Source organism: Pseudomonas sp., from assembly GCF_049300855.1.
Lineage (GTDB): Bacteria > Pseudomonadota > Gammaproteobacteria > Pseudomonadales > Pseudomonadaceae > Aquipseudomonas.
The window spans coordinates 344,232-458,408 of record NZ_JBAQKH010000026.1; the positions used below are offsets into that span (position 1 = coordinate 344,232).

Here is a 114,177-nt window from a genome sequence, read left to right on the forward strand (position 1 = left end):
TTCTTCGCGTTGGTGCTGGTGTGGCGGATCCGGCCGAAAGCCGTGACCAATCTGCACCAGGTCGACGATGCACCGCTGCATCACGTGGCCATGCCGGACAGTATGTCCAGTTCGCCGCTGGTGGCAGCATTGGACCCGCGCGTGGATGAGCAGGTGGTGCAGGAGCAGATGCAGAATCCCGTGGCGCCTGAGCCAGAACCGCAACCTGATCCAGAGCCTGACATTCAGCCTGATCCGGCGGTGGTGCCTGACCCGGATGACGGCAGCGATAAACCGACGCCGGACATCAGCGGTGCGCGGCCCTGACGCCATAGGGATTTAGTGAACCTGGCATTTTCAGCAGGCATGAAAAAAGGGCAGTCCCATTCGGGGCTGCCCTTTTTTGTGTTGGCGTGCGAATCAGAGATCGTCTTTATCGAAACGCCGTGCTTCGCGCTGCAACTGATAAACAAAGCGTTCAACGTTGCGGGCTGCCTGGCCACTGATGTTGTGGAAGCGCAGGCCGGCAAAGGTGATGTTGAGTTTTTCTTCGAAATGCAGATAACGCAGTTCGACGGAGGTCGGCTGGTTGCCAAACAGCGGTGGGGCGATCAAGCGGTCGTAGACCTGACCCAGTTGCAGGCGATCAGTGATGTCGCCTTCGAAGCGCAGCTTGCAACCGGTCGCGGAAATATCCAGCAGCTTGCCGTTGATCGGTGCCTTGAGCTTTTCCCCGCCCAGTTCGACGCTGACCAGATCAGTCAGCTTCAAAGCTGCGCGAAACGCATTGCGACGCTGGTGATAAACCACTTCGGTCGGCAAGTCACCGGTGTAGAACCGATCACCTTCGGACTCTTCGATGTTCAGTGTGCCGGTGCATTCCCAGGCAATGCGCACACCTTCGTGAAAACCTTCGACCCTGAACGGTTCGCCGGCCAGCAGGAAGCGTTCGCCATCGCGCGGGATCATTTCGTCCAGAGCGATCGAAGCGCTGTCGCGGTCGACTTTGATCAGGTAGCTCTGGAAGCGCTGGCTGCGCTCATGAAAGGTGATGATCAGCGGATCGTGGCTTTCTTGCAGCTGGCGCAGGTTGCTGGAGATTTCCAGTGGCGTGGTAAGCACCTTAGGGGGCTGCGGAGCATCATCCGCGCTGAGGGCGTTGGACACGGTTTATCAATCTCCAGACAAAATATGACGACTTGCCAGCATTTTGCCAGCATGTTCCGCGGGTTGATAGTGCTGACGCATCAACGGCTCATGCCTGGCTGAGCGGACGCGGTACGGCCGGTTTGGCGAAAGTACCACTGGCGTTATACAGCGCCGGTGCTTCACCGCCGGTGAGGATCTTCAACTGATTGGCCGTGGAGGCCTGCTGGATCTGGATCGACTGGCCATTCTTGAGATTGGCCGTCTGGCATTGAGCGATCAGATCAGTCAATGCATCGCCTTGCGTCAGCAACTGGTCGCCAATGCTCGATTGGCTGGCCAGTTGCGCAAGGCCGCTGCGATCGGTCGGCAAGTTGAGGCTGGCGAGGATTTCGCTGCGTTTGCGGCCATGCTGTTCAAGCAGAATGATCAATGCCTGTTTGTGCGCCAGAATTTCTTCCAGCAGCGGCATGTCGCGACCGTGCAAGGCGAGGGACTCGGTTTGCAATAACTCCAGCAATTGTTGCGCTGGAGCAAAGTCGTCGTTGATCAGTTGCAATAAATTAGTGTCGTGCATGGCTGGCCTTGGGGTTTAAGCGTCCAAAAGCCTCGCGCAGGCAAAGGCCTAGCGCTGGGCTTCGAAGTTGAGCAGTTTGCTGGCTACACGGTTGCTGTCGACTTTATAGCTGCCATCGGCAATCGCCGCTTTCAACTCGGCCACACGGGCTTTGTCGACAGCAGGTTGATCGCGCAGCTTGTCAGTGACCTTCTGCAACTGTTGAGCCTCATTGCTGAGGTGTACCGATTCCCCGCTTTTTGCGGTACTGGCCGGTTCGGCCTGGGTATTCAGCGGCGCGGAGGTGCCGGTTTCGGCGGTTTCCTTGGCGTTGCTGGTACGTGTACTGCCCGTAAGTGACGAGGAGCTGTTCAAACGGCTGAAATCGATGACCATGATAAAAACCTCTGGGAATTTGGACGCTTGCCATGTTTTCGGCCATCCCCTGGAAAACTTTAGGCACATTTACAATGAGCCTTGCATGCGCCGGCGCGTGTCCTGCTGCGGCACAGTTTAGGGAACAGCCGGGGCCAGCGCCAGTTTTCTACATCGCCACTTCCACTTGGCCCGGCGCGGTGACTTGCGCCTTGATGACCCGTTGCGAGTTGAGGTTTTTTACCCGGATCTGTTCTTTCAAACCGCCATTGGACAGGGCTTCACCGGGCATGCGCACGGCGAGTGTACCGCTGCGTGCGGTGATCACCACTTGATCGCCCTTGCGAATGACTTCTGCCTGTTCCAGATGGACCAGGGTAATCACCTGATCAGCTACCGTTGGTCGGGTTAATTTTTGCCCGATCGCATCGTCTACCGACGTCAGAAATCCCTGATTGATCTGACTGATGTCGCGTTCACGCAAGGTCACGTCCTGCGGCGCGATAATCCCGGCGCGTTTGAGCGGTCGGGTGGTGGTCACAATTTCGCGAAACAGGCGGACTTGAGCGGGCACGAACACGGTCCAGGGCGAGGCGCCTTCACAGCGAACCTTGACCGTTACCCGGCCCAGCGGACGTGCCGGACTCTCCAAACTGGCTGTCAATTCCTTGTCGCACATAGGCATGCGCATACGGGGGTCGAGCTGGTTGACTTCGATTTCGTAGCGGCCTTCCGTTTGACTGGTGGCCAGATAGTCTTCTACGGTGAACTCAAGAAAGCCCTGAGTGACGCCGATAAGCATGTCAGGCAAGGTAACCGCATCAGCAATGGCAGGGCTGCCAGCGAAAGAGCAGCAAATGGCGCACGCAACGCAAAGCCCTCTGCGGAGGGGCGATGTCAGGCGTCGGAAAAATGTCGTTTGAGCGTTCATACGAGTTAAAAAGCAAGCGCCGTGCCGTTTAGCAATGAATGTGCGTCGCAACAACACTTGGCGTTGGTGTAGGAGTCTGGGCATGGCTGGTGTAATGGATTCGGTGAACCAGCGCACGCAACTGGTAGGGCAGAATCGCCTGGAGCTGTTGTTGTTCCGTCTTGACGGTCAGCAGCTCTACGGAATCAACGTGTTCAAGGTACGGGAAGTGTTGCAGTGCCCGTCACTGACGTTGATGCCCAAGTCCAGTCCTGTCGTGTGCGGGGTGGCAAATATCCGGGGGGCGACCATTCCGATCCTTGATCTGGCAATGGCGACCGGTTCCGGAGCGTTGAAAGACAAGAAAAACCCGTTCGTGATCATCACGGAGTACAACACCAAGACCCAGGGTTTCCTGGTCCGCTCGGTGGAGCGCATCGTCAACATGAACTGGGAAGAGATTCATCCACCGCCCAAGGGCACGGGTCGCGATCATTATCTGACCGCTGTGACTCGGGTGGACAATCAGTTAGTCGAAATCATCGACGTCGAGAAAGTGCTGGCGGAAGTTGCGCCGACACCGGAAGCGATTTCGGTCGGCGTGGTCGATGTCGAGACCCAGACCAAAGCGTTGTCGCTGCGAGTGCTGACGGTCGATGACTCGTCGGTGGCGCGCAAGCAGGTCACGCGTTGCCTGCAGACGGTCGGTGTCGAAGTGGTGGCGCTGAACGACGGCAAGCAGGCGCTGGATTACCTGCGCAAGCTGGTCGATGAGGGCAAGAAGCCGGAAGAAGAGTTTCTGATGATGATCTCCGACATCGAGATGCCGGAGATGGACGGATACACTTTGACGGCCGAGATTCGCGCTGACCCGCGCATGCAAAAGCTTCATATCATCCTGCATACTTCGTTGTCCGGGGTATTCAATCAGGCGATGGTCAAGAAAGTCGGTGCCGATGACTTTTTGGCCAAATTCCGTCCTGATGACCTGGCATCCCGGGTAGTCGACCGGATCAAAGCAGCAGATATCAGCTAGGAGCGCTTTGCTCCTGGCGGTCAACACGATTTAAGAGGCGGCATCATTGTCTACGGGTAATTTGGATTTCGAACAGTTCCGGGTCTTCCTGGAAAAAGCCTGTGGCATTTTGCTCGGTGAAAACAAGCAGTACCTGGTCTCGAGCCGTCTCAACAAACTGATGGAGCAGCAAGGCATCAAATCCCTGGGTGAGTTGGTTCAGCGCATCCAGACCCAGCCGCGCAGCGGTTTGCGCGAGCAAGTGGTCGATGCCATGACGACCAACGAAACCCTGTGGTTTCGTGACACCTATCCGTTTGAAGTCTTGAAGAACAAGGTCCTGCCTGAAGCGATCAAGGCCAGCCCCAACCAGCGTCTGCGGATCTGGTCGGCGGCGTGCTCGTCGGGGCAGGAGCCGTATTCGCTGTCGATGTCGATCGACGAGTTCGAGCGCACCAACCTAGGTCAGTTGAAAATGGGTGTGCAGATCGTTGCCACGGATCTGTCCGGCCTGATGCTGACCAACTGCAAGACCGGCGAGTACGACAGTCTGGCGATCGGTCGCGGTTTGTCGCCGGAACGTCTGCAGCGTTACTTCGACCCGAAAGGGCCGGGGCGCTGGGTGATCAAGGCGCCGATCAAGAACCGGGTGGAATTTCGCTCGTTCAACCTGCTCGACAGCTATGCCGCGCTGGGCAAGTTCGACATCGTGTTCTGCCGCAACGTGTTGATCTACTTCTCTGCCGAAGTGAAGAAAGACATCCTGTTGCGCATTCACAGCACCTTGAAGCCGGGCGGTTATCTGTTCCTTGGCGCGTCCGAAGCGCTGAACGGTTTGCCGGACCATTACCAGATGGTCCAGTGCAGCCCGGGGATCATTTACCAGGCGAAGTGATTGCAGCGGCAATACAAAAAACGGCGGGCCCGCAAAGGCCTGCCGTTTTTTTATGCCCGAAGAAATTCTCCTTAACACCAAAAATCCCTGTGGGAGCGAGCTTGCTCGCGAAGAGGCCTGCATTTGCATCGGCTGACACACCGCCTTCGCGAGCAAGCTCGCTCCCACAGTTGTCCGGCGGTGATATTGATGGCACGGCAAGCGGCAGAAAAGCGGCATGCGGCGGAAACCGGTTGCCGCTTTTCTGGCATTGCCGCTTTGCCAATTCCCGGCAAAGCCCCGGTTTACGGGCGTTTTTCGGTTTGGCACGGCGCTTGCTAAAGCTCAGTTACGAAAAACCGGTCACCTGAAGGTTCCCGACATGAGCATCAGCTTCGATAAAGCGCTCGGCATTCACGAAAAGGCATTGGGCTTCCGCGCCCAGCGTGCCGAAGTGCTGGCCAACAACATCGCCAACGCCGACACCCCGAACTACAAGGCTCGGGATCTGGATTTCTCCAAAGTGCTTGAAGCACAGACCCAGAAAAATGCGAACGGCACCATCGCCCTGAACATGACCAACAGCCGTCACATCGAAGCTGAAGGCCTGGGCAATGGCGACGAATCGCTGATGTATCGCACGCCGATGCAACCGTCGATCGACCAGAACACCGTGGACGCCCAACTGGAACAGTCGAACTACGCGGAAAACGCGGTCGGCTTCCAGGCCAGCTTCACCCTGCTCAACAGCAAATTCAAAGGGCTGGTGTCAGCCCTGCGCGGAGAGTAATCCATGTCCCTGTCCAGCGTTTTCAACATTGCCGGCAGCGGCATGAGCGCACAGACCACACGCCTGAACACCGTGGCGTCGAACATCGCCAACGCCGAAACCGTCTCGTCGAGCATCGACCAGACCTATCGCGCCCGTCACCCGGTGTTCGCCACCATGTTCCAGGGCGGCCAGAACAGCGGCAGCAACTCGCTGTTCCAGAGCCAGGATGCCGCCGGTCAAGGCGTGCAGGTACTCGGCGTGGTCGAAGACCAGAGCAATCTCGAAGCGCGCTACGAGCCGAACCATCCGGCGGCCGACGCCAAAGGCTACGTCTACTACCCGAACGTCAACGTGGTGGAAGAAATGGCTGACATGATTTCCGCGAGCCGGTCCTTCCAGACCAACGCCGAAATGATGAACACCGCCAAAACCATGATGCAGAAGGTACTGACCCTCGGTCAGTAATAAGGGGCGACTGCCATGAGTGTTTCCGATACCACCAGCTCCCTGAGCATGAACGACATCCTGGCCAACTCGTCGAAGAAGGCCAGCAGTTCGACGACCGGCGGCATCGCCTCGGCGACCAACAGTGCCACCGGCGGCCAGGCCTTGGGCAAGGACGCGTTTCTGCAATTGCTGGTCACCCAGCTGAAAAACCAGAACCCGCTCGATCCGCAGGACAACAGCGCCTTCGTTGCCCAGTTGGCGCAGTTCAGTAGCCTGGAAGGCATCACTACGCTGAACTCCACCGTGAGTGGCCTTGCTGGCAACTACAACTCTTCGCAAGCGCTGCAAGCTTCGTCGCTGGTCGGTCGGAACGTGATCGTGCAGACCAACTCGGTTCAGCTCGACGATCCGAGCAAAGGCATGACCGGTTCGGTCACCGTGCCGTCGTCGATTGCAGGCGGCACCGTCAGCATCACCGACAGCAGCGGCACGGTGGTTCGCACCATCGATCTGGGCAGTCGCGCCGCAGGCAGCGCGAGCTTCACCTGGGACGGCAAGGACAAGGACGGCAACGTGGTCAAGACCGGTACTTATACCGTCAAGGCCAACGCATCGATCAATGGCACCTCGACCGACATGGCGACCTACCTGCCGGCTACCGTCACCAGCGTGACGATCAGCCAGACCGGCGGCGAGCTGATGCTCAACCTGTCCGGCAAGGGCACCGTTGCCCTGTCCAAAGTACAAACCATTGGTATATAGAGCCGACTAACCGGCACAAAGGAGTGGAATATGTCTTTCAATATCGGCCTTAGCGGTCTCTATGCAGCCAACAAACAACTGGACGTGACTGGCAACAACATCGCCAACGTCGCGACCGCCGGTTTCAAATCGTCCCGTGCAGAATTCGAAGACGTCTACTCGGCCACTCGCCTGGGTAGCGGCAGCAAAGTGATCGGCAACGGCGTGCGCCTGGCCAACGTTTCCCAGCAGTTCACCCAGGGTGACATCAACAACACCGGTAACGTGCTGGACATGGGCATCAACGGTTCGGGCTTCTTCACCATGAGCAACAACGGCTCGGTGTCCTACACCCGTGCCGGTACGTTCAAGGTCGACAACGCCGGTTACATCACCAACACCGACTACACCTCGCGCCTGCAGGGTTACGGTGTGGACGCCAACGGCAAGATCATCAACGGTGTGTTGACTGACCTGAAGATTGATACCTCGAACCTGGCGCCGAAATCGAGTTCCCTGGTGACGTCGAGCATCAACTTGAACTCGACCGCGCCGGTGATCGACGACACAGTGGCGGCCGGCAAGTTTGATCCGAGCAAGCTTGAGACCTACACCAAGAACTTCAGCACTCCGATCTATGACACGCAGGGCAACTCGCATGTTATGGATCAGTACGTGGTGAAAACTGGCGAGAATACCTGGAAGGTTTACACCCTGGTCGATGGCCGTAACCCGGATGCAGCCGGTAGCGATCCAACCAAGGTCGATCCGGTTGCTTCGACGCTTACGTTTGACAGTTCCGGCAATCTGCTGCAAGTCAGCACGCCTAGCACGTTACCAGCTCCGGCGCCGAACCCGATCATCAGTAGCGACTTGAAACTGACCGGTTGGGTACCGGGCAAAGTGGTCAACGGCACCTTTACACCTAATGGTGCTGCGGCAAACCCGGCCGGCATTACCATTTCGATGGCCAAGACCACTCAGTACAACGCTGACACCGCGCGTTCGATTCCGACTCAGGACGGTTACGCCACTGGCCAGATCACCAACCTGACCATCGACGGCACCGGTACTTTGTTTGCCAACTTCAGCAACAACCAGAGCAAGGCCATCGGCCAGGTTGCGCTCGCCAGCTTCACCAACGAACAAGGCCTGCAGGCTATCGGTGGCACCAGCTGGAAAGAGACGTTTGCTTCGGGTATCCCGGGCTACGATGCACCGGAAACCGGTACCTTGGGTTCGATCGCTTCCAACTCGCTGGAAGAGTCGAACGTTAACCTGACCAACGAGCTGGTGGACCTGATCAAAGGCCAGAGCAACTATCAGGCGAACGCCAAGACCATTTCCACTCAGAGCACGATTATGCAGACCATTATTCAGATGACTTGATTCTGGGTTTGGCTGTGCAAAGGGGCCCCTCGTTTTGAGGGGCTTTTTTGTGGGTGGGTTTTGGGTTTTGGGGGCATATCCGTTGCTGCGGGTGTTGCTGATCAGGGTTCCGCCCTTACGGCGGGTCACCTTTTCCAAACGCCGAAAAGGTGACCCAAAAGGCTTTACCCTGACGTTCGGCCCTCGCTTAGGCTCGGGTTCCTTCGCTGCGGGATTGATCCGGGCGCATCGCCTCCGGTTTGCTTCGCTGCACCTCCTCTCGATGCATTTGGCTGCGCCAAACGGTCGCTGCGCTCCCACCCCCGGATCATTCCCTCCACTCAGCCTGCCGACGGGCCTTCTAGATCAAGAGCGGTACTCGAGCTAACGCTCATTGTGCTGAGTGGTGAGGGTCAAGAGCGGTACTTGAGCTAACGCTCATTGTATTGAGTGGTAAGAAGCGTGCGGTCGGCTTTGGTTTTGTGTTGGGTTTGCCCCTCACCCCAGCCCTCTCCCCGAGGAGAGGGAGCCGATTTGTGAGCTTTTCAGAATTTGAGTTCGACTCGGTATTTCATGTCGGCGTAGCTCTCTCAAACACCTCGGTCAGTCCCCTCTCCCTCCGGGAGAGGGTTAGGGTGAGGGGCTCTTGATTTGGCTTTTGATCTGGCTTTTGATCTTCAGCCCCACCGTAGCGAAGGAACACTGAGCCTCTGCGAAGTGCCGTACGCCGGGGCCAAGCCTTATGGGTTGCCTTTTCGGCGTTTGGAAAAGGTGACTCGCTGTAAAAGCGAAACCGCCAGAAATATCACCCGCAGCAACGGATATGCCCCCCCCAATCCCACCCCCCCCCCAAAAAAAAACATCGAGAGCTGCTAACGAGCTATCGCTCACCCCGTTGAGTGGTGGAAGAGCGTGCGGTCGGCTTTTGTTTTTTTCCACGCAAAAGAAAACCCCCGGCAAACCTGAGGTCTGTCGGGGGTTTTTGATTCAAGCGTCTTGTGGCGCCTGACTCAGCTCAGCTTATTGGCAAGCTTCGCAATCCGGCTCGTCAATTGCGCAAGCCTTTGGCACTGGCGCTGGACCGGCAGGAGCAGCCAGAACCGAATCGTCGCCGTGGTTGCCGCCGCTGGAAACAGCGTTCAGCTTGCCGGTGTTGATGGTCGACTTCTCGGTGCTGGTCGCGGCCAGGGCACGGAGGTAGTAAGTGGTTTTCAGACCACGGTACCAGGCCATGCGGTAGGTCACGTCGAGTTTCTTGCCCGATGCGCCGGCGATGTACAGGTTCAGCGACTGGGCCTGGTCGATCCACTTCTGACGACGGCTGGCGGCGTCAACGATCCACTTGGTGTCCACTTCGAACGCGGTTGCGTAAAGCTCTTTGAGTTCTTGCGGGATGCGCTCGATCTGCTGAACCGAACCGTCGTAGTACTTCAGGTCGTTGATCATGACCGAGTCCCACAGACCGCGAGCCTTGAGGTCGCGAACCAGGTACGGGTTGATCACGGTGAATTCGCCCGACAGGTTCGATTTCACATACAGGTTCTGGTAGGTCGGTTCGATCGACTGCGAGACGCCAGTGATGTTGGCGATGGTCGCGGTCGGTGCGATGGCCATGATGTTGGAGTTACGAATGCCTTTCTGTACACGGGCGCGAACCGGTGCCCAGTCCAGGGTTTCGTTCAGGTCGACATCGATGTACTTCTGGCCACGTTGCTCGATCAGGATCTGTTGCGAATCCAGCGGCAGGATGCCTTTGGACCACAGCGAACCCTGGAACGTCTCGTACGCACCGCGCTCGTCTGCCAGGTCGCAGGACGCCTGGATCGCGTAGTAGCTGACCGCTTCCATCGACTTGTCGGCGAACTCGACGGCAGCGTCGGAACCGTAAGGGATGTGCTGCAGGTACAAAGCGTCCTGGAAGCCCATGATGCCCAGACCGACCGGACGGTGCTTGAAGTTGGAGTTCTTCGCTTGTGGCACCGAGTAGTAGTTGATGTCGATCACGTTATCGAGCATGCGTACTGCGGTGTTCACGGTACGTTCCAGCTTGGCGGTGTCCAGCTTGCCGTTGACGATGTGGTTCGGCAGGTTGATCGAGCCCAGGTTGCAAACGGCGATTTCGTCCTTGTTGGTGTTCAAGGTGATCTCGGTGCACAGGTTCGAGCTGTGAACCACGCCGACGTGCTGCTGCGGGCTACGCAGGTTGCACGGGTCTTTGAAGGTCAGCCATGGGTGGCCGGTTTCAAACAGCATGGACAGCATTTTGCGCCACAGGTCTTTGGCCTGGATGGTCTTGAACAGTTTGACCTTGCCTGGGTATTCGGTCAGGGCTTCGTAGTACTCGTAGCGCTCTTCGAAGGCTTTACCGGTCAGGTCGTGCAGGTCCGGCACTTCGGATGGCGAGAACAGGGTCCACTTGCCGTCATCGAAGACACGCTTCATGAACAGGTCAGGGATCCAGTTGGCGGTGTTCATGTCGTGGGTACGACGACGATCATCACCGGTGTTCTTGCGCAGTTCGATGAACTCTTCGATGTCCATGTGCCAGGTTTCCAGGTAGGCACACACAGCGCCTTTGCGCTTGCCACCCTGGTTAACGGCAACGGCGGTGTCGTTCACCACTTTCAGGAACGGAACCACGCCTTGCGACTTGCCGTTGGTGCCCTTGATGTACGAACCCAGTGCACGCACCGGCGTCCAGTCGTTGCCCAGGCCGCCAGCGAATTTCGACAACATGGCGTTGTCGTGGATCGCGTGGTAGATGCCCGACAGGTCATCCGGCACGGTGGTCAGGTAGCAGCTCGACAGTTGTGGACGCAGAGTACCGGCGTTGAACAGCGTCGGAGTCGACGACATGTAGTCGAAGGACGACAGCAGGTTGTAGAACTCGATCGCACGGTCTTCTTTCTGCTTCTCTTCGATCGCCAGGCCCATGGCCACACGCATGAAGAAGATCTGCGGCAGTTCGAAGCGGATACCGTCCTTGTGGATGAAGTAACGGTCGTACAGGGTTTGCAGGCCCAGGTAGGTGAATTGCTGATCGCGCTCGTGGTTGATCGCCTTGCCCAGTTTTTCCAGGTCGAAGGAGGCCAGCACAGGGTTCAGCAGTTCGAACTCGATACCTTTGGCGATGTAAGCCGGCAGTGCTTTGGCGTACAGGTCGACCATTTCGTGGTGAGTAGCGCTTTCGGCCACACCGAGGAAGCCCAGGCCTTCGGCACGCAGGGTGTCCATCAGCAGGCGGGCGGTCACGAACGAGTAGTTCGGCTCGCGCTCAACCAGGGTACGGGCGGTCATCACCAGTGCGGTGTTGACGTCGGTCAGGGCCACGCCGTCGTACAGGTTTTTCAGGGTTTCGCGCTGGATCAGGTCGCCGTCGACTTCTTCCAGACCTTCGCACGCTTCGGTGACGATGGTGTTCAGGCGGCCCATGTCCAGAGGCGCCAGGCTGCCGTCAGCGCGGGTGATGCGGATCGACGGGTGAGCGTTGACCGCTTCTTCGGTCGGGGCGTGGGCAGCGCGTTCTTTCGAACGACCGTCACGGTAGATCACGTAGTCGCGCGCCACTTTTTGCTCGCCGGCACGCATCAGGGCCAGTTCAACCTGGTCCTGGATTTCTTCGATGTGGATGGTGCCGCCCGAAGGCATGCGACGCTTGAAGGTCGCGGTGACTTGTTCGGTCAGGCGGGCAACAGTGTCGTGGATTCGCGACGAGGCGGCAGCGGTGCCGCCCTCAACTGCGAGGAACGCTTTGGTGATAGCGACGGTGATCTTGTCATCGGTGTAAGGAACGACAGTGCCATTACGCTTGATCACGCGCAGTTGACCAGGCGCGGTGGCTGCCAGATCCGAATTCGAATCAGCGGCCTGCGGCAAGGTGCCCTGCGGGTTCTCGCGAGTTGTGTCGGTTTGCATGGGTGTCTCCACGTTCTCTATGTTTGTTTGGGCACCATCACGGTGCCCACCGTTCCGTCCTGAAGCACTACAACCGGCACGCGCCGGGCATAACGACTTCGGGACAGTTCAGGAAGAGGGCCTTGTGAGCGCCGCTTCCATGCCGAAGTCTTCGGTCCACGCGATACGCGTGAATCCGCATTCCATTCCGGGAGCAGTTTCGTCACTGCAACACCCGTACCGTAAACGCCGTGATCGGCTGAAAATCGGTAGCCATCCGCAGGCGCGGTTTGGGCTTCTGAAAATACGTTTGGTTCAACCCGACAATGGCAATAAAAAGCCTTGAAATTACTGCCGGGTTTGTGTTTGGTTTTTTAGCGTAAAACCCTACATGTAGGGTTTTTTTTCGCTCGGGCTACAAGATAATGCGTTTCAGGGGGGGATTGCAACGTACTACCTGTGGATAAGCCTGTGCGTAAATTGTGTAAGAAATCCCGAATCCACGTGTAGGCCGCGAACCTGCTGAGCTAGACCGTCTGTCACTGTTTTTGCATCGGGAAAAACGCTTCAGCGGATTTTTAAGGGCGCGAACCCTATCACAAAAAACCGCCTTGTCCGAACGCATTTACCGACTTGTGTTCTGCCGGTACGCCGTTTATACAATCGGGCCATGCACAGGCATCTTTATCCTCCCGGAACATGACAAAAAGACGGGAGGATTCAAAGCGACAGGGGTTTGAGTGCCTGGACAATTGCCTTTCTTCTATTAATAAAAACAGCAAGCAGAGGTCACCGGTGGAGCAACAAGCCTTTGAGGTATTGATCGTCGAGGATGACCAGCGATTGGCCGAACTCACGCGCGACTACCTGCTCGCCAATGGACTGCGCGTCGACATCGAAGGCAACGGCGCGCTGGCGGCGGCGCGGATCATCAGCGAGCAGCCGGATCTGGTGATCCTCGACCTGATGTTGCCGGGCGAAGATGGTCTGAGCATTTGTCGCAAGGTCCGCGATCGTTATGACGGGCCGATTCTGATGCTCACCGCGCGTACCGACGACGCCGACCAGATTCAGGGGCTGGACCTGGGCGCCGACGATTACGTCTGCAAACCGGTGCGTCCGCGCCTGTTGTTGGCGCGGATCCAGGCGCTGCTGCGACGCAGTGACACACCAGAGCCGGCCGTGGAAAAATCCCGTCGCCTGCAATTCGGCCCGCTGCTGGTCGACAACGCCTTGCGCGAAGCCTGGCTGAGCGGCAACGGTATCGAACTGACCAGCGCCGAGTTCGACCTGCTCTGGTTATTGGTGTCCAACGCCGGGCGCATTTTGTCCCGCGAAGAAATCTTCACCGCCCTGCGCGGCATCGGCTATGACGGCCAGGACCGCTCGATCGATGTGCGTATCTCGCGCATCCGCCCGAAAATCGGTGACGATCCCGACCATCCGCGCCTGATCAAGACCATTCGCAGCAAGGGCTACCTGTTCGTCCCGGAAGCCTGCGTAGACCTGCCGCTGTGAACTCGATCTTCCTGCGCATCTATGGCGGCATGTGCGCAGCGCTGATTCTGGTGGCGGTGCTCGGCGTGCTGGCATTGAACCTGCTCAATCAGGTGCGCAGCGAGCAGTACCGCGAACGCCTCGCCCACGGCACTTTTTCGCTGATGGCCGGCAACCTGCAACCGATGAACGAAACCGAACGCCACCGGGCGCTGCTGGTGTGGGAGCGTCTGCTGGGTATTCCGCTGGCGCTGAAGACATTTGCCGAAACTGATCTCGACCTCGCGCAACGCACCCGCGTGCAGCGCGGCCAAGCCCTGGTCGAACAGACCGGGCCGCATGCGGCCAAGGTGTATCGACTGGTCAGCGACAAGGAACAGCTTGTGCTGGTGGGGGAGGTGCAGCAGATCAGCGAGCAACTGGCCCGCGCGACTATTTACCTGTTGGCCGATGAGTTGGTGCGGGTGCCGGTCGGCGAGCAGCCCAAGCGCCTCGCGCAGATAAAGCAAGAGAAGGGCTTCGGATTCGATTTGCGGCTGGTCACGGCCGACGACGCCGACATGGACGAAGACCAGAGCCGGCGCGTGTCCGAAGGCGACACGGTGATGGCGTTGGGCAAGGGCGGTGATTCGATCCGTGTGTTCGCCGGCATGGTTGGTACGCCGTGGGTGCTGGAAATCGGCCCGCTGTATCAGATGAACCCGTATCCGCCGGAGTGGCTGGTGTTGATCGCCGCCCTCGGGCTGAGCTTGATCGGCCTGATCGTATATTTGCTGGTGCGTCAGCTCGAGCGGCGCTTGCGTGGTCTTGAAGCGGCCGCCACACGCATCGCCAAGGGCAGCCTGGAAACCCGTGTGCCGGCACGCGGTGCCGACTCGGTCGGGCGTCTGGCGGCGGCGTTCAACGGCATGGCCGAGCACTTGCAGCAGTTGCTGGCGATTCAGCGCGAGCTGGTGCGGGCGGTGTCCCATGAGTTGCGCACGCCGGTGGCGCGGTTGCGTTTCGGTCTGGAAATGATCGGCTCGGCGACCACCCCGCAGGCGCTGGAGAAGTATCGCGAAGGCATGGACCACGACATTGAGGACCTCGATAAACTGGTCGATGAAATGCTCACTTACGCACGGCTGGAACAGGGCTCGCCGGCGTTGACGTTCCAGCGCATCGATCTGGACGCGCTGGTCAATCAAGTCATCGAGGAACTCGCGCCGCTGCGCGCCGGGGTTACCGTGCAGCGCGGCTTGTGTTTGTCGGCGGCCGATAATGACGCCGCGTGGGTCGAGGCCGAGCCGCGCTATTTGCATCGGGCGATGCAGAACCTCGTGAGCAACGCCATGCGCCATGCGCGTTCGAAGGTGACAGTGAGTTATCAGGTCGGGCAGTTGCGTTGCCGCGTCGATGTCGAGGATGACGGGCCGGGCGTGCCGGAAGTGGCGTGGGAGCGGATTTTCACGCCGTTTCTGCGTCTGGACGACAGCCGCACGCGAGCGTCGGGCGGGCATGGTCTGGGCTTGTCGATTGTGCGGCGGATCATCCATTGGCATGACGGCCGGGCGATCATTGGCAAGAGCAAGAGTCTGGGTGGGGCTTGTTTCAGCCTGAGTTGGCCGAGGAATCAGGAGCGTCGGTAATTCTTGTGGTGGCCGCGATGCCGCCTTCGCGAGCAAGCTCGCTCCCACATTTGAAATGCGATTTCCTGTGGGAGCGAGCTTGCTCGCGAAGAGACCCTTGCAGGCGCTGAAAATCCTCAGGCCTTGATGCTCACCAGACTCAACAACTGCCCATCCTGCACCCCGAACTGCGCATCAAGTTCAGTGCCGTTGCGCCATTCGGCCGACAAGTCCGTCAACAAGCGCAAGCGCACCTGACCCGCCTCGGTCCACTCCAGCACTTCAGCGTGCTCGAAATAAAAGCGCTGCTGCACGATCGGATACAGCGCCTTGAACAGGCTTTCCTTCACCGAAAACGTCAGCGTCACCCACAACGCCAGATGATCCCGCGACGCGGCCGTCATGCGCTGCATTTCTGCCGGCGTGAGAATTTCCCCGGCCAGGCGTTCGGCGCGTTCGGGGTTGAGCAGGTTTTCCAGGTCCATGCCCAAACCGCGCCAGTGTTGCTTGTTGGCGACTATCGCCGCTGCTCGGCCCGTACTGTGGGTGATCGAGCCGCAAATGTGCGCCGGCCACACCGGTGCGCGGTCCTCGCCAATCGCCGGCACCATGCCGCTGCCTTCCAGTTGCTGCAACGCCGCCCGGGCGCAAATCCGCCCGGCGAGAAATTCTGCCTGACGCTTGGCCACCGAACGTTGAATGCTCGGCGGTGCCGTGACGGCGCTGCGCTGGAAATCATCGCCGAGCAGTTGGGCCGGGTCGAAATGGGTGCTGAGCAGCACGGTGTCGGGCAGCACCGTCGGCAACGGCCAGTGAGCATCGAGCGGGGTGCAGCAGGCGGGAAGGGCGGGGGTGAGATTCATGGCGGGCATTTTGCCGGTTAGTCGTGGCAAGGTCGAGATGATCGATCCCACGCGGAGCGTGGGAACGATCAGGTGCTGGCGGTCAGCTAAAGATTTTCTGCAAGAACGCTTTCATGTCCGCCCAGGATTTTTCATCCGCTGCCTTGTTGTACCCGATGTCCGGGCCACCGTGCTCGCCATGGCTCAGGCGATCGGCATCCGGATTGGTGAAACCATGCTTGGCGCCATCAAGGCTGACAAATTTATAGTCAGCCCCGGCCTTGTCCATTTCAGACTTGAACGCGGTGACGTTGTCCGGGGTGACCATGCTGTCCAGCGCGCCATGCTCGACCAGAATCTTCGCCTTCACGCTGCCGGGCGTCGCCGGGGTTTTGGTTGCCAGCGCACCGTGGAAACTCACCACGCCTGCCAGCGGTTCACCCTGCCGCGCCGCGTTGAGCACCACACCGCCACCAAAGCAGTAGCCGATGGCGGCCAGTTTGTTCGTGTCAGTTTGTGGTTGCTGCTTGAGCACATTCAGGCCGGCCTCGAACCGTTTGCTCGACGCAGCGGCGTCCTGGGTCGCGGCCTGCATGAAGGCCATCGCATCTTTCGGGTGCTCGGTGTTCTTGCCTTCGCCATACATATCAATCGCCAGCGCGCTGTAGCCGAGCCCGGCGAGATCGCGCGCGCGGCGCTTGGCGTACTCGTTCAGGCCCCACCACTCATGCACCACGACGATGCCCGGGCGTTTGCCTTTAATCGCGTCGTCATAGGCGTAGTAACCGATCAACTGGGTGCCATCGGCGCTTTTATAGGGGATTTCCTCTGTCTTGATCGCAGCCTGAGTGAGGCTGCTGACAGCCAGCAAAGTAAGGGCGAGGAACAGGCGCATGGTCGGGTCTCCTTATCGAAAGTGGTCAAAACAGCCTAGTCGATTTGATTCAGGTCAGGTTCAGAGACGGTTCAGGGCCGGTACAGGGGAGGGTCAGTAACCTTGCGCCATACCCAAACAGCAACTGTGAAAGAGGAAATACCCATGACTCGTTTTAACAAACTGCTGCTGGCATTTACCCTGTTAGGCTCCAGCGTCGCGGCCAACGCCGACGACACCAGCAACTTTGCCGGCCTGACATTCGGCCAGACCAGCGACAAGATCGACAAGTCCCACGCACTGAACAACAACCTCGACCACCCGAACGCCACCGGCGCCATCGACGGCAACAACACCTATGGCGTACGCCTCGGTCAGCAAAACAGCCAGGGTCGCTACTACGCCACCTATGACAACGTGTCCGGTTCGCACAATGGCATTAAACTGCGTCAGGAAAACCTGCTGGGCAGCTACGATCTGTTCTACCCGGTGGGCGGCAGCACCAAATTGTTCGGCGGTGCCACAGCCGGTTTGACCAAGCTGACCCAGGATTCGCCAGGCTACAGCCGCGACAGTGACATCGGTTATGCCGTCGGCGGCCAGGTCGGTGTGTTGCAGCAAGTTTCGCAAAACACCTCGGTCGAACTCGGTTACCGTTACCTGATGAGCAACGCCAGCACCGAAATGAAAGAGAGCGGTGGCAGCAAGCAAGGCTCGCTGGATCTGAACAGCAGCGCACAGACTTACCTGTCGGCTAACTACAATTTCTAAGGAGCGAGTCGCCCTGAAATCCTGTGGGAGCGAGCTTGCTCGCGAAAGCGATGTTTCATTCAACATCATCGTTGACTGAATAATCGCCTTCGCGAGCAAGCTCGCTCCCACAGGGGGTTGTGGAGATTTCAAGTGATTAGGAGAAGGTCATGAAACTGTTGGTCGTCGAAGATGAAGCGCTGTTGCGCCATCACCTGCAAACCCGCCTCACGGAGAGCGGTCACGTGGTCGAGTCCGTGGCCAATGCCGAAGAGGCGCTGTACCAGACCGGGCAGTTCAACTTTGACCTGGCGGTGATCGATCTCGGCCTGCCTGGCATGGGCGGGCTCGACCTGATCCGCCAGTTGCGCTCGGGCGGCAAGACCTTCCCGATTCTGATCCTCACCGCGCGCGGCAACTGGCAGGACAAGGTCGAAGGCCTCGCCGCCGGCGCCGACGATTACGTGGTCAAGCCGTTCCAGTTCGAAGAACTCGACGCGCGCCTGAATGCCTTGCTGCGCCGCTCCAGCGGTTTCACCCAGTCGACCATCGTCGCCGGTCCGCTGCTGCTCGACCTCAATCGCAAACAGGCGACCCTCGACGAACAACCGCTGGCGCTGACCGCCTACGAATATCGCATCCTCGAATACCTCATGCGCCATCACCAACAAGTGGTGCCCAAGGATCGCTTGATGGAGCAGCTCTACCCGGACGACGACGAGCGCGATCCGAACGTGATTGAAGTGCTGGTCGGCCGCCTGCGCCGCAAACTCGAAGGCCCGGCCGGGTTCAAGCCGATCGACACCGTGCGCGGCCTCGGCTACCTGTTCAATGAGCGCTGCACTTGATTCGTTCGCTTCGTGTTCGCCTGATGCTCGCCGCCACCACGTTGGCGGTGTTGTTCATGCTTGCCTTGCTGCCGGCGATGCAAGGCGCGTTCAGTCTCGCCTTGCAGGACTCGATCGAGCAGCGCCTGGCCTCTGACGTGACCACACTGATCTCGGCCGCGCGCATTGAAAACGGTCGGCTGGTGATGCCGACGCAACTGCCGGATGAGCGCTTCAATCTCACCGACTTCCGTTTGCTCGGCTACATCTACGACCGCGAAGGGCACTTGGTGTGGCGTTCGAAAGCCACCCAGGAAGAGCAGATCAACTACAAACCGCGTTACGACGGCCTCGGCAACGAGTTCGCGCGGATCCGCGAAGCCAACGGTCAGGAGTTCTTCGTTTACGACGTCGAGGTCAAACTGCTCGGCGGCAAAAGCGCAGCGTTCAGCATCGTCGCCTTGCAACCGGTGCGCGAGTACGAAACCACCCTTGAAGGCCTGCGCGAGAATCTCTATCTGGGCTTCGGCGCGGCATTGCTCGTGCTGTTGGCGTTGTTGTGGATCGGTCTGACCTGGGGCCTCAAAGCCCTGCGCCAACTCAGTCAGGAACTCGACCAGATCGAAGGCGGCACCCGCGAAAGCCTCACCGAACAACACCCGCGTGAATTGCTGCGCCTGACCGGCTCGCTCAACCGTTTGCTGCACAGCGAACGGCAACAGCGCAGCCGTTATCGCGATTCCCTCGATGACTTGGCGCACAGCCTGAAAACGCCGTTGGCGGTGTTACAAGGCGTCAGCGAAGACATGGCTCAACGTCCCGAAGAACGCGATCAGGCCTGGGTGCTGCAAAGCCAGATCGAACGTATGAGCCAGCAGATCAGCTACCAGCTACAACGCGCGAGCCTGCGCAAAAGCGGTCTGGTGCGCCATCAGGTGCGCCTGCAACCGGTACTGAAAAGCCTCTGCGACACCCTCGACAAGGTCTACCGCGACAAGCGTGTGCGCGTGGCGTTTGATCTGCCCGAGCATTGCTATGTGCCGATCGAACAGGGCGCGTTACTGGAGATGATGGGCAACCTGCTGGAAAACGCCTATCGCTTGTGCCTGGGCGAAGTGCGCATCAGCGTACGCGAGACCCTGGCCGGGGTGGAATTGTGTGTGGAAGACGACGGCCCGGGCGTGCCGCCGGATCAGCGTGCGCGGATTCTGGAGCGCGGTGAAAGGCTGGATGCCCAGCATCCGGGTCAGGGGATCGGGTTGGCGGTGGTCAAGGACATTATTGAAAGCTACAGCGCCAAACTGGCCTTGGGTGATTCACCGATGGGCGGGGCGGCGTTCAGGATTCATTTTCCTGCGGTGTGATCGGGAATGCCCTCACCCCAGCCCTCTCCCAGAGGGAGAGGGGGCCGACCGAGGTGTCTGGCGTTATACATCGACCTGAAATAGCCAGTCGATTATGGATTCAACAGCGAAGTTTCAGGTCGGCGTATCTATCGAGCATCCCCCATTCAGTCCCCTCTCCCCCCGGGAGAGGGTTAGGGTGAGGGGCTTTTGATGTGCTGCCTCAATGCTCCTGCGCCCGATAAGCCCCCGGCGTCAGCCCCGTCCACTTCTTGAACGCCCGATGAAACGCCGACGGTTCGGAAAACCCCAACTGCTCGGCGATCTGTTGCAACGACAGATCCGCCCGGCCCAGATGGTAGATGGCGATATCCCGCCGCAGTTGATCCTTCAACTCCTGAAAACTCGTGCCTTCCTCACGCAAGTGCCGGCGCAGGGTCTGCGGGCTGATGTGCAAGTGCGCCGCCACCGCTTCCAGATCCGGCCAGCGCGCAGTGTCGCGACTGAGCAAACGGCGCAGGCGACTGCTCAGGCTGTCGCCGTCGTCCGGGCGTGAGAGCAGGTCGGCGGGGGAGCGTTCGAGGAAATGTTTGAGCGTGCGTTCGTCCTGCAACAGCGGCATGTGCAGGTAGCGACTGTGAAACAGCAGGCTGCTCTGCTCGGTGCCGAAGGTCAGGGGGCAGGGGAACAGCAAGTCGTATTCCGCACCATGCGCGGGTTTGGCGTAGCTGAAAGTCGCGTGTTCGAGACGAATCCGCTGGCCGATCAGCCAACTGCCCAAACGATGCCAGATCACCAGCAGGCTTTCGGTGAGAAAGTGATCCGGATCCCAGAATGACGAATCGTCGAGGCTCAAACGCGCCCATTCGTCTTCGCGCGTCAGGGTCAGGCGCGGGGCTGCGGGGAATAGGCTATAAAACAATAAACCGCGTTGCAGTGCCTTCTCCAGATTGCGGCAGTGAATCGAGGCATGGCACATCATCGCGAAACTGCCGGGCTTGCTCGGGGCGTTGCCGAAACCGAGGTATTCGTCGTCCAGCGCCAGCCACAGGCTCTGGAGCAGTTGCGTGAACTGCTCCGGGGCGATGCGCGCGCGGGGCTCGTCAAGCAACTCCGGGCTGATGCCCAGTTGCAGCAGCAAGTCCGAATAGTCAAAGCCCAGGCGGCGTGCGCCACCGAGGGCGGCACGGGCGAAATGACTGGCAATGGTGCGTTCGCGCATAAGCGGCAGATCCTTCCTCAGGCGCTGGATGGTAGCCGTGGGCGACAGGTGCAACAAGGCGGAAATCCGCCAAATTGTAGGACGAGAAGCGGCGAGTTGGCGGAAATCCGCCACACTCAAGTCACCGGACGGTGACACTGAAGAAGCCTGCAGCCCCTGATATCAAAAGGCTTGCAGCGAAATGCACCAAAGTGGCACGACGTTTGCGATAAGAGCGACAGAAGCGTGCGTTTGTCCCGACCGGAAAACGCCGCTCCAACAACAAATCCCTCCAGTGCAGGAGGGTTCGCAATTCAGGTTTCGCGGCCAACAGATGGATGTTGCCACGCGAGGCTCTTGAGGAAACTTGCAATGACGACTCGTCAGCCACTGTACAAATCCCTGTATTTACAGGTGATCGTCGCAATCGTTATCGGTATCGCGCTCGGTCACTACTACCCGCAGTTCGGTGTGGCCGTAAAGCCGCTGGGTGACGGGTTCATCAAACTGATCAAAATGATCATCGCCCCCATCATCTTCTGCACCGTGGTCAGCGGCATCGCCGGCATGCAGAACATGAAGTCGGTCGGCAAGACCGGTGGTTACGCACTCCTGTACTTCGAAATCGTTTCGACCATCGCTTTGCTGGTCGGTCTGGTTGTGGTCAACGTTGTGCAACCGGGCGCCGGCATGCACATCGACGTCGCCACCCTTGACGCCTCGAAAGTCGCTTCTTATGTAGCGGCTGGCGCTGACCAGAGCGTTGTCGGCTTCCTGCTCAACGTGATCCCGACCACCATCGTCGGCGCGTTCGCCACCGGTGACATCCTGCAAGTGCTGATGTTCTCGGTGATCTTCGGTTTCGCCCTGCATCGCCTGGGTGCCTACGGCAAGCCGATCCTCGACTTCATCGATCGCTTCGCCCACGTGATGTTCAACATCATCAACATGATCATGAAGCTCGCGCCAATCGGTGCCTTCGGTGCCATGGCGTTCACCATCGGTGCCTACGGTGTTGGTTCGCTGGTGCAGCTGGGTCAACTGATGATCTGCTTCTACATCACCTGCCTGGCATTCATCCTGATCGTGCTCGGCGGTATCGCGCGCATGCACGGCTTTAGCGTGCTGAAGATGATCCGTTACATCCGTGAAGAGCTGCTGATCGTACTCGGCACCTCGTCGTCGGAGTCGGTACTGCCACGCATGCTGATCAAGATGGAGCGTCTGGGCGCGAAGAAATCGGTAGTGGGTCTGGTAATCCCGACCGGTTACTCGTTCAACCTCGACGGTACTGCGATCTACCTGACCATGGCTGCTGTGTTCATTGCTCAGGCCACTGACACGCACATGGACATCACTCACCAGATCACTCTGCTGGTGGTGTTGCTGCTGTCCTCCAAAGGCGCAGCCGGTGTGACCGGTTCGGGCTTTATCGTGTTGGCAGCGACCCTGTCGGCAGTAGGTCACCTGCCGGTGGCCGGTCTGGCGCTGATCCTCGGTATCGACCGCTTCATGTCCGAAGCACGCGCCCTGACCAACCTCGTTGGTAACGCGGTAGCGACCATCGTGGTTGCCAAGTGGGTGAAAGAGCTGGACACCGACACGCTGCAAACCGAGCTGGCCTCGGGCGGTCGTGGTATCGCTGATACCCGTCCGGAAGATGACCTGGGTGTGGCTGAAGGCCCAACGCCTAGCAGCGTCAAGTAACCCTCGCTTCATGAAAAACCCGCTTCGGCGGGTTTTTTCTTGCCTGCTGTTTGAGCGTAACGGTCACACCCGCTGACATTTACGGTGATTGCCGTGCGCGGCATCGCTGCCTAGGCTGAGTGCATCGCCCAAGGAGTTCGCCCATGTCCGCACCGCTGGCCTCACTGAAGATCCTCGATTTCTCGACGCTGTTGCCGGGTCCTTTCGCCTCGTTGTTGCTGGCGGACATGGGCGCCGAAGTGCTGCGTATCGAATCGCCGACGCGCCTGGATCTGCTGCGGGTGCTGCCGCCGCACGATGGCGGGATGTCCGCCAGTCACGCTTATCTGAATCGCAACAAGCGCAGCCTGGCGCTGGACCTCAAGCAGCCCGAGGCGCTGGACGTGGTCAGGCAACTGCTGGCCGATTACGACATCGTCCTCGAGCAGTTTCGCCCCGGCGTGATGGAGCGATTGGGTTTGGGCTATGAAGCGTTGAAGGCGATCAACCCGAAGCTGATTTACGTGTCGATTACCGGTTACGGCCAGACCGGGCCGTACAAGGATCGCGCCGGGCATGACATCAACTATCTGGCGCTGGCGGGGCTGGCCAGCTACACCGGTCGCGCCGACAGCGGGCCGTTGCCGTTGGGCATGCAAGTGGCTGACGTGGCGGGTGGTTCGTTGCACGGGGTGATTGGCCTGCTGGCGGCGGTGATTTCGCGTCAACAGACCGGCCAGGGCACGCATCTGGACGTGAGCATGACCGATTGCGCGTTCAGCCTGAATGCCATGGCGGGGGCCGGCTATCTGGCCTGCGGCGAGGAGCCGGAATGGGAAGATCAGATGCTTAACGGTGGCAGCTTTTACGACTACTACCGCTCTCGCGATGGCCGCTGGATGTCGGTGGGCAGTCTGGAGCCCGGGTTCATGCAGCAACTGTGTACGGCGTTGGGCCGGCCGGAGTTGGCGGCACAGGGTTTGTCGCCCAAACCCGAACAGCAGCGGGCATTGAAATACGCGCTGACGGTCGAGTTTGAAAAACATGATTTTGCCGAGCTGTGCGAAATGTTTGCCGGGATCGATGCATGTGTCGAACCGGTATTGAATCTGGGTGAGGCGGTACGCCATCCGCAGTTGCAGGCGCGCGAACTGGTGAAGCAGGTGCCGCGCGGGGATGGCACGACGCAGGCGCAGATGGCCTGTCCGTTGAAATTTTCCGAGGCGTTGCCGGCGCCGCGGCATGTTGGCGCGGCGTTGGGGCAGCATACGGATCAGGTGTTGGCGGAGTTGGGGTTTAGTACTGCGCGGATTGCTGAATTGCGTTCATCCAAAGTGATTCTTTAGTGCCTGTACCGACCCTTTCGCGAGCAAGCTCGCTCCCACAGGAGAATGCATTCCAAGGTGGGAGCGAGCTTGCTCGCGAAGAGGCCACAACAGGCAATAGAAGACTGACTATTCGACGCGCATCTCGCCACTGAACACCAAGGTATTGCGGCAGCGCCGACACAAATACCGCCGCCCTTGGCGCACCAGGCTATGGCGCTGTGCCGAAAACGGAAAATCACTGTCGGCACACGGGCATTTGTAGATATAGCGGGTCACGCTGCGGCGCTTGATTGCATAGGTGTGGCAGCGATCCGGCGGCAGTTCGTAAACCCCGCGCATGATCAGTTGCCACTCTTCGCCGTGGGGCTGAATGCGCTCGCCAAACAACTGATGGGCGATCAAGTGCGCGACTTCATGGGCCACGGTTTGCTTGAGGAAGTGTTCGCTGTTTTCCCGGTACAACTGCGGGTTGAAGCGCAGCAGGTTTTCGTGCAGATGCGCGACACCGGCTTTTTGCCCGCGCAGCTTGAGGCTGACGACAGGGCGTGGAAAAGAACGTTTGAAAAAGGATTCTGCGAGTTGGTAACAGTCTTCGACGCGGGTATTGAGTTGCTCGGGCATGCTTGATGGATCTCCAGAGGCGTCGAGTATGCCGCAACGTTGGCGCGTTGCGAATCGCCGAGCTGCCGAATGGTCATCCTCCTAATGAGAAGGCCGCCTTGCGGCGGCCTGAGTGGGCAGATCCGGTTTTTCTCGGCACGTCAGTTGGTATAGACAGGGCCTACGCCCAGCCCCCAGACAATCACGGTGAACGCCATGATGGCGACCAGCACCACCAGACCCACCGCCAGCACCGAACTGGAAAACAGGAAACCTTCATCCGACGGAATATTCATGAACGTCGGCAGCCCCACATACAACAGGTAAACCGTGTAGCAGATGGCCGCCGTGCCGACGATCATGCCCAGCCACATATGCGGATACAACGCCGCCAGCCCACCGACGAATAACGGTGTCGCGGTGTAGGTGGCAAACGCCACGCAACGGGCCAGACTCGGGTTGGCGTCGTAGGTGCGGGCCATCCAGTGCACGAAGGCGCCCATGACCGCGACCCCGCCGAGCATCGCCAGATACGACATGACCGTCATCCAGATCGCGCTTTCGACGGTGAGCATCACCGGTGCGCGGTTGCCGATCACCCAGCCGACCTGAGTAGTGCCGATAAACGCCGAGACAGCGGGGATCGCCGCCAGAATCAGCGTGTGGGTGAGGTACATGTGGCTGATGCTTTCCTCTTGGTCGCCACGGATTTCCTTCCATTCCTGATCGGGGTGGGTAAAAAGTCCCACTACGTGATGGATCATGCCAGTCACTCCTCTTGTTATTGCCATCGCCCCCCAACGGAGCGCCTACGGGCCAAGGTGGCCGAGCAAATTCAGGTCTATAGATGTGTGCGACCTTATGTCGCAGTATAGAAAGGACTTAACCGCACAGGTATTAGGGGCTTAGAGCAAATCGCGCTGTAAACACTGGGCTTAATCGCCTTGGGGTCTGTAAAGAATGCCGACTTGGGCCACGACAACCTGTGCCCACAACCCCGGGGTTTTTGCGTAAAATGCCGGCCTTTCGTCACACCTCACGGATTTCGCGTCATGGGCACTCTTACGGTCAACCAGAACAAACTGCAAAAGCGCCTGCGCCGCCTGGCCGGCGAAGCGGTCGCCGACTTCAACATGATCGAAGACGGCGACAAGGTCATGGTCTGCCTGTCCGGGGGCAAAGACAGCTACACCATGCTCGACGTGTTGCTGCACCTGCAGAAGGTTGCCCCGATCAAGTTCGAGATCGTCGCGGTGAACATGGACCAGAAGCAGCCGGGCTTTCCCGAGCATGTGCTGCCGGCCTACCTGAAAGAACTGGGCGTCGAGTATCACATCGTCGAGAAAGACACCTATTCGGTGGTCAAGGAGCTGATCCCGGAAGGCAAGACCACCTGCTCGCTGTGTTCGCGCCTGCGTCGCGGCACGCTGTACACCTTCGCCGATGAAATCGGCGCGACGAAAATGGCCCTCGGTCACCACCGTGACGACATCGTCGAGACGTTCTTCCTCAACATGTTCTTCAACGGCAGCCTCAAGGCGATGCCGCCGAAGCTGCGCGCCGATGACGGGCGCAACGTGGTGATCCGTCCGTTGGCCTACTGCAACGAGAAAGACATCCAGGCTTACTCGGATTTGAAAGAATTCCCGATCATCCCGTGCAACCTCTGCGGTTCGCAGGAAAACCTGCAACGTCAGGTGGTCAAGGACATGCTTCAGGACTGGGAGCGCAAGACCCCGGGCCGAACCGAAAGCATCTTCCGCAGTCTGCAGAACGTGATCCCGTCGCAACTGGCCGACCGCAACCTGTTCGACTTCACCAGCCTGAAGATCGACGAGACCGCGGCTTCGCGCTTCGTCAACGTCGTCAATCTGTAAACCCGATCCATGTGGGAGCGAGCTTGCTCGCGAAGGCGTTGTGTCAGCCGACATCCATGTTGAATGACAGGCCGCTTTCGCGAGCAAGCTCGCTCCCACAGTATTTTGTGTTCACAAGTAAAATTTCATTTTCAATTCCCGGGAGAGGGCATGCGCGATTACAAGTGGCTGCACGAATACTGTCTGAACCGCTTCGGTTCGGCGGCTGAACTGGAAGCCCATCTGCCCGTTCCCAAAACCCCGGCGCAACTGCGCAAGATCAGCGACGACCGCTACCTCTCGACCATGGCCCTGCGCGTGTTCCGTGCCGGCCTCAAGCACAGTCTGGTCGACGCCAAGTGGCCGGCCTTCGAAGAAGTGTTCTTCAAGTTCGATCCGGAAAAAGTCGTGCTGATGAGCGCCGAACACCTTGAGCGGCTGATGCAGGACGCGCGGATCATCCGCCACCTGGGCAAGCTGAAAAGCGTGCCGCGCAATGCGCAGTTCATTCTCGATGTGGAGAAAGACAAGGGCAGTTTCGGCGCACTGATCGCCGACTGGCCGGTGACCGATATCGTCGGTCTGTGGACTTACCTGAAAAAGCACGGCCATCAATTGGGCGGGCTGTCGGCGCCACGGTTCTTGCGCATGGTCGGCAAGGACACATTCGTGCCGAGCTACGACGTGGTCGCGGCGCTGAATGCGCAAAAGATCGTCGACAAGGTGCCGACCAGCCAGCGCGATCTGGCGATTGTGCAGGATGTGTTCAACCAGTGGCATGAGCAGAGCGGCGGGCGGGCGATGAGCCAGATTTCGATGATGCTCGCGTACACCGTCAACCATTAAGACCTGGTTGCCCCAATCGCTGGCAAGCCAGCTCCCACAGGTTTTTCCGTCAATCACACTATTGTGGTTCAACGCAGATTTCTGTGGGAGCTGGCTTGCCGGCGATGGCGATCTGTCAGGCGACGGAGATCTCGCCTTCACCCGCCAGTTTGCGATTCAACTGATAGCGCCAGCGCACATACAGCAGCGCCGAGCAGAACACCGCCAGGCTCACGACCATCTCCAGCACGCCAAACAACTGCCGGCTCGGGTCATACGCCGCCAGTGCGCCTTTGATGAAGTACAGATTCACCACAAAACACATCCACGAATGCCCGCGCGCGCTGCCCATGATCATCGCCGGTGCGAGGACGATCCACGGGATCAGCTCGACCAGCAGAATCACCCACGGCCGTGCGCCGTGCAGGTCGGCGAAGACCAGGTAGTAGGCGGCGAGCAATCCGGCCAGCGCGAAAAAACTCAGCAGACTGACAACCCGCATCGCTTTGACGCGCGGCTCCAGCCACTCGACCGGGGGCAGGACTTTCGGCTTCTTCGCCACTGTCAGCCCTCCAGCTTCTGCGCAGTCTTGGCCAGGCGCAGACCGAGCGCGCGGCACAGTGCGACTTCGTGCTGATCGAGGCCTTTTTTACCGTCCGCCCCAGCGTGATGACTGGCGCCGTAAGGCGTGCCGCCGCCCTGGGTTTCCAGCAACGCCGATTCACTGTAGGGCAGGCCGGTGATGAGCATGCCGTGGTGCAACAGCGGCAACATCATCGACAGCAGGGTGGTTTCCTGACCGCCGTGCAGGCTGGCGGTAGAGGTGAACACGCCGGCCGGCTTGCCCACCAGAGCACCGGTCAGCCAAAGGTTACTGGTGCCGTCGAGGAAGTATTTCAACGGCGCGGCCATGTTGCCGAATCGTGTCGGACTGCCAAGGGCCAGACCTGCACAGTTCTTCAGATCATCGAGCGTGGCATACAGCGCGCCGTCGTCCGGAATGTCCGGCGCCACCGCTTCGCACTCGGTGGAGATCGCCGGCACCGTGCGCAGGCGCGCTTCGAGCCCCGCCTGTTCGACGCCGCGCGCAATTTGCCGGGCCATCTCGTTGGTCGAGCCGTTGCGGCTGTAATACAGCACCAGAATGTACGGCGCGCTCACGGCAACAACTCCAGAATATTTTCCGGGGGACGACCGATCACGGCTTTGTCGCCGACTTCAAGAATGGGCCGTTCCATCAGTTTTGGATGCTCGGCGATGGCGTCGATCAATTGCGCTTCGCTGAGGCTTTCGTCCGCCAGCTGAAGCATTTTGTATTCATCTTCCCCGGTGCGCAGCAACTGACGCGCGCTGATCCCGAGCTTGCCGAGCAGGGCCTTGATTTGCCCCGCGTTCAGCGGGGTTTCGAGGTAGCGCACGACGTTTGGGCTCAGGCCGCGGGCTTCGAGAAGTTCCAGCGCGCCGCGGGATTTCGAGCAGCGCGGATTATGATAAAGCGTCAGATCGGTCATGGCGGGTCGCTTCTGGCGTAAAGTGGCGGCTATTCTAACTGTGCAGCGCGCAATCCAGAACCTTCGGAGGCAATGGGTCGCAGGCGCCTTCAAATTTTCACAAGGAACATGACATGACACGGCGATTGGCAGCGGCATTGACGGTAATCGGGGCGTTGATGCTGGGGGGCTGCGGCAATGATTACGGCATTGACCAGAACGGTCAGAAAGTCGCCTCCGAGCGCTTGGACAAACAATGGGTCGTGCTCAATTACTGGGCCGAATGGTGCGGCCCGTGCCGCACGGAAATCCCGGAACTCAACCACTTGGCTGATGAACTCAAGAGCAAGAATGTCGGTGTGTTCGGGGTCAACTTTGACAACGTGCAGGGTGTGGAACTGAAGGACGCCAGTGAAAAACTGGGCATCAAGTTCACCGTGCTGGCGCAGGATCCGGCAGAACTGTTCGAACTGCCACGCAGTGAAGCGCTGCCGGTGACGTACATCATCGACAACAAGGGCAAGGTGCGTGAGCAGTTGATGGGCGAGCAGACGGCGGCGGGGGTGATGGCGAAGCTTGAGGCGTTGCAGGCGACCAAGTAACGTCAAAAGCCCCTCACCCCAGCCCTCTCCCAGGGGGAGAGGGAGCCGACCGAGGTGTCTGGCATCCTCCATCGACCTGAAAAATCCAGTCGATTATGGATTCACCAAAGCAGGATCAGGTCGGCGTAGCTCTCCAATATCCCCCAATCAGTCCCCTCTCCCTGTGGGAGAGGGCTAGGGTGAGGGCTTTGGCAGACTCACTGCCTAAAAGATCCAGTCGATTATGGATTCGGCATAGGCCGTTCAGGTCGGTGTACTTCCCCAATATCCCCCAATCAGTCCCCTCTCCCCTTGGGAGAGGGCTAGGGTGAGGGCTTTGGCGATCCTGAGGCTTAACCCTCTTCCAGCCACCAACGCAACGGCTTGCCTTCAGCCGGCCAGAAGCGCATCTGCTCGATCGGCGAGATGTCCCAGCGCTCGACATGTTCCAGCGCCTGCAAGAAGCGTTGCTCCTGCTCCATCAGCGCCGGTGCACACAGCTTGCGGGTCTTGCCGATCTTACCGAAAGTCAGCTTGTCACCGTCCAGCGTGTAAGGCGCGAACCAATGGTTGCAGCCACCGTTGCCGTAGGCGCGGCCGTCATCGCCCAGGGTCACGGTCAGATGGCTGTAATCCATCAATGGCCGTTCGCCGATCCACTCCAGAATGTAACTGCGGTTCTGCTGCAGTTGCACAGGCTCCGCCGCGCAACCGACCAGACCGACACTGACCAAAGCGGTCAGGGCAAGGCGTTTCATCACGCAGGCTCCTGGCATTTCGGGCACAGGTGCTTGTCGCCGATGGCTTTCCAGCCCAGCTCGGCGATGCGCGCGGTGGCGGCCGGTTTTTCGGCGGTTTTGCCCAGCTTGGCATCCACGGCAAATTCAAAGCTCAGCTCTTTGGCGCAGCTGTCGCAGTTGACCTGCCAGGTGTGGATTGCCAGTTCACCGAACACCGGGCCTGTGGTCATCGCGGTCCATTGGCCCGGCGGGTTGATCAGGTGGCGGACGGTTTCAACGGTCAGGCGCATGGACAAATCCTTGCTGCCTTTGAGGGTGACCAACAGCGCGTCACCAATGCGAATCGAGCCACCGTTGCCGGTGACCTGATAGCGGCCCGGAACGAGCGCGCGGCATTCGGTGAGGGTGTGTTGCGGGTTCATCAGGGTGTAGCGGAAATCGTGTTCGACCATGGGTCCTCCAAATATGCGCGACATGCTAGCACGGGCTTGATTGCAGAATGATGCGCGCGTGCGACCTTCGATCCGGTTCAAATCGACGCACGCTCATGGCAAACTGCCGGCCTCGAATCTGAAGGAACGGAACATGGCGCTGATCGAATGTTATGAATGCAAGCGGAGCATCAGCTCGCAGGCCCTGGTGTGCATTCATTGCGGGGCGCCAATGGCGGAGCGAGCGGTGCCTGCACACGCAGAGGCTGTAGCGGCTCCCGCTCAGGCGTCGACGATTTCTTTCGGCAGCCTGCCGCGCAACAAGGCGGTTCCGGAGGCGGTTGCCTTGCCGCCCGTGGCAGAACCCCTGCCCAAAGTGCTGTCGGCAGCGGCAGGGCGGCGCCGTCGCCAGCAGGCCGAGCAACCGGTGGTGATGCCCGGTAATGCCGACGGCAGCCGTCCGGTTGAAGGCTGGTTGAAGATCATGGTGTTTCTGATGCCGTTGGTATTCGTCTGGTTTCTGCTGCGTAGCGGGCATTCGATGAAACAGCGCTTTTTCGGTTTCGGCTGGTTGGCCCTGCTGATTCTGGCCACCTCGCTGTCACCGAAGTAAGCCTCAACCCTCGACCTGGTTCTGCGGCGCCCCTGCCGCCCAGGTCGCGATGTTGTGCAGGGTGGTCGCCGCGATCGCGCCGAGTGCTTCACGGGTCAGAAAGGCCTGGTGCGCGGTGATGATCACATTGGGAAAGGTCAGCAGGCGCGCCAGCACATCGTCCTGCAACGGCAGGTCGGAACGATCCTCGAAAAACAGCTGCGCCTCTTCCTCATACACATCCAGACCCAGATAGCCGAGTTGACCGTCCTTCAGCGCGTCGATCAGTGCCGGGGTGTCCACCAGACCGCCGCGCCCGGTGTTGATGAGCATGGCGCCGGCCTGCATGTGCGCCAGTGAATCGCGGTTGATCAGGTGTTTGCTCTGCTCATTGAGCGGGCAATGCAGGCTGATGATGCGTGACTGCGCGAGCAGTTCCGGCAGGCTCAGGTAACGCGCGCCCAAGGCCAGTACCTCGGGATTGGGGAAGGGATCGTAAGCCAGCAGTTCACAACCGAAACCGTGCATGATTTTCGCGAACGTCGCACCGATCTGTCCGGTGCCGACAATGCCGACGGTTTTGCCGACCAGATCGAAACCGGTCAGGCCGTGCAGGCTGAAATCACCTTCGCGCGTGCGGTTATAGGCGCGGTGCAAGCGCCGATTGAGTGCCAGGATCAGCGCCACCGCGTGTTCGGCCACGGCATGCGGCGAATACGCCGGGACGCGCACGACGGACAAGCCAAGGCGTTTTGCCGCCACCAGATCGACATGGTTGTAGCCGGCCGAACGCAGGGCAATCAGCCGCGTTCCGCCGGCGGCCAGACGTTCAAGGACCGCAGCACTGAGGTCGTCATTGATGAAGGCGCAGACCACTTCGTGTTGTTCGGCCAGTGCCGCGGTGTCGACGCTGAGCCGGGCTGCCTGAAAGTGCAGTTCGAGGTCGGCCGGGCAGTCGGCGGCGAGAAAACTTTCGCGGTCGTAGGTCTGGCTGCTGAAAACGAGGGTGCGCATCAATGTCTCCTTGAACGACGTGGCAGGTCAGGGACGACCCGCCCTTACCTTAGCGTGGGACAGCCGCATCGGCATTGTCGTGGGTCAGGCGCTGATTCTGGCCTGGGCCGCGAGGCGATTGATCGCCCGCTCCAGTTCCTCCAGCGCCGCCACTGCCTTGGGATCACCTTGCTTGAGCAAGGTTTCGCTGCGTTGGCAGGCCGCGCGCAATTGCGGCACGCCACAGTAGCGGGTGGCGCCGTGGAGGCGATGGACGCGTTCGATCAAGGCGTTCTGGTCGCGGTTTTCGCTGGCCGCGCGAATCGCCTCGCGGTCGGCTTCCAGTGACGCCAGGAGCATCGCCAGCATGTCGGCCGCCAGATCCGCCTTGCCAGCGGCCAGACGCAAACCTTCTTCATGATCGAGCACCGGCAGTTCATTACTGGCCATCGCGCTATCGTTGACTCGCTCCGGTCCCTGATTGCGCAGGGCCAGTCCGGTCCACTTCAGCACCACTTGCGCCAGTTGCCGCTCGCTGATCGGTTTGGTCAGGTAATCGTCCATCCCGCTTTGCAGCAGCGCGCGTTTCTCGTTGGCCATGGCATGGGCGGTGAGGGCAACGATCGGCAGCGGCGTGCTATGCCGTTCGCTTTCCCACTGGCGGATGGTTTCGGTGCTTTGGCGGCCGTCCATGCCAGGCATCTGTACGTCCATCAGGACCAGGTCGAAGGATTCGCTCTGCACCGCTTTGACCGCCGCGTAACCGCTTTCCACCGCAAGAACCTTGGCGCCCATGTCTTCGAGCAGGGTCTGCACCAACAGCAGGTTGGCCGGGTTGTCGTCGACACACAGCACTTTCGGCGCGCGACTCGACAATGGCTCGCCCGGCTCGTTGCGCGGCTGGCGCGGGTTGGCCAGATCCGACAGCGCCCGGCGCAGCTTGCGCGTGCACGCCGGCTTGGCTTGCAACTGGCTGTGTGGGTTCGGCACCGACAGGTGAAACAGCGTTTGCTCAGTGGTCGGGCACAGCACCAGCACTTTGCAGCCGAGGTGTTCGAGGTCCCAGATGTGCTGGTTCAAACGCTCTGGAAGCATGTCGTTGCTGGTGATGCCGAGTACCGCAAGGTCAATCGCCTGATCGGTCTGGTGGGCACCGGTGACGCCATTGGTCAGGGTTTCCAGGGTATTGAACGTGGTAACGTCGAGACCACAGTCTTCCAGTTGATGCTGCAAGGCCTGACGCGCCAGTTCATGGCTTTCCAGTACCGCGACGCGGCGTCCGAGCAATGGCGCCGAGGGCAGGTCTTCGGCGTCGTCGCGGGTCTTGGGCAGGCTCAGGCTGATCCAGAATTCCGAACCTTCGCCGGGGGTGCTGTCGACGCCGATCTCGCCACCCATCTGCTCGATCAGGCGCTTGGAAATCACCAGGCCCAGGCCAGTGCCACCGGGCTGACGTGACAACGAGTTGTCGGCCTGACTGAAGGCCTGGAACAACGCGCGCACATCCTGGTTCGACAGGCCGATGCCGGTGTCCTGAATGCTGATGCGCAGTTGCACGCTGTCTTCATGTTCCTCTTCAAGCATGGCGCGGGCGACGATGGTGCCCTCGCGGGTGAACTTGATCGCGTTGCTGACCAGGTTGGTGAGGATCTGCTTGAGGCGCAGCGGGTCGCCGACCAGCGACAGCGGCGTGTCGCGGTAGACCAGGCTGACCAGTTCCAACTGCTTGGCGTGCGCGGCCGGGGCGAGGATGGTCAGGGTGTCCTGCAACAGGTCGCGCAGGTTGAACGGAATGTGGTCGAGCACCAGTTTGCCGGCTTCGATTTTCGAGAAATCGAGGATCTCGTTGATGATCCCCAACAGGCTGTCGGCGGATTTTTCGATGGTGCCCAGATAGTCGAGCTGGCGCGGGGTCAGTTCGCTTTTCTGCAATAGATGCGTGAAGCCGAGAATGCCGTTGAGCGGCGTGCGGATCTCGTGGCTCATGTTGGCGAGGAATTCGGATTTGATCCGGCTGGCCTCCAGCGCCTCTTTGCGCGCCAGATCCAGTTCGATGTTCTGGATTTCGATGGTTTCCAGATTCTGGCGGACGTCTTCGGTGGCCTGATCGACGCTGTGCTGCAGTTCTTCGCGGGCGTTCTGCAGGGTCCCGGCCATGCGGTTGATGCCCGACGCCAGTTCATCCAGCTCCTGACTGCCAAGCGGCGGCAGCCGGGTTTCCAGGTGGCCATCCTTGAGTTGCGCGACGGCTTGTTTGATCTGGCTCAGCGGCCGGTTGATGGTGCGGCCCATGCGCAACGCGAGCAGCGCGGCACCGGCCAGACCGGCGGCGATCAGCAGCAGGCTGGCGAACAGACTGCGATAACCGCGCAGCAACATGCCGTTGTGCGACAGCTCCAGTTCGACCCAGCCGAGCAGGCGCTCGGATTCTGCCGGGATCAGTTCGCCGGCGAGGTTGCGGTGTTTGCCGAAGACCGGCATCAGGTAGCGCGTCGCATCATTGCCACTGCGCCGTTGCAAGTGTGCGCTGTCGCCGCTGGGCGCCTGATTGAGCATGGTCGGGCCGGCGTGGGCTAGCGGCGAACGATCCGGCGCGAGAAAGGTGACTGCGCGCACGTCCGGTTGTTCGAGGGATTGGGTGGCGATGCGTTCGAGCAGGTCGCTGTCGCCATGGCCCATGGCGGGTGCCACCAGCGGCGCCAGTTGCTCGGCGATCATTTCGCCGCGCTGCATCAATTGGGTCTGCAAGTCGGCCTGCTGCGTCCAGGTGAAATAACCACCCAGCACCAAGGCCATCAGGCTGGTCGGCAACAGGGTCAGCAACAAGACGCGACCCTTGATTCCCAGTTTCTTGAGCACACCTATCTCCTGCATCCCGCTGATCTGTTGACTCATGCGTGCATCCGGCACGCGACATGGGCGCAGTGTAGCGATTTGCAGGCGGGCGTTCGCGCTAAAAATGATGTCGTCATCGGTCGCTTTGCGCAGGCTCGTTTGTCCGCCCGGTCAACCTTGGGTTGCTCCGGCCACGGCAATCTTGAATAATCAGCCAACTGAGAATTATTTGCAGATACTCATGACTCCTGTTCCCGTTGGCGCGCCACGCATTCTTTCCATCGAAGACGATCCGGTCCTCGGTGCCTACGTCCACGAGCATCTGGGCCGTAGCGGCTTTCAGGTGACCTGGTGCCAGAATGGCCAGGAAGGCCTGAGCATCGCCCGGCGTCAGCCGTTCGATGTAGTGCTGATGGACATTCTGTTGCCGGGGCTGGACGGCTTGAATGTGCTCACGCAATTGCGCCAGAGCCATGCGACGCCGGTGCTGCTGATGTCGGCCCTAGGCGCTGAAGCGGATCGCATCAGTGGTTTTCGTCTGGGCGCCGACGACTATTTGCCCAAACCGTTCAGCATGGCCGAGCTGCACGTGCGCATCGAAGCGATCTTGCGTCGGGTCGCCCTCGATCGACGTCCGGCAACGCTGGCGGCGCCTGTCGTGACCGGTCCGCTGCGTTTCGATGATGAACAGTGCGAAGTGTTTTTCCGCGAGCAAGCCGCCGGGCTGACTCGCAGCGAATTCCGTCTGCTGGAAACCCTCAACCGCAATGATGAGGAAGTGTTGAGCAAGGCCTTCCTTTATCAGCACGTGTTGCAGCGCGGCTATGCCGCGCATGATCGCAGCCTTGATATGCATATCAGTCAGATCCGTCGCAAGCTCAAGGCCATCGGTTACACCGAGCGCGAAGTGCGCACGGTGTGGGGCAAGGGCTACGTGCTGAGCGGCGCCGATGAAACTGTCTGAGCTGCCGGGCCGTCATTCGCTGTTCTGGAAGCTCGCCTGTTTGCTGGTCGCCTTCTGTTTGCTGATGATCTGGCTGAGCTGGTCATGGGGGCGTTACATGGAGGAGCGCAACCAGTTCCTCTCCGACGACGCGCGCGGTGCCCTCACGCGTTATGCCGCGCAAGCGGAAAAAGCCTGGCAGCGCGGTGGCCGCAGCGGTGTCGACGACTGGTTGCAGAGCATGGAATTGCGCGAGGCGAGTTGGGTCGGTGTGATCGGCGGCAATTTGCAGTCGTTGAGCAGTGATCCGCTGAATGAACAGGAGATCCAGCACCTGACGTTCTTGCGCGGCCTCGACTGGCCGATTCACAAACAGGGGCGGCCGTGGCTGCGCATTCCTTTTCCCAAGGAGCCATCCGCCGGCAGTCTGGTGATCGAATTGCCCGAGCGTTTTGTGCCGGGCAAATACCGGGTGTTCTGGCGGGTGATCACCAACGGCGTGATTCCGGGCCTGTTCACCTTGTTGCTGTGCGTCGGTCTCTATCGATTGTTGGTGGTGCCACTGAACAATCTGCGTGAACAGGCCAACGCCTGGCGCGCCGATCAATTGAATGTGCGGCTGTCGAGCGGCATCACCCAGCGCCCGGACGAACTCGGCGAACTGGCCCGGGCGTTCGACTCGATGTCCGAACGCCTGCAATCGACCGTTGCCCTGCAACAGCAATTGCTCCGCGATCTGTCTCATGAATTGCGTACACCGCTGAGCCGCTTGCGTGTGGCCAGTGAAAGCGAGCAGGGTCTGGTGCAACTGCGCGAGCGCATCGGTCGTGAAGTCGACGGTATGCAAAGACTGGTCGAAGACACCTTGCAACTGGCATGGCTCGATACCGACCGCACGCCGCTGCCGGATGAAGCCATTCAAATTCAGGCCCTGTGGGAAATGCTCACTGACAATGCCTGTTATGAAAGCGGCTGGCCGAGTCTGCAATTGCAGTGCGCGGTCGAGTCCTCATGCTGGGTGCGCGGCAACCTGAATACCCTGGCGCAGGCGCTGGAAAATATTTTGCGCAACGCCATTCGGCATTCGCCGGCGGGCGGGATCGTGCGGCTCGATGGGCGGCGCGATGGCGATTATTGGCACCTGTGGCTGGAGGATCAGGGCGGCGGCGTGGCGGAAGCGGATTTGCAGCGAATCTTTTTGCCGTTCACTCGCCTCGACGGCTCGCGGCCTGGTGGCGGTGGGTTTGGCTTGGGCCTGAGCATTGCGCGCAATGCCGTGCAGCGCCAGGGCGGGAGCATTTGGGCGGAGAATGGCGGGGCGGGGTTGCGTTTGAATCTGCGCTTGCTGGCGGATGATTGTGTCGCGCCGACTGACGCTTTCGCTGGCAAGCCAGCTCCCACAGGAAATGTGTTTCAACCGCAGATTGTTTGAGCAATACAAGACACTGTCAGCACTGCTGACACAATTGATGAAGCAACGCTGGTCACTGTGGGAGCTGGCTTGCCAGCGATGAGGCCATTCGCATCGCCGCCATTAAAAATGACCCAACGTAAAAGTCTCACCAGTGGTGAGACTATTGCTGCTTATTCCCATAAACCATAAGCACCGCACTTTGCGTGATATGGCCTGCGCGGGTTTGCCGGTATGATAGGCGCCCCCGCACGTCTGGATTGCGAATACGCCATGACCTTGCAGTACCCAACCATCGCCGATTGCGTCGGCAACACGCCGCTGGTGCGTTTGCAGCGCCTGCCCGGTGCTACCAGCAACACCCTATTGCTCAAGCTCGAAGGGAATAACCCGGCGGGTTCGGTCAAGGACCGTCCGGCGCTGTCGATGATCACCCGTGCCGAGTTGCGCGGGCAGATCCACGCCGGCGATACGCTGATCGAAGCGACCTCGGGCAACACCGGGATCGCACTGGCCATGGCTGCCGCGATCAAGGGTTACAAAATGATCCTGATCATGCCGGACAATTCCAGCGCCGAGCGCAAAGCGGCAATGACCGCTTACGGTGCCGAGCTGATTCTGGTCAGCCAGGAAGAGGGCATGGAAGGTGCCCGCGACCTCGCGCAGCGCATGGAAGCCGAAGGCCGGGGCAAGGTGCTCGACCAGTTCGCCAACGGCGATAATCCTGAAGCGCACTACACCACCACCGGTCCGGAAATCTGGCGTCAGACCCAGGGCAGCATTACCCATTTCGTCAGTTCGATGGGCACCACCGGCACCATCATGGGCGTGTCGCGCTACTTGAAAGAGCAGAGCGACAGCGTGCAGATCGTCGGTCTGCAACCGATGGAAGGCTCGGCCATTCCCGGCATTCGCCGCTGGCCGCAGGAATACCTGCCGAAGATCTATCAGGCCGACCGTGTCGACCGTATCGTCGACATGGCGCAAAGCGAAGCCGAGGACGTCACCCGGCGTCTGGCCCGCGAAGAAGGCATCTTCTGCGGCGTGTCCTCGGGCGGTGCGGTGGCAGCGATGCTGCGCCTGTCCAAAGAAGTTGAAAACGCGGTGATCGTCGCGATCATCTGCGACCGTGGCGACCGTTACCTGTCGACCGGCATTTTCGACGCGCCCAACTGATGGCCAAGCACGAGAGAGGCCTGCGCTTCCAGCCCACGGGTGGCAGCAAGGCCGCGCAAATCCCGACCGGCAAAAAGCAGCGCTTGAGCATCGAGCGCCTGGCCAATGACGGTCGCGGTATCGCGTTTTTCGAAGGCAAAACCTGGTTCGTCCTCGGCGCCCTCGCCGGTGAAGAGGTCGAAGCGCGGGTGCTCGGCGCCCACGGCAAAGTGGTCGAGGCGCGCACCGAGCGCGTGTTCAAGGCCAGCGAGCTGCGTCGCCCGGCGCCGTGTCAGCACGCCGGCCGTTGCGGCGGTTGCAGCGTCCAGCATTTGCCCCACAGCGAACAGCTTGCCCTGAAACAGCGCATGCTCGCCGAGCAATTGTCGCGCGTTGCCGGTGTCGAACCTGAAGAGTGGGCCGCACCACTGACCGGCCCGGAATTCGGCTATCGCCGTCGCGCCCGGATTGCGGTGCGCTGGGACATGAAAGCGAAGAACCTCGAAGTCGGTTTCCGCGCGGCTGGCAGTCAGGACATTGTCGCGATCAGCGAATGCCCGGTGCTGGTACAGCCCTTGCAGCCGATCATGACCCGTTTGCCGGAGATGCTCCGTCGTTTGAGCAAACCGCAGGCGTTGGGGCATGTCGAGTTGTTCAGTGGCTCGTCGCTGGCGGTGCTGCTGCGGCACATGGCGCCGTTGTCCGAAGCGGATCTGACGATCCTCAAGGACTTTTGCCAATTCCATGGAGCGCAACTGTGGCTGCATGGCGCAGGCGAGCCACAACCGGTCGATGCCAGCCAGTCGCTGGGCTATCGCCTGGAACAGTGGGATCTCGATCTGGCGTACCGGCCGGGAGACTTCATTCAGGTCAACGCCGGGGTCAACGAAGCGATGGTTGCGCAGGCGCTGGACTGGCTGAAACCGACCCGTGACGAGCGGGTGCTGGACCTGTTCTGTGGCTTGGGCAACTTTGCGTTGCCGCTGGCCAAAGGCGTGCGTGAAGTAGTGGCGGTGGAGGGCGTGCAGACGATGGTCGATCGTGCCGAAGCCAATGCCGCTAGTAACAATTTGCATAACACAAAGTTTTTTCAAGCCGATTTATCCCAGCCTTTGACCGATGCCCAGTGGATCGCAAACGGCTTTTCTGCGGTACTCTTGGACCCACCGCGTGACGGTGCTTTCGAGGTGGTGCGCAAGCTCGCGACCCTGGGCGCGAAACGGTTGGTGTACGTGTCGTGCAACCCTGCAACTCTGGCGCGCGATACGGTCGAATTGATCAAGCAGGGCTACCGGTTAAAACGTGCCGGGATTCTCGATATGTTTCCTCAGACGGCACATGTCGAGGCCATGGCGTTATTTGAAGCGAGCCAGGATGGCTCGTCTGAATCCGCCTGATCTGTCCGTGCAGCGCTCGCATTAGCCCCGCGAGCGCAAACGGGCAACAAGGATCAGCGATTTGACGCATTGAATCTGCGTCGTAGGGAAGGTAAAGCAAGATGGTACAGGTGAGAGCACACCAGCCGATCAACACTGACGGCAGTATCAATCTCGAAGCTTGGCTCGATCACGCGGTCAGTGTCGATCTGGCACTGGATCGCGAAGCTTTGAAAGAAGCCTGCGAGTTCGCTCGCGAGGCCGAACAACAGTCCAATGCCAAGAAGAATCTGTGGGCCGAAGGCTCCGGCAGTTTCAGTACGGGCCTGGAAATCGCCGAGATTCTCGCCGACCTCAAGCTCGATCAGGATTCGCTGGTCGCGGCGGTTCTGTATCGCGGCGTGCGCGAAGGCCAGATCGAACTCGCAGCTGTCGGCCAGCGTTTCGGTCCGGTGGTGACCAAACTGATCGACGGCGTGCAGCGCATGGCCGCCATCAGTGCCAGTCTCAGTCCACGGCAGTCGATGGTCATGGGCACGCAAGGGCAGGTGGAAAACCTGCGCAAGATGCTCGTGGCGATGGTCGACGATGTGCGCGTCGCGCTGATCAAACTCGCCGAACGCACCTGCGCGATCCGTGCGGTGAAAACCGCCGATGACGAAAAAAGAAACCGCGTCGCCCGCGAAGTTTTCGACATCTATGCGCCGCTCGCGCACCGTCTCGGCATCGGTCATATCAAATGGGAACTGGAGGATTTGTCCTTCCGTTACCTGGAGCCTGATCAATACAAGCAGATCGCCAAGTTGCTCCACGAGCGACGGCTTGATCGTGAGCGTTTCATCGCCGATGTGATGACCCAGCTCAAGGACGAATTGCAGGCCACCGGCGTCGATGCCGACATCAGCGGCCGGGCCAAACACATCTATTCGATCTGGCGCAAAATGCAGCGCAAGGGTCTGGAATTCAGCCAGATCTACGACGTGCGTGCGGTGCGCGTGCTGGTCCCGGAAATGCGCGACTGCTACACCGCGCTGGGCATCGTTCACACCTTGTGGCGGCACATCCCGAAAGAGTTCGACGACTACATCGCCAACCCGAAAGAGAACGGCTACCGCTCGCTGCACACCGCGGTGATCGGCCCTGAGGGTAAGGTGCTTGAGGTGCAGATCCGTACGCACTCGATGCACGAAGAAGCCGAACTCGGCGTCTGCGCGCACTGGCGCTACAAGGGCACCGACGTCAAATCCGGCTCGAATCACTACGAAGAGAAAATCTCCTGGCTGCGTCAGGTCCTCGAGTGGCACGAAGAGCTGGGCGACATCGGTGGTCTGGCCGAACAGTTGCGCGTCGATATCGAACCGGATCGGGTGTACATCTTCACCCCCGACGGTCACGCCATCGACTTGCCCAAAGGCGCGACGCCGCTGGACTTCGCTTATCGCGTGCACACCGAGATCGGCCACAACTGCCGTGGCGCGAAGATCAACGGACGCATCGTCCCGCTCAACTACAGCCTGCAGACCGGTGAGCAGGTCGAGATCATCACCAGCAAGCACGGTACGCCGAGCCGCGACTGGCTGAACTCCAACCTCGGTTACGTCACCACCTCGCGGGCGCGGGCGAAGATCGTTCACTGGTTCAAATTGCAGGCGCGCGATCAGAACGTTGCCGCCGGTAAAACCCTGATCGAGCGCGAACTGACGCGCCTCGGTCTGCCTGCGGTGGATTTCGACAAGCTGGCCGACAAGGCCAACATGAAAACCGCCGAAGACATGTTCGCCGCCCTCGGTGCGGGCGACTTGCGCTTGGCGCAACTGGTCAACCTTGCGCAGCAACTGGTCGAGCCGGAACGCGGCAACGAACAGCTGGAACTGATTCCGCGCAAAGCCACCGGTTACAAACCGGGCAAGCGCGGCGACATTCAGATCCAGGGCGTCGGCAACCTGATGACGCAAATGGCCGGCTGCTGCCAGCCGCTGCCGGGCGACGCGATCGTCGGCTACATCACGCAGGGCCGTGGCGTGAGCATTCACCGTCAGGACTGCGCTTCGGTGCTGCAACTGTCGGGACGCGAGCCAGAGCGGATCATCCAGGTCAGTTGGGGGCCGGTGCCGGTGCTCACCTATCCGGTGGACATCATCATCCGCGCCTACGACCGTTCCGGTCTGCTGCGTGACGTCTCGCAGGTGCTGCTCAACGAGCGCATCAACGTGCTGGCGGTCAACACCCGCTCGAACAAGGAAGACAACACCGCGCTGATGTCGCTGACCATCGAGATCCCCGGTCTGGATGCGCTGGGGCGCTTGCTCGGGCGGATTTCGCAGTTGCCGAACATCATCGAGACGCGGCGTAACCGTACCCCGTGAAGATGGCTTCGATTGATCGTTCCCACGCTCCGCGTGGGAATGCCTCAAGGGACGCTCTGCGTCCAGTGACGCGGAGCGTCACGGGCTGCATTCCCACGCAGAGCGTGGGAACGATCAAGATCGCAGAAAGGGTTGAGTGAGATTTTTATGTACAGCCTTGAAGACCTGCTCCACCTCATGAGCCGGCTGCGCGATCCGCAGTACGGTTGCCCGTGGGACATCAAGCAAACCTACGCGACCATCGTTCCACACACCCTCGAAGAAGCTTACGAAGTGGCCGACGCCATCGAGCGCGGTGACTTCGATCATTTGCAGGGCGAGTTGGGCGATCTGCTGTTCCAGGTGGTGTATTACAGCCAGTTGTCCAAGGAAGAAGGGCGCTTCGAATTTGCCGGCGTGATCGACAGCATTACCCGCAAGCTGATCCGTCGTCATCCCCACGTGTTTCCCACCGGTGATCTGTACGCGCCGCTGGATGTGCCGCGCCTGAGCGAAGAACAGGTCAAGCAGCGCTGGGAAGAGATCAAGGCTGAGGAGCGCGCGGAAAAATCCGCCGCGCCCGAGCAACTGTCACTGCTCGATGATGTGCCGGCCACACTGCCGGCCTTGTCGCGTTCGGCCAAATTACAGAAGCGCGCAGGGCAGGTCGGTTTCGACTGGCCGGACGCCTTGCCGGTGCTCGACAAGGTCCGCGAGGAACTCGATGAAGTCCTCGAAGCCATGGCCGAAAACGATCCCGTCGCCGTGGCTGACGAGATCGGCGACCTGCTGTTTTCCGTGGTCAATCTGGCCCGGCATCTGAAGGTCGACCCGGAGACCGCACTGCGTGGCGCCAACGGCAAGTTTGAAAGACGTTTCCGTTTTATCGAACAGGCATTGCGCGACACCCACCGTCCCATGGAAGATTGCACCCTCGAAGAGTTGGACGCCCTGTGGGGTGAAGCCAAACGCCAGGAAAAGAATGTGCCCAGCTGCGGCTGAGCAACTGCCCAAGTGAGTAAGCCCCATGAGTATTTCCCTTCGCGACCAGTTGCTCAAAGCAGGCCTGGTCAACCAAAAGCAGGCCAAGCAGGTCAGCAAGGACAAGCAGAAGCAGCAACGTCTGGCGCACAAAGGCCAGATCGAACTGGATGACTCGCAGCAGCGTGCCGCCCAGGAAGCCATGGCCGAGAAGGTCAAGCGCGACCAGGAGCTGAACCGTCAGCAGAAAGAGAAGGCCGAAGCCAAGGCGCGTGCCGCGCAGGTCAAGCAACTGATCGAAGTCTCGCGTCTGCCCAAGCTGACCACCGAGGACTACTACAACTTCGTCGACGACAAGAAGGTCAAGCGTATCTCGGTCAATACGCTGATGCGCAACAAGCTCAGCAGCGGTTCGCTGGCGATCGTGCACCATGCCGGCGGCTACGAGGTGATCCCGCGTGAGGCGGCCCTGAAGATCCAGGAGCGCGATCCACAACGCATCGTCCAGCTCAACGTGCAGACCGAGGAGGTCAGCACCGAGGACGATCCGTACGCGGCCTATCAGATCCCTGATGATCTGATGTGGTAAATCGATAAAGCTGTAACAACGACAAACCCCGCTCATGGCGGGGTTTGTCGTTTTCAATGCTGTGGTTGAATCAGGCGGATTTCAGATCGCGTTGCTGTTCTTGCACTTCCAGTTCGGCCTTGTAGTTGTGGGCATCGATCTCGTTGTGGAACATGCCGACCAGCAAGTCTTGTTGATGCACATCCCAGATGCGGATACCGGCGGCTACGCCTTCGTGGGACATGTGTGAATCGTCGCGTTCAGTTACTTTTACAGTCATCTGCTAGCTCCAAATCTCAAGTTATCTGCAGCAAGGCGTGTGCAGGACTCTGTTATATGATTTGTTAGCTTGCTAAGTAAACGCTCAATTTGTGCAATGTATTTTTGCGAAAACCGCAACATTGCTACAGCCCGCGGAATCCGCGACATTCGGTCGCAGGGCGCAAAGTTTCATGACAGAAGTTTCATCTCCAGAACACCGCAGCCCCCTGTCTTTGATCGTTCCCACGCTCCGCGTGGGAATGCCTCTGGGGACGCTCCGCGTCCAGTGACGCGGAGCGTCACGGGCTGCATTCCCACGCAGAGCGTGGGAACGATCAACAACACGGACCGGTAGTGTTCCGGCTGATTTCTACAGGCGAAAAAAAACGCCCCGAACCAGTCGGGGCGTTTTTATGTGTGGCTCAGCAGCGGGAAATTACTTGCCTTCCCAGCGCTTCAGTACCAGCGTGGCGTTGGTGCCGCCGAAGCCGAAGCTGTTGCTCATCACGGTGTTGATGGTGGCGTTCTCGCGGGTCTTGGTCAGCACCGGCAGATCGGCCACTTCCGGGTCCAGCTCGTCGATGTTGGCGGAACCGGCAATGAAGTTGCCTTCCATCATCAGCATGCAGTAGATCGCTTCGTGAACGCCGGCGGCGCCCAGGGAGTGACCGGACAGGCTCTTGGTCGAGCTGATCGCCGGTGCCTTGTCGCCGAACACTTCACGCACACCTTTCATTTCCGCAACGTCGCCGACCGGAGTCGAAGTGCCGTGGGTGTTCAGGTAGTCGATCGGCGTATCAACGGTGGACATCGCCATCTGCATGCAGCGGATCGCGCCTTCGCCACTCGGGGCAACCATGTCGTAACCGTCGGAGGTCGCGCCGTAGCCAACGATTTCCGCGTAGATTTTCGCGCCACGGGCCAGAGCGTGTTCCAGCTCTTCAACCACGACCATGCCGCCACCGCCAGCGATGACGAAACCGTCACGGTCTTTGTCGTAGGCACGGGAAGCTTGTTCCGGGGTGTCGTTACGCTTGCTGGACAGCGCGCCCATCGCGTCGAACAGGAACGACTGGCTCCAATGCTCTTCTTCACCGCCACCGGCGAAAACGATGTCCTGCTTGCCCATCTGGATCTGTTCCATGGCGGTACCGATGCAGTGAGCACTGGTGGCGCAGGCAGAAGCGATGGAGTAGTTCAGGCCCTTGATCTTGAATGGCGTGGCCAGGCAAGCGGAAACGGTGCTGCTCATGGTCCGCGTTACGCGGTATGGGCCAACGCGTTTCACGCCTTTCTCGCGCAGGATGTCCAGCGCTTCCATCTGGTTCAGCGTGGAAGCACCACCGGAGCCAGCCACCAGGCCGGTACGCGGGTTGGACACTTGCTCTTCGGTCAGGCCGGAGTCAGCAATGGCGTCTTTCATGGCCAGGTAGGCGTAAGCCGCTGCGTGGCCGACGAAGCGATAGATCTTGCGATCGATCAGCTCTTCAAGGTTGAGGTCGATGGAGCCGGAAACCTGGCTACGCAGACCCATTTCAGCATATTCCGGGTTGAACCGGATGCCAGGGCGGCTTGCACGCAGGTTAGCGGAGACGGTCTCTTTGTCATTGCCCAGGCACGAAACAATGCCCAGACCAGTGATAACGACGCGGCGCATGCGAATAACCCTTAGAAGTTGTCAGTGGAGGTGAACACGCCGACGCGAAGGCCTTCGGCGGTGTAGATTTCGCGACCGTCGACAGTCACCGAACCATCGGCAATGGCCAGGTTCAGCTTGCCCTTGAGGACGCGTTTGATATGAATGTTGTACGTGACTTTCTTGGCGGTCGGCAGTACCTGGCCGAAGAATTTCACTTCGCCCGAACCCAGCGCACGGCCACGACCCGGCAGGCCTTGCCAGCCCAGGAAGAAGCCGACCAGTTGCCACATGGCGTCCAGACCCAGGCAGCCCGGCATCACCGGATCGCCTTCGAAGTGGCACGCGAAGAACCACAGGTCAGGGTTGATATCCAGCTCGGCGACCAATTCACCTTTGCCGTACTTGCCGCCTTCTTCGCTGATCAGGGTGATGCGATCAACCATCAGCATGTTCGGGGCGGGCAGTTGCGCGTTACCTGGGCCGAACAGCTCACCGCGACTGCAGCGCAGCAGATCTTCCCGAGTAAAGGCGTTTTGTTTGGTCATGCGAGCTCCTCAATAATCCCATGCGGCAGGTGGGGCAAATCTTCCCGACCGTTCGAAGCGTTCATGCCTCGAACCGGCAGCCTACTCATAGACTATTGCGTTGTGGTGAAAGTCACAGCACCAAGGACATGAATGTACACTTGTGCACTGAAATTTTTATTCAAGCCCCTTTTGAGGCTCGTTCGGGTGCCTAAGACTGCCGCACTTTCGCTTTTCACGCCAGTCGCAGATGGTCGAAAGGCCCACACTACGACACCCAGCGCTGCAGAATCTGCTGCAGATCATTACGTTTGAACGGCTTTGCCAGATAATCGTTCATGCCCGCCGCCAGACAGGTTTCGCGGTCGCCCTGCAAGGCGTTGGCGGTGAGGGCGATGATCGGCACTTCGCTGCGGCCAGGCAGAAGACGGATCTGCCGGGTCGCTTCGTAGCCATCGATGATCGGCAAGCGACAATCCATCAGAATCACTTCGAAGTCGCGGCCCTCGGCACTGCGCACGGCCTGTGCGCCGTCGGTGGCGACACTGACAGTAAAGCCCAGACTGCGCAGCATCGCTTCGATAACCGTCTGGTTCACCGGGTTGTCTTCGACCAGCAAGACATTGCGCCCTTCGCCTTGGCCCGTGCCATTCAACGCACGCGGCGCGGCCAATGTCGGCAGCGTCTGTTTATAGAGTGCCAGCGGAATTTCCAGAGTGAATACCGAACCGCGACCTTCCTCACTTTGCGCGCGCAAGGTGCCGCCCATGCGCTCGGCGAGGGTACGAGCGATCGGCAAACCGAGACCGGTGCCGCCGTAACGCCGCGAAATCGAGCTGTCAGCCTGCTGGAAGGCGTTGAACATCAGCTCCAGACTTTCAGATGAGATACCGATGCCGCTGTCGCGCACCGAGCAGGTGAACCACAGCAGTTCATGATCCAGCGACTGCCACTGCGCCTCGATGCTGACCCGGCCCTGTTCGGTGAACTTCAGTGCATTGCCGACCAGATTGACCAGAATCTGCCGGATCCGCGTCGGATCGCCCTGCACCTGCAAACCGCGCATGTCGTCCGGGATGCGCAAATTCAGCGCCAGACCGCGTTGCGCCGCACTGTGCTGGAACGACTGCGCGCAGGCGCCGATCAGGTCGGCGAGGTTGAACGGGATGTGCTCCAGTTCCAGCTCCGAGCGTTCGATGCGGGAGAAGTCGAGAATATCGTTGATGACTTTCAGCAAGTGCTCGGTGGACTCCGAGGCGAGAGCGGCGTATTCGACCTGCTCCTCGGTCATCTCGGTGGTTTCCAGCAGTTGCAGCATGCCGAGTACGCCGTTCATCGGTGTGCGCAATTCATGGCTCATCATCGCCAGAAAGTCGGACTTGGCGTTGTTGGCCTTTTCCGCTTCCTCGCGGGTCTGAATCAACTGCGCCATGGCTTGATGCTGCTCGCGGCTGGCCTGTTCCAAGGCCTGCGCGAGGTTATTGATGTGTTGCGACAGCGCGCCCAGTTCGGTGTCATCGACAATCGGCAGCGGGGTTTTGTAGTCGCCGTCCTGAATCGCCTTGACCGCATCGCCGATATCGCGGATCGGCTGCGACAGACTGCCGGCCAGGCGCCGCGCCACCACGAACGTAAAGAGCAGGGCAAACAGCGCCAGAATCCCGGCCTTGAGCAGGATTTCCTGCTGGCGCTGGCTGAAGGCATCGTTGGACAGACCGACGATGACTCGCCCCAGATAATCCTCGCTGGCGCCGCCGTTACTGACTTTGCCATCCTGGAAAAAATCATTGTGCAGGGCGATCCGTTGCAGGCGTACCGGTGCCTGGAACACTTCGACCTGATGCGGGTGACCGTGCGTGGCCGCCGGTTGTTCGACGTACACCAGAATGCGGTTGGCGCTGTCCTGTACTTCCAGAAAACGCACGTTGGGTGTGGCCAGCGTCGCTTTGAGCAGGCTTTCCAGCACTTCGTTGTTGCCGGAAATCACCCCGTATTCGGTGGCGGGCGCGAGTTGGTTGGCGATCAGTTGGCCGGTGTGGTTCAGCTCCTGGCGCAAATCCTGAATACGCACAAAGGTGAAGAAGCTGATCAACAACAGGGTCAGCAACAACGCCGGGCCCAGGCTGATCAGCTGGGTGCGGGTGTTGATGTCCCAACGGCGACGGAAACTCATGGGCGGCGTTCTCCTTCTGCCAGCGCGTTGGCGACAGACGCTTCATCCAGCGGTTCGATACCTAGGGAACGAGCGACTTGCGCATTACTTGAGACTTTAAAGCGTGCGGGATAGAGCGTGCGCGGCCAACCGGCCGGCGGCTGGTCAAGCAATTGGTCGAGGATCGCCAGCCAGTCGTTCTGATCGCTGTACGTGCTGGCCAGACTGCCGGCGCGGACGAAGGCGACGTTGGGGCCGACCAGCGCGACTTGCCGCGAGTAACTGCTGAGCAGCAGGTTTTTCGCGGTTTTCGGGTTGTACAGATCGGCATCGTCGAGCCCGAGCAAGACGTCGCTGTTCTTCAGCACGGCTTGCAGCGGGCGGCTGTCGTGAGTGTTGTCCCAACGCTGACTGACGATTTCCAGATTCAGCGGTCGTGCGGCCATGTGCAGCTCGTTGAGCAGGAACTCACTGTGCTGATCAAACAGCACGCCGATGCGCCGTGCCTGCGGCAGGATCCGCCGGATCAGCTGCAACTGTCGGCTCAGCGGCGGATCACTCCACAACAGGCTCAAGTGCGGCGGTTGTGCATTGCCCAGCCGTTGGCGGGCCTGTAAACGGCTGATGCGCAGGACCAGTGTCGCCGGGCCCTGAGCGTCCTGCAGGCGCCAGTCCAAGCTTGGCAGGTCGAGCAGAATCAGGCGCAGGCTGGACGGTAACTTGCCTGGTGCCGGCAGGCTGGCCAGCGGTTGAAAGCGCACGTTGTCGGTCGGGCGCAGTTCACTGAGCGCCTGGACGAACGCTTGTACGCCCGGACTTTCCTCGGCGCCGGTCAACAGAATATCGGCCGCCTGCACCGCCACACCATGCAGCCATGCGGTCACAAACAGACAGACCCCGGCCAGCCAGTGGCCAAGGGTTGGCATCTTCCGTGACTGCCGGCAGCGCATCCTAGAACTCCAGCTCGGCGCTGAAATACATCACCCGGCGTTCGTCGTAATTGTTGTCGACGAAAGTGCTCGGCTCATGGTCGAGGCGTTGCTGCAGGACGCCGGCCAATTGCAGCTGCGCTTTGCCCAGCGGGATGCGTTTGGCGATGCGCGTGTCGACCCGTTCGAAGCGATAGCCGTTGAGGGCGTTGTCCCCGTAATAGAAGAGGGCACTGTTCCAGCCGTGGCCCCAATCGCGCAACCAACCGGCGGAACCGCTGTTGCGCGAGGTGAATTGCTGATCCAGTGGGTTGCTCGCCTCGGCGTCAACGAAGGCGTAGGTGAAACGCAGGCGGTCGGCCAGGCTCACGCGCCAGTCGAGCTGGGTTTCGGTGCCACGAAAGCGAGAGCTGTTGGCGTTGCTCGCGATGTATTGGTTGTTGCGCAGTGGCTCACTGATCATGCCGGTGATCTCGTCGTAGAACAGCTTCACATCCAGGGCCAGACCCAGCTCGGCGAAGTAGCCGTTGTAACCCAGTTCGCGCGAGCGCATGTGTTCTTGATCGAGATCGCCCGGGCCGCGTGTCTTGACGAAGTAGCGCGCTGAAGACTGGCCATAGGCCGAGGGCCGCAGATTGCTGACCTGATAGCTCCAGTTCACATTGTTCTCGAACATGTCCGGTGAGCGGATCGCCTCCGAGTACACCGCGCGCAAGCCATGGCGCGGGTTGATCAGGTAGTTGACGGCAAAGCGCGGCGTCAGCGAACTGCCGATCAGTTGCGTGTCTTCGAACATCGCGCCGCCCTGCAACAACCAGTGTTCAGTGGCGCGCCATTCCAACTGGCCGAATGCACGCCAGGTGGTGTCGTCCAGCGTGCCGTTGAAATAGGTTTCGGAATCGGCGCGGTCGTAACGATAGTTCATGCCACTGACCAGGCGCAGGCTGTCGGACAGGCTGAGGGTGTCCTGCAGTTCGAGGTCGTAGCGCGATTCGCGGGCGCTTTGGTCGATATCGCCGCACAGGGTTCGACTGGCGCCGTTGCGCCATTGCTCGAGCACCTGATTGGCCAGGGCCATTTCCTGCGGGGTGCCGGGCGCGGCGCCGGGGCCGGTGAACTGCGTGATGTTGCGCGCCAGTCGTTCGGTGTAGTTCGGGTTGAGTTGCCACAGTTGCGTCAACTCGGGGCTGAACGACACTTCGGCATCGCAGGCGCGCCAGGTTTGCTGCCGATCCCAGTGTTGCGCCGAGCCTTGTATATAAAGGCTGTGTTCGGGATTGATGTCGAGGTTCCAGCGCACCGAACCGGCGTAATCCTTGGCGACTACGTCGGAATTATTCCCGGCGGCGGTAATCCCCGAGAACACCGGGCGGTAGGTGTAGGGCCGCTGGTTGCTGCCGTCCTTCGCGTTGACCTGCCAGTCGAGGCTCTGGTTGTCGCTGAGGGTGTGACTGACGGCGAGGCTGAAACGGTTCAAGCGGCGACTGTCGCGGTAATCGGCACCGCTGCGATCGCTGTCGAAGCCGTCATCTTCCTGGCCGGACAGCGACAGGCGCAGATCGCCGCCATTCCAGCCGGTGCCCTGGCTTGCGTAGAAATCGTTGATGCCGCGCTGGCCACGAGTGTACTTCAACCGCGTGCCGTGGCTGTCCGCCGGGTGGCGGGTGATGATGTTGACCACCGCCATCAGCGCGTTGGCGCCGTAACTGACGGTGTTCGGGCCGCGAAAGACTTCGACGCGCTCGATGTCCTCCATGGCCACCGGAATATCGCTCCAGTCCACCGTGGACAAACCGGCGCGATACACCGAGCGACCGTCAATCAACACCTGCATGCGCCGCGCTTCGGTGGCGTTGGTGCCGTGATAATTGACCGCAGCCTGATTGCCGCTGATGTTGCCGACCATCATTCCCGGCACCAGGCGCAGCAGTTCGCTGATGTCACGGGCGCCGCTGGCGCTGATCAGTTCGCTGTCGAGTACGGTCATGCTCCCGGGCACTTGCGCCGGGGTTTGTTTCAGGCGCGTGGCGGTCAGCACCTGTGGCAGTGCTTCGTTGTCCATGAACAGATCGTCCGCCAGCAATACCGGGCTGAACAGCAGCGCCAATAATACGGACGAACGCGGGGACGAAGAGCCAAAAGACACGGCACAACCTTGATAGCGAAGAATTGGCGCGCATGTTAACCGAGGGCAGCGACTTTTCCAGTCACGTTGCAGGCATTTTCCTAGGTTTTATTGGTCTTCTTCCTACAAGTGTCGGTAATTGTTGCTGGGGCTGGCCGCGCGTGGGGCGCCCCGTATAATGCCGGCATCGCCACTGGTATGGATTAACGGATTGCATATGACTGAACAGCGCCCGATTGCGGTCCTGGGAGGCGGAAGTTTTGGTACCGCCGTGGCCAATCTTTTGGCCGAGAACGGCCATCAAGTCCGGCAGTGGATGCGTGACCCCGAGCAGGCCGAGGCCATCCGGGTCAATCGCGAAAACCCGCGTTACCTCAAAGGCATCAAGATTCTGCCGGGTGTGACCGCCGTCACCGACCTGCAAGCAACCCTCGACGCCTGCGACTTGTGCTTTGTCGCGCTGCCGTCGAGCGCACTGCGTGCGGTGCTGGCCGTCCACGCCGAGCGGCTGAGCGGCAAGATGCTGGTCAGCCTGACCAAGGGCATCGAAGCCCAGACCTTTAAACTGATGAGCCAGATTCTCGAAGAGATCGCCCCGCAGGCGCGCATCGGCGTGTTGTCCGGGCCGAACCTGGCGCGGGAAATTGCCGAGCACGCGCTGACCGCCACGGTGGTCGCCAGCGAAGACGAAGAACTCTGTAAACAAGTGCAAGCCGCGCTGCATGGTCGCACCTTCCGTGTTTATGCCAGCGCCGACCGTTTCGGCGTCGAGTTGGGCGGGGCGTTGAAGAACGTTTACGCAATCATTGCCGGCATGGCGGTGGCGTTGGAAATGGGCGAGAACACCAAGAGCATGCTGATCACCCGCGCGCTGGCGGAAATGACTCGGTTTGCGGTGAATCAGGGCGCCAATCCCATGACCTTCCTCGGTCTGGCCGGTGTCGGTGATCTGATCGTGACGTGCTCGTCGCCGAAGAGCCGCAACTATCAGGTCGGTTTCGCCCTCGGTCAGGGTTTGAGCCTCGACGAAGCGGTGTCGCGCCTCGGTGAAGTCGCTGAAGGGGTCAATACCCTGAAAGTGCTCAAGGCCAAATCCCAGGAGGTCGGCGTCTATATGCCGCTGGTCGCCGGATTGCACGCGATCCTGTTCGAAGGACGCACGCTGGAGCAGGTGATCGGTCTACTGATGCGGGCCGAGCCGAAAACCGACGTCGACTTTATTTCCACCAGTGGTTTCAACTGATTGCATTTATTTACGGGCAGGGAGTGAGTCATGAACGATCCGAAAACCGAAGCCAGGTACGAATCCATTCTCCTGCGCGTGTTGTGGATGATCATCTACGTGCTGGTCTGGCAAGTGGCGCAGTTCATCCTCGGCGCGGTGGTGCTGGTGCAACTGATCTATCGTTTGATCTATGGCGCACCGAGCGCCAGCCTGATGAATTTCGGCGACAGTCTGAGCCAGTTTCTGGCGCAGATCGGCCGCTTCGGCAGTTTCCACAGCGACCAGAAACCCTGGCCGTTTGCCGACTGGCCAACGCCGCGTACCCCGGAAGGTGAAGCGCCACACGCCGTCGCACCGGCGCCGCATCCGGTCCGAGATGAGGAACCCAAGCTATGAAACTCTGGGTATTGCGTCACGGTGAAGCCGTGCCTTATGGCGCGTGCCCCGACTCCGAGCGGGAACTGACCGATCACGGTCGCCAAGAAGCCTTGAGCAGCGCCGCGCATTTGATCGGCCAGCCGCTGACGGCGATTTACGCCAGCCCTTATCTGCGCGCGCAGCAGACCGCGCAGATTGTTCGCGAGGCGCTGGGGTTCGAGCCGGAGATTCGCACGGTCGAGTGGCTGACGCCGGAGGTCGATCCGGACAAGGTGACTGATCAACTGGTGTCGGTGAGCAATGTGCTGCTGGTCAGCCACAACCCTTTGGTGGGCAATCTGCTGAGCTATCTGCAACATGGCGCCGGGTATCCGCCGGAGAAGGTCAGCACCGCCGGGTTGGCGGAGCTGGAAAGCCCGGAACTGCTGATCGGCTCGATGACCCTCAACAGCCTCAAACACCCGTAACGCTGATCTCTTGTGGGAGCGAGCTTGCTCGCGAAAGCGGCGTGTCATTCACCCTTTATGTGTCTGACACACTGCATTCGCGAGCAAGCTCGCTCCCACATTGGTTTCTGCCAACCCATGAAATTATTTGTTTGAAAATTCCAACCAAGCACTTGCTTGGTTGACTACGCTTGCTCCAGACCCAAAAAACAGGAGCGAGTCGCATGTCTGCCGCCTTCCGTTTGCCGCTGGACGTGTTCTACGAACGTGAAGCCCGACACCCGCGCCAGCGCTTTCTCGTGCAGCCCGTCGGTGGCGGGCAGGTTGACACCCTGAGCTGGGCCGATGTCGGTCATCAGGCCCGCTGCGCCGCGCACTGGTTGCGTGCGCGCGAGTTGCAGCAAGGCAGTCATATCGCCCTGATCTCGAAAAACTGCGCGCACTGGATCATCGCCGACCTGGCGATCTGGATGGCCGGGCATGTCTCCGTTCCGCTGTATCCCAACCTCACCGCCGACTCCGTAGCGCAGGTGCTCAATCATTCGGAAAGCGTCTTGGCGTTTATCGGCAAACTCGACGACTGGCCGGGCATGGCCAAAGGCGTGCCGGCGGATCTGCCGACCATCAGCCTGCCGTTGCATCCCCCCGGCGAGTTCGATTTCAGTTGGGCAGACTTGCAGCGCAGCTCTCCGATTCAGGACGATCCGCGTCCGGCGGCCGAGCAACTGGCGACGATCATCTACACCTCCGGCACCACCGGCCTGCCCAAAGGCGTGATGCACAGTTTTGCCAATCTCGGTTTCGCCACAACGCACGGCACACAACTGTTCGGGCTTAACGAGCACGATCGATTGCTCTCGTACTTGCCGTTGTGTCATGTCGCCGAGCGGATGTTCGTTGAGTTGGCGTCGATTTATACCGGGCAGACGGTGTTCTTCGCTGAGAGCCTTGAGACCTTCATCACTGACCTGCAGCGAGCGCGGCCGACGGCGATGTTCGGCGTGCCGCGAATCTGGACCAAATTCCAGATGGGTGTGTACAGCAAGATCCCGGCGAGGCGTCTGGATTTTCTTCTCGGCCTGCCATTCATTGGCAAGCGGGTCGGGCACAAAGTGCTGGCGGGGTTGGGGCTGGATGCCTTGCGTGTGGCGTTGTCCGGCGCCGCGCCGGTGCCACAGACCTTACTCGCCTGGTATCAGAAGCTGGGCCTTGATGTACTGGAAGTCTATGGCATGACCGAGGGCTGCGGTTACTCACACATTTGCCTGCCCGGGCAATACAAACAGGGCTGGATCGGTCAGCCGTGCCCGGATGTCGAAGTGCGCATCGATGAGTCGGGCGAAGTGCAGGTGCGCAGTCAGGCGAACATGCTCGGCTATTTCAAGGAACCGCTGAAAACCGCAGAGACGATCACCGAGGATGGCTTTCTGCGCACTGGCGACAAAGGCGAGCAGGATGCCGCAGGGCGGTTGCGTCTGACCGGTCGGCTCAAGGAAATCTTCAAGACCAGCAAGGGAAAATACGTCGCTCCGGCGCCGATCGAAAACCGTCTGGCCGTGCATTCGCGGATCGAACAGGTGTGCGTGGTTGGTGATGGCCTGAGTGCGCCGCTGGGTTTGTGTGTGCTGTCTACGGTCAATCAGGAAGAGGGCCGGGCGAGTCTGCATTCGAGCCTGGAAAAACTCCTCGAAGAGGTCAACGCCGTGCTCGACAAGCACGAACGCCTGCGCCGACTGGTGGTGGTCAAGGACAGTTGGGCCGTGGAAAACGGTTTTCTCACGCCGACCCTGAAGATCAAGCGCAACGTCATCGAAGACACTTACGGTGCGCGTTTCGAAGAATGGAGCGAGCGCAGCGAGGCGGTGCTGTGGCAGGATTGAGCGACCACTAAAACAACAAAGGAAGTCTGCGATGAGCTTGTGGCGTACCACTCCCGACATCGAGCAGTTGAACGCGATCCAGAAAAACACCATCGGCGAAGTACTCGACATCCGCTTCGAAGCGTTCGACGAGCAATCGCTGACCGCGAGCATGGTCATTGACCATCGCACCCGTCAGCCCTACGGTTTGCTGCATGGCGGCGCGTCGGTGGTGCTGGCGGAAACCGTCGGCTCGATGGCCAGTTACCTGTGCATCGATGCCAGCAAGTTCTATTGCGTCGGGCTTGAGATCAACGCCAACCATTTGCGCGGCTTGCGCAGTGGCCGGGTGACGGCGGTGGCCAAGCCGATTCATATCGGACGCACCACCCATGTCTGGGACATCCGCTTGACCAGTGATGAAGGCAAGGCCAGTTGCGTGTCGCGGCTGACCATGGCGGTGGTGCCGTTGGGTGAGCAGCCGCCGGCACGGTGATGGCTGCTCTTAAGCACGTTACCTCGATCAGAAATTCAGTTGTGATCGGGAGTATTTTCGTTGTCCTGTCCCCGTTTCACTGACGAAATGCAAGACTTCAGTGGCGGCCGGGTCAAAACCTGCATTGCTCGAAATCGGCGGACTCTCTCGATCGATGCCGGCGCCGACCTGGTTCCTCTCAAGATCCCAGGAGGTTTGGCCCAGTTCTGCGCTTAAACCGGGTGTCGCAATTGTGACAAACGTCGAGCGTACATCGCCGACGGCACTGACGACTGCCCGGCTCACCGCTGTTCGAGTATGTACATCCAGGGTGTCGTAACCGGGGATCTGTGCGACGGCCAGATTGGCGATTTGTCCCAGAGATAGAAAGAAGTGGCGGCTGCTGGCACCGACCACGGCGTTTTCCGGGTTGAAGGTCGGTTCGCTGTTGCTCGAAGGCTTGGCCGGTGTTCCCAGCACCCCTCTCGCGGCGGAGGCTCCGGCAGCGCTGGTGGCCGTTACCGCAGAAACGGAAAGGATGGACTGCAGAGCGTTTCCGGTCACGTCCGTTCCAAACAGCACCGAGCCGCCGAACCCGGTAGCGCCTGCCGCCAGCCCGGCAGCACCTACACTGGCAGCTCCCGTGACCAGGTCAACACGTCCGACAGAGGGATTGCTTGGGCCGACATTGGCGAGGTACTGGGCTGACATCTCCCGAAACACTGTACCGAAGGCGCTGCCAAGCTGATTGGCGGCCGCTGTATTGCCTCTTGGGTCGAGTATGCCGAGCAGGGAAGGCGCTGCGCCCAACGCCGCACCTAATGCGGCACCGCCGATTTTTGTTGCCAGAGGTCCCCAGCTTCCCGGGTCGTTGATAGACATTGAGCTTTGCGCCCAGTTGGCCCCGGCGTAGCCACTGATGCCGCCCGAAATGGCCCCTGCCACCGCACCGCCAATCGTCACCGCAGAGTTCGCTGCCGGCAGGAACCCCACAAAAGCCGCCTGCACGGCCGCGCCAACGGCTGCGCTCATAAACTCTCGAGCGGCTGTTGCGCCTGCTGCCCTGACGGTATCGACCCCCGCCAGTCCCTGTCTGTCAACGAACCTGACGGGGTTGCCGCGTACCATCAAAAACAGGTTCAGACCATCGGCGGTACTCACCGGGTCGGGACTGATCCAGCGCATCAACCAAGGTGCGTAGAAGCGTTGTCCATAGTAATAAAGTCCTGTGGCATCGCGCTCCTGGCCTGCGTAGCGCCGGGTCTTATAGCGGGCTCGAGCCTGATCGGGGCCCGCCCACCAGGAAGTACCACCGTAGGGGAAATAGTTCTCCTCGCTGACGGTGTCTCCTTGTTGGTCCAGCACCAGCATGCTTGAGCCCAGATGGTTGCTGAAGCTGTAGTGATAGTGATCGGCAGTCGCGCTTTCGTGAGGCCAATGCAAAACCTCAACTGCACAGCGTCCCGCTTGAACGGAAATGACGTGCAGGGTTTCGTCGGGGTACTCGCGTATTTCCAGCTCCGGCAGGTAGCGCGTTTCATGCCGTTGCGCGATGCCCTCTATGTATACGAGGCGAACCTTGCGCTTGCGCTGGCCCACACTGTTGTACACGTAGCGTTCGCAGTCATTTGCAGCCTGTGTGCGTATGACCTGATCGACCTGACTCAATCGTCTGCCAGCGTTCCACTGCAGATTCTGCCCCGGTTGCAGCGTTTTTCGGTTGCCATTGGCATCGAATGCGGCGGCGATTTCATGCTCGCCGGGTAGCGTTCCATCGTCGGATTGTTCAAGTCCCAGATTGCTGTACCGGGAGATTGCCGTACGCTGCGTCCAGCTGTGGCTGGCCGCGTTGTGAACCAGTGTAGTGAGATTGCCGGCAGCATCATACGTGTACGTCTGACGGTAGTTTTCCAGTTGCGCGGAGTCTGCTGGGGAGGTGAAGACAGGGGCATCAGGGCCATTTGAGGTGTTGCTTTGTTGCCAGCCAGTGGCTGAAATCAGTTGGTACAGGCTGTCGTAAGTAAATGTACTGAGCGGTTCGATCTTCTGGTTGCGAAAGAAGCGCGTGCGTTGCGCCATATCCTGAACGCTAAGGATATTGCCTACTGGATCATAGCGATAAACCAGTTTTTGCAGAGTAGACCTGTCGGACATCTCGGCGCTGATTTGCTCAAGTCGACCATTTTGCGGATCGTAAAGGTTCTGACTGATTACACCGTTGGCGGCAATCTGGCGCACGATTTGATTGTCGGGGTTGTACTGGATATCGAGCAGTAACACGCGGTCTTGCGTATCGCCCGCGATTTTCAGACTGATCTGTTTCAGTTGTCCGGCAATATTCAGTTGCAGCCGCTTCTGGTTGCCCATTGCGTCTTGCTGGCTGACCGTCTCCCCCAAGGCGTTGTAGCTGAAATGGGTTGCTGCGCCGTGACCGGTTTCATGCAGAAGGTTCCTTTGCGTCTCACTTTGTGGCCAGTCAGGCTCATCGAGTTGGTCGAGGAAATGTTGAACACACGTGATAGGGGCACCGCTCAGGGCGTAGTGCGGAAAAAATTCACTACCGGCACTGTCGTCATGGCGGACAATTCGACCGCACTGGTTAAGCGCTGCGGTCGATGGCGTACTGTCGCCGTAACTGAAGAATGTGCTGTTTCTGGCATTCCCCCTACGAGTTTGCACGATGCTACTGACCGGGCGCAGCATCAAGTCGTATCGGGTCTGCGTTTGGGTCAGTAGACCGTCCCAGTCGATCAGACGCTGACCGGCTGCGCCCGGCAAGGTCAGTTGGGTGGCCCCATCTACACATTCGCTGTCAAGGAGCACGCCCGTGAGGCTGGAGCGCAGTTTCAGATTCGGTGGGGTATCCGGCTCGCATTCTTGCCGCGCGTGCAAGCGGGGATCACAGGCGTCAGTCAGGCGACCGACAGCGTCGTAGCGCTGGCGGTAAATTCGTGGTTCGGCCGTTGTACCGTCCATGTCACGGCAGTAGGACACCGTAGCAATGTGTTGCCTTCTCGGATCCGTCACAGAAAGGGTCGGGGTAAAAATGTGCATGAATGTCTCATCCCTTAGCCAGTGAACCGGACTCAGTTATTCGGCAACGGAGGCGAACGGTCAACTGTCAGAAATTACAGTTGGATGAAGTTTGCGACGACTGGTGCAAATTTCGCTCATGGATAAAACAACATCGCCACCATTCCTGGCAGTTACGGTCATTGCCGTAACCCGCGGTCTTGCGGACAATCAACGCCACGTTTCCCGCTCATGGATTTGCCCGCATGTCGCAACCGATCTTTTTCGCCCACGCCAACGGCTTCCCTTCGGGCACCTATGGCAAGTTGTTCGCGGCGCTGGCGCCCGAGTACCGGGTTGCGCATCTGGAGCAGCATGCCCATGACCCGCGCTTTCCGGCGGATGACAACTGGTACAACCTCGTCGACGAGTTGATCCACCATTTACAGCAGCAGGACCAACCGGTGTGGGGTGTCGGCCATTCTTTCGGCGGCGTGCTGCATCTGCACGCGGCGCTGCGTTGTCCTGAACTGTATCGCGGTGTGGTGATGCTTGATTCGCCGGTACTGACCCGTACCGATCAGTGGGTGATCCGCGCGGCCAAGCGTTTTGGTTTTATCGACAAACTGACGCCGGCCGGTCGTACGCTGGGCCGGCGTGAAGAGTTTGCCGATCTCGCCAGTGCGCGCAGCTATTTCGCTGGCAAGACCTTGTTCCGTGGTTTCGATCCGGAGTGTTTCGACGCTTACCTGCAACACGGTTTGCATCAGGTTGGCGACAAACTGCGCCTGCGCTTCGATCCGGCCACCGAGATCAGCATCTATCGCGGCGTGCCGCACACCAGCCCCGGCCGCACTCGGCAGTTGCAGGTGCCGCTGGCGGTGGTGCGCGGGCACAAGAGCCGCGTGGTCATGCGCCATCACACGCGTTTCGTCGCGCGTCTGGCCCAGGGCGAGGCCCTGAGCATGCCCGGCGGCCACATGTTTCCCCTTGAGCGTCCGCAGGACACCGCGCGCCTGTTGAAGAATCTGTTTACTCGCTGGGAAAACCGCCAGGACAAGGATTGCGCATGAGCCCGACCTTCGAAGAAGTGCGTCTGAGCCTGCCGCATATCGAGCTGGCGGCGCATTTGTTCGGCCCCGAGGACGGTCTGCCGGTGATCGCGCTGCATGGCTGGCTCGACAACGCCAACAGCTTTGCCCGTTTGGCACCCAAGCTCAAAGGCCTGCGCATCATCGCGTTGGACATGGCCGGGCACGGGCATTCCGGGCACCGGCCAAACGGCGCCGGGTACGCCCTGTGGGACTACGCCCATGACGTGCTGCAAGTCGCCGAGCAACTGGGCTGGAAGCGTTTCGGCCTGCTCGGGCATTCGATGGGCGCCATTGTCTCGATGGTGCTGGCAGGTTCGCTGCCGGAGCGCATCAGCCATCTGGCGCTGATCGACGGCGTCATTCCTCCTACAGACAAAGGCGAAAATGCTGCCGAGCGCATGGGCATGGCCCTGCAAGCGCAACTGGATCTGCGCGAGAAGCGCAAACCGGTTTACAACACCCTCGATCGCGCCATCGAAGCGCGGATGAAGGGGTTGGTGGCGGTCAGTCGCGAGGCCGCCGAATTGTTGGCTCAGCGCGGCTTGATGCCGGTGCCGGGCGGCTACACCTGGCGCACCGATAATCGTCTGACGCTGCCATCGCCCTTGCGCCTGACCCAGGAACAGGCAATGGCCTTTGCGCTTCGGGTCAGTTGCCCGGCGCATCTGGTGGTCGCGGCTGACGGCATGCTGGCCAAACATCCTGAGTTGCTGGAGCGTCTACCCTTTAGCCGGGAACAGTTGGCGGGCGGGCATCATTTGCACCTCAACGATGAGGCCGGGGCGATCCTTGTCGCAGACTGTTTCAATCGGTTCTTCGCCATTCCTTGACTTGCCGCGGGCAACTGTCGAGGCTGGGCGGGTTGAAATGGGAGACAACCACGATGGATTTCTATACCGCTGCGACCCCGACCCGCCACGTCATGCCGATCCGATGAGCCTGACCATGCGCTCACTCAGTCTGTTGGCACTGTGCTGTTTCAGTTCCATTTCGTCCGCCGCCGATGTGCCGGGCAGTCAGGATCTGCAGATCGTGCCGCGTCTGGCCGATGCGCAAATCGTCGACTATCGCCCTCCGGTCGAGCTGGAACGGATTTATCCGTTGGGTTCGATCCGCAAGATCAGCGGCCAGTTACGCTTCGATGGCCAGGTCACCGCCCGGGGCCAGACCACTTCGGTCACCTATGAGTTACCCCCCGAACATTCCGCCACCGAAGCCTTCACCGCAGCTCGCGAAGCCTTGCAAAAGCAGGACGCCGAGTTGCTGTTCTGGTGTCAGGCCCGCGATTGCGGCGAAAGCAGCCTGTGGGCCAACGAGGTATTCGGCAATTCCAAACTGTACGGCGCTGACGAGCAGCAGGCCTATCTGCTGTTGAGGCTGGCGGCACCGCGCGATAACACGCTGGTGGCGCTTTACAGCATCACCCGCGGCAATCGCAAAGCCTATCTGCATGTCGAGCAGTTCGAGGCGATCGCGCCGTTGGGGGAATTGCTGCCGACGTCGGCGACCTTGTTGCGCCAGCTCAAAAGCACCGGTGAACTGGATTTCCCCAAACTGGTGAATGATCCGGATGACACCTGGCTACGATTGATTTCCCGTGGCCTGAACCTCGATACCACGCAGCGCGTGACGGTGTCCGGACCGAAAGCCGAGGCCTGGCGACAGGCACTGATCAATCAGGGCGTGCGTGCGGCACGCATGGAAACCGGCAGTGTCGAAGGCTCTGGCCTGCGCATCGATCTGTTGCGATAAGCTGATTCGGGCGAGCACGTACCGCGTGTTCGCCTACTCTTTGCCTGACTGACTTTTTTCGAGATCTTACATGCTCAATAACGATCGCCTGCTGGTGCAGATCCTGCTGCTGGTGTTGTTTGGTGCCAGTTTGTGGGTGATGGCGCCATTCTGGTCGGCGCTGTTCTGGGGCGCGGTGCTGGCGTTCGCCAGTTGGCCGCTGATGCGCCTGCTGACTCGCTGGCTGAAGGGCCGTGAATCGTTGGCAGCGGCGATTTTGACCTTGGGCTGGATGTTGTTGGTGGCAGCGCCGCTGGTGTGGCTGGGGTTCAACCTCGCCGATCATGTGCGCGATGCGACGGCGTTCATCAAGGATGTGCAGGTCGATGGTTTGCCGGAGGCGCCGGTCTGGTTGGGCACTGTGCCGTTGGTCGGTGAACGGCTGGTCGGGCTCTGGAACAGTATCGATCAGCAGGGTGCGGCGCTGATGGTGTCGGTCAAGCCGTATCTGGGGCAGGTGGGTAACTGGCTGTTGGCGCGCAGTGCGCAGATTGGCGGCGGGATTCTCGAGCTGACCTTGAGCATTGTCTTCGTGTTCTTTTTCTATCGTGACGGGCCGCGGCTGGCGGCGTTTGTGCACAGTCTGCTGGAGCGCTTGATCGGTGATCGCGCCGGGTATTACATCGAGCTGGTGGCCGGGACGGTGCAGCGGGTGGTCAACGGGGTGATCGGCACGGCGGCGGCGCAGGCGATTCTGGCGTTGATCGGGTTTTTGATTGCCGGGGTACCGGGGGCGTTGGTGCTCGGGATCGTGACCTTTCTGTTGAGTCTGATTCCGATGGGGCCGCCGTTGGTGTGGGTGCCAGCGACGGCCTGGCTGGCGTGGAAGGGTGAGTACGGGATGGCGGTGTTTCTCGGGATTTGGGGGACCTTCATCATCAGTGGCGTGGATAACGTGCTCAAGCCGTATCTGATCAGCCGCGGGGGCAATTTGCCGTTGGTGATTGTGTTGCTTGGGGTGTTTGGCGGGTTGATTGCGTTTGGGTTTATCGGGTTGTTTATCGGGCCTACGCTTTTGGCGGTGGCTTATAGTTTGTTGACGGATTGGAGTAAGAGTCAGGGGCGGGTTGAGGAGCGGCGCTAGCGGGTTTGGGTTTTGGGTTTTTTGTGAATATCCGTTGCTGCGGTAACGGCTGCTTAGGGGTTCGCCCTTACGGCGACTCACTTTTTTACAAGCGCCTAAAAAAGTAAGCAAAAAACGCTTGCTCCTACGTGCGGCCCGCTCGCTGGGGCTCGGGGTTCCTTCGCTCCGGGATTGATCCGGGGGGCAGCGCCTACGGTTTGCTGCGCTGCACCTCCTCTCGCTGTGTTTGGCTGCGCCAAACGGTCGCTGCGCTCCCACCCCCGGATCAATCCCTCCGCTCAGCCTTCCGACGTCGCCCGTGGATCAAGATCAAAAGCAGGCGAGCTGACACTCGGCCTATTGAGTGGTGAAGAGCGTGGGGTGTTCGGCGTTTGATTTGCGTTCAACGCGGTATCGCACGTCAGCGTATCTCTCACAAACACCTCGGTCAGTCCCCTCTCCCTCCGGGAGAGGGCTAGGGTGAGGGGCTTTTGATCTGTTTCAGTCTGAGTTCGACTCGGTATTTCACGTCGGCGTAGCTCTCCCAAACACCTCAATCAGTCCCCTCTCCCTCCGGGAGAGGGTTAGGGTGAGGGGCTTTTGATCTGTTTCAGAGTCTGAGTTCGACTCGGTATCGCACGTCGGCGTATCTCTCGCAATCACCTCGGTCAGTCCCCTAGCCCTCTGGGAGAGGGCTAGGGTGAGGGCTTCGACTCAAGTCGCCACATTCAAATACTTGCCCACCGGCGCGGCGTTATCGAGCGAGTACTGTTTGCTCAAATTGGCAATCATGCGGTTCAGCGCGTCTGTCGTGCTCTGGGTCGATGCCGTCTGTTGTTCGTCAGGTCGTTCACGCCCGGCCTGTAAAGCTGCTTTCAGTTCATCACTGCTCACGCTGCCACTGCTGTCGCTGTCGAGTACTTTGAGCAGTGCGGCGCTGGTGTCGGTGCTGGTCGATGAGGTGCTGTTGCTGGTTTGCAGGGCGCTGCTGAGTTCTGTTGCGGTCACGCTGCCATCGCCATCCGCATCGAGTTGGCTGAACAGTTCGTCACTGTTGATGTGTGGCGGCGGAGGGGGCGGGGTCAGGCTGGCAGTGAGTTCGTCCTGGCTGACGGTGCCGTCCTTGTTTTTGTCCAGTGCCGAGAAGAGTTCGTTGCTGTCCGCAGTGCTGCCGGCGCTGGTCAGGCCGCTGCTCAGTTCGTCGCTGCTGATGGCGCCGTCGCCATCAGTGTCGAGGGCGCTGATCAGGGCGTCGGCCAGTTCGGTGGTGGGGGCTTGGTCGCCGGGTGGTGGCGAAGGTGGCGCCATGGCGGTCATTTCTTCGGCGCTGAGGCTGCCGCTGGCGTCGCTGTCCAGATCGCCGAATTGTTTACTGAGGTTGACCAACAGGCCATCATCGGACTTTTGCGACAGGGCGCTTTTCAGTTCGTCCTGGTCCACCGCGCCATCGCCGTTGCTGTCGAGTTTGGCGAACAGTTCTTTTTGCAGTTGCTGGCTGCGGGCGTTTTGCGTGGAGGTGCTGCTGGTGCTGGTATAGCTCGTGTAGTTGCTGACGCTACCGATCATTGGACTCACTCCCTGGAATGGCAAACCGGTGGGTGTACCGGCTTATGCAGCGTCAGGGCGCAAGGTGTCGTGGGTATGTGGGGTTTGTACCGGTGGCTACACACGATGCAATGAATACCCAATATCTTGTAGGAGCGCGTGTTTCTCAGGGGCGCGGCAGGCGAATGATGGCCGTGAGGCCGCCGCCCGGTGTTTCTTCCAGATGGAGCTGTCCACCCAGACGCTGTGCCGCCTCGCGGGCAATGGTCATCCCGAGGCCCACGCCGCCGGAGTTGCGATTGCGCGAACCTTCCAGCCGATAAAACGGCTCAAACACCGCTTCACGCTTGTCCTCGGCAATTCCCGGGCCGTGGTCGATCACGTGGATCAGCAGTTGCTCGCGCTGATCCTGCATCTCGATACGGACCTGGCCGGCATAACGCAAGGCATTGTCCATCAGATTATTGATGCACGAACGTAGCGCCATCGGCTGAACCGGCATCGGTGCGCAATGACCGCTGACCTGCACATCCGCACCCTGATCCTGAGCGTTTTCGCACAGCGATTCGACCAGCGCCTGCACATCCATCAGTTGCAGGGCTTCGCTGGTGCGCTGTTCGTGCAGGTAGGTGAGGGTGGCGTCGAGCATGCCGATCATGTCGTCCAGATCCTGACGCATCTGGCCCTGCAGCTTTTCATCGCTGATGTTTTCCAGGCGCAGTTTCAGGCGTGACAGCGGGGTGCGCAGATCATGCGACACCGCGCCGAGCATGCGGGCGCGCTGCTGCACCTGTTCGCGAATGCGTTGTTGCATCAGGTTGAAGGTGTGCGCCGCTTGCCGTGCTTCGCGCGGGCCGGATTCGTCCAGTGGCGGGCTGTCGAGGTTTTCGCTGAGGCGCTCGGCCGCATCGCTGAGGCGCTGAATCGGGCGGCTGAGCAGTTTGGCGCCGTACCATGCAGCGATCATCAGTGTGATGAACTGAAACGTCAGCGGCACCAACGGGCCACCGAACCATGGGCGCGGTGGGCGTGGCGCAAAACGCGGATCCAGTGGCGGGCGCTGGCCATCGACGCCCGCGGAAAATTCCGGCGGCGGTGGTGGCGGAGGCGGGCCGTAATGGTGAAACCAGGCAAAAGCCAACAGGTGCGCCAGGACAATCGCCACGAACAGCACGCCAAACAGGCGCCCGAACAGCGTGTCGAAGCGCGCCCGCATCAGCCGATGTCCCGCGCGTCAAACAGGTAACCCTCACCGCGCACGGTTTTGATCAACTGCGGGGCTTTCGGGTCGTCGCCGAGTTTCTGCCGCAGACGCGATACCAGCAGATCGATACTGCGGTCGAACGCTTCGATCGAACGCCCGCGCGCGGCATCCAGCAATTGTTCACGGCTGAGCACCCGGCGCGGGCGTTCGATAAACACCCACAAAAGACGGAATTCGGCGTTGGACAGCGGCACCACCAAGCCATCGTCAGCGATCAACTGACGCAGGACGCTGTTCAGGCGCCAGTTGTCGAAGCGGATGTTGGCCCGTTGTTCGGTGCGATCATCGCGCACCCGGCGCAGGATGGTCTGGATGCGCGCGACCAGTTCGCGTGGCTCGAACGGCTTGGCCATGTAGTCATCGGCGCCCAGTTCCAGGCCGATGATGCGGTCGGTCGGCTCGCAACGTGCGGTGAGCATCAGGATCGGGATGTCCGATTCGGCGCGCAGCCAGCGGCACAGCGACAAGCCGTCTTCGCCGGGCAGCATCAGGTCGAGCACCACGACGTCGAAGTGTTCGGCCTGCATCGCCTGACGCATCGCGGCGCCATCGGTGACGCCGCTGGCGTGGATGTTGAAGCGGGCGAGGTAGTCGATCATCAGCTCGCGGATCGGTACGTCGTCATCGACGATCAGCGCACGAATGTTCCAGCGCTTGTCGTCTTTCGGCTCATCCGTTGCGGTCGTTTGGGTGTTGTGCATGGGGCTGTTCATCTGCCAGTAGGCCGCCAACCACAAAGATGGGCTGCGAGGTGGTGGTTTCAGCATAGGCGTCCTGCCGTGAGGCGGGAAGTGCTGATGTAAGGACGTGTTGCGGCTGGCGAAGCTAACGCGGACGCTTGTTGCTGGCGTGTCGGTTGTGTATCGGAGTCGACACAATAGCAGCGGGCGCTATGCTGATCACGGTTGGCGCGACGATTTACCGATCATCGGGTGCCGCGCTGGCGCCGGTTCCGCTACAATGCGCGCCGATTTCGACTTGCCTGAGAGCCCGCCCATGTCCGCCTGCCAGACGCCTATCATCGTCGCCCTGGATTTCCCTACCCGTGACGCCGCACTGAAGCTGGCCGACCAGTTGGACCCGAAACTGTGCCGGGTCAAAGTGGGCAAGGAACTGTTCACCAGTTGCGCCGCGGAAATCGTCGGCACCCTGCGTGACAAGGGTTTTGAAGTATTCCTCGACCTGAAATTCCACGACATTCCCAACACCACGGCAATGGCTGTGAAAGCCGCCGCCGAGATGGGCGTGTGGATGGTCAACGTGCACTGCTCCGGCGGGATGCGCATGATGGCCGCCTGCCGTGAAGAGCTGGACAAGCGCAGTGGCCCGCAACCGTTGCTGATCGGCGTCACCGTGCTGACCTCGATGGAGCGTGAAGACCTGGCCGGTATCGGTCTGGATATCGAGCCACAAGAGCAGGTCCTGCGTCTGGCAGCCTTGGCCGAGAAGGCCGGTATGGACGGTCTGGTGTGCTCGGCGCTGGAAGCCACCGCGCTGAAAACCGCGCACCCGTCGCTGCAACTGGTGACCCCGGGGATTCGTCCGGCGGGCAGTGCGCAGGACGATCAGCGGCGCATTCTGACCCCACGTCAGGCGCTGGATGCCGGTTCCGATTATCTGGTGATTGGCCGTCCGATCAGCCAGGCGGCGGATCCGGCCAAGGCATTGGCCTCGGTTGTCGCCGAAATCGCCTAAGCCACACTGATATCCAAATGTGGGTGCGAGCAGACTCGCTCCCACATTGGTTTTTGTGGTGGCCTTAAACCTTCAGCACCAACTTGCCAAAATTCTCGCCGCTGAACAATTTCATCAGCGTCTCTGGAAACGTCTCCAGACCTTCGACGATGTCTTCCTTGCTCTTGAGCTGCCCCTTGGCCATCCACCCGGCCATTTCCTGCGCTGCACTGGCGTACTGCGCCGCGTAGTCCATCACCACAAAGCCTTCCATCCGCGCGCGGTTGACCAGCAGCGACAGGTAGTTGGCCGGGCCCTTGACCGCTTCTTTATTGTTGTACTGGCTGATCGCGCCGCAAATCACCACCCGCGCTTTCATGTTCAAGCGGCTCAGCACGGCATCGAGGATGTCGCCGCCGACGTTGTCGAAATACACGTCTACGCCTTTCGGGCATTCGCGTTTAAGCCCGGCCACGACATCTTCGGACTTGTAGTCGATGGCGCCGTCGAAACCCAGTTCATCGATGAGGAACTTGCACTTGTCGGCGCCACCGGCAATGCCGACCACGCGGCAACCTTTGATCTTGGCGATCTGCCCGGCAATGCTGCCCACCGCACCTGCCGCACCGGACAACACCACGGTGTCGCCAGCCTTCGGTGCGCCGACATCCAGCAGGGCGAAATACGCGGTCATGCCCGTCATGCCCAGCGCGGACAGATACACCGGCAGCGGCGCCAGTTTCGGATCGACTTTGTAGAAACCTCTTGGCTCGCCAAGGAAATAATCCTGCACACCAATGGCACCGTTAACGTAGTCGCCGACGGCAAACCCCGGATTGTTCGAGGCGATGACTTTCCCCACGCCCAGTGCGCGCATCACCTCGCCGATTCCTACCGGTGGAATGTAGGACTTACCTTCATTCATCCAGCCTCGCATGGCCGGGTCGAGCGACAGGTATTGGTTCTTGACCAGAATCTGTCCCGCCGTCGGTTCGCCGACCGGTACTTCCTGATAAGTGAAGGTCTCGCGGGTGGCAGCGCCCACCGGGCGTTTGGCGAGCAGGAACTGACGATTGGTCTGGGAAGTCATGGCAGGCACTCGAACGGAATGAAGCCTTGTTGATAGCCCTTCATCGGCAATGTCGCAAGGTGGGCTGATGCGGCGAATGCACGCCGATCCAGTGCAGTGATAGTCACCGGGCCGGTTTTATCACTGCAACGCATGGGTGCATAAACAGCCATTGGATAGTGCTGACGCTCGGCAGACTGCAATAGCTATGCTGCCAGGCTACAACTCCCCCTGCATCTATCCCTTCGAGGACATAACAATGAGCATGACGTTTTCCGGTCAGGTTGCCGTAGTCACGGGTGCGGCCAACGGCATCGGCCGGGCCACCGCCCAGGCATTCGCCGCCGAAGGTTTGAAAGTGGTGGTGGCCGATCTGGATACGGCAGGGGGCGAGGGTACGGTAGCGCTGATTCGTACAGCCGGCGGCGAAGCGACCTTCGTGCGCTGCAACGTTACCGTCGAAAGCGAAGTGAAAAATCTGATGGACGAGGTGATCAATACCTACGGCCGCCTCGACTATGCCTTCAACAACGCCGGGATCGAAATCGAGAAGGGCAAACTGGCCGAGGGCTCGATGGATGAGTTCGACGCGATCATGGGCGTCAACGTCAAAGGCGTCTGGTTGTGCATGAAGTATCAGTTGCCACTGCTGCTGGCGCAGGGCGGTGGAGCGATCGTCAACACCGCGTCGGTGGCCGGGCTTGGCGCCGCACCGAAAATGAGCATTTACGCGGCGTCGAAACACGCCGTGATCGGCCTGACCAAATCGGCGGCGATCGAGTACGCGAAAAAGAAAATCCGCGTCAATGCGGTGTGCCCGGCAGTGATCGATACCGACATGTTCCGTCGGGCCTACGAGGCGGACCCGAAGAAAGGCGAATTCGCCAATGCCATGCATCCGGTGGGACGCATTGGCAAGGTCGAGGAAATTGCCAGCGCCGTGCTGTATCTGTGCAGCGATGGCGCAGCATTCACCACCGGTCACTCTTTGGCCGTCGACGGTGGTGTGACCGCGTTCTAAAGCCACTGGGTAGGAAAACAGCCCGCCTTCGTGCGGGCTTTTTCTTGCGCCTGCGCTCAGTTCCGTGAATCCGTTAAACAATGTGTATCAAATGATTAGATCGGGTGCTTTTGGCGGCGTTGTCGCACAGCCTGAACGGCGCGGCTGTGATTTACTGCCGCCAGCAAAACGGACAGGAGTTTGCGTGCTCATGGAATTGAGAATTGACCGACAGGCAATGGTGCCGGTCGTGCAGCAGATCGTTGACGGACTGACTGAATGGATTCTGCGAAACGAGGTTCCGCCAGCCACCCGTCTGCCCTCGGTTCGGCAAATCGCCCGGGGCAATCTGCTGAGTCAGTCGTGTGTCGTCGAGGCGTGCGAACGGCTGGTCTCGCAAGGCGTGCTGACCACGCGTCAGGGCTCGGGGTTTGTGGTGGCCGAATCGCCCTCGCGGTTCGCTGCCGAGGAAGAATTGGCTCCGCTGGAGGGCAAGCAGGCCTGGTGTGATGCGGTCTGTGCGGCGGCAGGTGGCCTGAAGCTTGGCAGTGGTGGCTTGCCGCCAAGCTGGCGCGAGCCCGACGACCTGACTTACGCGCTGCGTGAAGTGGCGCGCACCGACATGGCCAGTCTCTTCGACTACAGCACGCCACTGGGCCTGCCAGCGTTGCGCGAGCAGATCGTCAAACGCCTGAAGCTGTTCGATATCGACGCTCGCAGCAGCCATTTGCTGAGTACCTCTGGCGCCAGTCATGCGCTGGACCTGATCGTTCGCACATTGTTCAAGGCCGGCGATTGCGTGGTGGTCGAAACGCCCGGCTATGCGCCGCTGTTCGATCTCCTGCGCTTGCATGGCGTCCACATGCTTGAAGTACGCCGCACGCCCAGCGGCCCGGATCTCGCTGCGCTTGAGGCGTTGCTGCGGCAGTTTCAGCCCAGCGCGTTGTTCATCAACAGTCATCATCACAACCCGACCGGCAGTTGCCTGACGCCGGCCGTGGCCCAACATCTGGTGCAATTGAGCAAAACCTACGATTTGCGTTTGATCGAAGACGATGTCTACGCGGACCTGCACACGGGCAACGGAACGCGCCTGGCTGCGCTGGATGAAGATGGTCAGGTTATTTACGTGGGCAGTTTCTCCAAGACGTTGAGCAGTTCCTTGCGGGTCGGCTTTGTATTGGCCGACCGCGAGCTCATCGCGCGCCTGGCTCAGGTCAAGATGATCAGTGGCCTGGGAGGCTCGAGGTTTTCTGAAGCAGTGCTGGCCAACCTGATGAGTTCGGGCGCTTATCGCAAACTGGTACAGCGCCAACGCCAGCGCTTGAATACCGATCGCGCGGCGGCGTTGCAGGCGCTGGAGGATGCCGATTGGGAAGTCTTCGGCAAGCCTGCCGGCGGCTTGTTCATCTGGGCGCGTTCGCGAATGGCAGATCACGCGCGGGTGCGCAAGCAGGCGCAACGATGTGGCGTGTTGCTGTCAGCGCCGGCTGCGTTCAGTCCCAGTGGCGAGGCCGGCGAATGGCATCGGATCAACGTGGCCTACGCTTGCGACCCGCGCGCCCGGCAGTTTTTCCGCAATACCGCTGCGGATCGACCTCAAGTGTTCTGAAAACGACGCAGGCCTAGCTTTTTGCCATTATTCCGACGTCAGAGACTTGTGCCGGTGGGTGGCCATTGCGAATCTTCGTCAACAGACTTTGGCAGGGGACTACGCGCAATGAATTCGGCCGTGCAAGGACGTTTTGCCAACCTCGGTATGGCGAAAAAACTGGGTATCGGGTTTGCGCTGGTGTTGCTGCTGACGGCGCTGGTGGCAGCCATCGGCGTCTGGTCACTGCAAACCATCAGCCAGCGCTTCGATGGGCTGAAACAAATGTCTTCGCTCAATAGCGGCCTGCTCAAGGTGCGCCTGCTCGAGCAGGAATATGCCTTGCGCGGCAACCCGAAAACCGCCGATGCCCTGCGGATGGGCGTCGACGGACTGGTCACGCTGGCCAACGAACTCAAGGCGCAGTCGCCGGCCAACGTGCCGGTAATGACCGATGTCGAGCAGTCGCTGGGGGCGTATCGCAAGGCGTTCGACGAGTTTGTCTCGTTGACCCAGGCCAAGGATCTTGCGCTGGAAATGGCCAGTTGGTCGGTGTCCAGTGTCGCCAATAACCTTGATGTGTTGCAGGCCGGGCTTGCCGATGACGGCGCTTATACCTTGAAAGATACCGAGGGCAAGGACGGCGCACAGTTTATCGAACAGGCCGGCCAGGTCAGTCAGGTGTCGCGGCTGATGCTGCAGGCGATGAATGAGGCGCGGGTTCGTCTGGATCAAAGCCGCAAGGGCGACCCCGAAAGTGCCGGCAAGGGCAATATCGAGCAGGCCGCGCAGGCCCAGACGCAAGCCGAAGAATTGAAGACCACGGTCAAGGACGAAGGCTATCTGACGGTGCTCAACGAAGTGTCCGGACACATCGCCGGTTTCAACGACAAGCTGGCCGAATACACCGGGTTGCTCGCCCAGGAAAAAACCGTCTACGAACAACTGCACCAGCGTGCCGACCAAGTGGTCGAGCGGGTGAATCAGGCGTACGTCGCGCAAGACGAGGCGATGCAGGCCGAACTGAAGAAAAACTCGCTGCTGATCATTGGCTCGTCGGCGTTGGCCTTGTTGGTCGGGTTGATCGCCGCGTGGGTGATTACTCGATTGATCGTCGCGCCATTGCGCAGTGTGATCCAGGTCGCGCAGCGGATTGCCGCCGGCGACTTGAGTGCGACGGTGGAGGTGACCCGTCGTGACGAAATCGGCCAGTTGATGCTGGCGATGCAGCAGATGGGTGCCGGACTGAGCACGATTGTCAGTGGCTTGCAGGCAGGTATCGAGCAATTGGCGAGTTCGGCGCAATCGCTGTCGGCGGTGACCGAGCAGACCAATCTTGAGGTCAGCAGTCAGAAGGAAGAAACCGAGCAGGTCGCCACCGCGATGAACCAGATGACGGCCACGGTGCATGATGTCGCGCGCAATGCCGAAGAGGCGGCATTGGCGGCGCAGACGGCGGATGACAAGGTTGAAAGTGGGCAGCAGGTGGTGCGTCAGAGCATGGCGCGGATCGAGCAGTTGGCGGATTCGGCGACGTCGGCCAGTTCCAGCATCGAGAGCCTGAGCGCTGAAATCCAGAATATCGGCACGGTGCTTGAGGTGATCAAGAGCGTGGCCGAGCAGACTAATCTGTTGGCGCTGAACGCGGCGATCGAGGCGGCGCGAGCCGGGGAGCAGGGCAGGGGCTTTGCGGTGGTGGCCGATGAGGTTCGTGCATTGGCGCGGCGTACGCAGCAGTCGACCGAAGAGATCGAGCGCCTGGTCAGTGCCTTGCGGGCGGCGGCGCATGCGTCGGTGCAGCAGATTCAGAGCAGTGGCGAGTTGGTCAAATTGGCGGTCAGTGATGCGTTGCAGACCGAGAGCGCGTTGGGCAGTATCGCGGCGGCGGTGTCGTTGATTCAGCAGATGAATCAGCAGATTGCGGCGGCGGCCGAGGAGCAGAGTTCGGTGGCTGAGGAGATTAATCGCAGTGTCACGAGTATTCGTGCGAGTGCGGATCAGTCTTCGTTGGCGATGCGAGGGAATGCGGCTTCCAGTGTTGAGCTGGCGCAGTTGGGGGGGGAGTTGCGGGGGATGGTTGGGCATTTTCGGCTTTGAGGCTTTGAGGCTTTGAGGCTTTGACGCTTTGGGCTTGGCGGCCTTTGGGCCGGCCATGCTCTTGGGGGGTTGGGGGTATATCCGTTTTTTTGGGGTTGCGGCTGGCGGTTTCGCCCTTACGGCGAGTCACCTTTTCCAAACGCCGAAAAGGTAACCGAAAAGGCTTTGCTCCTGCGTTCGGCCCGCTCGCTGGGGCTCGGGTTCCTTCGCTCCGGGATCGATCCGGGGGCATCGCCTACGGTTTGCTTCGCTGCACCTCCTCTCGATGCATTTGGCTGCGCCAAACGGTCGCTGCGCTCCCACCCCCGGATCAATCCCTGCGCTCAGCCTTCCGACGTCGCCCGTGGATCAAGATCAAGATCAAGAGCTGCAGCCGAGCTTGCGCTCATCCTGTTGAGTGGGGCGGCTTTGCCGCGGGGGGATGAACGCAAATCTAAATTTTGGGAGCTGGCCTGACAGCCGACCAATCTCTATCTGGAGGCATGCAGTTCAAACTGTGGGAGCGAGCTTGCTCGCGAAAGCGTCTCGACATTCACTCAATCTCTGTCGGATTCACTCTCCGCGAGCCCACAAAAAAGCCACCTTGCGGTGGCTTCTCGTGCAGCGTCTGTCATCAGTCGTAGATGACTTTCTTCTTCCAGTCCGCGTCGGCCTCGACGTCTTTCAGGCCGGCAGTCAGTTGGTTCTCTTCACCTTCAACCGGGGCAATTTTGTCCATGACCTGGGCATTGGCGCGGGCCAGCAGTTTTTCCAGGTATTGCAGTTGTTCGGCGTAGATCTGCGGATCGGGTTGTTTGCGCAGGTATTGCACGCCGCGTTCGAAGGCGAGGCGGGCCTGGCCGGGTTGGTTTTGTTGCAGGGACTGTTGGCCGAGGTTGTTGAAGAATTCGATGTGCAGCAGAACGAGGATGTGGCGGATTTCGCGGATCCACTGTTTGGCTTCGTTCGGCGGCAGGAAGCCGTCGTGGGCGGCGCGGGTGATTTGGCCATGGAGGGCTTCGAGGAGGAAGCGTACGTCTTTGGCCTTGGCTTCGGTCAGGATCGGCGCTGGCGGGTTGTTGACCGGGATCGATTCGCCCTGGGCTACCAGTGCGCTCAGTTCAGTGATGCGTGCTTTATTGGTGGCGCTGGTTTTTTCCAGGTTCAACAATCGCTGGCAGACGTTCAGTTCCAGGCGGGTCAGCAGCAGCTTCAGGGCCGGGGTCATGAATTGGCCGGGAAAGGTCTCGGTCAGTTCGCCGCAACGGCGCAGGCGGTCGTTGAGTTCGACCTTGGTGCGGGCCTTCTCCAGTTTGTTGTTTTCCACCACATGGTTCATGTAGCCAATGGCGATCAGAATTGCGATCCCGGCTATGACAAGCAGGGTGATCATGAGTGGTGTCACCGGTAAGACCTCTTTATAGGGTTCGCATGCGAGTGTAGTGGCTGGGCATTTAGCCGCCTAGCGCCGCTCGACTGGTTGGTTCGGCAGGTTCAATCTGTATCGGCCGCATGCTGCTTATATGAATGCTGGCGATGCATGTGCAGATTGCCATCACTGCGCGGTGGACTATAACGTCTTGGCGGGTGGCGGAATATAGGCGTCAATCGTCGGGCGACGGAAAAGCCCGATTGCCGCCGTAAAGCAGGTCGAAGTCATTGATTTAAATAAATTTATATCAAGGGGTTGACGACCTCTCAATCCATCCATAGAATGCGCGCCACTTGCAGCGTAAAGCACACAGCGAAGCGCGGCAGGGAGTGAATGTTGTAGTGTGTCCCCTTCGTCTAGTGGCCTAGGACACCGCCCTTTCACGGCGGTAACAGGGGTTCGAGTCCCCTAGGGGACGCCAATGCGGGAATAGCTCAGTTGGTAGAGCACGACCTTGCCAAGGTCGGGGTCGCGAGTTCGAGTCTCGTTTCCCGCTCCAATTTTAAACAGCACTGCTTTCGGGCGGGGCTGAGTGAAACCAGAACCAAATCTTCGGGTGCGGATCTGGACACCGAAACACACACCATGTGTTCCGGGTAGCGTGTCCCCTTCGTCTAGTGGCCTAGGACACCGCCCTTTCACGGCGGTAACAGGGGTTCGAGTCCCCTAGGGGACGCCATTTGCGGGAATAGCTCAGTTGGTAGAGCACGACCTTGCCAAGGTCGGGGTCGCGAGTTCGAGTCTCGTTTCCCGCTCCAAATTCACAAAAACGCCGCTCAACAGAGCGGCGTTTTTGTATGCGCGTTTTTTGTGTTTTCCTGCCTGTTACAACTTTCCTACAGCGGATCCGTGAGATCAGGAAGCGTCTGACAGCCAGCGCGAGGCGATTCTGGGATAACGACTGGCCTCGCTCACCGAGTTTTTTCCGTCGATTCCAGAGATCCCTGCCATGTCATTGAAATCAGTTTCGCGCGGCAGTTTGCCCGAGATTCGTGCTACCGCGCTCCTCGCACTGCCTTTGGTCGTCGGTCATGTCTGCGCCGGCTTGATTGCCTTCGTCGACAACCTGATCGCCGGCAATCACGGCACCGACACCCTGGCGGCGGTAACGCTGGGCACCGCGTTGTTGTGGCTGCCGATGTTGGTGCCGATCGGTACGTTGATTGCGCTGACGGCGTCGGTCGCGCGTTTACAGGGCGCGGATCGAACTCATGAAATCGCGCCGATCTTTCGCCAGGCGTTATGGCTGGCGCTTTTAATGGGGCTGCTGATGTTCGCCTTCCTCAGCCTGGTGCCTATGTTGCTCGCGCCTGCCGGGATCGCCGAGGAGATGATTCCCGGCGCGCAAGCGTTCTTGCACGCGGTGCGTTGGGGAAGTCCGGCGTTGACGCTGTTTTTCTGCATGCGCTATCTGTGCGAAGGGATGCACTGGATGCGTCCGACGATGATTTTCAGTTTCGGCGGTCTGTTGGTGCTGGCGCCATTGGGCTACGTGTTGACCAATGGCAAGTTGGGTTTCCCCGAGCTGGGCGCGCAAGGGCTGGGGACCGCTTCGGCTGTGATGATGTGGCTACAGGCTCTGCTGTTCGCCGGCTACCTGTGGTTTGGCCAGCGCTTGGCGCATTTGCAGTTGTTTGCGCGTTTCGATCTGCCGAGTCGCGCGGGCATCATGGATTTGCTGCGCACCGGCATGCCGATCGGCATTGCGATTCTGATGCAAGGCAGCCTGTTCATTGTTACTTCGCTGTTGATCGGGCGATTGGGTTCGACGTTTCTCGCGGCGCATCAGATTGCAGTGAACCTTGCGCAGTTGTGTTTCATGATCCCGGTGGCTGTGGCCGAGGCAACAACGGTTCGCGTCGGGCATGCGCTGGGGCGCGGCGATCTGCAGCGTGTCCGGCAAGCCGCTTGGGCCGGTTGCGTGATTGTGTTGCTGGCGCAAAGCGTATCGGTCGTGATCTTGCTGGTGGGCAATGAAGCGATTGCCAGCCTGTATAGCGCCGATCTCGCCGTCACGGCACTGGCCGCGACGCTGTTGCTGTTCGCCGCAGCCTTGCAGTTTCCCGATGGCTTGCAGATGCTTGCGGCGGGGGCTTTGCGTGGGCTGCAGGACACGCGCGTACCGATGTGGCTGGCGGTTTTCTGTTATTGGGGTGTTGGCGTGCCGCTCGGCGCGGGTTTGGCATTTGGCCTGGAGTGGGGCCCGCAAGGGATCTGGACCGGATTGATCACCGCCCTGAGCCTGGCGACCCTGCTAATGGGGGCGCGATTTATCTATAGCAGCCGGGTCAGGGTGACTGGCGTCAGTTGAAACAAAAAGGCCCGTCGATGAACGTCGACGGGCCTTTTGTTTGTCTGTGAGTTACCAGGACATCATCAAGCGACCGGCAAACAGGATCAGCACGACCCCCATGGTGCGTTCAAACCAGTGCCCCATGCGCAGGAACAACAGGCGTACTTTGGCGCTGGAGAAAAACAGCGCGACGATCACAAACCACAAGGCGTTCACAAAGCACATCCACAGCCCGTACAGCGCCTGGATGTTCAATGGTGTGCTGGCGCTGATGATCGTGGTGAAGATCGCCAGAAAAAACAGCGTGGCCTTGGGGTTGGTGGCATTGGTCAGGAAGCCGGTGGTGAACGCCTTGAGCAGTGTCTGCTCGACCACGGGTTCGTCGATCGATTTCTCACCCTCAAGCGCCGATTTCGGTTTGCTGCGCAACAGGCTGACACCCAAATACAGGATGTAGGCGCCACCAATGACCTTGGCCACGGTCAGCAACCAGGGGGTGGTATGCATCAATGCGCCGACGCCGAGCAATGTATACAGCACATGCACAGAGATGCCCGCGCCGATCCCCAGCGCCGTACAAATGCCGACCACTCGGCCAAAGCGCACGCTCTGGCGGATGGTCACGGCGAAGTCCGGTCCGGGGGCGACCACGGCCAGAAAGTGAATGGTGGCCAATGCCAGAAACTCGCCCAGGTAGTTCGATAACATCTCAGCTCCAGAAAGTTAGGGGTGAAGCATTGCCGCGGTAGCCGACAAAGAACGAAAGGCTCAAGCGCGGATCCGCCACACCCGGGGTCACCGAGTGCATGCAGCGCGAATTGAACATGATGAAATCTCCCGGATTCGGCCGCACCTCAAGGCTCGGAGGGCCGAGCAGGGCCGGGTCGATGCCGTAACTGTCGCCGCGCATTTCATCGAACTGGTCGGCAGAAATGTCGGCGTCCCACATCTGCAATGCGCCGCCTGCGGTCGGCATGTTCAGGTAAACATTGCAGGCGAACTGCGCTTCCAGACTGCGCGCCTGAAAGCTGTCGGGAGCATCCTTGGCAAAGATGTCGTGGTGGGCGAGGAAGCACACCCCCGGTTTCACCACGCGGGACAGACCGACATACATTTTGCGCCCGTAGAGGTTTTCCAGATGCGCCCCGGCTGGCCAGGACTCGTCGAGCATGCAGCGCAGCGTATCGACGGGGGATGAGTAGGGCGCACAACGCTTGCGCAATTCCGCAATGTTGCTGGTGGCGCGCTCGAAGTAGTCTTCGATCAGCAGCGGCTGGTTTTCCGCCTCGTAGAACGCCATGCCGATGCGCCCGATACTCGGTGCATTGATGTAGCCCTCAAAGCCGGGAGCGAGGATCTTGTCGCCAATCTGGATCGCCAGCGGCTCGGGCAAAAAGCCTTTGACGCGGATGGCAAGGACTTCTTCGTTGGCCAGTTTTTTTATGCACGTCTCATCGAGACGCTCGACGTCTAGCATCATTTTTTGTAGGTCCATCTATCGATAGTCAACGGAACCGGCGAACGCGGTTCCCCCGGCGTCGGGCGATGCGTGGCGCACCGCCCAAAATCCTTAATCCACGCTGTAGTGGACTGACAGGGTGCCCTTCTTCTGCGAAAGGGCCGCGATCGTGACGGTGCCCAGATCCTTCAGACTACGCACGTGGGTACCGCCGCAGCCGTAGGCTGGCAGCTCACCGAAGCTGATTTCCCGCGCACCCTCACGCAGCGAGGTCAGGCGTGGCAGATCGTGTTCGATCCACTGGCCAATGCCGTGTTGAACGGTGTCTGCATCGACTTCCTGGGTGGTGTCACCCGGTTTGAATTGCACTCGGCCTTCATTGGGCCAGTGATGCGCCTTGATCGGCGTCCAGCCCAGCGCCTGGACGAAATGCCCGATCAGGTGGCCAGCCGAATGCATGCGTGTGTTGAAGCAGCGGCGTTCCTCATCGACCCGAATGCAGGTCATGCCGAGCGGCACCGCCCGGTCGACGAAGTGAACGACCCGGTCCACTTCCTGGACCACGCGCAGGACCTGGCTTTCGCCGATCCAGCCGGTGTCGCAAGGCTGGCCGCCCCCTTGCGGATGAAACAACGTGGCGCGCAGCACCACGGCAAATTCGTGCTCATGGGGCGTGCAGTCGAGGACTTCCACATTAGCCTTGAGGTCATCACTATGGAAAAAGAGGCGAAGCGTCATATTCCATGCCCTTATTAAAGTTTCTATTTTTATTATATGAATCGTGTAATAACGTGATAATCCGTTCAAACATCAAAGGACTTGTGCGCTGTGAGCATAAATCTGCCGCTACCGCTGCTCGGAGAAATGGCGATATTCGTCAAGGTCGTGGAGACCGGCAGCTTTTCTGAAGCGGCTCGCCAGTTGGGGTCGTCCCCGTCTGCGGTCAGTCGCAGCATTTCTCGGCTGGAAAAAGCCTTGGCCACGCGACTGCTGCAGCGCACCACGCGCAAATTGCGTTTGAGCGATGGCGGCGAAGAAGTGTTCAAGCGCTGCCAGGAGATGGTCAGCGCCGCCAAGTCGGTGATGGAAATCAGCGGCCAGTTCACCCACGAAGCGGAAGGTCTGGTGCGGGTCAGCGTGCCGAAAGCGGTGGGGCGCTTCGTGATTCATCCGCACATGCCCGAGTTTCTGAGGCGCTACCCGAAGGTCGATGTCGAGTTGCTGCTGGAAGACCGACAGGTCGACTTGATCGACGACCATGTCGATCTGGCGATTCGCATCACCGATCGGCCGCCGGCCGGATTGGTCGGACGGCAGTTGCTGACCATCGACCACCTACTGTGCGCCACGCCGCAATACCTGGCAGAACACGGCACGCCGACGCACCCTCACGACTTGCTCAATCACAGCTGCATTTATCTGGGCGAAACCCCGAGCGATGCGCGCTGGAAATTCAAGAAAGGCAGCAAAGCGGTGACGGTCGGCGTACGCGGGCGTTATGCCGCTAACCACACTGGCGTCCGATTGGGCGCGGTATTGCAGCACATCGGCATTGGCAGCCTGCCGTACTTCACTGCGCGATATGCACTTGAGCAGAAGTTGGTTGTGCAGGTGTTGCCGGACTGGACCTTCCTCGCGTCCTATCACGGCGGGCTATGGCTGTTGCATTCGCCGACGCGTTATCTGCCACCCAAGCTGCGAGTGTTTATCGATTTTCTGGTGGAGTGTCTGGAGAAGGAGCCGACCTTGAGTAAGCCCGGTAAAGCGGCGGGTGCGAGCAACGCAGCGCTGGCCTATGAATTGCCCGAAAGCGAAGGTCTGCTTTAACGCCGGCGAAAAAAATGCCCGCATGGACAACCATGCGGGCATTTTCAGGACGGCTCGACAATCAGTGCTTGCTGTCCTGAGCGGACATCGCCAGCAGCTGTTTTTCCTGGTTCCAGTCGAACGGTTCGTCGTTCTGTTCGGCTTCGTAGCGACGCTCTTCCAGGGCCTGATACAGGTCGATTTCTTCATCGGACAAGTAATGCAGGCAGTCGCCGGCGAAGAACCACAACAGATCGCGCGGGATCAGGTGGGCGATTTGCGGGTAACGGCTAATCACTTGAGTCAGGATGTCCTGGCCCAGGTATTGGCTTTCGATCGGATCGATCGGCAGCGATGCCAGCAGTTCGTCGAAGCGCTCCAGGAACAAGGCATGGCTTTCTTCGGGAACCTGTTCGGCCTCACCTACGGCGACCAGGATACTGCGCAGGTGGTCGAGCAAAACAAGATGATCGGCAACGACGTTGGACACGAGATAAGTCCTCAAGAGCAAAACGGGCGCGGGAGTATAAAGCTCCCGCGCGCGCATTGACATGCCTGTCAGGATCAGCGGACTTTGCCCTCTGCCTGTTTGAGTTCTTCTTTGTCGAAATCATCGACGTCGATCACCTTGCGCCGTGCCGCTTCGGCATCGCGCAGACTCTGCGCTTCCACCGGTTGCAACACCCCGGCCTCAAGCGCCGCGTCGATGGCGTGTTCACCGGCGGCCGGTTTGACCTGACCACTTTTCAGCGAGGTGTGCAGCTTTTTGTGCAACGGTTGCGCGGCGTTGAGCAGCTCGCTGGCGTGTTGCAATGCGCCCACCGCATCGTCAGGCGATTGCGGGCGATAGCAGCCGGCGAGCAGTTCTTCCAGTGCTGGATCGCCTTTCGCACGACCAATCACACCGGCGACTTCGGCACCGAGTTTGTCCGACGGGCCTTTGTGGCGACGACCGAACGGGAACACGATGACCCGCAGCAGGCAGCCGAACACTTTGTTCGGGAAGTTGCTCAGCAGCTCATCCAGCGCCCGTTCCGATTGACCGAGGCTTTCTTCCATCGCCCAACGGAACAGCGGTTCCATGTACGCCGGCGAATCCAGATCGTGATAACGCTTGAGCGCAGCGGACGCCAGATACAGGTTGCTCAAGACGTCGCCCAGGCGCGCCGAGAGACGCTCGCGGCGTTTCAGTTCGCCGCCCAGCAACATCATGCTGAAGTCAGCGAGCATGGCAAACGCTGCGGCCTGACGGTTAAGGGCGCGGAAGTAACCCTGACTGATCTTGTCGCCCGGCGCGTGTTCGAAGTGACCGAAGCCGAGGTTCAGCACCAGCGTGCTGGCGGCATTGCTCACGGCGAAACCGATGTGTTTGAGCAGCAGGCCATCGAACTCTTTCAGCGCCTGATCCTTGTCCTCGCGACCGGCCAGGGCCATTTCCTTGAGCACGAACGGATGGCAGCGAATCGCGCCCTGACCGAAGATCATCAGGTTGCGCGACAAGATGTTCGCGCCTTCCACGGTGATGAAGATCGGCGCACCGTTCCAGCTGCGCCCCAGGTAGTTGTTCGGGCCCATGATGATCGCCTTGCCGCCGTGCACATCCATGGCGTGGCTGATGCATTCGCGGCCGCGTTCGGTGAGGTGGTATTTCAGAATCGCCGACAGCACCGACGGTTTTTCGCCCAGATCCACGGCGTTGGCCGTGAGCATCCGCGCGGCGTCCATCATCCACGCGTTGCCGCCGATGCGCGCCATGGCCTCCTGAATACCTTCGAACGCTGACAGCGGCACGTTGAACTGTTCACGAATTTGCGCGTACTGCCCGGTGACCAGGCTGGTGAATTTTGCCGCGCCAGTGCCGACCGCCGGAAGCGAGATCGAACGGCCGACCGACAGGCAGTTCATCAGCATCATCCAGCCTTTGCCGAGCATCTCCTGGCCGCCGATGAGGAAGTCCAGCGGGATAAACACGTCTTTACCGGAGTTCGGGCCATTCATGAAGGCCGCGCCCAGCGGCAGATGGCGACGGCCGATTTCGACACCGTCGGTATCGGTCGGGATCAGCGCGAGGCTGATGCCCAGGTCTACCTTGTCACCGAGCAGGTGCTCCGGGTCGTAGGCCTTGAACGCCAGGCCGAGCAGGGTGGCAACCGGGCCGAGGGTGATGTAGCGCTTTTCCCAGTTCAGGCGCAGGCCGATGACTTCCTGACCTTCCCATTCACCTTTGCAGATAATCCCGGTGTCAGGCATCGCGCCGGCATCGGAGCCGGCGAGCGGGCCGGTGAGGGCGAAGCACGGAATGTCATCGCCACGGGCCAGGCGTGGCAGGTAATGATTGCGTTGTTCGTCGGTGCCGTAATGCAGCAGCAGTTCGGCCGGGCCGAGGGAGTTGGGCACCATCACGGTGGAGGCGAGGTCGCCGCTGCGGGTGGCCAGTTTCATTGCCACCTGCGAGTGGGCGTAAGCGGAGAAGCCTTTACCGCCAAATTCTCTCGGAATGATCAGGGCAAAAAAGCCGTGTTCCTTGATGTGCGTCCACGCTTCGGGTGGCAGGTCCATCGACTGGCCGATCTGCCAGTCAGTGACCATCGCGCAGAGTTCTTCGGTCGGGCCGTCGATGAAAGCCTGTTCCTCTTCGCTCAGTTGCGCCTTGGGATAGGCCAGCAGTTTGTCCCAGTCCGGACGGCCGCTGAACAGCTCGCCATCCCACCACACGGTGCCGGCGTCGATCGCGTCGCGTTCGGTCTGCGACATGGGCGGCAGGGTTTTCTGAAACCAGTTGAACAGCGGCGCAGTGAAGTGTTTGCGGCGCAGGTCGGGCAGCAACAACGGCGCGGCAACCACCGCCAGCACGACCCAGAACACCAGCAGCAGCCAGCCCGGTGCATGACTGAAAATACCCATCGCCAGCAGGTAGACGGCAACGATGCCCAAGGCCGGCAGAGGGGAAATACGTCGGTGGGCGAGATACGCCACGCCAACGATCAAAACCAGTATCCACAACAACAGCATATTCAGTCCTCCGTGAACCAAGGCAAATCGACCCTCCAGAGCTTAGACGGCATCTGCAAAACCGGGTGGTCAGACCAAGGTGATTGAAATCGTGGGAAACCCCGGATGGTTTTCGTAGGTTCGGTGGGCAACACGTGTGGGAAATCGTTCGCCGATCCCGCGTCTTTGCGTCCAAGTTTGGCCGAAACGTCGTTATCTCTGTGCTGACGCTGTCGCTAGACTCGGGGCTCACCCAGGAGATTGTCGTCATGCACGAGTATCTGAGTCCCGGCCGCTTCATCGATAGTGACCACCCGGCGGTGGTGGAGTTCGCCGAGCTGCATCGGGGCAGCAGTCGCGATCCGCGCGCGCAGGCGATCAATCTCTATTACGCCGTGCGTGAGGCGGTGCGCTACAACCCGTACACCTTCAGCCGTGATCCGCAGACCCTGTGCGGCAGTTACGCACTGGCGACGGGGGAGAGTTACTGCGTGCCCAAAGCCACGTTGCTCGCCGGTTGCGCGCGGCATTGCGGGATCGCGGCGCGGATCGGCTTGGCCGACGTGAAAAATCACCTGTCGACCCCGCGCCTGCTCGAATTGTTGAAAAGCGACATGTTCGCCATGCACGGCTATACCGAATTTTTTCTCAATGATCGCTGGGTAAAAGCCACGCCGGCGTTCAATCAGCAACTCTGCGAGTTGTTCAACGTCGCGCCGCTGGAGTTCGACGGCATCAACGACAGCGTTTTCCATCCGTTCAACCGCGACGGTGCGCAGTTGATGGAGTATCTGGTCGATCATGGGCAATTTGCCGATGTCCCGGAAACGTTCTTCTTCGAACATCTGCAAAAGTGTTATCCGCATCTGTTCACGGATCAGCAGCCGCCACTGCTCGGCGATATGCAGAGTGATTTGAGCGGCACCTGATCCGGCGTATGCTGCCTGCCCACTCATTTGAAAAGAGGCGGTCATGCTGAAGATCTGGGGACGGAAAAACTCATCGAATGTCAGGAAGCCGTTGTGGGCTGCTGAAGAGCTTGGCCTGGATTACGAGGCGATCGATGCCGGTGGCGCATTCGGCGTCGTCGACACACCCGAGTACCGGGCGATGAACCCGAACGGTCGAGTGCCGGTGATCGAAGACGACGGTTTCGTGCTGTGGGAATCCAACGCCATCGTTCGCTATCTGCTGGCCAAGCATGCGCCCGACAGCGCCTGGTATCCGGCGGATGCGCAAGCCCGTGGCATCGCTGACAAGTGGATGGACTGGACCACCTCGAGTTTCGCCGGCCCTTTCCGCACGGTGTTCTGGGGAGTGTTGCGCACGCCGGCAGACAAGCAGGACTGGGCGGCGATCAATGCCGCTATCAAGGAATGCAACGAGTTGCTGAGCATGGCCGATCAGGCGCTGGCCAGCCAGCCGTATCTGTCCGGAGCAGACATCGGCATGGGCGATATTCCACTGGGCAGCTTCATTTATGCCTGGTTCGAGATGCCCATCGAACGTGCGCCGCAAGCTAATCTGCAAGCCTGGTATGAGCGCCTGAAACAGCGCCCGGCGTACCAAAAAGCCGTTATGACCGCGTTGACTTAATACCTACTATCGACACACTTGACTGTACTTGTGCGGCGGCGGCAAGCACCATTGCGCACTTGCGCTGCGGTTCGATCCCTCGCCGCCGTCTCCTTTTTTCCCTTCAATGGTGCGTAAATCAGATATGAGTTCCGCTCTGTCCATCCGGCAGCTAACCAAAACCTACGGCAACGGGTTCCAGGCCTTGAGTGGTATCGATCTGGACGTTGCCGAAGGTGACTTTTTCGCCTTGCTCGGCCCCAACGGTGCCGGCAAATCCACGACCATCGGCATCCTCTCGACCCTGGTCAACAAGACCAGCGGCACGGTGAATATCTTCGGCCATGACCTGGACAAAAATCCTGCGCAGCTCAAGCGCTCGATCGGCGTGGTGCCCCAGGAATTCAACTTCAACCAGTTCGAAAAGACCTTCGATATCGTCGTGACCCAGGCTGGTTACTACGGCATTCCGGCGAAAGTTGCCAAGGAACGCGCCGAGCAGTACCTGACCCAGTTGGGCCTGTGGGACAAGCGTGATGTGCCGTCGCGTTCGTTGTCCGGTGGCATGAAGCGGCGCTTGATGATCGCCCGTGCGCTGGTCCACGAGCCGCGTCTGCTGATCCTCGACGAACCGACCGCAGGCGTCGACATCGAGTTACGCCGGTCGATGTGGACGTTCCTCACCGAGCTGAACCAGAAAGGCATCACCATCATCCTCACCACGCATTATCTGGAAGAGGCTGAGCAGCTGTGCCGCAACATCGGCATCATCGACCACGGCACCATCGTCGAGAACACCAGCATGAAACAGTTGCTGGGCCAGTTGCACGTGGAAACCTTTTTGCTCGACCTGAAAAACGACTTGAACGCCGCGCCGCAATTGCTCGGCTACCCCGCCCGATTGCTCGACAGCCACACGCTGGAAGTCCAGGTCGACAAGTCCATGGGCATCACGGCGTTGTTCACCCAGTTGGCGCAGCAGAACATCGAAGTGCTGAGCCTGCGCAACAAAACCAATCGCCTCGAGGAGCTGTTCGTGTCCCTGGTGGAGAAAAATCTGTCGAAGGTGGCGGTATGAGTTCCGAATTCCGTCCCAACCTCGTCGCCTTGCAAACCATTGTTTACCGCGAGGTCAAACGCTTCACGCGGATCTGGCCGCAGACCCTGCTGCCGCCGGCGATCACCATGGTTCTGTACTTTGTGATCTTCGGTAACCTGATCGGCCGGCAAATCGGCGACATGGGTGGTTTCACTTACATGGAGTACATCGTGCCGGGGCTGATCATGATGTCGGTGATCACCAACTCCTATGGCAACGTGGTCTCGAGTTTCTTCGGCAGCAAGTTCCAGCGCTCCATCGAGGAGCTGATGGTGTCACCGGTGTCGCCGCATACGATCCTGATCGGCTTCACCATTGGTGGCGTGTTGCGCGGCCTGATGGTCGGCGTGATCGTGACGATCCTGTCGCTGTTCTTCACCCATTTGCAGGTGCATCACCTCGGTGTGACCATTCTGGTGGTGGTGCTGACGGCGACGATTTTCTCGCTGCTGGGTTTCATCAACGCCGTGTTTGCGCGCAACTTCGATGATATTTCGATCATCCCGACGTTCGTGCTGACGCCGCTGACCTATCTGGGTGGCGTGTTTTACTCGATCACCTTGCTGCCGCCGTTCTGGCAGACGGTGTCGCTGGCCAACCCGGTGCTGCACATGGTCAATGCGTTTCGCTACGGGATTCTCGGTGTGTCGGATATCAAGATCGGCATCGCGATCACCTTCATGCTGGTGGCGACGGTCGTGCTGTATCTCGGATGTGCACGGTTGCTGGTAAGTGGGCGCGGGATGCGTACCTGACTTAAGACCGAGTCGACGGTTTCGCGAGCAAGCTCGCTCCCACAGGGGATCTGCGGCACAACAAAGATCCAGTGTGGGAGCGAGCTTGCTCGCGAATGCAGACGCCACAAAACGAAACGGCCTCCCACTGTGGAGGCCGTTTTGCATTCAGCGCATTCTGCTTTTCTTGCGCCGCGCCCATTGCCGCGCCACCCACCAGCGCCAATACATCATCACAATGAAGTAGGCGAGGGCGCCGAGCACCAGTCCTACCACCACCGAACCCAGCAGAAACGGTTGCCACAACGTCGACAGTTCGCCGCTGATCCATTCCCAGGTCAGCTCGTCGGGCAGATGCCGGGCGGGCACGTCCATCAACCACGCGCCAGCCTGATACGTGCAGAAGAACACCGCCGGCATGGTGATCGGATTAGTCAGCCATACCAGACTCACGGCAATCGGCATGTTGCCGCGCACCGTGACGGCGAGGGCGGCGGCCACCAGCATCTGCGCCGGAATCGGCAGGAACGCGGCGAACAGACCGACCGCCATTGCCCGCGCGACCGAGTGGCGATTGAGGTGCCAGAGGTTCGGGTCATGCAGCAACTTGCCGAGAAAGCGTAAGGATTTGTGTTCCCTGATGCTCGTCGGGTCGGGCATGTAACGTTTGAATAAGCGCCGGGGCATAAGGCTTCTCGGTCGGTTAAGGCGGCAAGTATGTCTGGATTCTACGAAGCGCCCATTCAGACTTTGTGACAATTGTTGACGGCGTGTGTAACCGACAGCCGCTATGCCTAAGGGCGGGAGTCTCAATAACGGGCTTATGCAAGGACAGGCTTATGCGCACAGGGATGTTGGCGCTGGCAGTCGGTCTGCTGGCTGCGGTTTTTATACCGGTGTTACCGCCGGTCGGGTTACGGGTGCTGCTGCCGGTGGTGGGGCTGATGTTGCTGCCGTTTCGCAGCTATCCATTGGCGTTTTTCCTGTTTGGTTTCACGTGGGCTTGTGTCTGCGCGCATTGGGCGTTGAATGATCGGCTGTCGCCGCAACTGGACGGCGAAACCCGTTGGGTCGAAGGGCGGGTGGTCGGGTTGCCGCAAAACAGCGACGGCGTGGTGCGTTTCGAATTGGCGGATGCGCGCTCGCGTCACGAAAAACTGCCAGCGCTCATGCGCCTGGCGTGGTACGCCGGGCCGCCGCTCCACAGCGGTGAGCGCTGGCGTCTGGCGGTCAAGCTGAAGCGTCCCGGTGGACTGCTCAATCCGGACGCCTTCGATTACGAAGCATGGCTGCTGGCTCAGCGCATTGGCGCGACCGGCACGATCAAGGATGGCCAGCGTCTGAGCGCAGCGCGCTGGGCCTGGCGCGACAGCATTCGTCAGCGTCTGTTGGCAGTTGATGCGCAGGGTCGGGCCGGCGCTTTGGCGGCGCTGGTACTGGGTGATGGTTCGGGGCTCAGTCGCGAGGATTGGCAGATTTTGCAGGACACCGGCACCGTGCATTTGCTGGTGATTTCCGGCCAGCACATCGGCTTGTTGGCGGCGGTGATGTATCTGCTGGTCGCGGGATTGGCGCGATTTGGCTTGTGGCCACTGCGCTGGCCATGGCTGCCGTGGGCCTGTGGCCTGGCGTTCGCGGCGGCGTTGGGTTATGGCCTGCTGGCCGGGTTTGATGTGCCCGTGCAACGGGCCTGCGTGATGGTCGCGCTGGTGCTGTCATGGCGCCTGCGCTTTCGCCATCTGGGCGCCTGGTGGCCACTGTTGTTGGCATTGAACGGTGTGCTTTTGCTGGATCCGCTCGCCAGTCTGCGCCCGGGTTTGTGGTTGTCCTTTGCGGCGGTGGCGGTGTTGATCTTCACCTTTGGCGGTCGCTTGGGCGCATGGCGCTGGTGGCAGACGTGGACGCGCGCGCAGTGGCTGATCGCGCTGGGTTTGTGCCCGGTGTTGCTGGCGCTGAACTTGCCGATCAGTCTCAGCGGGCCGTTGGCGAATCTGCTCGCGGTGCCTTGGGTCAGCCTCGTGGTGTTGCCGCCGGCCTTGCTGGGGACGTTGTTGCTGCCGGTGCCCTATGTTGGCGACGGACTGTTGTGGCTGGCCGGTGGATTGATCGATTGGCTGTTTCGTGGTCTGGCCGTGATTGCCGGGCAATGGCCGGCGTGGATTGCGCCATCGGTAGCAGGCTGGGTGTGGATCCTCGGCAGTCTCGGTGCGGTATTGTTGCTGCTGCCGAGCGGCGTGCCGTTGCGCCCGCTGGGTTGGCCGTTGCTGCTGATTCTGCTGGTACCACCACGTGAGCGCTTGAGCGAGGGCTTGGCCGACGTCTGGCAGCTCGATGTCGGCCAGGGTCTGGCGATCCTGATCCGCACCCGCCATCACACCCTGCTCTACGACGCCGGCCCGCGTTTCGGTGATTTCGATCTGGGCGAGCGTGTGGTGTTGCCAGCGCTGCGTAAACTGCGCGTGGAAAAACTCGATCTGATGTTGCTCAGTCATGCCGACGCCGATCACGCAGGTGGCGCTCTGGCGATCACCCGTGGTCTGACTGTCGATCGGGTGATCAGCGGCGATCCGGTGGGATTGCCCGCGCAATTGAGCGCCGAAGCCTGCGAAAGCGGCCGGCAATGGCAGTGGGACGGCGTCAGTTTTCAACTCTGGCAGTGGGCGCACGCGCACGACAGCAATCAGCGTTCCTGCGTGTTGCAGATCGAGGCCAATGGCGAGCGCCTGTTATTGACCGGCGACATCGACAGCCACGCCGAACGCGTCCTGCTCGACAGTCCACTGGCGGTTCCGACGCAATGGCTGCAGTCGCCGCATCATGGCAGCCGCAGCTCATCCTCGATGGCGCTGCTCAAGGTCTTGCAACCTGAGGCCGTGTTGATTTCCCGAGGTCACGGCAATTCGTTCGGCCACCCCCACCCAACAGTGCTCGCGCGCTACCGCAAACAGGGCCTGCGCATTTACGACAGCGCCGAGCAGGGCGCCATTCATCTGCAACTGGGCACCTTCAAACCGCCACAGACACTGCGCCAACAACGGCGTTTCTGGCGCGATCCAGCGGCGTTCGCCCGTTGATCGGGCGCAGAGGAGGGCGACATCACGGTCGTCGGGGCAGCGGGTCTTAATCGTCAATCGGTATGGTAAAGTGGCGCACTTTTTCGAGGGGACTGTCACTGTGTGGGAATTGGTCAAATCCGGCGGCTGGATGATGTTGCCGATCATTCTGAGTTCCATCGCGGCCATGGCGATCGTCGCCGAGCGCCTGTGGACCCTGCGCGCCAGTCGCGTCACCCCCGAGCATCTGCTGGGCCAGGTCTGGGTCTGGATCAAGGACAAACAGCTCAATAAAGAAAAACTCAAGGAATTGCGCGCCAATTCGCCGCTGGGGGAAATTCTCGCCGCCGGTCTGGCCAACTCCAAGCATGGTCGCGAGATCATGAAAGAGTGCATCGAAGAGGCCGCAGCCCGCGTAATCCACGAACTCGAACGTTACGTCAGTGCGCTGGGCACCATCGCGGCGATGTCGCCGTTGCTCGGCCTGCTGGGCACCGTGTTGGGCATGATCGATATTTTCAGCGCCTTCACCGGTTCCGGCATGACCACTAATGCCTCGGTATTGGCCGGTGGTATCTCGAAAGCGCTTATCACCACGGCGGCAGGCCTGATGGTCGGGATTCCGGCGGTGTTCTTCCACCGTTTCCTGCAACGCCGCATCGATGAATTGGTGGTGGGCATGGAGCAGGAAGCGATCAAACTGGTTGAAGTGGTGCAGGGCGACCGTGACGTCGATCTGGCCGAGGGCCGCGCGTGAAATTCCGTCGCAAGCCTCGGGAAACCATCGACATCAACCTCGCGTCGCTGATCGACGTGGTGTTCATTCTGTTGCTGTTTTTCGTCGTGACCACCACGTTTACCCGTGAAACCCAGTTGCGCGTTGATCTGCCGGAGGCGGTCAGTGGCTCGCCGGCCGAAGATCAGCAACTCAAGCAGATCGACGTGGCCATCAGTGCTGAAGGCGTGTTTTCGGTGAACAACAGGATTCTGCCGAAGAACGATCTGGCGACGCTGATGGAAGCGATGCAGAAAGAGTCCAACGGTGACACCAACATGCCGTTGTCGATCAGTGCTGATGGCAAGACTCAGCACCAATCCGTGATCACCGCCATGGACGCGGCCGGCAAGCTCGGTTTCAGCCATCTGCGCATGACCACGGTCGAGGCGGCGCCCAAATCCTGATGAGCCTGTCCGATCGCTTGCTCGCCGCGTGGTATCAGGGGCACCCGGCCCTGACGCTGTTGCGACCGTTGGAAATGCTCTATCGCCGTGTGGTGGTGGGTAAACGCCAGCGCTTTCTCGACGGTGAAGGCGAGATCTATCAGCCTCCGGTGCCGTTGATTGTGGTGGGTAACATCACCGTCGGCGGTACTGGCAAGACACCGATGATTCTCTGGTTGATTGAACACTGTCGGCGCAATGGTTTGCGCGTCGGTGTGGTCAGCCGGGGCTACGGCGCCAAGCCGCCGCAACTGCCATGGCGCGTCGAAGCTGCGCAAAGCGCTGACATCGCCGGTGACGAGCCGCTGCTGATCGTGCAGCGCACCGGCGTGCCGTTGATGATCGACCCCGATCGCAGCGCCGCCGTCAAAGCCTTGCTCGCCAGTGAACCGCTGGATCTGATCCTCTCCGATGACGGCATGCAGCATTATCGTCTGGCGCGGGATCTGGAGCTGGTGCTGATCGATGCCGCCCGTGGCCTCGGTAATAAACGTTGCCTGCCGGCCGGGCCGCTGCGCGAGCCGATCGAGCGCCTGCAAAGCGTTGACGGCGTACTGTTCAATGGCGCCACCGCAGACCGCGACGACGGCTTCGCTTTCCGCCTGCAACCGACGGCGCTGGTCAACCTGCGCAGCGGCGAGCGCAAAGCGCTCGATCATTTTCCGCCCGGTCAAAGCGTGCACGCGGTCGCCGGGATCGGCAATCCGCAACGTTTCTTCAATACCCTCGAAGCGCTAGACTGGCGAGCAGTCCCGCACGCGTTTGCCGATCACGCCGAATACAGCGTGCAGGCGTTGAATTTCACACCGTCATTGCCGTTGGTGATGACCGAAAAGGACGCGGTGAAGTGCCGCTCTTTTGCTGCTGCCGATTGGTGGTATCTGGCCGTCGATGCCGTGCCGTCGCCGGCCTTCGTGGCCTGGTTCGACACACAACTGATGCGCCTGTTGCCCGATCGGCTTTTGCCTTAATTGTTTTATCCAGGGAATGTTCATGGACACCAAATTGCTCGATATCCTCGCGTGCCCGATCTGCAAAGGCCCGCTCAAGCTCAGCGCCGACAAGACCGAACTGATCAGCAAGGGCGCCGGTCTGGCCTACCCGATCCGCGATGGCATCCCGGTGATGCTCGAAAGCGAAGCGCGCACCCTGACCACCGACGAGCGTCTGGATAAATGACCACTGCCTTCACTGTTGTCATCCCGTCGCGTTTCGCCTCGACCCGCCTGCCGGGCAAGCCGCTGCTGGACATCGCCGGCAAGCCGATGATCCAGCACGTCTGGGAACAGGCGAGTAAAAGCAGCGCGACCCGTGTGGTGGTGGCGACTGACGATGCGCGCATCGTCGAGGCCTGCCAGGCCTTCGGTGCCGAAGTGGTGCTGACCCGTGAAGACCACAATTCCGGCACCGATCGTCTGGCCGAAGTCGCGGCGAAACTGGGCCTTGAGCCCGACGCGATCGTGGTCAACGTGCAGGGTGACGAGCCGCTGATCCCGCCGAGCGTGATCGATCAGGTGGCTGCCAATCTGGCCGCTCACACCGAAGCGCGCATGGCCACGTTGGCCGAGCCGATTGAAGACGTGGAAACCCTGTTCAATCCGAACGTGGTCAAGGTGGTCAGCGACCTCAACGGTCTGGCGCTGACCTTCAGCCGCGCGACCTTGCCGTGGGCGCGCGATGCGTTCGCCAAGAGCCGCGAGCAATTGCCTGAAGGCGTGCCGTACCGTCGCCACATCGGCATTTATGCCTACCGCGCCGGATTCCTCCAGGACTTCGTCAACTGGGGCCCGTGCTGGCTGGAAAACACTGAATCCCTCGAGCAACTGCGTGCCCTTTGGCACGGCGTGCGGATTCACGTGGCTGATGCGCTGATCGCACCGCCGACCGGCGTCGACACCGTAGAAGACCTCGAGCGCGTTCGTCGCCTGCTGGAGGCTTGATGCGCGTTCTGTTTGTGTGCCTGGGCAACATTTGCCGTTCGCCCACGGCCGAAGGCGTGTTGCGCCACAAATTGCGAGCGGCGGGGCTGGCGGATCAGGTCGAGGTGGCTTCCGCCGGCACCGGTGACTGGCACGTCGGCAACCCGCCGGACAAACGCAGCCAGGCCGCCGCCAAGGTGCGCGGTTATGACTTGTCGGCGCAACGCGCGCAGCAAGTCAGCCGCGCCGATTTCGCCAGTTACGACCTGATCCTGGCGATGGACAACAGCAACCTGCGCAACCTCAAGGCATTGCAACCGTCCACCGGCAAGGCCGAGCTGGACCTGTTTCTGCGCCGCTATGCCGGATTGGTCGATGAAGTACCGGACCCGTATTACGACGGCGATCAGGGTTTCGAGCAGGTGCTGGATCTGATCGAAGCAGCTTGTGACCAATTGTTGATCGAAGTGAAGGGCCGGTTATGAGTTTGCAGGTGCACCCACAGGTTTCCCTGAAACCGTTCAACAGTTTCGGCGTCGATGTGCGCGCGCAACTGTTCGCCGAGGCTCATAGCGATACCGATGTCCGTGAAGCGCTGGCGTATGCCACGGCTCACGACCTGCCGTTGCTGGTGATTGGCGGCGGCAGCAACTTGTTGCTGACCGCAGATATTGCGGCGCTGGTGTTGCGCATGGCGACGCGCGGTATCCGCGTGCTCAGCGATGACGGCAGCCGCGTAGTGATCGAGGCTGAAGCCGGCGAACCTTGGCACCCGTTTGTGCAGCACACGCTGGCGCTGGGTTTTTCCGGGCTGGAAAACCTCAGCCTGATCCCCGGCACCGTTGGCGCGGCACCGATGCAGAACATCGGTGCCTACGGTGTCGAGATCAAGGATGTGTTCGCCGGACTCACCGCGCTGGATCGCCAGACCGGCGAGCTCCGTGATTTCACTCTGCAAGAATGCAATTTCGCCTACCGCGACAGCCTGTTCAAACAGCAGCCGGGGCGTTGGTTGATTCTGCGCGTGCGCTTCAAACTCGACCGCGTCGCGCATCTGCATCTGGAATACGGCCCGGTGCGCCAGCGCCTGACCGAGCAGGGGATCGAACAGCCGACGCCTGCCGACGTCAGCCGCGCGATTTGCAGCATCCGCAGTGAAAAACTGCCGGACCCAGCCGTGCTCGGCAATGCTGGCAGCTTCTTCAAGAACCCGTTGGTGCCGGCGGCCATCGTCGCGCAGATCAAAGCGCAGCACCCGGATGTGGTGGCTTACGCGCAACCGGACGGGCAAATGAAACTGGCTGCTGGCTGGTTGATCGAGCGTGCCGGATGGAAGGGCTTTCGCGACGCCGATGCCGGCGTGCATAAATTGCAGGCGCTGGTGCTGGTCAACTACGGCACGGCGACGGGCCTGCAACTGCTCGACCTCGCGCAACGCATCCAGAAAGATATTGCCGAACGTTTCAATGTCGACCTGGAAATGGAGCCCAACCGCTATTGAGGCTACGCTTTCCAGACGCCATCCCAAGCCCTGCACTGATTAAAAAGTGCAGGGCTTTTTTGTTAACGCTGGGTTAACTTAGCGAGCTAACGATAACCGTCATTTGCTCCACCAAAGGCCCGGTGCAGACGTTCCCGTCGGTACAAGAGAGCCTGATTAGCCTGAGTCGATCTGCGTGAACCACCACCGATTCAACGGCGGCAGATTGCTCGACCCCATAACCACTAAAAATATGCGGGCGTGCCCATGATTACCCTGAAACTCAACGGTCAAGACCATCCCCTCGATGTCACTGAAGACATGCCACTGTTGTGGGCGATTCGTGATGTCGCCGGTTACAACGGCACCAAATTCGGTTGCGGCATGGGTCTGTGCGGCGCCTGCACCATTCACATCGATGGCTTGCCGGCGCGCAGTTGCATCACGCCGATTGGCTCGGTGATCGGGCAGAACGTCACCACCATCGACAACCTGCATGTTGATCCGGTCGGGCAGATCGTCCAGCAAGCCTGGCTCGACACCGCTGTCGCGCAATGCGGTTTCTGTCAGGGCGGGCAGATCATGTCGGCCACCGCGTTGCTCAAGACCAACCCGAATCCGAGCGACGAACAGATCGAAGAAGCCATGGTCGGCAACATTTGCCGCTGCGGCACTTACAACCGGATCAAGACAGCGATTCGCCAGGCTTCCACGCATTTGAAGGGGGCCAAGGCATGAGCCGCCTTCCGCATGATTTCGCCCTGAGCAATCTCAGCCGTCGCGGCTTCCTCAAAGGCGTCGGCGCCACCGGTGCCTTGGTGTTGGCGGCGAGTTGGGGCTGGCAGGACGCATTGGCCGCAGACAAACCGAAACAGTTCGGCGCCGATGGCATGCCCAATGGCTGGATTGATGATCCGAAGGTCTATGTCAGTATTGCTGCTGACGGTACGGTGACCGTCGTGTGCAACCGCTCGGAGATGGGGCAGGGCGTGCGCACCAGTCTGACCATGGTCGTCGCCGATGAGCTGGAGGCCGATTGGGCGCACGTCAAAGTGCAACAGGCGCCGGGTGATGAGGTGCGTTTCGGCAACCAGGACACCGACGGTTCGCGCAGCATGCGTCACTGGTATGAACCGATGCGGCGTTGTGGCGCGGCGGCCCGGACGATGCTCGAGCAGGCCGCCGCTGCGCAGTGGCAAGTGCCAGTGGGCGAATGCCATGCACAGTTGCACAAAGTCATTCACACACCGTCTGGCCGTGAGCTGGGCTATGGCGAACTCGCCGCCGCAGCCAGTGCGTTGGCAGTGCCGGCGCGCGACAGTCTGCGCCTCAAGCAACCGTCGGAGTTTCGCTATATCGGCAAGGAAGGCACCCGAGCGATCGACGGTGACGACATCGTCAACGGTCGCGCGGTATACGGCGCGGACGTGCATTTCGACGGCATGCTGTACGCAACTATCGCTCGTCCGGCGGTCTACGGCGGTAAGGTCAAATCGCTGGACGACAGCGCTGCGCTGAAAGTCCCCGGCGTGCTCAAAGTAATGCAGATTGAAAGCCGTCCGCTGCCTTCGGAGTTTCAGCCGTTGGGTGGCGTGGCCGTGGTAGCCAGCAATACCTGGGCCGCGATCAAGGGCCGCGAAGCACTGAAAATCGAGTGGGACGATGGCCCGAACGCCAGTTATGACTCGATCGCCTATCGCAAGGAGCTGGAAGCCGCCTCGCTGAAACCCGGCAAAGTGGTGCGCAACACCGGCGATATCGACAAGGCCCTGAGCGGCGCTGCCAGCACGCTGGAAGCTTCCTATTATTTGCCGCATCTGGCACAGGCACCGATGGAGCCAATGGTTGCCATCGCTCGCTACAAGGACGGCGTTTGCGAAGCGTGGGCGCCGAGTCAGGCACCCCAAGTCACCCGCGAACGCATTGCCGAACGTCTTGGGCTGCCGTTCGACAATGTCACTTTCAATGTCACGCTGCTCGGCGGCGGTTTCGGTCGCAAGTCGAAACCGGACTTCGTCGTCGAAGCGGCAATCCTCGCCAAGGAGTTCCCCGGCAAGGCTGTGCGGGTGCAGTGGACGCGTGAAGATGACATCCACAACTCGTATTTCCACACCGTCTCCGCCGAGTACTTGAAGGCCGGCGTGGGCAAGGACGGCATGCCGTCCGGCTGGTTGCATCGTACCGTCGCGCCGAGCATCACCGCGTTGTTTGCGCCGGGCATGAACCATGAAGCGGCGTTCGAACTGGGCATGGGCTTCACCAACATGGCCTACGCGATTCCCAACGTGCGCCTGGAAAACCCCGAAGCGACCGTGCACACGCGGGTCGGCTGGTATCGCTCGGTGTCGAACATCCCCCATGGTTTCGCCATCCAGAGTTTCGTCGATGAGCTGGCGCACAAGGCCGGCGAGGATCCGCTCAAGTATCAGATCAAACTGCTCGGCCCTGACCGGCAGATCGACCCGCGCACGCTGAGCGAGGAGTGGAACTACGGCGAATCTCCCGAGCGTTATCCGATCGACACTGGCCGTATGCGCACCGTGCTGGAAACCGCTGCGAAAGCGGCCGGTTGGGGGCGCAAACTGCCCAAGGGGCGTGGTCTGGGGCTGGCGGTGCACTACAGCTTCGTCACTTACGTGGCGGCGGTGATCGAAGTCGAGGTCAAGGACGACGGTACGCTGATCGTGCACAAGGCGGATATCGCCGTGGACTGCGGGCCGCAGATCAACCCCGAGCGCATCCGCTCGCAATTCGAAGGCGCTTGCGTGATGGGCCTGGGCAACGCGGTGCTGGGTGAAATCAGCTTCAAGGACGGCAAGGTCCAGCAGGACAACTTCCATATGTATGAAGTGGCGCGCATGTCGCTGGCGCCGAAGGAAGTCGCGGTGCATCTGGTCACGCCGCCGGGCGATGTGCCGTTGGGCGGTGTCGGCGAGCCGGGTGTGCCGCCGATTGCGCCGGCACTGTGCAATGCGATCTTCGCGGCCACCGGTCAACGCATCCGCAACTTGCCGGTGCGTTATCAGTTGCAGGGCTGGCAGAAGGCAGAGGCGTAATGGACAGCGTCGACCTCAACGTCCTGCGCAGCGTCCTTGAGTGGCGCCGCGCCGGGCAACGGGTGGTGTTGTTCAGTGTGGTGCAGACCTGGGGCACTGCGCCTCGGGCGCCCGGCGCGATGCTCGCCTTGCGCGAGGATGGTGTGGTGATTGGTTCGGTGTCGGGCGGCTGTGTCGAAGATGATTTGATTGCGCGCCTGCATGACGGTCGGATCGCCACCGATGGGCCGCCGGTGCAACTCATCACCTACGGCGTGACCCGTGAAGAGGCGGCGCGCTTCGGTTTGCCCTGTGGCGGTACGCTGCGCCTGACGGAAGAACGGATCGGCGACCCTGCGTGGGTTGCCGAACTGCTCGCGCGTTGCGAAGCACACGAAATCGTTGCCCGTGAGCTGAACATCGAAACCGGGGAAGTGCGTTTGACGGCAGCGAGCAAAACCGATTCGCTGGCGTTCGACGGCAAAACCTTGCGCGCGATCTACGGTCCGCGCTGGCGCTTGCTGTTGATCGGCGCCGGGCAGTTGTCGCGCTACGTTGCGGACATGGCGCGCCTGCTGGATTTTGAAGTGCTGATTTGCGATCCGCGTACCGAGTTTGTCTACGGTTGGGAAGAGCACCATGGGCGTTTCGTCCCGGGTATGCCGGATGATGCGGTGTTGAGTATTCAGACCGACGAACGCACGGCGATTGTCGCGCTGACTCATGATCCTCGACTGGATGACATGGCGCTGCTGACGGCGCTGGATTCGCCTGCTTTCTATGTCGGCGCGCTCGGCTCGCGGGTCAATAGCCAGAAACGTCGGGAGAATCTGGCTCAGCTAGGCTTGTCGGTACAGGCGATCGATCGACTGCACGGCCCGATCGGTCTGCATATCGGCAGTCATTCGCCGGCGGAAATTGCCTTGTCCTTGTTGGCGGAAATTGTCGCGATCAAGAACGGGGTCGAGTTGAAGCAGAAGAAGACATTGGAGGGCGCATGAGTCAGTCCATTGCAGTGATTGTGTTGGCTGCGGGCGAGGGCAGTCGCTTTCGCCAGGTGGCGGGCGCGGACAAGGACAAGTTGCTGGCGGACTGCACGGGGCGGGATGGCGCGGTACGTTCGGTGATCGAGCAGGTGCTGGTGAATCTTCCGGCCCAGCTTGATAAGCGCGTGTTGGTCACCACCGAAGCGCGGCCACAAGCGATGCGCATGGCGCAGGCTTATGGCTGTGACATTGTCTCGATTGAGTCGAGCGGGATGGGTGACAGCATTGCCGCTGGCGTCGCGGCTTGCCCGGAGGCGGATGGCTGGTTGATTGTCCTCGGCGATATGCCGTTTATCTTGCCTTCCACTATAGAACGGGTGGTTGCGGCGATTGCTGATGATGCGGTGAGTGTGCCGGTGCAGGATGGCGAGTTTGGTCATCCGGTGGGGTTTGGTCGCTCGTTTGGGGCGGGGTTGCAGGGGTTGAGCGGCGATCGTGGGGCCAGACCGTTGTTCAAGCAGGGCCGGGTGGTGGAGATTGCCGTCGATGATCCAGGCGTGCTGTGGGATATCGATGTGCCTGAGGCTTTGGTTTTTGCTTCGTCTTGAGAGCTGCGTAAATTCCTGAGAGCCCCTCACCCTAGCCCTCCCGAAACGTCGGACCGCCCGGAGGGAGAGGGGACTGACCGAGGTGTTCTTTCGAGGTACACCGACCTGAAACTTCGAGTCGAACTCCGGCCTTGAAACACACGGAGATCGGCTCCCTTTCCCCCTCGCCCCCTGGGGGGAGGGCTGGGGTGAGGGGGTTGGATCTAGAGTCCACCACAAAAAATCGAGGCATAAAAAAGCCCCGCCTGAATAATCAGGCGGGGCTTTTTAACGACTTTGGAAATTACACGAGTGGTTTAGGCTCGTGTTCTTTTTCCTCGGCCTCTTGGTGTTGCTCGACCGCGTCCTGAACGGAGCGTGGTGCTTCAGCGATCACCGACTCAACCACGGATTCTTCAGCGACCGGGGCAGGTGCTGCCTCGACCACTTCAGCAACCACGGCTGGCTCGGCAGCGACTGGGGCAGCAGCGCCAGCCAGTTCGGCTTCCTTCTGCAGGCGCTCTTCTTCACGCTTGCGACGACGCACTTCACGTGGGTCGTTTGGCGCGCGGCCGCTTGGCGTCAGCGCGCTGACTGGAGCCGGTGCTTCAACCACAGGGGCTGGGGCTTCGGCAACGACAGGTGCTTCGACAGCCTGTGCTGGTTCAGTAACGACCACTGGCTCGGCAACTTTGGTCTCTTCAACCACAGGAGCTTCAACCGCAGGCGCTTCGAACACTGGCGCTTCAACAACCGGTGCTTCAACCACTGGCGCAGGTGTTTCAGCGACTGCCGGCTCGGCAACCCAGTTGAAAGCGGTCTGCTCTTCGCGAACTTCACGCACGGTTTCGGTCACGGTTTCAACCGCCGACTCGGCAGCCACGGCTGGCGCCGGCTCTACCTGAGGCAGGGTTTCATGAACCGGTGCCACTTCGACTTCCGGAGCAGCAACCACTTCTACCGGGGTGGTCGCTTCAACAACCGGTGCTTCCACTGGAGCAGTTTCCTGAACAGCCGCGGTGGCGCGTTCAGCTTGCTCGTGGGCTTGTGCTTCGGCCGGAGCGCTGATCACGCTGCTGGCAACAGCAGAGGTAACCGCCAGGCCAGCAGCCAGATCGGCAGTGCTTGGCTCTTCGCCGTTTTCGCCGGCTTCGGATTCTTCCGAACCTTCGATCACGTTGCCGTTGGCGTCACGCTGACGCTCACGACGGTTGCTGCGACGACGCTGACCGCGCGAGCGACGACGTGGACGATCGCCTTCGGCGTTCTCCGAACCGTCTTCCGGCAGTTGCTCTTCGATGCTGTTCACTTCTTCTTCAGCGACGGCAGCAGCGGCCTGTTCGGCGCGTGGCTGACGTTCTTCACGCGGCGGACGCGGTGCGCGTTCTTCACGTGGCTGACGGGCCGGACGCTCTTCAGCGGTGACGGCAACGGCGGCTGCAGCAGCAGCTGGAACGGCGTCCAGTGGTTCGCGCAGTTCACGTACGCGCTCTTCGCGCTCGCCACGTGGCTTGCGGTCTTCACGCGGTGCACGTGGTGCACGTTCTTCACGCGGAGCGCGTGGTGCACGTTCTTCGCGGGCAACCGGCGCTTCGGTACGGGCTTCACGAGGCTCGCGGACTTCACGGGCTTCACGTGGCGCGCGCTCTTCGCGCGGCTCGCGCGGCGCACGTTCTTCACGTGGAGCACGTTCTTCGCGCGGCTTGCGTTCTTCATCGCGGCGACCGTTACGGTTGCGGCTCTGCTGACGACCGTTGCGACGCTCTTCGTTGCGGGCCGGACGTTCGCTGGCTGGTTTTTCAACCACAACCGGAGCGGCTGGCTCTTCTTTGGTGGCGAACAGGCTGACCAGCGACTTCACCAGGCCTTTGAACAGGCTTGGCTCTGGCGCGGCAACCGGGGCCGGTGCTGGAGCGGCAGGTGCGGCGACTTCGGTCGGAACCGGAGCGTTGGCACGGGCCGGTGCAGTTTTAACGGCTGCTTCCTGGCGAACCAGGGTGCGGGTCGCGGCGGCTGGCTGGACTTCTTCGACTTCGGCAGCGGCAGCAGCGATTTCGTAGCTGGACTGGTTGGTCGCGGCTTCCGGGCTGTCATCACGCAGACGCTGAACTTCGAAATGCGGGGTTTCGAGGTGATCGTTCGGCAGAATGACGATACGCGCACGGGTGCGCAGTTCGATCTTGGTGATCGAGTTGCGCTTTTCGTTGAGCAGGAACGCAGCGACCGGAATCGGCACTTGTGCACGAACTTCGGCAGTGCGGTCTTTCAGGGCTTCTTCTTCGATCAGGCGCAGGATTGCCAGCGACAGCGATTCAACGTCACGGATGATGCCGGTGCCGTTGCAACGCGGGCAGACGATGCCGCTGCTTTCGCCCAGCGATGGACGCAGGCGCTGACGGGACATTTCCAGCAGGCCGAAGCGCGAAATGCGGCCGATCTGCACGCGAGCGCGGTCGGCTTCCAGGCATTCGCGGACTTTCTCTTCCACGGCGCGCTGGTTCTTGGCAGGGGTCATGTCGATGAAGTCGATGACGATCAGGCCGCCGATGTCGCGCAGGCGCAACTGACGGGCGATTTCTTCGGCCGCTTCAAGGTTGGTCTGCAGGGCGGTTTCCTCGATGTCGCTGCCTTTGGTGGCGCGCGCCGAGTTGATGTCGATGGACACCAGGGCTTCGGTCGGATCGATGACGATGGAGCCGCCGGAAGGCAGTTCAACGACGCGCTGGAAAGCGGTCTCGATCTGGCTTTCGATCTGGAAACGGTTGAACAGCGGCACGCTGTCTTCGTACAGCTTGATCTTGCTGGCGTACTGCGGCATCACCTGGCGGATGAAGGTCAGGGCTTCGTCCTGGGCTTCAACGCTGTCGATCAGCACTTCGCCGATGTCCTGGCGCAGGTAATCGCGGATGGCGCGGATGATCACGTTGCTTTCCTGGTAGATCAGGAAAGGCGCGGAACGATCCAGCGAGGCTTCTTTGATGGCGGTCCACAGTTGCAGCAGGTAGTCGAGGTCCCACTGCATTTCTTCGCTGCTGCGGCCAAGGCCGGCAGTGCGCACGATCAGACCCATGTCGGCCGGTGCAACCAGGCCGTTCAGCGCTTCACGCAGTTCGTTGCGCTCTTCGCCTTCGATGCGACGGGAGATACCGCCGGCACGCGGGTTGTTCGGCATCAGCACGAGGTAACGACCGGCCAGGCTGATGAAGGTGGTCAGGGCGGCGCCCTTGTTGCCACGTTCTTCTTTTTCGACCTGAACGATGACTTCCTGGCCTTCGCTCAGGACGTCCTTGATGTTGACGCGGCCTTCAGGGGCTTTCTTGAAGTATTCGCGGGAGATTTCTTTGAGGGGCAGGAAGCCGTGGCGCTCGGAGCCGAAATCGACAAAGGCAGCCTCAAGGCTTGGTTCGATGCGAGTGATGCGGCCTTTATAGATGTTGGCCTTCTTCTGCTCGCGTGCACCGGATTCGATGTCCAGGTCGTAGAGGCGTTGGCCATCTACCAGTGCAACACGCAACTCTTCGGGTTGAGTTGCGTTAATCAGCATTCTTTTCATGTAGTACCGTCGGTTTCCGGGCTGCCGGAAACGGCGTTCGGCACACACGACTTCTCACGGTCGGTGTCAGGTGCGTCGGGAGTGGTTGGCCATTCCCGTGTCCAGCGATGTGCGACCAATTGGGCCGATATCGCGACGTACGCGTCCTGCTTGCTGTGGCTACTTAAGCACTCAGTCAGGAGGAGGAATCAACCAGCGGCTGTGGACGAGATGAAGCGTCTTGATAAAGCCTATTGCTACACAGTCCGGCGGTTGTGCATCTCCACCCTACACGTATCCCTGATAATTCGGGTGCTGCCGCGCGCAGAATCCGCAGCGGGTTGGCATTTACCGTGAGCTCCGAAAGGGGAGGTCACGCATCATGGCTAATTCAGGCGTTGTTTCCGAAGCATTCGCTCGGGGTCATCTGTAGCTGACTGCACTTTGTGAACTGGCCTTGAATGTGTGCCTGTCAGGCGAGTAAAAACTCTGCTCGACGGTGTAATTCAGGCCTCATGTCACCTGCGCTTGTTACAGCTGCAAACTCCACCGTTACGTAGCGAAAGCCCCGTAGGACGGCCTCGCGTCCTGGTGAATTGCGTTGGTCAGGGCCGGTTTTTGACCGTGGTTCCTCTGTCCAGGCCGCTTTTGGCGGCGTTCGCGACTATAGCAGCAATGATTAAGTGCTTCAATTCCATAAAAATTGTTATCATCCGCGGCATGACAACTACTGCCCCTTCGACTCCAGGCGTTCAATTGCTTGAAGTCTCGCCGGAGTATGCCGGCCAACGAATCGACAATTTTCTCCTCGCCCGGCTCAAAGGCGTGCCCAAGACCTTGATTTACCGCATTTTGCGTAAAGGCGAAGTGCGTGTGAACAAAGGTCGGATCAAGCCCGAATACAAGCTGCAGGCCGGTGATATCGTGCGCGTGCCGCCGGTGCGCGTGCCTGAGCGCGACGAGCCGGTGCCACTGGCCCAAGGCTTGTTGCAGCGCCTGGAAGCCTCGATTGTCTTCGAAGACAAAGCCCTGATCGTGATCAACAAGCCCGCCGGCATTGCGGTTCACGGTGGCAGTGGCCTGAATTTCGGGGTGATCGAAGCCTTTCGTCAGTTGCGCCCGGATACCAAAGAGTTGGAGCTGGTGCACCGTCTCGACCGTGACACCTCCGGCCTGCTGATGATCGCCAAAAAGCGCAGCATGTTGCGCCACTTGCACGAGCAATTGCGCGGCGATGGCGTCGACAAGCGCTATATGGCGCTGGTTCGCGGCAACTGGGCGACTTCGATCAAGAAGGTCAGTGCGCCATTGCTCAAGAGCAATCTGCGTTCCGGCGAGCGCATGGTTGAAGTCAACGACGAAGGCAAAGAAGCCCTGACGATGTTCAAGGTGCTGCGCCGCTTCGGTGATTTTGCCACCATGGTCGAGGCTAAACCGGTGACCGGTCGCACCCACCAGATTCGCGTGCACACTTTGCATGCCGGCCATTGCATTGCTGGCGACAGCAAGTATGGCGATGAGGATTTCACCAAGGAAATCCGCGATCTGGGCGGCAAGCGCCTGTTCCTGCACGCCTACATGCTGACCGTGCCGCTGCCCGATGGCGGCAAGCTGACCTTGCAGGCGCCGGTCGATGAAATGTGGGCCAAGACCGTGGAGCGATTGAGTGCGCCCATCTGATTACAAGCTGCTGATTTTCGATTGGGACGGCACGCTGGCCGATTCCATTCATCGGATCGTCGAGGCGATGCACTCGGCATCCGGGCGTTCTGGTTTCGACTTGCGTGATGATTTTGCCGTCAAAGGCATCATCGGTCTCGGCTTGCCCGAGGCGATTCGCACGCTGTATCCCGAGATCAGTGACGCCGAAATGACCTTGTTTCGCGAGTATTACGCCGATCACTACATCGCTGCAGAAGCCGTGCCTTCGCCGTTGTTCGAAGGTGTAGTCGAGTCGATGGCGTCCTTTCGTGAGCAGGGTTATCACCTCGCCGTCGCGACCGGCAAGAATCGTCGCGGGCTGGATCGAGTGCTCAAGGCCAATGGCTGGGAAGATTATTTCGATATCACCCGCGCAGCCGATGAAACTGCCAGCAAGCCACACCCTCTGATGCTGGAGCAGATCCTTGCGCATTGCGGCGTGCGCCCGGAGCAGGCGTTGATGGTCGGCGACTCGTCCTTCGATCTGCTGATGGCGCGTAATGCGGGGATGGATTCGGTGGCGGTCAGTTATGGCGCGCAATCGATCGAATCGCTGCAGCAGTTCGAGCCGCGCCTGTCGATTGACCGTTTTTGTGAATTGCATGCCTGGCTCGCGCAGCAGGCTTAATACGTTTTTGCTGGGGTGGATGGCATGACCGACGAATGGAAAGCACCGGCCAAGGCAAGTGCCGACGGCGGTGACGAAAAAAGCTGGAAGCTGTTGGAAAAGACCCTGCTCGCCGGTGTGCAAGAGCAGCGTCGTTCGCGACGTTGGGGGATTTTCTTCAAGCTGCTGACGTTTGTTTATCTGTTTGTTGCGCTGATCCTGTTCACGCCGTTGATGGACATGGAAAAGAGTGCCACACGCGGCCCGAATTACACCGCGTTGATCGACGTCACCGGCATGATCGCCGACAAAGAACCGGCCAGTGCCGACAATATTGTCGGTAGCCTGCGGGCAGCGTTCGAGGACAAGAAGGTCAAGGGTGTGATCCTGCGGATCAACAGTCCTGGCGGCAGTCCGGTGCAGTCCGGTTATGTTTATGACGAGATCAAGCGCCTGCGCGGCCTGCATCCTGATATCAAGCTGTACGCGGTGATTTCCGATCTGGGTGCGTCCGGTGCCTACTACATCGCCAGTGCCGCGGATCAGATTTACGCCGACAAGGCGAGTCTGGTGGGTTCCATCGGTGTGACGGCGGCGGGTTACGGCTTTGTCGGCACCATGGAGAAACTGGGTGTCGAGCGTCGCACGTACACCTCGGGCGAGCACAAGTCGTTCCTCGATCCGTTCCAGCCACAGAAACCTGAAGAGACGGCGTTCTGGCAGAGCGTGCTGGACACCACGCACAAGCAGTTCATCAACAGCGTCAAGCAGGGCCGTGGCGATCGTCTGAAAGACAAAGATCATCCAGAGCTGTTCTCCGGGTTGGTCTGGTCAGGTGAGCAGGCGTTGCCGCTGGGCTTGATCGACGGTCTGGGTAATGCCAGTTCCGTGGCGCGTGACGTGATTGGCGAGAAAGAGTTGGTCGACTTCACTGTGCAGGAGTCGCCGTTCGATCGCTTCTCGAAAAAGCTCGGTGCCAGCGTGGCTGAGCAGTTGGCGATGTGGATGGGTTTTCACGGTCCTTCGTTGCGTTAAGAGCTTGCTGCATGAAAAAACCGGCCTTGATGGCCGGTTTTTTGTGGGTCAGGGAGTTTGCACGCCTTCAACCAGTAGCATGTCGATCAGGCGAATCAGCGGCAGACCGATCAGGCTGGTGGCGTCAGGGCCTTCGGTGGATTGAAACAGGCTCACACCCAGCCCTTCAGCCTTGAAGCTGCCTGCGCAGTCATATGGCTGCTCGATGCGCAGGTAGCGCTCGATGCGCGCCTGATCGAGCTGGCGCATGTGTACGGTGAACGGCACGCAGTCGATCTGGCATTGGCCGGTCTGGCTGTTGAGCAGCGCCAGGCCGGTCAGGAAGGTCACGCTGGCGCCGCTGGCAGCCATTAATTGCTCGCGGGCCTTCTCGAAGGTGTGTGGCTTGCCGATAATCTGCTCGCCGAGCACCGCAACCTGGTCCGAGCCGATAATCAGATGAGCGGGGTGGCTGTCGGCCAGTGCCCGGGCTTTTTGTTCGGCGAGGCGTCTGACCAGTTCGATGGCTGACTCGCCCGGACGGTGACTTTCATCGATATCCGGCGAGCTGCAGACGAACGGCAGGTGCAGGCGGGTAAGCAATTCGCGTCGATAGGTCGAGCTTGAAGCGAGTAATAAAGGCAGCATTCGCGTCTCCTGAGGCAGGTGCGAATTCTAGCGGAGGCACGCAAGTGACGGACAGGGCACAATTTCCTTTGACATGGGTGGGTGCATCCCTATAATGCTGCGCCTATGTTGAATGACCCGATTCCACCTCACGTTGACCCGCGCAAATTGGCTGACCGTGGCACCACCCTTCAAGGTGAACTGCTGCTGGCCGATTTGAAGAGACTCTGCGACCCGCTTTCCGACGATGTCGGTACGGTGCAGGCGAAATTCGTTTTTGAACGAGATGAACGTAAATCTGTGGTGATCCACAGCTTTATCGACACCGAGGTCAAAATGGTTTGCCAGCGTTGTCTTGAGCTGGTCACCCTGCCGATCCACAGCGAATGCAGTTACGCTGTAGTGAAGGAGGGTGCGAATACCCAGTCGTTACCGAAAGGTTATGACGTGCTGGAACTGGGCGAAGATCCATTGGATCTGCAGTCACTGGTCGAGGAAGAGCTTTTGCTTGCCTTGCCTATTGTGCCTGCTCATCATCCGGAAGAATGCCAGCAGCCGGCGGGAGCAGATGAGCCCGAACCGAGCGAGGACGAGGTAACGCGGTCCAACCCGTTCAGTGTATTGGCGCAGTTAAAGCGTGACCCAAACGTTTAGGAGTTAATCAATTATGGCTGTTCAGCAGAACAAAAAATCCCGCTCTGCCCGTGACATGCGCCGTTCGCACGACGCTCTCGAGGCTAGCACCCTGTCTGTAGAAAAAACCACTGGTGAAGTTCACCTGCGTCACCACGTATCGCCAGAAGGCGTATACCGTGGCCGTAAAGTGATCGACAAGGGCGCTGACGAGTAATCACTTGTCCGCTCAAGTCATCGCGATTGACGCAATGGGCGGGGACTTCGGTCCCCGCAGCATTGTTCAGGCCAGCCTTGCTTGCCTTTCTGCTACGCCCTCGCTGCACCTGACCCTCGTCGGTCAACCCTCCCTTCTTGAAGAATTGATCCACGGCCAATCGGCTGCCGATCGCGCGCGCCTGACCATTGTTGCGGCCAGCGAAGTCATTACCATGGACGAAAAGCCGACCCAGGCCTTGCGTGGCAAGCCGGATTCGTCGATGCGTGTCGCCCTTGAGCTGGTGCGCGATGGCAAGGCTCAGGCCTGTGTCAGCGCTGGCAATACCGGTGCGTTGATGGCGCTCTCGCGATTCGTGCTGAAGACCTTGCCGGGTATTGATCGCCCGGCGATGGTGGCCGCGATTCCGACGCAGAAGGGTTTTTGCCAGTTGCTCGATCTGGGCGCCAATGTCGATTGCAGTGCCGAGCATCTGCTGCAGTTTGCAGTGATGGGCTCGGTGGCAGCGCAGACGCTGGGGATTGCTCGTCCGCGTGTCGCGCTGTTGAACATTGGCACCGAGGACATCAAGGGTAATCAGCAGGTCAAACTGGCTGCAACGCTGTTGCAGGCGGCCCGAGGCATCAACTACATCGGTTTTGTCGAAGGTGATGGCCTGTATCGCGGCGAGGCCGATGTGGTGGTCTGTGACGGCTTTGTCGGCAACATCCTGCTCAAGTCCAGCGAAGGGCTGGCGACGATGATTGCGGCGCGCATCGAGGCGCTGTTCAAAAAGAATATCGCTTCACGTGCGGTCGGTGCTTTGGCGTTGCCGCTGATGAAGCGCTTGCAGGCTGACCTGGCGCCGGCGCGACATAATGGCGCAAGCTTTCTCGGTTTGCAGGGCATCGTCGTGAAAAGTCACGGTTCGGCCGGAGTTCAGGGCTTTCAGAGCGCGATTCAGCGCGCACTGATCGAGATACAGGAGAACTTGCCCGAACGCCTCCACGGTCGTCTGGAGGATTTGTTGTCTTAGGCGTTTTCGTCGGACAATGCTTAAATGTGACCGCCCGGTTCAAAGGGCCATCCAACTGTCAGTTTCTTGCGTCCCCCAGTGGGGCGTCATTCTCCGACGACAAGATCATTAGGGGCTTGTTACATGTCTGCTTCCCTCGCATTCGTCTTTCCAGGACAGGGTTCGCAGTCCCTCGGCATGCTGGCCGAGTTGGGCGCGGAATATCCGTTGATCCTCGAAACTTTCAAAGAAGCCTCTGCGGCTCTGGGCTATGACCTGTGGGCACTGACCCAACAGGGCCCGGAAGAGTTGCTCAATCAAACCGATAAAACCCAACCGGCCATTCTGACCGCTTCGATCGCCCTGTGGCGTCTGTGGTTGGCTGAAGGCGGCGCGCGTCCGGCTTTTGTTGCCGGTCACAGCCTGGGTGAATACAGCGCGCTGGTCGCTGCTGGCAGCCTGACACTGGCTGACGCAGTGAAGCTCGTTGAGCGCCGTGGTCAACTGATGCAGGAAGCGGTTCCGGCCGGGCAGGGCGGCATGGCCGCAATCCTTGGTCTGGAAGACGCTGACGTATTGGCAGCCTGCGCAGAAGCTGCGCAAGGTGAGGTGGTCAGTGCCGTCAACTTCAACTCGCCAGGTCAGGTGGTGATTGCCGGTGCCAAGGCAGCCGTTGAGCGTGCCATTGAAGGCTGCAAGGCCCGTGGTGCCAAACGCGCCATGCCGTTGCCAGTGAGCGTACCGTCGCACTGCGAGCTGATGCGCCCGGCCGCCGAACGCTTCGCTGAATCCATTGCCGCCATCGACTGGCAGGCGCCGCAGATCCCGGTGGTACAGAACGTCAGCGCGCAAGTGCCGGCCGATCTGGAAACCCTCAAGCGTGATCTGCTCGAACAACTCTACAAGCCAGTGCGCTGGGTCGAGTCGGTACAGACTCTCGCTGCCAAAGGCGCGACCAATCTGGTCGAATGCGGCCCGGGCAAAGTCCTGGCCGGTCTGAACAAGCGTTGCGCCGAAGGCGTGGCGACTTCCAACCTCAATACCCCAGACGCTTTCGCTGCCGCTCGCGCAGCGCAAGCCTGAATCAGGAGAAACTTGCATGAGTCTGCAAGGTAAAGTTGCACTGGTCACCGGTGCAAGCCGCGGTATCGGCCAGGCTATCGCACTGGAACTGGGTCGTCAGGGCGCCATCGTCATTGGCACCGCGACTTCCGCTTCGGGCGCCGAGCGTATTGCTGCAACCCTGAAGGAAAACGGTATTCAGGGCGCAGGTTTCGAACTCAACGTCACCAGCGATGAATCGGTCAGCGCCGTGCTGGCGGGCATTCAGGAGCAGTTTGGTGCGCCAGTGGCGATCCTGGTCAATAATGCCGGCATCACCCGCGATAACCTGATGATGCGCATGAAAGACGACGAGTGGTACGACGTGATCGATACCAACCTGAACAGTCTGTATCGCCTGTCCAAGGGCGTTCTGCGCGGCATGACCAAGGCGCGTTGGGGTCGAATTATCAGTATTGGCTCGGTGGTGGGTGCCATGGGCAACGCTGGCCAAGTAAACTATGCAGCCGCCAAGGCCGGTCTGGAAGGTTTCAGCCGTGCGATGGCGCGTGAAGTCGGTTCGCGTTCGATTACGGTCAACTCGGTAACCCCAGGGTTTATCGACACCGATATGACGCGCGAGCTGCCTGAAGCACAGCGTGAAGCCTTGCAGACGCAGATTCCGCTGGGTCGTCTGGGACAAGCTCAAGAGATCGCGTCTGTGGTCGCTTTTCTTGCATCCGACGGTGCGGCATACGTCACTGGGGCTACAATCCCGGTGAACGGTGGGATGTACATGTAAGTAAAATGTGACGGATTGCTTCAAAAAAATGTCATACGAGCTGTCTAAAATCCGTTATAAAGCTGCAATCTATTTATAGGCAGAGGGCTGCAGGGTTTGAGGAGTGAAGCTTTCAGTTGAAAAACTGAAAAGTCTTTCTATACACTTACCCACTGGCCAGCTGCCTGAATTTGTCCATTAGGAGTGAAAACAAGGTATGAGCACCATCGAAGAGCGCGTCAAGAAAATCGTTGCCGAGCAACTGGGTGTTAAAGAAGAAGAAGTGGTCAACACCGCTTCCTTCGTAGAAGACCTGGGTGCCGACTCCCTTGACACCGTTGAGCTGGTGATGGCTCTGGAAGAGGAATTCGAGACCGAAATCCCTGACGAAGAAGCTGAGAAGATCACTACTGTACAAGCTGCAATCGATTACGTTACCAACCATCAGGCGTAATAGCTTGTAATCGTTGTTTGCTGTCATGGAAAAACCGCACTGCCATCACGGCGTGCGGTTTTTTCTTTAGGCCTGATGCAAAGTCGTCGTCATTTGAAAAAGGAGAGTGCTGTGTCGCGTAGACGCGTCGTAGTCACCGGTATGGGTATGTTGTCGCCACTGGGCACGGATGTGCCGAGCAGTTGGCAGGGCATTCTGGCTGGCCGCAGTGGCATTGGTCTGATCGAACACACCGACCTTTCTGCCTATTCCACCCGCTTTGGCGGCTCGGTAAAAGGCTTCAATGTCGAGGAATACCTGTCGGTCAAGGAAGCACGCAAGCTCGACCTGTTCATTCAGTACGGTCTCGCTGCCGGCTTTCAGGCCGTGCGCAATTCCGGTCTGGAAGTCACCGACGCCAACCGTGAACGCATTGGCGTGGCCATGGGTTCGGGGATCGGCGGTCTGACCAACATCGAAGAAACCAGCCGTACCCTGCATGAGACGGGCCCGCGTCGAATCTCGCCATTCTTCGTGCCAGGCTCGATCATCAATATGATTTCCGGTTTCCTGTCCATCCACCTGGGGGCACAGGGACCTAACTACGCCATCGCCACAGCGTGTACCACCGGTACGCACTGCATCGGCATGGCGGCGCGCAACATCATGTACGACGAAGCCGACGTGATGATTGCCGGCGGTGCCGAAATGGCCGCGTGTGGTCTGGGCATGGGCGGCTTTGGCGCGTCCCGTGCGCTGTCGACCCGTAACGACGAGCCGACTCGCGCCAGCCGTCCATGGGACAAGGGGCGTGACGGTTTCGTCCTGTCCGACGGCGCCGGTGCACTGGTTCTTGAGGAGCTGGAGCATGCCAAGGCACGCGGTGCGACCATCTACGCCGAGCTGATCGGCTTCGGTACCAGTGGCGATGCGTTCCACATGACTTCGCCGCCTGCCGATGGCGCCGGTGCCGCACGCTGCATCACCAACGCCCTGCGCGACGCGAAGATCAACATCGATCAGGTGCAGTACATCAACGCCCACGGTACCTCGACCCCGGCCGGTGACCTCGCCGAAGCCAACGCGATCAAGACTGTGTTCGGTGAGCACGCCTACAAACTGGCGGTCAGTTCGACCAAGTCCATGACCGGTCACCTGTTGGGTGCGGCGGGCGCAGTCGAGGCGATTTTCAGTGTGCTGGCGATCAACAGCCAGGTGGCACCGCCGACCATCAACCTTGATGAGCCGGACGAAGGCTGCGATCTCGATTTCGTGCCGCACACTGCGCGCAACATGGACATCGATGTCGTGCTGTCCAACTCCTTCGGTTTTGGCGGCACCAACGGCACCCTGGCATTCCGCCGGTTCGCAGGCTGATGGACTGCTGGGTCGACGGTCAACCGGCTGACAGTCTGTCGCTGAAAGATCGCGGCCTGGCTTACGGTGATGGTCTGTTCGAGACCATCGCTGTGCACCGAGGCCAGCCGATCCTGCTGGATCGCCATCTGACGCGATTGGCCGATGGCTGCTCGCGTCTGGCCATCGCGGCCGATATCGAGCTGATTCGCCACGAGCTGCTGAGCTACGCGGCAGCAATGGGCGAGGGCGTGCTCAAGCTCATCCTCACCCGTGGCGACGGTTTGCGCGGCTATGCGCCCGACCCGGTGGCGCCGGGCCGACGCATTCTGCAAGGCAATCCTGCGGCGGCGTATCCGCCCGTTCATGCTGAACAAGGCGTTCGCCTGTTTGCGTGTAACACGCGACTATCCCAACAGCCTTTACTGGCTGGACTCAAACACCTCAATCGCCTTGAACAGGTTCTCGCCCGTGCCGAATGGCAGGACAGCGAGCACGCCGAAGGCTTGATGCTCGATCAGGCCGGTCGAGTGATCGAGGGCGTGTTCAGCAATCTGTTTCTGGTGCGCGACGGTGTGTTGATCACACCGGATCTGAAGCGCTGTGGCGTCGCCGGAGTGATGCGCGCCGAAATATTGTTTCAGGCCGAGTCACTGGCCATCCCCACGCAAATCGCCGACATCAGCCTTGAACAGCTGCAATGGGCCGATGAAGTGTTTTTCTGCAACAGCGTTTATGGCGTCTGGCCGGTACGCGCCTACGCTGCACTGAGCTGGCCGGTTGGCCCGCTCACCCGTAAACTGCAAACCATTGCCCGCGCCCTACTGGATGCCTGATTCGTGAGACGTAAACTTTTGCTGCTGCTGGAAACCGGACTGGTTCTGGCAGGGCTGTTGATGGGCGCCAGCGCCTGGAAGATTCACAGTGCATTGGAGCAGCCGCTGAACATCACGCAGGAAGAGCTGCTGGATGTGCCGAAAGGCTCCACCCCGACCCGTACTTTCCTTTCACTCGAAACCGATGGCGTCATCAAGGACGCGTTCTGGTTGCGGGTTTACTGGCGTTTCAATCTCGCCGGCACGCCCATCCATAGCGGCGAATACCGCATGCAGCCGGGCATGACCGTTAACGGTCTGATCGACTTGTGGAAGCGTGGCGACGTGGTGCAGTACAGCCTAACGCTGGTTGAAGGCTGGAACTTCCATCAAGTGCGCGCCGCATTGGCCAAAGACGAGAAAATCGAGCAGACCCTCAACGGGTTGAGCGACAGCGACGTCATGGCGAAGATTGGTCATAAAGGCTTGTTCCCGGAAGGGCGTTTCTTCCCCGATACCTACCGCTTCGTGCGTGGCATGTCCGATGCCGAGCTGCTGAAGAAAGCGTTTGATCGTCTCGATGAAGTCCTTGCCAAAGAGTGGGAAAGTCGTGCTGCCGATGTGCCGTACACCGAACCTTATCAAGCGCTGATCATGGCGTCGCTGGTCGAGAAGGAAACCGGCGTACCGCAGGAGCGCGGGCAGATTGCCGGGGTCTTCGTGCGCCGCATGGCCCTGGGCATGCAGCTGCAGACCGATCCGACCGTCATCTATGGTCTGGGCGATCGCTACACCGGCAAGTTGACCCGTGCACATCTGAAAGAGCCTACGGCGTATAACACTTACGTGATCCCCGGCTTGCCGCCGACGCCGATCGCGATGGTTGGCCGCGAAGCGATTCACGCGGCATTGAACCCGGTGGACGGCACCAGCCTGTACTTTGTTGCGCGTGGTGACGGCAGTCATGTGTTCTCTGACGATCTCGATGCACACAACAATGCGGTGCGTGAGTACCAGCTCAAGCGCCGCGCGGATTACCGTTCCAGCCCTGCGCCGGCCGTAACGCCTGAAGCGGCTCCGGCGACGGAAGAGGCGATTCCTGCGGCATCACCGGATACCGCGCCGCAAGCACTGCCGCAAGTTCCCCCTCAGGAACCTGCGCCGGCCCCGGCACCGGAAGCCTCCGCACCGCAAAACGCGCAATGACTTTGATTAAGGACTGCCTGTGACTGGCTTGTTTATTACCCTGGAAGGCCCGGAAGGCGCCGGCAAGAGCACCAACCGCGAGTATCTCGCCGAGCGCCTGCGCGCCGCCGGTATCGAAGTGGTGCTGACCCGCGAGCCTGGCGGCACGCCGCTGGCCGAGCGGATTCGCGACGTACTGCTGGCCCCGGCCGACGAAGTCATGAATCCGGACGCCGAACTGTTGTTGGTCTTCGCCGCGCGCGCTCAGCACCTGGCCGAAGTGATTCGCCCGGCGCTGGCCCGTGGTGCGGTGGTGCTGTGTGATCGCTTTACCGATTCGACCTACGCCTATCAGGGCGGCGGTCGCGGTTTGTCGCTTGAGCGCATCGCTGCGCTGGAAGCGTTCGTGCAAGGCGATCTGCGTCCGGATTTGACGCTGATTTTCGATCTGCCGGTGGAAATCGGTCTGGCCCGCGCCAGTGCCCGTGGCCGCCTGGATCGCTTCGAACTGGAAGGCCGGGCGTTTTTCGAGGCCGTGCGTAACGCGTTCCTCAAGCGCGCAGAGGCCGATCCTGCGCGGTATGTGCGCATCGACGCTGGCCAGCCATTGGCCAAGGTCCAGCAG

106 protein-coding genes, 4 tRNA genes and 1 pseudogene (2 of these 111 running past the window's edge) are annotated in these 114,177 nt (G+C 60.1%); 74 read left to right on the top strand and 37 right to left on the bottom strand.

Annotated features, from left to right (window positions below; genetic code table 11):
* Positions 1–306, top strand: the final stretch of a protein-coding gene (locus WA225_RS11145) for an MFS transporter (RefSeq protein WP_422607954.1). It extends 1,083 nt beyond the left edge of the window; the window shows 306 of its 1,389 coding nt (coding positions 1,084–1,389); the start codon falls outside the window, past its left edge; it ends in the stop codon at positions 304–306.
* Between the two features lie 93 nt (positions 307–399).
* Here WA225_RS11145 and WA225_RS11150 read toward each other — a convergent pair whose 3' ends face one another.
* The 4 genes from WA225_RS11150 to flgA form a co-directional block, all read right to left on the bottom strand.
* The gene (locus WA225_RS11150) at positions 400–1,146 is read right to left on the bottom strand and encodes a flagellar brake protein (protein WP_064119923.1); all 747 of its coding nucleotides are present in this window, start codon (positions 1,144–1,146) and stop codon (positions 400–402) included.
* Positions 1,147–1,234: 88 nt separating this feature from the next.
* Entirely contained in the window at positions 1,235–1,702 is a 468-nt protein-coding gene (locus WA225_RS11155) for a flagella synthesis protein FlgN (RefSeq protein WP_064119922.1), read from the bottom strand.
* Positions 1,703–1,750: 48 nt separating this feature from the next.
* Positions 1,751–2,077, bottom strand: a complete 327-nt coding sequence (flgM, locus tag WA225_RS11160; protein ID WP_077574151.1) for a flagellar biosynthesis anti-sigma factor FlgM — start codon at positions 2,075–2,077, stop codon at positions 1,751–1,753.
* Positions 2,078–2,225: 148 nt separating this feature from the next.
* Positions 2,226–2,987, bottom strand: coding sequence for a flagellar basal body P-ring formation chaperone FlgA (gene flgA, locus WA225_RS11165; RefSeq protein ID WP_422607955.1), 762 nt, complete (start codon positions 2,985–2,987; stop codon positions 2,226–2,228).
* An 82-nt stretch (positions 2,988–3,069) separates the two neighbouring features.
* Between flgA and WA225_RS11170 the strand changes: the two genes are divergently transcribed.
* The 6 genes from WA225_RS11170 to flgE all read left to right on the top strand — a co-directional run bounded on the left by WA225_RS11170 (position 3,070) and on the right by flgE (position 8,204).
* A complete protein-coding gene (locus tag WA225_RS11170; RefSeq protein WP_158954473.1) occupies positions 3,070–4,002 on the top strand; it encodes a chemotaxis protein CheV in 933 nt (310 codons plus the stop codon).
* A 46-nt stretch (positions 4,003–4,048) separates the two neighbouring features.
* Positions 4,049–4,876: a protein-glutamate O-methyltransferase CheR gene (gene cheR / locus WA225_RS11175; protein WP_016983976.1), complete on the top strand. Its 828-nt coding sequence runs from the start codon at positions 4,049–4,051 to the stop codon at positions 4,874–4,876.
* Positions 4,877–5,237: 361 nt separating this feature from the next.
* Positions 5,238–5,645 carry a flagellar basal body rod protein FlgB gene (flgB, locus tag WA225_RS11180; RefSeq protein ID WP_007917581.1) on the top strand — a complete coding sequence of 136 codons (408 nt, stop codon included), beginning with the start codon at positions 5,238–5,240 and terminating at the stop codon, positions 5,643–5,645.
* A gap of 3 nt (positions 5,646–5,648) precedes the next feature.
* Complete coding sequence (gene flgC / locus WA225_RS11185; protein ID WP_003227217.1) at positions 5,649–6,092, top strand: flagellar basal body rod protein FlgC; 444 nt, start codon at positions 5,649–5,651, stop codon at positions 6,090–6,092.
* Positions 6,093–6,107: 15 nt separating this feature from the next.
* Positions 6,108–6,836 carry a flagellar hook assembly protein FlgD gene (gene flgD, locus WA225_RS11190; protein WP_016983977.1) on the top strand — a complete coding sequence of 243 codons (729 nt, stop codon included), beginning with the start codon at positions 6,108–6,110 and terminating at the stop codon, positions 6,834–6,836.
* A 30-nt stretch (positions 6,837–6,866) separates the two neighbouring features.
* A complete protein-coding gene (gene flgE, locus WA225_RS11195; protein WP_422607956.1) occupies positions 6,867–8,204 on the top strand; it encodes a flagellar hook protein FlgE in 1,338 nt (445 codons plus the stop codon).
* Between the two features lie 999 nt (positions 8,205–9,203).
* On the opposite strand, the gene WA225_RS11200 is transcribed toward flgE, so the two are convergent.
* On the bottom strand, positions 9,204–12,098 hold the full coding sequence (locus tag WA225_RS11200; RefSeq protein ID WP_422607957.1) for a ribonucleoside-diphosphate reductase subunit alpha: 2,895 nt from the start codon (positions 12,096–12,098) through the stop codon (positions 9,204–9,206).
* Positions 12,099–12,872: 774 nt separating this feature from the next.
* Between WA225_RS11200 and WA225_RS11205 the strand changes: the two genes are divergently transcribed.
* Entirely contained in the window at positions 12,873–13,595 is a 723-nt protein-coding gene (locus tag WA225_RS11205) for a response regulator (protein WP_422607958.1), read from the top strand.
* Positions 13,592–15,202, top strand: coding sequence for an ATP-binding protein (locus WA225_RS11210; RefSeq protein WP_422607959.1), 1,611 nt, complete (start codon positions 13,592–13,594; stop codon positions 15,200–15,202). Before WA225_RS11205 ends, WA225_RS11210 begins: the two co-directional genes overlap by 4 nt.
* A 116-nt stretch (positions 15,203–15,318) precedes the next feature.
* On the opposite strand, the gene WA225_RS11215 is transcribed toward WA225_RS11210, so the two are convergent.
* Together WA225_RS11215 and WA225_RS11220 are read right to left on the bottom strand one after the other, a co-directional pair.
* On the bottom strand, positions 15,319–16,044 hold the full coding sequence (locus WA225_RS11215) for a 4'-phosphopantetheinyl transferase family protein (protein ID WP_422607960.1): 726 nt from the start codon (positions 16,042–16,044) through the stop codon (positions 15,319–15,321).
* Between the two features lie 82 nt (positions 16,045–16,126).
* Positions 16,127–16,918, bottom strand: coding sequence for a dienelactone hydrolase family protein (locus WA225_RS11220; RefSeq protein WP_422607961.1), 792 nt, complete (start codon positions 16,916–16,918; stop codon positions 16,127–16,129).
* 144 nt (positions 16,919–17,062) lie between these two features.
* Between WA225_RS11220 and WA225_RS11225 the strand changes: the two genes are divergently transcribed.
* The 3 genes from WA225_RS11225 (at position 17,063) to WA225_RS11235 (ending at position 19,838) form a co-directional block, all read left to right on the top strand.
* Positions 17,063–17,668, top strand: a complete 606-nt coding sequence (locus WA225_RS11225) for a hypothetical protein (protein ID WP_422607962.1) — start codon at positions 17,063–17,065, stop codon at positions 17,666–17,668.
* 149 nt (positions 17,669–17,817) lie between these two features.
* Positions 17,818–18,495 (top strand): response regulator transcription factor, encoded by a 678-nt coding sequence (locus WA225_RS11230; RefSeq protein ID WP_008079190.1) that lies wholly within the window; start codon positions 17,818–17,820, stop codon positions 18,493–18,495.
* Positions 18,492–19,838: an ATP-binding protein gene (locus tag WA225_RS11235; RefSeq protein ID WP_422607963.1), complete on the top strand. Its 1,347-nt coding sequence runs from the start codon at positions 18,492–18,494 to the stop codon at positions 19,836–19,838. Before WA225_RS11230 ends, WA225_RS11235 begins: the two co-directional genes overlap by 4 nt.
* A 202-nt stretch (positions 19,839–20,040) precedes the next feature.
* Here the strand turns inward: WA225_RS11235 and WA225_RS11240 are convergent, their stop codons facing one another.
* On the bottom strand, positions 20,041–21,039 hold the full coding sequence (locus tag WA225_RS11240) for an AraC family transcriptional regulator (protein WP_422607964.1): 999 nt from the start codon (positions 21,037–21,039) through the stop codon (positions 20,041–20,043).
* Positions 21,040–21,390: 351 nt separating this feature from the next.
* Between WA225_RS11240 and WA225_RS11245 the strand changes: the two genes are divergently transcribed.
* Together WA225_RS11245 and WA225_RS11250 are read left to right on the top strand one after the other, a co-directional pair.
* Positions 21,391–22,725: a dicarboxylate/amino acid:cation symporter gene (locus WA225_RS11245; protein ID WP_422607965.1), complete on the top strand. Its 1,335-nt coding sequence runs from the start codon at positions 21,391–21,393 to the stop codon at positions 22,723–22,725.
* Positions 22,726–22,868: 143 nt separating this feature from the next.
* Positions 22,869–24,050 carry a CaiB/BaiF CoA transferase family protein gene (locus WA225_RS11250; protein WP_422607966.1) on the top strand — a complete coding sequence of 394 codons (1,182 nt, stop codon included), beginning with the start codon at positions 22,869–22,871 and terminating at the stop codon, positions 24,048–24,050.
* 108 nt (positions 24,051–24,158) lie between these two features.
* Here the strand turns inward: WA225_RS11250 and WA225_RS11255 are convergent, their stop codons facing one another.
* Together WA225_RS11255 and WA225_RS11260 are read right to left on the bottom strand one after the other, a co-directional pair.
* A complete protein-coding gene (locus tag WA225_RS11255) occupies positions 24,159–24,653 on the bottom strand; it encodes a SprT family zinc-dependent metalloprotease (protein WP_422607967.1) in 495 nt (164 codons plus the stop codon).
* A gap of 140 nt (positions 24,654–24,793) precedes the next feature.
* Positions 24,794–25,396 carry a Yip1 family protein gene (locus tag WA225_RS11260; protein ID WP_007917515.1) on the bottom strand — a complete coding sequence of 201 codons (603 nt, stop codon included), beginning with the start codon at positions 25,394–25,396 and terminating at the stop codon, positions 24,794–24,796.
* Positions 25,397–25,684: 288 nt separating this feature from the next.
* On the opposite strand from WA225_RS11260, the gene ttcA reads away from it, so the two are divergent.
* A complete protein-coding gene (ttcA, locus tag WA225_RS11265; protein WP_008079181.1) occupies positions 25,685–26,509 on the top strand; it encodes a tRNA 2-thiocytidine(32) synthetase TtcA in 825 nt (274 codons plus the stop codon).
* Positions 26,510–26,659: 150 nt separating this feature from the next.
* A complete protein-coding gene (locus WA225_RS11270; RefSeq protein ID WP_283439146.1) occupies positions 26,660–27,334 on the top strand; it encodes a DNA-3-methyladenine glycosylase I in 675 nt (224 codons plus the stop codon).
* A 115-nt stretch (positions 27,335–27,449) separates the two neighbouring features.
* Here WA225_RS11270 and WA225_RS11275 read toward each other — a convergent pair whose 3' ends face one another.
* From WA225_RS11275 to arsC, 3 genes are read right to left on the bottom strand one after another with little or no spacing between them, the layout of a single operon-like run.
* Complete coding sequence (locus tag WA225_RS11275; protein ID WP_422607968.1) at positions 27,450–27,875, bottom strand: DUF2069 domain-containing protein; 426 nt, start codon at positions 27,873–27,875, stop codon at positions 27,450–27,452.
* 2 nt (positions 27,876–27,877) lie between these two features.
* Positions 27,878–28,474, bottom strand: a complete 597-nt coding sequence (gene wrbA, locus WA225_RS11280) for an NAD(P)H:quinone oxidoreductase (RefSeq protein ID WP_422607969.1) — start codon at positions 28,472–28,474, stop codon at positions 27,878–27,880.
* Entirely contained in the window at positions 28,471–28,824 is a 354-nt protein-coding gene (gene arsC / locus WA225_RS11285) for an arsenate reductase (glutaredoxin) (protein WP_422607970.1), read from the bottom strand. Before arsC ends, wrbA begins: the two co-directional genes overlap by 4 nt.
* A 113-nt stretch (positions 28,825–28,937) precedes the next feature.
* On the opposite strand from arsC, the gene WA225_RS11290 reads away from it, so the two are divergent.
* Positions 28,938–29,405, top strand: a complete 468-nt coding sequence (locus WA225_RS11290; protein ID WP_160059061.1) for a TlpA disulfide reductase family protein — start codon at positions 28,938–28,940, stop codon at positions 29,403–29,405.
* A 332-nt stretch (positions 29,406–29,737) separates the two neighbouring features.
* On the opposite strand, the gene WA225_RS11295 is transcribed toward WA225_RS11290, so the two are convergent.
* Both WA225_RS11295 and WA225_RS11300 read right to left on the bottom strand, forming a co-directional pair.
* Positions 29,738–30,142, bottom strand: a complete 405-nt coding sequence (locus WA225_RS11295; RefSeq protein ID WP_129396164.1) for an META domain-containing protein — start codon at positions 30,140–30,142, stop codon at positions 29,738–29,740.
* Positions 30,142–30,576 (bottom strand): hypothetical protein, encoded by a 435-nt coding sequence (locus WA225_RS11300; RefSeq protein ID WP_422607971.1) that lies wholly within the window; start codon positions 30,574–30,576, stop codon positions 30,142–30,144. Before WA225_RS11300 ends, WA225_RS11295 begins: the two co-directional genes overlap by 1 nt.
* A 133-nt stretch (positions 30,577–30,709) precedes the next feature.
* Between WA225_RS11300 and WA225_RS11305 the strand changes: the two genes are divergently transcribed.
* Complete coding sequence (locus tag WA225_RS11305) at positions 30,710–31,168, top strand: hypothetical protein (RefSeq protein WP_422607972.1); 459 nt, start codon at positions 30,710–30,712, stop codon at positions 31,166–31,168.
* A gap of 3 nt (positions 31,169–31,171) precedes the next feature.
* Here WA225_RS11305 and WA225_RS11310 read toward each other — a convergent pair whose 3' ends face one another.
* Positions 31,172–32,161 (bottom strand): 2-hydroxyacid dehydrogenase, encoded by a 990-nt coding sequence (locus tag WA225_RS11310; RefSeq protein WP_422607973.1) that lies wholly within the window; start codon positions 32,159–32,161, stop codon positions 31,172–31,174.
* An 84-nt stretch (positions 32,162–32,245) separates the two neighbouring features.
* On the bottom strand, positions 32,246–34,999 hold the full coding sequence (locus WA225_RS11315) for a response regulator (RefSeq protein ID WP_422608215.1): 2,754 nt from the start codon (positions 34,997–34,999) through the stop codon (positions 32,246–32,248).
* Between the two features lie 217 nt (positions 35,000–35,216).
* Between WA225_RS11315 and WA225_RS11320 the strand changes: the two genes are divergently transcribed.
* The 7 genes from WA225_RS11320 to WA225_RS11350 all read left to right on the top strand — a co-directional run bounded on the left by WA225_RS11320 (position 35,217) and on the right by WA225_RS11350 (position 43,775).
* Positions 35,217–35,939: a response regulator transcription factor gene (locus tag WA225_RS11320; protein ID WP_422607974.1), complete on the top strand. Its 723-nt coding sequence runs from the start codon at positions 35,217–35,219 to the stop codon at positions 35,937–35,939.
* The gene (locus WA225_RS11325) at positions 35,926–37,350 is read left to right on the top strand and encodes a histidine kinase sensor domain-containing protein (RefSeq protein ID WP_422607975.1); all 1,425 of its coding nucleotides are present in this window, start codon (positions 35,926–35,928) and stop codon (positions 37,348–37,350) included. Before WA225_RS11320 ends, WA225_RS11325 begins: the two co-directional genes overlap by 14 nt.
* 252 nt (positions 37,351–37,602) lie before the next feature.
* Positions 37,603–38,505 (top strand): cysteine synthase CysM, encoded by a 903-nt coding sequence (gene cysM, locus WA225_RS11330; RefSeq protein WP_163004698.1) that lies wholly within the window; start codon positions 37,603–37,605, stop codon positions 38,503–38,505.
* Complete coding sequence (rlmD, locus tag WA225_RS11335; protein WP_422607976.1) at positions 38,505–39,881, top strand: 23S rRNA (uracil(1939)-C(5))-methyltransferase RlmD; 1,377 nt, start codon at positions 38,505–38,507, stop codon at positions 39,879–39,881. The genes cysM and rlmD overlap by 1 nt, the downstream gene beginning before the upstream one ends.
* 101 nt (positions 39,882–39,982) lie before the next feature.
* Positions 39,983–42,226 (top strand): GTP diphosphokinase, encoded by a 2,244-nt coding sequence (gene relA / locus WA225_RS11340; protein WP_422607977.1) that lies wholly within the window; start codon positions 39,983–39,985, stop codon positions 42,224–42,226.
* Positions 42,227–42,373: 147 nt separating this feature from the next.
* Entirely contained in the window at positions 42,374–43,207 is an 834-nt protein-coding gene (gene mazG, locus WA225_RS11345; RefSeq protein WP_422607978.1) for a nucleoside triphosphate pyrophosphohydrolase, read from the top strand.
* A 25-nt stretch (positions 43,208–43,232) separates the two neighbouring features.
* Entirely contained in the window at positions 43,233–43,775 is a 543-nt protein-coding gene (locus WA225_RS11350) for a DUF2058 domain-containing protein (protein ID WP_016987455.1), read from the top strand.
* 70 nt (positions 43,776–43,845) lie between these two features.
* Here the strand turns inward: WA225_RS11350 and WA225_RS11355 are convergent, their stop codons facing one another.
* The 6 genes from WA225_RS11355 to WA225_RS11380 all read right to left on the bottom strand — a co-directional run bounded on the left by WA225_RS11355 (position 43,846) and on the right by WA225_RS11380 (position 51,405).
* Positions 43,846–44,034 (bottom strand): hypothetical protein, encoded by a 189-nt coding sequence (locus tag WA225_RS11355; protein WP_007917473.1) that lies wholly within the window; start codon positions 44,032–44,034, stop codon positions 43,846–43,848.
* A gap of 417 nt (positions 44,035–44,451) precedes the next feature.
* Positions 44,452–45,672 carry a beta-ketoacyl-ACP synthase I gene (gene fabB, locus WA225_RS11360; protein WP_008087472.1) on the bottom strand — a complete coding sequence of 407 codons (1,221 nt, stop codon included), beginning with the start codon at positions 45,670–45,672 and terminating at the stop codon, positions 44,452–44,454.
* An 11-nt stretch (positions 45,673–45,683) separates the two neighbouring features.
* The gene (gene fabA, locus WA225_RS11365) at positions 45,684–46,199 is read right to left on the bottom strand and encodes a 3-hydroxyacyl-[acyl-carrier-protein] dehydratase FabA (protein WP_003227150.1); all 516 of its coding nucleotides are present in this window, start codon (positions 46,197–46,199) and stop codon (positions 45,684–45,686) included.
* A 247-nt stretch (positions 46,200–46,446) separates the two neighbouring features.
* The gene (locus WA225_RS11370; protein ID WP_422607979.1) at positions 46,447–48,351 is read right to left on the bottom strand and encodes an ATP-binding protein; all 1,905 of its coding nucleotides are present in this window, start codon (positions 48,349–48,351) and stop codon (positions 46,447–46,449) included.
* Positions 48,348–49,280, bottom strand: coding sequence for an ABC transporter substrate-binding protein (locus WA225_RS11375; protein WP_422607980.1), 933 nt, complete (start codon positions 49,278–49,280; stop codon positions 48,348–48,350). Before WA225_RS11375 ends, WA225_RS11370 begins: the two co-directional genes overlap by 4 nt.
* A gap of 1 nt (position 49,281) precedes the next feature.
* Positions 49,282–51,405: a TonB-dependent receptor plug domain-containing protein gene (locus WA225_RS11380; protein ID WP_422607981.1), complete on the bottom strand. Its 2,124-nt coding sequence runs from the start codon at positions 51,403–51,405 to the stop codon at positions 49,282–49,284.
* A gap of 196 nt (positions 51,406–51,601) precedes the next feature.
* Here WA225_RS11380 and WA225_RS11385 point away from each other — a divergent pair, with 196 nt between their 5' ends.
* The 5 genes from WA225_RS11385 to WA225_RS11405 all read left to right on the top strand — a co-directional run bounded on the left by WA225_RS11385 (position 51,602) and on the right by WA225_RS11405 (position 55,788).
* The gene (locus WA225_RS11385; RefSeq protein ID WP_422607982.1) at positions 51,602–52,627 is read left to right on the top strand and encodes an NAD(P)H-dependent glycerol-3-phosphate dehydrogenase; all 1,026 of its coding nucleotides are present in this window, start codon (positions 51,602–51,604) and stop codon (positions 52,625–52,627) included.
* Between the two features lie 30 nt (positions 52,628–52,657).
* Positions 52,658–53,005 carry a DUF4389 domain-containing protein gene (locus WA225_RS11390; RefSeq protein WP_422607983.1) on the top strand — a complete coding sequence of 116 codons (348 nt, stop codon included), beginning with the start codon at positions 52,658–52,660 and terminating at the stop codon, positions 53,003–53,005.
* Entirely contained in the window at positions 53,002–53,454 is a 453-nt protein-coding gene (gene sixA / locus WA225_RS11395; protein ID WP_422607984.1) for a phosphohistidine phosphatase SixA, read from the top strand. The genes WA225_RS11390 and sixA overlap by 4 nt, the downstream gene beginning before the upstream one ends.
* Positions 53,455–53,657: 203 nt before the next feature.
* Positions 53,658–55,313: an AMP-binding protein gene (locus tag WA225_RS11400; RefSeq protein WP_422607985.1), complete on the top strand. Its 1,656-nt coding sequence runs from the start codon at positions 53,658–53,660 to the stop codon at positions 55,311–55,313.
* Between the two features lie 31 nt (positions 55,314–55,344).
* Positions 55,345–55,788 (top strand): hotdog fold thioesterase, encoded by a 444-nt coding sequence (locus WA225_RS11405; protein ID WP_422607986.1) that lies wholly within the window; start codon positions 55,345–55,347, stop codon positions 55,786–55,788.
* A 27-nt stretch (positions 55,789–55,815) separates the two neighbouring features.
* Here WA225_RS11405 and WA225_RS11410 read toward each other — a convergent pair whose 3' ends face one another.
* The gene (locus WA225_RS11410) at positions 55,816–58,821 is read right to left on the bottom strand and encodes an RHS repeat domain-containing protein (protein ID WP_422607987.1); all 3,006 of its coding nucleotides are present in this window, start codon (positions 58,819–58,821) and stop codon (positions 55,816–55,818) included.
* A gap of 224 nt (positions 58,822–59,045) precedes the next feature.
* Here WA225_RS11410 and WA225_RS11415 point away from each other — a divergent pair, with 224 nt between their 5' ends.
* From WA225_RS11415 to WA225_RS11430, 4 genes are all read left to right on the top strand, one after another.
* Entirely contained in the window at positions 59,046–59,852 is an 807-nt protein-coding gene (locus WA225_RS11415) for an alpha/beta fold hydrolase (protein ID WP_422607988.1), read from the top strand.
* Positions 59,849–60,703, top strand: coding sequence for an alpha/beta hydrolase (locus WA225_RS11420; RefSeq protein ID WP_134178212.1), 855 nt, complete (start codon positions 59,849–59,851; stop codon positions 60,701–60,703). The genes WA225_RS11415 and WA225_RS11420 overlap by 4 nt, the downstream gene beginning before the upstream one ends.
* A 115-nt stretch (positions 60,704–60,818) precedes the next feature.
* Positions 60,819–61,625 (top strand): DUF4892 domain-containing protein, encoded by an 807-nt coding sequence (locus tag WA225_RS11425; protein WP_422607989.1) that lies wholly within the window; start codon positions 60,819–60,821, stop codon positions 61,623–61,625.
* A 70-nt stretch (positions 61,626–61,695) separates the two neighbouring features.
* Entirely contained in the window at positions 61,696–62,748 is a 1,053-nt protein-coding gene (locus tag WA225_RS11430) for an AI-2E family transporter (protein ID WP_422607990.1), read from the top strand.
* 693 nt (positions 62,749–63,441) lie between these two features.
* On the opposite strand, the gene xopAW is transcribed toward WA225_RS11430, so the two are convergent.
* The 3 genes from xopAW to WA225_RS11445 form a co-directional block, all read right to left on the bottom strand.
* Positions 63,442–64,293: a XopAW family type III secretion system calcium-binding effector gene (gene xopAW, locus WA225_RS11435; RefSeq protein WP_422607991.1), complete on the bottom strand. Its 852-nt coding sequence runs from the start codon at positions 64,291–64,293 to the stop codon at positions 63,442–63,444.
* Between the two features lie 145 nt (positions 64,294–64,438).
* Positions 64,439–65,488, bottom strand: a complete 1,050-nt coding sequence (locus WA225_RS11440) for a sensor histidine kinase (RefSeq protein WP_422607992.1) — start codon at positions 65,486–65,488, stop codon at positions 64,439–64,441.
* The gene (locus WA225_RS11445) at positions 65,488–66,249 is read right to left on the bottom strand and encodes a response regulator (RefSeq protein WP_422607993.1); all 762 of its coding nucleotides are present in this window, start codon (positions 66,247–66,249) and stop codon (positions 65,488–65,490) included. The genes WA225_RS11440 and WA225_RS11445 overlap by 1 nt, the downstream gene beginning before the upstream one ends.
* 283 nt (positions 66,250–66,532) lie before the next feature.
* Between WA225_RS11445 and pyrF the strand changes: the two genes are divergently transcribed.
* Complete coding sequence (pyrF, locus tag WA225_RS11450; protein ID WP_161986598.1) at positions 66,533–67,231, top strand: orotidine-5'-phosphate decarboxylase; 699 nt, start codon at positions 66,533–66,535, stop codon at positions 67,229–67,231.
* A gap of 64 nt (positions 67,232–67,295) precedes the next feature.
* On the opposite strand, the gene WA225_RS11455 is transcribed toward pyrF, so the two are convergent.
* Positions 67,296–68,300, bottom strand: coding sequence for an NADP-dependent oxidoreductase (locus WA225_RS11455; protein ID WP_422607994.1), 1,005 nt, complete (start codon positions 68,298–68,300; stop codon positions 67,296–67,298).
* Between the two features lie 238 nt (positions 68,301–68,538).
* On the opposite strand from WA225_RS11455, the gene WA225_RS11460 reads away from it, so the two are divergent.
* The 4 genes and pseudogenes from WA225_RS11460 to WA225_RS11475 all read left to right on the top strand — a co-directional run bounded on the left by WA225_RS11460 (position 68,539) and on the right by WA225_RS11475 (position 72,967).
* Complete coding sequence (locus WA225_RS11460; protein ID WP_285420994.1) at positions 68,539–69,300, top strand: SDR family oxidoreductase; 762 nt, start codon at positions 68,539–68,541, stop codon at positions 69,298–69,300.
* Positions 69,301–69,490: 190 nt separating this feature from the next.
* Positions 69,491–70,891 (top strand): PLP-dependent aminotransferase family protein, encoded by a 1,401-nt coding sequence (locus WA225_RS11465; protein ID WP_422607995.1) that lies wholly within the window; start codon positions 69,491–69,493, stop codon positions 70,889–70,891.
* 147 nt (positions 70,892–71,038) lie between these two features.
* Positions 71,039–72,106: pseudogene (locus WA225_RS11470) on the top strand (HAMP domain-containing protein); the annotation flags it as partial.
* Positions 72,104–72,967 (top strand): methyl-accepting chemotaxis protein, encoded by an 864-nt coding sequence (locus WA225_RS11475; protein ID WP_422608216.1) that lies wholly within the window; start codon positions 72,104–72,106, stop codon positions 72,965–72,967. The pseudogene WA225_RS11470 and the gene WA225_RS11475, both read left to right, overlap by 3 nt.
* A gap of 613 nt (positions 72,968–73,580) precedes the next feature.
* Here WA225_RS11475 and WA225_RS11480 read toward each other — a convergent pair.
* Positions 73,581–74,339: a hypothetical protein gene (locus tag WA225_RS11480; RefSeq protein ID WP_422607996.1), complete on the bottom strand. Its 759-nt coding sequence runs from the start codon at positions 74,337–74,339 to the stop codon at positions 73,581–73,583.
* A 384-nt stretch (positions 74,340–74,723) separates the two neighbouring features.
* Between WA225_RS11480 and WA225_RS11485 the strand changes: the two genes are divergently transcribed.
* The 5 genes from WA225_RS11485 (at position 74,724) to WA225_RS11505 (ending at position 76,689) form a co-directional block, all read left to right on the top strand.
* Positions 74,724–74,799 (top strand) — tRNA-Glu (locus tag WA225_RS11485).
* A 2-nt stretch (positions 74,800–74,801) separates the two neighbouring features.
* Positions 74,802–74,877 (top strand) — tRNA-Gly (locus WA225_RS11490).
* A 104-nt stretch (positions 74,878–74,981) separates the two neighbouring features.
* Positions 74,982–75,057: transfer RNA gene (locus WA225_RS11495), tRNA-Glu, on the top strand.
* A gap of 3 nt (positions 75,058–75,060) precedes the next feature.
* A tRNA-Gly gene (locus tag WA225_RS11500) sits at positions 75,061–75,136 on the top strand.
* A gap of 191 nt (positions 75,137–75,327) precedes the next feature.
* Positions 75,328–76,689, top strand: a complete 1,362-nt coding sequence (locus WA225_RS11505) for an MATE family efflux transporter (RefSeq protein WP_422607997.1) — start codon at positions 75,328–75,330, stop codon at positions 76,687–76,689.
* A 51-nt stretch (positions 76,690–76,740) separates the two neighbouring features.
* Here WA225_RS11505 and WA225_RS11510 read toward each other — a convergent pair whose 3' ends face one another.
* From WA225_RS11510 to WA225_RS11520, 3 genes are all read right to left on the bottom strand, one after another.
* Positions 76,741–77,379, bottom strand: coding sequence for a LysE family translocator (locus WA225_RS11510; RefSeq protein ID WP_422607998.1), 639 nt, complete (start codon positions 77,377–77,379; stop codon positions 76,741–76,743).
* Between the two features lies 1 nt (position 77,380).
* Positions 77,381–78,151, bottom strand: coding sequence for a 2OG-Fe(II) oxygenase (locus WA225_RS11515; protein ID WP_422607999.1), 771 nt, complete (start codon positions 78,149–78,151; stop codon positions 77,381–77,383).
* Between the two features lie 90 nt (positions 78,152–78,241).
* Positions 78,242–78,868 carry an alanyl-tRNA editing protein gene (locus tag WA225_RS11520; protein ID WP_422608000.1) on the bottom strand — a complete coding sequence of 209 codons (627 nt, stop codon included), beginning with the start codon at positions 78,866–78,868 and terminating at the stop codon, positions 78,242–78,244.
* Positions 78,869–78,958: 90 nt separating this feature from the next.
* On the opposite strand from WA225_RS11520, the gene WA225_RS11525 reads away from it, so the two are divergent.
* Complete coding sequence (locus WA225_RS11525) at positions 78,959–79,957, top strand: LysR substrate-binding domain-containing protein (RefSeq protein ID WP_422608001.1); 999 nt, start codon at positions 78,959–78,961, stop codon at positions 79,955–79,957.
* A 61-nt stretch (positions 79,958–80,018) separates the two neighbouring features.
* Here the strand turns inward: WA225_RS11525 and WA225_RS11530 are convergent, their stop codons facing one another.
* Positions 80,019–80,426, bottom strand: a complete 408-nt coding sequence (locus tag WA225_RS11530; protein WP_039760212.1) for a PA2817 family protein — start codon at positions 80,424–80,426, stop codon at positions 80,019–80,021.
* A 74-nt stretch (positions 80,427–80,500) separates the two neighbouring features.
* On the bottom strand, positions 80,501–82,948 hold the full coding sequence (locus tag WA225_RS11535) for an acyl-CoA dehydrogenase (RefSeq protein WP_422608002.1): 2,448 nt from the start codon (positions 82,946–82,948) through the stop codon (positions 80,501–80,503).
* A gap of 248 nt (positions 82,949–83,196) precedes the next feature.
* Here WA225_RS11535 and WA225_RS11540 point away from each other — a divergent pair, with 248 nt between their 5' ends.
* The 4 genes from WA225_RS11540 to WA225_RS11555 all read left to right on the top strand — a co-directional run bounded on the left by WA225_RS11540 (position 83,197) and on the right by WA225_RS11555 (position 86,356).
* Positions 83,197–83,856, top strand: coding sequence for a transglutaminase-like domain-containing protein (locus tag WA225_RS11540; protein ID WP_422608003.1), 660 nt, complete (start codon positions 83,197–83,199; stop codon positions 83,854–83,856).
* Positions 83,857–83,899: 43 nt separating this feature from the next.
* Entirely contained in the window at positions 83,900–84,523 is a 624-nt protein-coding gene (locus WA225_RS11545; RefSeq protein ID WP_422608004.1) for a glutathione S-transferase family protein, read from the top strand.
* A gap of 124 nt (positions 84,524–84,647) precedes the next feature.
* The gene (locus tag WA225_RS11550; protein WP_422608005.1) at positions 84,648–85,580 is read left to right on the top strand and encodes an ABC transporter ATP-binding protein; all 933 of its coding nucleotides are present in this window, start codon (positions 84,648–84,650) and stop codon (positions 85,578–85,580) included.
* A complete protein-coding gene (locus WA225_RS11555) occupies positions 85,577–86,356 on the top strand; it encodes an ABC transporter permease (protein ID WP_008087860.1) in 780 nt (259 codons plus the stop codon). Before WA225_RS11550 ends, WA225_RS11555 begins: the two co-directional genes overlap by 4 nt.
* 147 nt (positions 86,357–86,503) lie before the next feature.
* Here WA225_RS11555 and WA225_RS11560 read toward each other — a convergent pair whose 3' ends face one another.
* Complete coding sequence (locus WA225_RS11560) at positions 86,504–87,022, bottom strand: DUF2062 domain-containing protein (RefSeq protein ID WP_064120389.1); 519 nt, start codon at positions 87,020–87,022, stop codon at positions 86,504–86,506.
* 152 nt (positions 87,023–87,174) lie between these two features.
* Here WA225_RS11560 and WA225_RS11565 point away from each other — a divergent pair, with 152 nt between their 5' ends.
* The 12 genes from WA225_RS11565 to WA225_RS11620 all read left to right on the top strand — a co-directional run bounded on the left by WA225_RS11565 (position 87,175) and on the right by WA225_RS11620 (position 98,637).
* The gene (locus WA225_RS11565; protein WP_422608006.1) at positions 87,175–89,409 is read left to right on the top strand and encodes a DNA internalization-related competence protein ComEC/Rec2; all 2,235 of its coding nucleotides are present in this window, start codon (positions 87,175–87,177) and stop codon (positions 89,407–89,409) included.
* Positions 89,410–89,509: 100 nt separating this feature from the next.
* Positions 89,510–90,145 (top strand): MotA/TolQ/ExbB proton channel family protein, encoded by a 636-nt coding sequence (locus tag WA225_RS11570; protein ID WP_422608007.1) that lies wholly within the window; start codon positions 89,510–89,512, stop codon positions 90,143–90,145.
* Positions 90,142–90,570 (top strand): ExbD/TolR family protein, encoded by a 429-nt coding sequence (locus WA225_RS11575; protein WP_127929345.1) that lies wholly within the window; start codon positions 90,142–90,144, stop codon positions 90,568–90,570. Before WA225_RS11570 ends, WA225_RS11575 begins: the two co-directional genes overlap by 4 nt.
* On the top strand, positions 90,570–91,580 hold the full coding sequence (lpxK, locus tag WA225_RS11580; RefSeq protein ID WP_422608008.1) for a tetraacyldisaccharide 4'-kinase: 1,011 nt from the start codon (positions 90,570–90,572) through the stop codon (positions 91,578–91,580). The genes WA225_RS11575 and lpxK overlap by 1 nt, the downstream gene beginning before the upstream one ends.
* A 22-nt stretch (positions 91,581–91,602) precedes the next feature.
* Entirely contained in the window at positions 91,603–91,788 is a 186-nt protein-coding gene (locus tag WA225_RS11585) for a Trm112 family protein (RefSeq protein ID WP_003174668.1), read from the top strand.
* Positions 91,785–92,549, top strand: a complete 765-nt coding sequence (gene kdsB, locus WA225_RS11590) for a 3-deoxy-manno-octulosonate cytidylyltransferase (protein ID WP_422608009.1) — start codon at positions 91,785–91,787, stop codon at positions 92,547–92,549. The genes WA225_RS11585 and kdsB overlap by 4 nt, the downstream gene beginning before the upstream one ends.
* Complete coding sequence (locus WA225_RS11595; RefSeq protein ID WP_122604979.1) at positions 92,549–93,013, top strand: low molecular weight protein-tyrosine-phosphatase; 465 nt, start codon at positions 92,549–92,551, stop codon at positions 93,011–93,013. The genes kdsB and WA225_RS11595 overlap by 1 nt, the downstream gene beginning before the upstream one ends.
* A complete protein-coding gene (gene murB / locus WA225_RS11600) occupies positions 93,010–94,029 on the top strand; it encodes a UDP-N-acetylmuramate dehydrogenase (protein WP_422608010.1) in 1,020 nt (339 codons plus the stop codon). Before WA225_RS11595 ends, murB begins: the two co-directional genes overlap by 4 nt.
* Positions 94,030–94,275: 246 nt before the next feature.
* Complete coding sequence (locus WA225_RS11605; RefSeq protein WP_422608011.1) at positions 94,276–94,746, top strand: (2Fe-2S)-binding protein; 471 nt, start codon at positions 94,276–94,278, stop codon at positions 94,744–94,746.
* Positions 94,743–97,064: a molybdopterin cofactor-binding domain-containing protein gene (locus WA225_RS11610; protein WP_422608012.1), complete on the top strand. Its 2,322-nt coding sequence runs from the start codon at positions 94,743–94,745 to the stop codon at positions 97,062–97,064. Before WA225_RS11605 ends, WA225_RS11610 begins: the two co-directional genes overlap by 4 nt.
* A complete protein-coding gene (locus tag WA225_RS11615) occupies positions 97,064–98,044 on the top strand; it encodes an XdhC family protein (RefSeq protein WP_422608013.1) in 981 nt (326 codons plus the stop codon). The genes WA225_RS11610 and WA225_RS11615 overlap by 1 nt, the downstream gene beginning before the upstream one ends.
* Positions 98,041–98,637 carry a nucleotidyltransferase family protein gene (locus WA225_RS11620; RefSeq protein ID WP_422608014.1) on the top strand — a complete coding sequence of 199 codons (597 nt, stop codon included), beginning with the start codon at positions 98,041–98,043 and terminating at the stop codon, positions 98,635–98,637. The genes WA225_RS11615 and WA225_RS11620 overlap by 4 nt, the downstream gene beginning before the upstream one ends.
* A gap of 283 nt (positions 98,638–98,920) precedes the next feature.
* Here the strand turns inward: WA225_RS11620 and rne are convergent, their stop codons facing one another.
* Positions 98,921–102,169: a ribonuclease E gene (gene rne / locus WA225_RS11625; protein ID WP_422608015.1), complete on the bottom strand. Its 3,249-nt coding sequence runs from the start codon at positions 102,167–102,169 to the stop codon at positions 98,921–98,923.
* 699 nt (positions 102,170–102,868) lie between these two features.
* On the opposite strand from rne, the gene rluC reads away from it, so the two are divergent.
* The 3 genes from rluC to sppA are packed head-to-tail and all read left to right on the top strand — an operon-like array spanning position 102,869 to position 105,491.
* Entirely contained in the window at positions 102,869–103,828 is a 960-nt protein-coding gene (gene rluC, locus WA225_RS11630; RefSeq protein ID WP_422608016.1) for a 23S rRNA pseudouridine(955/2504/2580) synthase RluC, read from the top strand.
* Complete coding sequence (locus tag WA225_RS11635) at positions 103,815–104,477, top strand: HAD-IA family hydrolase (RefSeq protein ID WP_422608017.1); 663 nt, start codon at positions 103,815–103,817, stop codon at positions 104,475–104,477. Before rluC ends, WA225_RS11635 begins: the two co-directional genes overlap by 14 nt.
* A 24-nt stretch (positions 104,478–104,501) precedes the next feature.
* The gene (gene sppA / locus WA225_RS11640) at positions 104,502–105,491 is read left to right on the top strand and encodes a signal peptide peptidase SppA (RefSeq protein WP_422608018.1); all 990 of its coding nucleotides are present in this window, start codon (positions 104,502–104,504) and stop codon (positions 105,489–105,491) included.
* Positions 105,492–105,539: 48 nt separating this feature from the next.
* Here sppA and WA225_RS11645 read toward each other — a convergent pair whose 3' ends face one another.
* Positions 105,540–106,118, bottom strand: a complete 579-nt coding sequence (locus WA225_RS11645; RefSeq protein ID WP_422608019.1) for a Maf family protein — start codon at positions 106,116–106,118, stop codon at positions 105,540–105,542.
* Between the two features lie 105 nt (positions 106,119–106,223).
* Here WA225_RS11645 and WA225_RS11650 point away from each other — a divergent pair, with 105 nt between their 5' ends.
* The 10 genes from WA225_RS11650 to tmk all read left to right on the top strand — a co-directional run.
* The gene (locus WA225_RS11650) at positions 106,224–106,751 is read left to right on the top strand and encodes a YceD family protein (RefSeq protein WP_038364482.1); all 528 of its coding nucleotides are present in this window, start codon (positions 106,224–106,226) and stop codon (positions 106,749–106,751) included.
* Between the two features lie 13 nt (positions 106,752–106,764).
* Positions 106,765–106,947 carry a 50S ribosomal protein L32 gene (gene rpmF / locus WA225_RS11655; RefSeq protein WP_003179396.1) on the top strand — a complete coding sequence of 61 codons (183 nt, stop codon included), beginning with the start codon at positions 106,765–106,767 and terminating at the stop codon, positions 106,945–106,947.
* Between the two features lie 4 nt (positions 106,948–106,951).
* A complete protein-coding gene (gene plsX / locus WA225_RS11660; RefSeq protein WP_422608020.1) occupies positions 106,952–107,962 on the top strand; it encodes a phosphate acyltransferase PlsX in 1,011 nt (336 codons plus the stop codon).
* 123 nt (positions 107,963–108,085) lie between these two features.
* Positions 108,086–109,024, top strand: a complete 939-nt coding sequence (gene fabD, locus WA225_RS11665) for an ACP S-malonyltransferase (protein ID WP_422608021.1) — start codon at positions 108,086–108,088, stop codon at positions 109,022–109,024.
* A 16-nt stretch (positions 109,025–109,040) separates the two neighbouring features.
* Positions 109,041–109,784: a 3-oxoacyl-ACP reductase FabG gene (gene fabG, locus WA225_RS11670; RefSeq protein WP_034155354.1), complete on the top strand. Its 744-nt coding sequence runs from the start codon at positions 109,041–109,043 to the stop codon at positions 109,782–109,784.
* Positions 109,785–109,980: 196 nt separating this feature from the next.
* Entirely contained in the window at positions 109,981–110,217 is a 237-nt protein-coding gene (gene acpP, locus WA225_RS11675) for an acyl carrier protein (RefSeq protein ID WP_003442511.1), read from the top strand.
* 111 nt (positions 110,218–110,328) lie between these two features.
* On the top strand, positions 110,329–111,573 hold the full coding sequence (fabF, locus tag WA225_RS11680) for a beta-ketoacyl-ACP synthase II (protein ID WP_422608022.1): 1,245 nt from the start codon (positions 110,329–110,331) through the stop codon (positions 111,571–111,573).
* A complete protein-coding gene (pabC, locus tag WA225_RS11685; protein WP_422608023.1) occupies positions 111,573–112,388 on the top strand; it encodes an aminodeoxychorismate lyase in 816 nt (271 codons plus the stop codon). The genes fabF and pabC overlap by 1 nt, the downstream gene beginning before the upstream one ends.
* 3 nt (positions 112,389–112,391) lie before the next feature.
* Positions 112,392–113,573: an endolytic transglycosylase MltG gene (gene mltG / locus WA225_RS11690; protein ID WP_422608024.1), complete on the top strand. Its 1,182-nt coding sequence runs from the start codon at positions 112,392–112,394 to the stop codon at positions 113,571–113,573.
* A gap of 19 nt (positions 113,574–113,592) precedes the next feature.
* On the top strand, positions 113,593–114,177 hold the 5' portion of the coding sequence (gene tmk, locus WA225_RS11695; protein ID WP_422608025.1) for a dTMP kinase. 48 nt of this gene lie beyond the right edge of the window; 585 of the gene's 633 nt are visible here — the first part of the coding sequence; the start codon lies at positions 113,593–113,595; the stop codon falls past the right edge of the window.

Coding starts and splice junctions, on each gene's coding strand:
- WA225_RS11155 (WP_064119922.1), bottom strand. CDS start 1,702: ATGCACGACACTAATTTATTGCAACTGATCAACGACGACTTTGCTCCA.
- flgM (WP_077574151.1), bottom strand. CDS start 2,077: ATGGTCATCGATTTCAGCCGTTTGAACAGCTCCTCGTCACTTACGGGC.
- flgA (WP_422607955.1), bottom strand. CDS start 2,987: ATGAACGCTCAAACGACATTTTTCCGACGCCTGACATCGCCCCTCCGC.
- WA225_RS11170 (WP_158954473.1), top strand. CDS start 3,070: ATGGCTGGTGTAATGGATTCGGTGAACCAGCGCACGCAACTGGTAGGG.
- flgB (WP_007917581.1), top strand. CDS start 5,238: ATGAGCATCAGCTTCGATAAAGCGCTCGGCATTCACGAAAAGGCATTG.
- flgC (WP_003227217.1), top strand. CDS start 5,649: ATGTCCCTGTCCAGCGTTTTCAACATTGCCGGCAGCGGCATGAGCGCA.
- flgD (WP_016983977.1), top strand. CDS start 6,108: ATGAGTGTTTCCGATACCACCAGCTCCCTGAGCATGAACGACATCCTG.
- flgE (WP_422607956.1), top strand. CDS start 6,867: ATGTCTTTCAATATCGGCCTTAGCGGTCTCTATGCAGCCAACAAACAA.
- WA225_RS11200 (WP_422607957.1), bottom strand. CDS start 12,098: ATGCAAACCGACACAACTCGCGAGAACCCGCAGGGCACCTTGCCGCAG.
- WA225_RS11215 (WP_422607960.1), bottom strand. CDS start 16,044: ATGAATCTCACCCCCGCCCTTCCCGCCTGCTGCACCCCGCTCGATGCT.
- WA225_RS11220 (WP_422607961.1), bottom strand. CDS start 16,918: ATGCGCCTGTTCCTCGCCCTTACTTTGCTGGCTGTCAGCAGCCTCACT.
- WA225_RS11225 (WP_422607962.1), top strand. CDS start 17,063: ATGACTCGTTTTAACAAACTGCTGCTGGCATTTACCCTGTTAGGCTCC.
- WA225_RS11230 (WP_008079190.1), top strand. CDS start 17,818: ATGAAACTGTTGGTCGTCGAAGATGAAGCGCTGTTGCGCCATCACCTG.
- WA225_RS11240 (WP_422607964.1), bottom strand. CDS start 21,039: ATGCGCGAACGCACCATTGCCAGTCATTTCGCCCGTGCCGCCCTCGGT.
- WA225_RS11245 (WP_422607965.1), top strand. CDS start 21,391: ATGACGACTCGTCAGCCACTGTACAAATCCCTGTATTTACAGGTGATC.
- WA225_RS11250 (WP_422607966.1), top strand. CDS start 22,869: ATGTCCGCACCGCTGGCCTCACTGAAGATCCTCGATTTCTCGACGCTG.
- WA225_RS11255 (WP_422607967.1), bottom strand. CDS start 24,653: ATGCCCGAGCAACTCAATACCCGCGTCGAAGACTGTTACCAACTCGCA.
- WA225_RS11260 (WP_007917515.1), bottom strand. CDS start 25,396: ATGATCCATCACGTAGTGGGACTTTTTACCCACCCCGATCAGGAATGG.
- ttcA (WP_008079181.1), top strand. CDS start 25,685: ATGGGCACTCTTACGGTCAACCAGAACAAACTGCAAAAGCGCCTGCGC.
- WA225_RS11270 (WP_283439146.1), top strand. CDS start 26,660: ATGCGCGATTACAAGTGGCTGCACGAATACTGTCTGAACCGCTTCGGT.
- arsC (WP_422607970.1), bottom strand. CDS start 28,824: ATGACCGATCTGACGCTTTATCATAATCCGCGCTGCTCGAAATCCCGC.
- WA225_RS11290 (WP_160059061.1), top strand. CDS start 28,938: ATGACACGGCGATTGGCAGCGGCATTGACGGTAATCGGGGCGTTGATG.
- WA225_RS11295 (WP_129396164.1), bottom strand. CDS start 30,142: ATGAAACGCCTTGCCCTGACCGCTTTGGTCAGTGTCGGTCTGGTCGGT.
- WA225_RS11300 (WP_422607971.1), bottom strand. CDS start 30,576: ATGGTCGAACACGATTTCCGCTACACCCTGATGAACCCGCAACACACC.
- WA225_RS11305 (WP_422607972.1), top strand. CDS start 30,710: ATGGCGCTGATCGAATGTTATGAATGCAAGCGGAGCATCAGCTCGCAG.
- WA225_RS11310 (WP_422607973.1), bottom strand. CDS start 32,161: ATGCGCACCCTCGTTTTCAGCAGCCAGACCTACGACCGCGAAAGTTTT.
- WA225_RS11320 (WP_422607974.1), top strand. CDS start 35,217: ATGACTCCTGTTCCCGTTGGCGCGCCACGCATTCTTTCCATCGAAGAC.
- WA225_RS11325 (WP_422607975.1), top strand. CDS start 35,926: ATGAAACTGTCTGAGCTGCCGGGCCGTCATTCGCTGTTCTGGAAGCTC.
- cysM (WP_163004698.1), top strand. CDS start 37,603: ATGACCTTGCAGTACCCAACCATCGCCGATTGCGTCGGCAACACGCCG.
- rlmD (WP_422607976.1), top strand. CDS start 38,505: ATGGCCAAGCACGAGAGAGGCCTGCGCTTCCAGCCCACGGGTGGCAGC.
- relA (WP_422607977.1), top strand. CDS start 39,983: ATGGTACAGGTGAGAGCACACCAGCCGATCAACACTGACGGCAGTATC.
- mazG (WP_422607978.1), top strand. CDS start 42,374: ATGTACAGCCTTGAAGACCTGCTCCACCTCATGAGCCGGCTGCGCGAT.
- WA225_RS11350 (WP_016987455.1), top strand. CDS start 43,233: ATGAGTATTTCCCTTCGCGACCAGTTGCTCAAAGCAGGCCTGGTCAAC.
- WA225_RS11355 (WP_007917473.1), bottom strand. CDS start 44,034: ATGACTGTAAAAGTAACTGAACGCGACGATTCACACATGTCCCACGAA.
- fabB (WP_008087472.1), bottom strand. CDS start 45,672: ATGCGCCGCGTCGTTATCACTGGTCTGGGCATTGTTTCGTGCCTGGGC.
- fabA (WP_003227150.1), bottom strand. CDS start 46,199: ATGACCAAACAAAACGCCTTTACTCGGGAAGATCTGCTGCGCTGCAGT.
- WA225_RS11370 (WP_422607979.1), bottom strand. CDS start 48,351: ATGAGTTTCCGTCGCCGTTGGGACATCAACACCCGCACCCAGCTGATC.
- WA225_RS11375 (WP_422607980.1), bottom strand. CDS start 49,280: ATGCGCTGCCGGCAGTCACGGAAGATGCCAACCCTTGGCCACTGGCTG.
- WA225_RS11385 (WP_422607982.1), top strand. CDS start 51,602: ATGACTGAACAGCGCCCGATTGCGGTCCTGGGAGGCGGAAGTTTTGGT.
- WA225_RS11390 (WP_422607983.1), top strand. CDS start 52,658: ATGAACGATCCGAAAACCGAAGCCAGGTACGAATCCATTCTCCTGCGC.
- sixA (WP_422607984.1), top strand. CDS start 53,002: ATGAAACTCTGGGTATTGCGTCACGGTGAAGCCGTGCCTTATGGCGCG.
- WA225_RS11400 (WP_422607985.1), top strand. CDS start 53,658: ATGTCTGCCGCCTTCCGTTTGCCGCTGGACGTGTTCTACGAACGTGAA.
- WA225_RS11405 (WP_422607986.1), top strand. CDS start 55,345: ATGAGCTTGTGGCGTACCACTCCCGACATCGAGCAGTTGAACGCGATC.
- WA225_RS11410 (WP_422607987.1), bottom strand. CDS start 58,821: ATGCACATTTTTACCCCGACCCTTTCTGTGACGGATCCGAGAAGGCAA.
- WA225_RS11415 (WP_422607988.1), top strand. CDS start 59,046: ATGTCGCAACCGATCTTTTTCGCCCACGCCAACGGCTTCCCTTCGGGC.
- WA225_RS11420 (WP_134178212.1), top strand. CDS start 59,849: ATGAGCCCGACCTTCGAAGAAGTGCGTCTGAGCCTGCCGCATATCGAG.
- WA225_RS11425 (WP_422607989.1), top strand. CDS start 60,819: ATGCGCTCACTCAGTCTGTTGGCACTGTGCTGTTTCAGTTCCATTTCG.
- WA225_RS11430 (WP_422607990.1), top strand. CDS start 61,696: ATGCTCAATAACGATCGCCTGCTGGTGCAGATCCTGCTGCTGGTGTTG.
- xopAW (WP_422607991.1), bottom strand. CDS start 64,293: ATGATCGGTAGCGTCAGCAACTACACGAGCTATACCAGCACCAGCAGC.
- WA225_RS11440 (WP_422607992.1), bottom strand. CDS start 65,488: ATGCGGGCGCGCTTCGACACGCTGTTCGGGCGCCTGTTTGGCGTGCTG.
- WA225_RS11445 (WP_422607993.1), bottom strand. CDS start 66,249: ATGAACAGCCCCATGCACAACACCCAAACGACCGCAACGGATGAGCCG.
- pyrF (WP_161986598.1), top strand. CDS start 66,533: ATGTCCGCCTGCCAGACGCCTATCATCGTCGCCCTGGATTTCCCTACC.
- WA225_RS11455 (WP_422607994.1), bottom strand. CDS start 68,300: ATGACTTCCCAGACCAATCGTCAGTTCCTGCTCGCCAAACGCCCGGTG.
- WA225_RS11460 (WP_285420994.1), top strand. CDS start 68,539: ATGAGCATGACGTTTTCCGGTCAGGTTGCCGTAGTCACGGGTGCGGCC.
- WA225_RS11465 (WP_422607995.1), top strand. CDS start 69,491: ATGGAATTGAGAATTGACCGACAGGCAATGGTGCCGGTCGTGCAGCAG.
- WA225_RS11475 (WP_422608216.1), top strand. CDS start 72,104: ATGGGTGCCGGACTGAGCACGATTGTCAGTGGCTTGCAGGCAGGTATC.
- WA225_RS11480 (WP_422607996.1), bottom strand. CDS start 74,339: ATGATCACCCTGCTTGTCATAGCCGGGATCGCAATTCTGATCGCCATT.
- WA225_RS11505 (WP_422607997.1), top strand. CDS start 75,328: ATGTCATTGAAATCAGTTTCGCGCGGCAGTTTGCCCGAGATTCGTGCT.
- WA225_RS11510 (WP_422607998.1), bottom strand. CDS start 77,379: ATGTTATCGAACTACCTGGGCGAGTTTCTGGCATTGGCCACCATTCAC.
- WA225_RS11515 (WP_422607999.1), bottom strand. CDS start 78,151: ATGATGCTAGACGTCGAGCGTCTCGATGAGACGTGCATAAAAAAACTG.
- WA225_RS11520 (WP_422608000.1), bottom strand. CDS start 78,868: ATGACGCTTCGCCTCTTTTTCCATAGTGATGACCTCAAGGCTAATGTG.
- WA225_RS11535 (WP_422608002.1), bottom strand. CDS start 82,948: ATGCTGTTGTTGTGGATACTGGTTTTGATCGTTGGCGTGGCGTATCTC.
- WA225_RS11540 (WP_422608003.1), top strand. CDS start 83,197: ATGCACGAGTATCTGAGTCCCGGCCGCTTCATCGATAGTGACCACCCG.
- WA225_RS11545 (WP_422608004.1), top strand. CDS start 83,900: ATGCTGAAGATCTGGGGACGGAAAAACTCATCGAATGTCAGGAAGCCG.
- WA225_RS11550 (WP_422608005.1), top strand. CDS start 84,648: ATGAGTTCCGCTCTGTCCATCCGGCAGCTAACCAAAACCTACGGCAAC.
- WA225_RS11555 (WP_008087860.1), top strand. CDS start 85,577: ATGAGTTCCGAATTCCGTCCCAACCTCGTCGCCTTGCAAACCATTGTT.
- WA225_RS11560 (WP_064120389.1), bottom strand. CDS start 87,022: ATGCCCCGGCGCTTATTCAAACGTTACATGCCCGACCCGACGAGCATC.
- WA225_RS11565 (WP_422608006.1), top strand. CDS start 87,175: ATGCGCACAGGGATGTTGGCGCTGGCAGTCGGTCTGCTGGCTGCGGTT.
- lpxK (WP_422608008.1), top strand. CDS start 90,570: ATGAGCCTGTCCGATCGCTTGCTCGCCGCGTGGTATCAGGGGCACCCG.
- WA225_RS11585 (WP_003174668.1), top strand. CDS start 91,603: ATGGACACCAAATTGCTCGATATCCTCGCGTGCCCGATCTGCAAAGGC.
- kdsB (WP_422608009.1), top strand. CDS start 91,785: ATGACCACTGCCTTCACTGTTGTCATCCCGTCGCGTTTCGCCTCGACC.
- WA225_RS11595 (WP_122604979.1), top strand. CDS start 92,549: ATGCGCGTTCTGTTTGTGTGCCTGGGCAACATTTGCCGTTCGCCCACG.
- murB (WP_422608010.1), top strand. CDS start 93,010: ATGAGTTTGCAGGTGCACCCACAGGTTTCCCTGAAACCGTTCAACAGT.
- WA225_RS11605 (WP_422608011.1), top strand. CDS start 94,276: ATGATTACCCTGAAACTCAACGGTCAAGACCATCCCCTCGATGTCACT.
- WA225_RS11610 (WP_422608012.1), top strand. CDS start 94,743: ATGAGCCGCCTTCCGCATGATTTCGCCCTGAGCAATCTCAGCCGTCGC.
- WA225_RS11615 (WP_422608013.1), top strand. CDS start 97,064: ATGGACAGCGTCGACCTCAACGTCCTGCGCAGCGTCCTTGAGTGGCGC.
- WA225_RS11620 (WP_422608014.1), top strand. CDS start 98,041: ATGAGTCAGTCCATTGCAGTGATTGTGTTGGCTGCGGGCGAGGGCAGT.
- rne (WP_422608015.1), bottom strand. CDS start 102,169: ATGAAAAGAATGCTGATTAACGCAACTCAACCCGAAGAGTTGCGTGTT.
- rluC (WP_422608016.1), top strand. CDS start 102,869: ATGACAACTACTGCCCCTTCGACTCCAGGCGTTCAATTGCTTGAAGTC.
- sppA (WP_422608018.1), top strand. CDS start 104,502: ATGACCGACGAATGGAAAGCACCGGCCAAGGCAAGTGCCGACGGCGGT.
- WA225_RS11645 (WP_422608019.1), bottom strand. CDS start 106,118: ATGCTGCCTTTATTACTCGCTTCAAGCTCGACCTATCGACGCGAATTG.
- WA225_RS11650 (WP_038364482.1), top strand. CDS start 106,224: ATGTTGAATGACCCGATTCCACCTCACGTTGACCCGCGCAAATTGGCT.
- rpmF (WP_003179396.1), top strand. CDS start 106,765: ATGGCTGTTCAGCAGAACAAAAAATCCCGCTCTGCCCGTGACATGCGC.
- fabD (WP_422608021.1), top strand. CDS start 108,086: ATGTCTGCTTCCCTCGCATTCGTCTTTCCAGGACAGGGTTCGCAGTCC.
- fabG (WP_034155354.1), top strand. CDS start 109,041: ATGAGTCTGCAAGGTAAAGTTGCACTGGTCACCGGTGCAAGCCGCGGT.
- acpP (WP_003442511.1), top strand. CDS start 109,981: ATGAGCACCATCGAAGAGCGCGTCAAGAAAATCGTTGCCGAGCAACTG.
- pabC (WP_422608023.1), top strand. CDS start 111,573: ATGGACTGCTGGGTCGACGGTCAACCGGCTGACAGTCTGTCGCTGAAA.